Genomic DNA, 113,805 nt, shown 5'->3' with positions numbered 1-113,805 from the left:
TGGACGATGCCGTAGGCCTTGACGAGCGGGTCGCGCGGGTTGGTCAGCCCCACGGGCTTCATCGGCCCGTGCCGGAGCGTTTCGCGCCCGCGCTCCGCCATGACCTCGATCGGCAGGCAGCCGTTGAAGTAGGGCGTGCCCTCCCATTCCTTGAAGGACGTCGCTTCACGGCTCAACAGGGCGTCGACGAAGGCCTCGTACTGGTCGCGGTCGAGCGGGCAGTTGATGTAGTCGAGCCCGTTGCCGCCCGGCCCCACCTTGTCGTAGCGCGACTGGTACCAGGCCTTGTCGAAGTCGATCGAGTCCTTGTGGACGATCGGCGCGATGGCGTCGAAGAAGGCGAGATGCTCCTCGCCGGCCAGCGCCGCAACGGCGGCCGCCAGCCCCGGCGACGTCAGCGGCCCGGTCGCGACGACGACGCTGCTCCAGTCGTCCGGCGGCAGCCCGTCCACCGCTTCCCGGCGCACCTCGATCAGCGGTTCAGCGTGGATGGCGCGCGTCACGGCGGCGGCGAAGCCGTCGCGGTCCACCGCCAGGGCGCCGCCGGCGGGCACTTGGTGGCTGTCGGCGCAAGCCATGACGAGCGACCCCATCCGCCGCATCTCGCGGTGGATGATGCCGACGGCGTTGCCGAGCGCATCGTCTGAGCGGAACGAGTTCGAGCAGACGAGTTCGGCGAGGTCCTGCGTCTTGTGGGCGTCGGTGGGCCGGGTCGGCCGCATCTCGTGCAGCACGACCGGGACGCCGGCGCGGGCGATCTGCCACGCGGCTTCCGAGCCGGCGAGGCCGCCGCCGATGACGTGGATGGGTTCGGGCTTTGAGGTCGACATCCCATCCACCTACGGGACCGGCATGGCCGTCGCAAGGCGGGTCCTCGAAAGTGAAGCGCCCGCCGGAGCGGAAGCTCCCAGCGGGCGCGGACGGACGGCCTCGGCCGGCGTTTCAGGCTTCGCTGTCGGCGCTCTGGCGGACGAGGGCCGAGATGTCGGCGCGGCCGATCCCGAGGTCGTTCAGCTCGCGGTCGGACAAGCGGGACAGCTCGCGGACGGAATCGCGATAGCGGCGCCAGGCGGCGATCTTCAGGGTCAGGGACTTCAGCATGGAGTTTCTCCGTTTCTGTTAGCCCGCCGCTGCCGCTCGGAGCGGCGCACGGGCGATTGGGTCATGCCCACCCACACAAAACGGCGGGCATGTCATGTTCCGGAGCCTCGTCGGCCCAGGGAATGTCCCGGTCGGTTCAGGCGGCCAGGGAGGTCGGCACGTGGGCGGCCCAGGCCGGGCCGATCAGCGCGTCGTCGGCGGTGACCGGGGCGGCGACGTCGCCGGAGACGAGCAGCGAACCGTCGGCCACGAAGGGGATGTCGCCGCGGCCGATGCCGAGGTCGGCGAGTTCGCGGTTCGTCAGCATCGACAGTTCGCGGATGGTTTCGCGCTGCTGGTTCCAGGCGGCGAGGCGGGTCTTGATGGACTTGATCATGGGATCATTCCTGTTGTTGTCGTTCCGACGCCGGCCATCCGGCAAGGGAACGAAGGTTTGAATGCCCTCCACACGGGGGCGGGCAGAGGCGGGTCGATCTTCGAAAGCCGGCGCCCGGCGGTTCGGGGCGGCGGGAAGGATGTCAGGCGGCGACGGACTGGCGGGCGTTGGCGGTCCAGGCCGGCATCGCGACGGTCGGCACCGGGCGAGGTGCCACGTCCCGCGACGCGCTTTCGGCGACGGACCGGATGTCGGACCGGGCGATGCCCAGGTCGGCGAGCTCGCGGTCCGACAGGCGGGACAGCTCGCGGACGGCTTCGCGCTCGCGGCGCCAGGAGGCGATGATGTTCAGCATGGAAAGGTTCCTTGCCTGTCGCGAGGCCGGTCAGACGACCCGCTCCGTTCGGCCTTTGATGCAATGCAATATACGCCCTTTCGGCATTGCGAGAAGGGAGGATGCGCGTCGTCTGATATGCAGGAGACGCGTGGCTTCATTCACATTCAGGTAGGAATTGAGGCTGAAAAGCGCTTGTCTGACCTCGCATCCAGCGTCGTCACCCGTTTGTCGGCAGGTTGTCATGTGAAAACTGCATGACAGAGGCGGTCGACGCTCGTCTCGTAGGCAGTTTGGCGCCCAGGCTGCACGGCGTGCGGCGGCTCGCCCTTTTTCGCTGCAGCCGTCCGTGGTGCATCGCAACAAAGGGCATCCGTGCGAAGCCGGCGACGCGGTTCGAGTCGCGCGCGCGTTCGGCGCGCGTCGGCCAGGATGGGGCCGGGCGGATGGGGTGCCGTCGCGCGGGACGGCCCCGTATCGCGGCCCGAACCGCGGCGGAGGGCCGTCAGGCGCGGCCGCGCCGGAGGTGTCCCGATCGGCGCGAGGCCGGACCGACGGGTCCGGCGGTCTAGCCGCCGGTCACTCGGCCGCGGCCTTCAAGGGCCGGCGCGCCAGCACGTCGCGCAGGAATCGCCCGGTGTGGCTCGCGGGGTGTCGCGCGACCTCCTCGGGCGATCCGGAGGCGACGATGCGCCCGCCGCCGTCGCCGCCCTCGGGCCCGAGGTCGACGATGTGGTCGGCCGTCTTGACGACCTCGAGGTTGTGCTCGATCACCACCACGGTGTTGCCCTGGTCCACCAGTTCCTGCAGCACCTCGAGGAGCTTGCGCACGTCCTCGAAGTGCAGGCCCGTGGTGGGCTCGTCGAGGATGTAGAGCGTGCGCCCCGTCGAGCGCCGCGACAGCTCCTTCGACAGTTTCACGCGCTGCGCTTCGCCGCCCGACAGCGTGTTGGCCTGCTGCCCCACCTTGACGTAGCCGAGCCCCACCCGCGCCAGCGTCTTCATCTTGTCGCGGATCGACGGCACGGCCTTGAACAGGTCGGCCGCCTCCTCGACCGTCATGTCGAGGACGTCGGCGATGGAATGGTCGCGGTACTTCACGTCCAGCGTTTCGCGTCCGTAGCGCTTGCCCTTGCACACGTCACAGGTGACGTAGACGTCGGGCAGGAAGTGCATCTCGATCTTGATGACGCCGTCGCCCTGGCAGGCTTCGCAGCGTCCGCCCTTGACGTTGAAGGAGAAGCGCCCCGGCCCGTAGCCGCGCGCCTTCGATTCCGGCAGGCCCGCGAACCAGTCGCGGATGGGCGTGAAGGCCCCCGTGTAGGTGGCGGGGTTGGAGCGCGGCGTGCGGCCGATCGGGGACTGGTCGATGTCGATGACCTTGTCGAGGTGTTCCAATCCCTCGACGGCGTCGTGCGGCGCCGGATGCTCGGCGCCGCCGCCCAGCTTGCGCGCCGCGGCGGCGAAGAGCGTATCGATCACCAGGGTCGACTTGCCGCCGCCCGACACGCCCGTGATGCACGAGAAGGTGCCGAGCGGCAGCTCCAGGGTGACGTTCTTGAGGTTGTTGCCCCGCGCGTTGACGACCCGGAGCGACTGTCCCTCCTTGGCGGCGCGGCGGCGGCGCGGCACGCCGACGGTTTTCCGGCCCGCGAGGTAGTCCCCCGTCAGCGATGCGGGGTTGGCCATGATGTCGGCCGGCGTGCCGACCGCCACGATGTGGCCGCCGTGCACGCCCGCGCCGGGCCCGACGTCGACCACGTAGTCGGCCGACAGGATCGCATCCTCGTCGTGCTCGACCACGATCACGCTGTTGCCGAGGCTCTTCAACCGCTGCAGCGTGCCGAGCAGGCGCTCGTTGTCGCGCTGGTGCAGGCCGATCGACGGCTCGTCGAGCACGTAGAGCACGCCCGTCAGGCCCGAGCCGATCTGCGAGGCCAGGCGGATGCGCTGGCTTTCGCCGCCCGACAGCGTCCCGGCGCCGCGGCCCAGCGTGAGGTAGTCGAGCCCGACGTCGATGAGGAACCGAAGCCGGTCGCGGATCTCCTTCAGGATGCGCGCCGCGATCTCGTTGCGCTTGGCGTCGAGCTGCGCCGGCAGGCCGTCGAACCACAGGATGGCCTTGCGGATCGACAGTTCGGCCGCGGCCGAGATGGTGCGGTCGGCGACGCGCACCGCCAGGGCCTCGGGCTTCAGCCGCGCGCCCGTGCAGGTCGGGCAGGGCACGGCGCCCATGTAGCGCCCGATCTCGTCACGGATGAACTCGCTGTCGGTTTCCTTGAAGCGCCGGTCGAGGCTTCGCACCACGCCCTCGAAGGGCTTGGTGACGCCGTAGGCGCGCGAGCCGTCGTCGTATTGGAAGCGGATCGGCTCCTCGCCGGAGCCGAACAGCACGACGTCGCGGAACGCCTGGGGCAGGGCGTTCCACTTGGTGTCGAGCTTGACCTTGTAGTGGCGCGCCAGCGCGTCGAGCGTTTGGGCGTAATAGGGCGACGACGACTTCGACCAGGGCGACACCGCGCCCCGCTTGAGGCTCAGCGTCGGGTCCGGAACGACGCGCTCGGCATCGACCTGCATCTGCGAGCCCAGGCCGGCGCAGACCGGGCAGGCGCCGAACGGGTTGTTGAAGGAGAACAGCCGGGGCTCGATCTCGGGAATGGTGAAGCCCGACACCGGGCAGGCGAACTTCGACGAGAACACGACTTCCCGCGGCGAGCCCTCCGGCGGCTCGTCGGCGAATTCCACGATCGAGATGCCGTCGGCGAGCTCCAGCGCCGTTTCGAAGCTTTCGGCGAGCCGCGTCGCCATGTCGGGCCGGACCGCGATGCGGTCCACCACCACGCCGATGTCGTGCTTCAGCTTCTTGTCGAGGACCGGGGCTTCGTCGATCGGGTAGAATTCGCCGTCGACCTTCAAGCGCTGGAAGCCCTTGCGCTGGTATTCGGCGATCTCCTTGCGGTATTCGCCCTTGCGGCCGCGCACCACCGGCGCGACCAGATAGAGACGCGTGTTCGCCGGCATGGCCAGCACGCGGTCGACCATCTGGCTGACGGTCTGGCTCTCGATCGGCAGGCCGGTGGCGGGCGAATACGGGATGCCGACGCGCGCCCACAGCAGGCGCATGTAGTCGTAGATCTCCGTGACCGTGCCGACGGTGGAGCGGGGGTTCTTCGACGTGGTCTTCTGTTCGATCGAGATGGCGGGCGACAGGCCGTCGATCTGGTCGACGTCGGGCTTGCCCATCATCTCCAGGAACTGCCGCGCGTAGGCCGACAGCGACTCGACGTAGCGGCGCTGGCCCTCGGCATAGATGGTGTCGAAGGCGAGGCTCGACTTGCCGGAACCGGACAGGCCGGTGAACACCACCAGCTTGTCGCGGGGGATCGTGAGGTCGACGTTCTTCAGGTTGTGCTCGCGCGCGCCCCGCACCACGATCGAATCGCGCTCGGGCGTGCGGGGCGGCTCCGCGTCGAACAGCTTGGCGAGGCGGTCGTCGCTCATCTCGGCGGCGGCGGGGGCTTCGGCCGCGCCGCCCTTCACCGCCCGGACCTTGCGCACGATGCGCGGGGCCGGGCCTTCCCCGCCGCCCTCCGGCTGGGGCGCGCGAGGCTCTTTGGCGGTCTTGGTGCGGGGCTGCTGCGCCATGGCGGGACGGGGTTCCGAACGGGGACGGCCGGCCATGGACCGGGACGAGGACCATATAGGGGCGCGACGCGCGGGCGGCACCCCGCGCAGGGGGACGCGTCTTCGACTCGGCAAATAGCACGATCCGTGCTATGGAACAAAGGTGGAACAGGCCGGCGGGCGTGCCCGTTCGGCGTTTTGGTAACCGGCGTCGCGTATGGCGTGGGACGGAGCCGGGGCGGACGCGCGACATCGCGCGAGGTCGCCCCTTGTCATTCCGGTCGCGGGGAGGGGTCCATGTCGGGCAGCGTCAACAAGGTCATTCTGGTCGGCAATCTCGGGAAGGATCCCGAGGTGCGCCGCATGCAGTCGGGCGATGCAGTGGTGAACCTGCGCCTCGCCACGACGGAGTCGTGGCGCGACAAGGCGTCCGGCGAGCGCAAGGAGAAGACGGAATGGCATTCCATCGTCATCTTCAACGAAAACCTCGCCAAAGTGGCCGAACAGTACCTGAAGAAGGGCTCCAAGGTCTATGTCGAGGGCCAGCTCCAGACGCGCAAGTACACCGACAAGGACGGCATCGAGAAGTACAACACGGAAATCGTGCTGCAGCGCTTCCGCGGTGAGCTGACCATGCTGGAAGGGCGCAATGCCGCCGGCGGGGGCAGCAGCTTCGCGGGCGACGACGACCGCGGCTCGTTCGACCGCGGCGGCGGCGGCGGCGGGGAGCGCCCGTCCTTCGGGCGGTCGTCGCCGATGGACCGCGGCGGCAACTCGGGCGGCGGCGGCCGCGGCGGCTCGATGTCGGACGCGATCGACGACGACATCCCGTTCTGAGCCTGCGGCTCCGGCCACGCCCGCGCGGCGCCCCTTCGCCCTGAGCGAAGCGGGCCGAACCCGGGCGCCGCCGGATCGGGGGCGGGCGCCGGGCGCGGCGCTCGCCCCTGTCTCCCGCCCATGCTGCCCATGGGCGCCCTTCCCCCCGGGCGGGGGAAGGGCTCGCGCACGACGCTCAAGCACAGACGAACACCATGCCAGATCTCCACGCCGACCTCGCCCGCACCCGCGCCGACTACGAGGGCTTCAAGGCCCGCGGACTCAAGCTCGACATGACGCGCGGCAAGCCGTCGCCCGAACAGCTGTCGCTGTCGGACGCCATGCTGCTGCCCCAGGGCAACCGGGACACCACCACGGCGGCCGGCGAGGACGCGCGCAACTACGGCGGCGCGCTCCAGGGCCTGCCCGAGGTGCGGGCGCTGTTCGGCGAAGCGCTCGGCCTGCCCGCGGACGCGATCGTGCTCGGCAACAATTCCAGCCTGGCCCTCATGCACGACTGCATCGTGTGGGCGCTGCTGAAGGGCGTGCCGGGCGGCGAGCGGCCCTGGTCGCGCGAGGCTTCGCCTGCCTTCATCTGCCCGGTGCCGGGCTACGACCGCCATTTCGGGCTGGCGGAAGAGTTCGGCTTCCGCCTGCTGCCCGTGCCGCTGACCGGGCAGGGGCCCGACATGGACGCCGTCGAGGCGCTCGCCGCCGACCCGTCGGTGAAGGGCATGTGGTGCGTGCCGCGATACTCGAACCCGACGGGCGAAACCTATTCCGACGATGCCGTGCGCCGCCTGGCCGCGATGAAGGCCGGGGCGCCCGACTTTCGCCTGTTCTGGGACGACGCCTACGCGGTCCACCACCTGACGGACCGCCGCACGCCCCTCGCCTCGATCCTCGACCTGACCCGCGAGGCCGGCCACTCCGACCGTGCCTTCTGCTTCGGCTCGACCTCGAAGGTGACGCTGGCCGGCGCCGGCGTGGCGCTGTTCGCCTCCTCGCCCGCCAACGTCGCCTGGTTCCTGGCGCGCGCGGGGCGCCGCACCATCGGCTCCGACAAGCTGAACCAGCTCCGCCACATGCGCTTCCTGCGCGACGCCGAAGGGCTGCACGCCCACATGGGGCGCCACCGCGACCTGATCGGCCCGAAGTTCGACGCCGTGCTGGCCGCGCTGGAGCGCCGTCTCGGCGGCACCGGCCTCGCGCGCTGGTCGCGGCCGGAAGGCGGCTACTTCATCAGCGTCGACGCGGTGCCGGGCACGGCGTCGCGCGTGGTGGCGCTCGCCAAGGCGGCGGGCGTGGCGCTGACGCCTGCGGGCGCCACCTGGCCGGGCGGGGCGGACCCGGAGGACGCCAACCTGCGCCTCGCGCCCACCTTCCCGAAGCTCGCCGAGGTCGAGGCCGCGGCGGAAGGCATCGCCATCTGCATCGCGCTCGCCGGGCTCGAGAAGCGGGGCGGGGACGCGGCCTCGACATCGTGATGAACGAAGGGCGATGGCACGCCCGGAGCCGTTCCCGCATGATCGGCAGGTGACCCGCGAAGGGCGTGGCCCAGCCACGGTCGAGCGAGCGGACACTTCGAGCGCCGAAAAGCGCTCCGTCCTTCCCGGGTCTTGGCGCGACGGCCGTTCGGGCCGTCGAGGCGCGCGCCGGGATGGAAGGACCGGCTGCCCGCGTGTGCTGCCGTCCGGCTGGTCCCGCCGCGGCGGAGCCCCGGCCCACGCTTCACGACAGACTCCCGGCGATCGCCGGACCCGGCTCGCCGCCCGTTAAACCTCGCGGAACGGCGCTTCGGAGCTTATATTCGGGGCAGATCAGATTCGAAGGCGCCCGCCAGCGCCGGGCCGTCCGCAAAGGGATGCAACTTGGCCGACAACGACGACAGACTCGAGGATTCGGCCGGCATCCGGCCCGTCTCCATCGCCGACGAGATGAAGCGCTCCTACCTCGAATACGCGATGAGCGTGATCGTGTCGCGCGCGCTGCCGGACGTTCGGGACGGCTTGAAGCCGGTGCATCGGCGCATCCTGCATTCGATGCAGGAGAACAACTACCTGCCGGATCGCCCCTACGTGAAGTCGGCCCGCATCGTCGGCGCCGTGATGGGAAGCTATCATCCCCACGGCGACACGGCCATCTACGACGCGCTGGTCCGGATGGCGCAGCCCTTCTCGATGCGCCTGCCGTTGATCGACGGCCAGGGCAATTTCGGCTCGATCGACGGCGACCCCCCGGCCGCCATGCGCTACACGGAGTCCCGCCTGGCGGCGCCCGCGCTCGCCCTCATCCAGGACATCGACGAGAACACCGTCGACTTCCAGGACAACTACGACGGCAAGGAGAAGGAGCCGGTCGTGTTGCCGGCGCGCTATCCCAACCTGCTCGTCAACGGCGCCGGCGGCATCGCGGTCGGCATGGCGACCAACATCCCGCCCCACAACCTCGGCGAGGTGATCGACGCCACGCTGGCCGTCATGGAGCGCCCCGAGATCGAACTCGACGAGCTGATGGAGATCGTGCCGGGGCCGGACTTCCCCACGGGCGGCACCATCCTGGGCCGCGCCGGCATCCGGCAGGCCTACACGACGGGCCGGGGCTCGGTGGTCATGCGCGCCCGCATCGTGTCCGAGGAGATCCGCCGCGACCGCACGGCGCTGATCGTCAAGGAGATCCCCTACCAGGTCAACAAGACCACGCTTCAGGAAAAGATCGCGGAAGCGGTGCGCGACAAGCGCATCGAGGGCATCTCCGAGATGCGCGACGAATCCGACCGCGACGGCATGCGGATCGTCATCGAGCTGAAGCGCGACGCCGTGCCCGACGTCGTGCTGAACCAGCTCTACCGCTTCAGCCAGCTGCAATCCTCCTTCGGCGCCAACATGATCGCGCTGAACGGCGGCCGGCCGGAGATGCTGAACCTCAAGGACTTCCTCGTCGCCTTCATCGACTTCCGCGAGGAGGTCGTGACCCGGCGCACGAAGTTCCGCCTCGCCAAGGCCCGCGCGGCGGCCCACCTCCAGGTCGGCCTCGCCATCGCGGTGGCCAACATCGACGAGGTGATCCGGCTGATCCGCACCTCGCCCGACACCGCCACGGCGCGCGAAGCCCTGATGGGGCGCGACTGGCCCGCGCTCGACATGGCGCCGCTGATCGCGCTGATCGCCGACCCGCACCACACCCTGAACGAAGACGGCACCTATCGCCTCAGCGAGGCCCAGGCCCGGGCCATCCTGGAGCTGCGCTTGGCGCGCCTCACCGCGCTGGGGCGCGACGAGATCGCCGACGCCCTGAACAAGCTCGCCGCCGAGATCGCCGACCTGCTCGACATCCTGGGCTCGCGCACCCGCATCTTCGACATCGTCCGCGCCGAGCTCGAGGCCATCAAGCTCGCCCACGCGACGCCGCGGATGACCGAGATCCTCGACAGCGCCGCCGACATGGAGGACGAGGACCTCATCGCCCGCGAGGACATGGCCATCACGGTCAGCCACGCCGGCTACGTGAAGCGCGTGCCGCTGTCCACCTACCGGGCGCAGCGGCGCGGCGGCAAGGGTCGCTCCGCCATGCAGACGCGGGACGAGGATTTCGTCGCCCGCATCTTCGTGGCCAACACCCACCAGCCGGTGCTGTTCTTCTCGTCGCTCGGCCAGGCCTACAAGATGAAGGTGTGGCGCCTGCCCCTCGCCGCGCCCCAGGCGCGCGGCAAGGCCTTCGTCAACCTGCTGCCGCTGGAGCAGGGCGAGCGCATCACGACCATCATGCCGCTGCCCGAGGACGAGGGCGACTGGGCCAAGCTCGACGTGGTCTTCGCCACGACGCGGGGCACGGTGCGGCGCAACAAGCTGTCCGATTTTGCCCAGGTGAACCGCTCGGGCAAGATCGCCATGAAGCTCGACGAAGGCGAGTCGATCGTCGACGTGCAGATCTGCTCCGAGGATGACGACATCCTGCTCACCACCGCCGGGGGCCAGTGCATCCGCTTCGCCGTCACGGACGTGCGGGTGTTCAAGGGCCGGGACTCCATGGGCGTGCGCGGCATCACGCTCGGCAAAGACGACGGCGTCATCTCGCTCGCCATCCTGCGGCACACCGACGCCGATTCCGGCGAGCGCATCGCCTTTCTCAAGATGCGCCGGGCCGTCGAGGGCGAAACCGGCGAGGACGACATCGAGAAGGAGGTCGTGGGGGCCGATGGCGTCGCGCCGGAAGCGCCAGCCACCCTCTCCCAGGAGCGCTACGCGGCCCTGTCGGCGCGCGAACAGGTGATCCTCACCGTGTCCGAGCGCGGCTACGGGAAGCGGACCTCGTCCTACGAGTACCGCATCACCGGGCGAGGCGGGAAAGGCATCGGCGCCATGGCGGTCAACGCCCGCAACGGCAAGCTCGTGGCGTCCTTCCCAGTCGAGCACAGCGACGGCATCATGCTGGTGACGAACGGCGGCCAGCTCATCCGCTGCCCGGTCGAAGGCATCCGCGTCGCGGGCCGCAACACGCAGGGCGTCATCGTGTTCAATACGGCCGAAAGCGAGAAGGTCGTGTCCGTCGATCGCATCGCCGAGGTCGGCTCCGAGACCGGCGAAGCCGGGCTGCTCGAGGGGGACGGCGAAGCGTGATGGCGCGGACGGCCCTCTACGCGGGGTCGTTCGACCCCCTGACCAACGGGCACCTCGACGTGATCCGGGCCGCGGCCCGGCTCTGCGACGTGCTGGTGGTGGCCGTCGGTCGCCACGCCACCAAGCAGCCGGTGCTGAGCCACGACGCGCGGGTGGCGCTGATCCGCGCCGAGGCGGGGCCGGTGGTGGCGGCCGCGGGCGGCGTGCTGCGGGTGGAAAGCTTCTCCGGCCTCGCCGTAGCGGCGGCGCGGGACGTGGGCGCGACGCTCATCGTGCGCGGCCTGCGCGGCGCCGCCGACCTCGACGACGAGATGAGCATGGCGGGCATGAACGCCGCCCTGGCGCCCGAGCTCCAAACATTGTTCGTGCCGGCCGCGCCGGGGTCGCGCACCATCACCGCCACCCTGGTCCGGCAGATCGCCGGGATGGGCGGCGACGTTTCGGCCTTCGTGCCGCCGGGGGTCGTCGCGGCCCTCAAGGCGGCGCGGGACCCAGCCTAGGCCCAGGGGCGCGCGGGCGCGCCCCTGGGCCTTCCGGTCCGGCCTCACCCGCCCCTGAGCCGCCGCTGCGCCGAGGCGACGATGTCCTCGGCGCGTTCGCGCGCCCGGGCGATGGATCGCCCGTCCTCGGCGCGCCCCCGGCCCTCGGCCTCCGCGGCTGTCCTCCGCACTGTGCGGGCCGCCGCATGCGTCATGGCGGCGACGAGGCGCCCCGCGGTCCGGCGCGGCATGCCCTCCACCAGGGCCGTGAGGCTGCGCACGGCCATCACGGAATGGCCGATCGCGGGGCCGCTCAGGATGAAGACCCGCGCGGCGAGTTCGGGCGAGGCCCCCACGGCGGCGAGGGCCAGGGCCAGCGGCTCGCCCTTGGGATCGTCGATCAGCCGCCAAACGTCGTCGAGCCGGATGTTCAGCGCCGCCGCCAGCGCGGTGTCGAAACCGTCGCGGTCGGGCGCCATCACGGCGCGCTCGACCCGCTCCAGCGCCGCCGCCTCGTCCGCGTTCGGGCGCGCCCGTTCGCCGTCGGGGCGCAGGTCGTCGCGCCGGGCCGCGAGGATGATCGCCGCCCGCTCGGCGCTGTCGGCGAACAGGAAGAGCGGCGCGCGCTCGGACGGCGGCATGTCGCGCCGGAGCAGCGCGCGGCCGAGCGCCTCGTCGTCCCGCGCGCGGCGCACGAGGTAGCGGAACACATCCAGCCCGACGGGCGCGGCGCCGTTCCCGGCCACGGCCAGGAGGACGTCGCGCTCCGGCCGGTCCACGAGGCTGGCGACCGCCTCGGGCGACAGGTCGGGCCGCGACGCCACGGCCAGCGCCATGGCGGGGGTGCCCCATTCGGCGGCGTCGAGCACCGTGCCGGGGTCGACGGCCGCCCGCGCCAGCACGGGCGCCGCGACGGCGTCGCCTTCCCTCAGGAAGCGCTCGAGCAGGCTGCGCGGCGTCGCGGGGTGGCCGGCGAGCCTGTCCGCCACGGTCTGGCGGACTTCCCCGTCGGCGTCGTCGAGCAGGCGCCCGATCATGTCCTCGAACTGCGCGAGGTCGCCCGGCGTGTGGTGGAGGCGGCGGGCGAACATGTCGACGAGCACGCGCAGCAGGACCGGGCGGATGTCGACGTCCGGCGTTCGGCCGAGCCGCACGAGGCGTTCGAGCGATCCGCGAAGGTCGTCGTCGTGGTCCATACGCGAAGCCTCTGAATCGAAGATTGATGCGCTGACCTGGTTTTAGGGTCCGATCGTTGATGTCGTGTTAACCTTCAACCGTCCTTATCGAAGGCGAGGCAGGGACAATCTCCGCCCGGCCCGGTTGTGCGGTTCGCACGAAAAGCCGGGGGAGATGTCCGACGTCCCACGCTGGATCGCGGCGCCGATGCGCGGCGCGGGTCCGGGTCGCCTCGGCCAACGTGACCGCATCGACTTCGTCGAGGACAGCCGCATGCAAAACATCGTCAGCCTTCAGCCGGACCGACCCCGGCCCCAGCGCGCCTTCGCCGTGCCGCGCAGCGGCGCCCGGATCCTGTTCTTCACGGGCGTCCGCTATTGCCGCGAGGAGGCCGATGCCCCCGCCCGGCCGGACGGCTACGCGCCGCACCACGGGCTCGGCTCAGGGCGCATGCTCGACGCGGCAGCTCATTGACGCCAGGGCCCGGCGTGCTTCGACCTCGCCGCCGATCCTCGGCAGCACGTCGAACATGACGAAGCCCTGCGGCTGCGGCGCCGCCACGCGCACGTCGCGCACCGGAGCATCCGCGGCATCCCTTGAGCGCGCCTCGTCGAGCTGCGCGCCCGTCATCACCACGAGTTCGAGCCTGCCCTCGTTCCCGGACCGATCGTTGAGGCCGTAGAAGGCCACGCCCGAGCGCGAATGGAGCGTGAGGGCCACGAAGGCTTCGTCGCCCAGCGCGGCCGACACGCGCAGCGGGCCGCGATCGAGATCGTAGCGGCACACGGCCGTGGCGAGCGAGGGATCCCGGCCTGGCAGGGCGGCCTTGGCGGAACCGCCCCGCGCCAGCACCGACACGCTCCCTTCGGGCGTCACGGCCGCGAGCCGCGCGAAGGCGTCGTCGGGCGCCACGCGCGGCAGGACCAGCAGCGACGCGATGTGGACGATGCCCGCCACGAGCAGGATCGCGAGCAGGCTCAGGGACGCCACGATGCCGCGCTGGCTCACCCCGGCCCCCCGCAGGATTCGCGGGTGATCCCCGGCAGCGCGGCGCTGGCGATCTCGCCGGTGTCGCCGGTCAAGGGCGTGTCGTAGAGGCGCAGCGTCAGCGTGAGCGGCCCGTCGCCCGACAGCGCCATCCAGTTTCCGGGTCGCGCCTCGGGCCCCGCTTCGATGACGAACCCGCCGGATGCGTCGCGGATGACCGTCGTCGAGGTGAAGGCGGAACGGCCGGCATCGCCACCGAGCGTCAGGCCGGCCCGGTCCGTCGCCGTCAGCGTCCAGAACCGCGCGGGCGGCACGGCGCCGCTCAGGCGATAGGTGCAGGTCGAGACGAGGCGGTATCCCGTGTCGTCCGTCGTGGCCGCGAAGCTCAGCCCTTCGCTGGACGCCATCGGGACGGCGCCGCTCCGCGCCAACTCGGCGCGGGCGTAGGGGTCGATCGACGGAGTCCCGATCCTCGGGTGCGTCACCCAGGGCCCGACCGCGACGGCGCCGGGATCCCAGCCGCGCCCGAGCACGATGGCCGTCGCGGCGAGGCCGAGCGCCAGACCCACCACCGCGATGGCGAGCACGCCGCCGCCGGGCAGGGCGGGATCGCTCCGCGCCCCGCGTTCGCGCGGCGGAACGCGGCCATCGACGTCGGCGGGCTCGTCGGCGACGCCGATCATCGCCCTCCCGTGCAGGGCGGACGCGCGCCCGGGGCTGGGGATCGGCGTCACGGCGTGCGGGACGTCGCGACGGCGGGGGCCGGCGCCTGCGACGCGAAAGCCTCGCCCTCGGCGAGCCGGGGCCGGCCGGCATCGGCCACCAGCGACGCGATGGCGCCGAGCGCCGTGGCGGCGCGCGGCGACAGGGTCGACCGGTTGTTGCCGGCGGGTTGCGTGCCGCCGGCGAGCGGCGCCGATGCCGCCACGGCGGCCGGCTGTCCCGCCGGCCCGAGCCCGAACGGCGGACGCGGCTCGATGCCGGCCTGTGCGAACTCCATCACGTCGTGCCACGTCGAGGCCGGCAGCGTGCCGCCCGTCACCTTGTCCATGGGGGAGTTGTCGTCGTTGCCGTACCAGACGGCGGCGACGTAATTGCCGGTGAAGCCGCAGAACCAGGCGTTGCGGTATTCGTTCGTGGTGCCCGTCTTGCCGACCGCGACGGCATCGTCGAGGCGGGCCGCCCGACCCGTGCCGTCGGTGACCACCCTGGCCAGCATGGTGTTGAGGGTGGCGACATCCGTCGCGGGGGCGACCTGCTTCGGCTGCGGCCCGTCCCGGTCGTGGCGGTAGACGAGGTCGCCGTGGCCGTCCTTGATGTCCACGGCGGCATAGGGCTGCACGCGCTTGCCGCCGTTGGCGAAGCCCGCGTAGGCGGTCGTCATGTCCATCACCGTGACGTCATCGGCGCCGATCGGCAGCGACACCGTGTCCTCCAACGGCGTGGTGATGCCGAGCGCGTGCGCGACGGCGACGATCTTGGCGCGGCCGGCGCGGGGCGAGCCGTTGCCGATGGCGATCGACAGCTTGATGGCGACGGTGTTGAGCGAGTGGGCCAGGGCGGCCCACAGCGGCAACGTGCCCATCTGCTCGCCCTCGTAGTTGCGGACGCAGTAGGTGCCGATGCAGACGGGCGAGTCCGTCACCATCGTGGTGGGCTTGAACTTGCCCGTTTCCAGCGCCGCCAGGTACACGAAGGCCTTGAAGGACGATCCGGGCTGGCGCTGCGCCACGGTGGCGCGGTTGAACTGGCTCGCGCCGTAGTCGCGCCCGCCCACGATGGCCCGCACGGCGCCGTCGGGCTCCATCAGCACTATGGCGCTCTGCTTGGCGTGGAGGCTCGGCCCCTTCTCGCGCAGGTGGTCCTCGATGACCGACTCGCTGCGGGCCTGGATGGCGCTGTCGAGGGCCGTGCGGACCGTCAGCACCCGGCTCGCCCCCAGCTTGCCGGCGTCCGCGAGCTTGCGCACCTCGTCGTAGGCGTAGTCGAGGTACCAGTCGGGCGCGACCTCGCGGGTGCGGTCGACGGGGGTCGCGGGGTTGCGGCGGGCGGGATACACCTGCCCCTCGGTCATGTAGCCCGCGTCGACGAGGTTCGACAGCACGTCGCCGGCGCGGGCCCGGGCGGCCGGAAGGTTGATGTGGGGGGCGTATTTCGTCGGCGCCTTGAACAGGCCGGCCAGCATGGCGGCCTCGGGCAGCGACACGTCGCGCACCGACTTGCCGAAGTAGAACTCCGATGCCGCCTGGATGCCGAACGTGCCCCCGCCCATGTAGACGCGGTCGAGATAGGTTTGCAGGATGTCGCGCTTCGACAGGTGGTGTTCGAGCCAGACGGCCAGGTAGGCTTCCTTGATCTTGCGGCCGAAGGTGCGCTCGTTGGACAGGAACAGGTTCTTGGCGAGCTGTTGGGTCAGGGTGGAGCCCCCCTGCACCACGCCCGACGCGCCGGCGTTGACGGTCAGCGCCCGCGCGGTGCCGATGGGGTCGATGCCGTGATGGTCGAAAAAGCGGCGGTCTTCCGTCGCCAGCACCGCCTGGATCAGGTAGGGCGGCATCTGGGCGATGGGCACGCTGTCGTCGTGCAGGATGCCGCGGCGGCCCACCTCGGTCCCGGTGCGGTCGAGGAACGTGACGGCGAGGTCCTGCTTCTTCAGCCAGTCGTCGGAGGTGTCGTGGAAGGCCGGGATCGCCAGGGCCAGCGCCACCACGGACGCGCCGAGCCCGAGGGTCAGCCCTTCGCAGGCCCCTTCCACCGCCCAGCGGCGCCAGCCGTCGACGGAGAACCGCTCCAGGAAGACGGAATACCGCCCGTAGCCCTCGACCGTGGCGCGGCCGCGCTCGAACACGAAGCTGTCGAACCAGCCGTCGAAGCCCAGCAGGACCCGCCGCACCCGTGCACCGAACCCTTCGCCGCCTCGCACCACGCAACGCTCCTGCCGCCCTCGTGCACCGTTCCGAACGGGGGACCGTTCCCCCGTCCGGCGCATCGCCGCTGCGCCGGTCGACCGATCCGTCCGCCCCCGACCCGCCCCGAGCCCCGGCCGGCGCCCTTGACGGGGCGTGTGTCGAAGCGCAACTCCGGGACAGCCACGACGGGTCCGGCCGCCTCCGCACCGCTTCCATCCTCACCCGAGCGCGATGAACGATCCCTTCTGGCGTAGACCGCTTTCGTCCTTAACCCAGACTGAATGGGAAAGCCTGTGCGACGGCTGCGGCCGCTGCTGTCTCGTGAAGCTCGAGGACGAGGACACCGGCCGCATCCTCTACACCGACGTGGCCTGCACCTTATACGATGCTGGCGCGTGCCGCTGCGGCGATTATCCGGGGCGGCAGAGCCGGGTGCCCGATTGCGTGAAACTCACCCCCGAGGCCGTCGCCGAGATCGACTGGCTGCCGCCGACCTGCGCCTATCGGCTGGTCAAGGAAGGGCAGGACCTCGCCTGGTGGCACCACCTGAAATCGGGCAGCCGCGACACGGTGCACGAGGCGGGCGTGGGCGTGCGGGGCCGCATCGGCGCGATGGAGCACGACGTCGACGTGGAGGACCTGCCCGACCGCATCGTCACCTGGCCGGACCGCTGGCCGAAACGCGCGAAACGCCGAAGCTGAGGGGCGCGGGCCCGGTCAATGCCCGGCAGCCGCCGCGGCGATCCAGGCGCGGAAGGGGGCGAGCCAGAGCGCCTGGGTGAGGGCGCCGCACCGGTGCCGGCCATCGCCGGCGGACCACAGCGTCAGCGCCGCGACCGCGCCCGAACCGTCGAGCACCGGGCCGCCGGAATCGCCCGTGCACGCGCCCGCGCCGGCGTGGTTCGGGTCGACGGCCCACAGAAGGACATCGGACAGCGGCGCGCGGGCAGCGAGTTCGGCCTGCCGGAGCTGTCCCGACGTCTTCGGGTCCCCTTCGCGCGCGAGGCCGAACCCCGCGACGGAGAAGCGGGTGCCCACGGCGGTTCCGGCCTCGCTCCCGAGGGTCGCCGGGCGATAGGCCGAGGGCAGCGGATCGGGCAGGAGCAGGACGGCGAGGTCGATCGAGCGCTCGCGGCTGGTGATCGCATCGGCACGATAGCCGGGATGGCGCACCACCTCGGCGACGGGCAGCAGGACCGCCGCTCCCTTGAGGTAGATGCGCAGGTCGGCGCCCGGCGGCACGCAATGGGCGGCGGTCAGCACGGCGCGGGGTCCCAGCACGACGCCGGTGCAGAAGCCCGCGGCGGCGCCCTGGCGCTGCAGCACCATGACGGCGCTGTCGGCGACGGTGCCGGACGCATCGTGGGCGGGGCCCACCACGGCGCCCGCGGGCGGGGCGGGGAGGAAGGTCAGGATGGCGGCGACGCACGCCGCCGACGGCGTCCCGATCTGGTTCCCGGCCTGTCGGGCCGGCCGCGTGCGCGTCAAGGGGGCGAAATCTCCGGGCGAGGGCGACCAGGACGGGCGGGACGAAGCCGGCCGCCCGCTTCGGCGCCGCCGTTCCGCCGCGGATGTCGGCGCCGCCGACGCCGAACCTAGCGCCTTCGCGCCCCGCTGGCGACAGGCAGGCGTTTCACGCCGACGCTTCCGCGACAGCCGCCGTCGCGAGATCGGCAGACGCACCGGCGAGGGGCACCCAGACTCCCACCGTGGGCAGTTCGGGTCGGCCCCGTCAGACGAGGTTCAAGCCGTGGCAGCGTTCCCCCAGACGGCAAGGGTGGTGATCATCGGCCTCGGCGGCATCGTGGGCGCTTCGGTGGCGCATCACCTCGTCGCCCGGGGCTGGGACGACATCGTCGGCATCGACGCGTCCGGCATCCCGACCGACATCGGGTCGACCGCGCATGCGTCCGACTTCTGCTACTCGACGAGCCACGACTTCCTGTCCTGCTGGACCACGCTCTATTCCATCGATTTCTTCGACCGCATGGGCCACTACGCGCGGGTCGGCGGGATCGAGGTCGCTCGCGTGGGCGACGACGAGCGCATGGCGGAGATCCGCCGCAAGGTGTCGTCCGGCAAGGCTTTCGGCACCCGCGCCCGTCTGATGGAGCCGGCCGAGATCAAGGCCAAGTTCCCGCTCGTCGAGGAAAGCATGGTCCAGGGCGGGTTGTGGGACCCCGATGCCGGCCTCGTCGTGCCGCGGTCGCAGACCGTCGCCGGCATCCTCGTCGACGGGGCGGAGCGGAGCGGGGCGCTCCGCAGCTTCGCCAACACGCCGGCCACGTCGCTCGTCCTGGAGGGCGGCCGCATCCGGGGCGTGGTCACCCCGCGCGGCACCATCATGGCCGACCATGTCGTGGTCTGCGCCGGGCTGTGGGGGCGCACCGTCGCCGCCATGGCGGGCGAGGACCTGCCGATCATGCCGATCGACCACCCGTTGATGTTCTTCGGGCCCTTCGACGAGTTCGCCGGCACGGGGCTGGACATCGGCTGGCCGCTGCTGCGCGACCAGGGGAACTCCGCCTACATGCGCGACACGGGCGACCCGACGACGTCCGAAGGCGGCATGATCGAATGGGGCTATTACGAGGAGCACGCCCCCCGCCTGTGCCACCCGCGCGAGCTGCTCGGGAAGGCCGAGGCGCGGATCTCGCCGTCGCAGCGCGACCTCGACATGGAGCACATCCTGGCGCCGCTGGAGCGCGCCATCGAGCTCACCCCCATTCTCGGCCAGCTCGGCTACGACGAGCGCCGATCCTTCAACGGCCTGCTCCAGGTGACGACGGACGGCAACGCCATGGTGGGCGAGAGCCGGGCGCACCGCGGGCTGTGGTACTGCGTCGGCGTGTGGGTGAAGGACGGCCCCGGCATGGGCAAGCTGCTGGCCGATTGGATGACGGACGGCCGCACGGGCATCGACCACGCCCGGATCGACGTGGCGCGCTTCCACCCGCACCAGCTCGAAGAGGCGCATATCGCCGGGCGCTGCGCCGAAGCGGCGCAGAAGGTGTACAATCCCGGCATCCACCCGCGCGAGCCCTTCGCGTCGGGGCGGAACGTGCGGCGCTCGCCCTTCCACGAGCGCGAAACGGCGCTCGGCGGCCATTTCATGGAGCTCGGCGGCTGGGAACGCGCCCACGGCTACGCCGCCAACGCCCACCTCATCGAGCGCTACGGCGACCGCGTGCCGGTGCGGGCGGACCCGTGGGACAACCGCCACTTCTGGCGCGTGTCCAACGCCGAGCAGCTCGCCCTGAGCGACGATTGCGGGATCGTCAACCTGTCCCATTTCGCGGTCCTGGACGTGACCGGCCCCGACCACGCCGCGCTGATGGAATGGGTCTGCGCCGCCCGCATCGGCGGCGCCGCCAACATCGGCAAGGGCATCTACACCCATTTCCTGGACGACGAGGGCATGGTGCAGGCGGACCTCACGGTGTTCCCGATGGCCGACCGTTGCCGCGTGGTCGACGGCGCCGACGCCGGCCCCCGCGATCTTCACGAGCTGCGCCGCGTCGCGCAGGACAAGGGCTTCGACGTCGAGATCACGGACCGGACGGAGGACATCGTCACGATCGGCATCTGGGGGCCGAACGCCCGGGCCAGGATGGCGGAGGTCGTGGCGGACCCGGATGGCCTGTCGCCGGAGCGCTTCCCCTTCGCGGCCGTGAGGCCCGTCGAGATCGCCGGGAAGCCGGTCAGCGCCTTACGCATCTCCTACGTGGGCGAGCAGGGCTTCGAGCTGCACATGGCCTACGGGGACGGCCTGGCGGTGTGGGACGCGCTGCGGTCCACCGGCGCCATCGCGGTCGGGATCGAGACCTACGCCAACAGCCGCCGGCTGGAGAAGAGCCTGCGCCTGCAGAATGCCGACCTGTCGACCGAATACAACCTCATCGAGGCCGGGCTCGCCCGCCCCAAGGTGAAGGAGGCGGATTTCCGCGGCAAGGCCAAGCACCTCGAACACCGCGCCCGCGCGCACCAGCCCGCCGTCCTGTGCACGCTGGTGATGACCGACAACCGGGACGCGCGCGGTGTGGCCCGCTACCCCGTCGGCATCCTGCCCGTGCTCGATCCGGACACGGGCGAAACGCTGGTGGACGACCTCGGCCGCCGCTCCTTCACGACCTCGATCGCCTACGGGCCGAGCGTGGGCCGGAACATCGCGCTGAGCTACCTGCCGCACGGCAAGGCGTCGGTCGGCCGCCGCTTCGACGTGGAATATTTCGGCGAAACCTACCCGGTCGAGGTGGCGGCGGTCGGCTACGCGGCCCTCTACGATCCGGAGAACGCCAAGCCCCGGAGCTGAGCGGGGCCGCCCGTCGCGCGACCGGGGACGCCGCGCGTCGCCCTTCGGCGTGACGGAACCTTGAGGTTTTTCGGGTGTCCTCCTCACGCCGTCGCCGCTCCGGCGACCCGACAGGAGCCCGCCATGCGACGTCGCACCGCCATCAGGGCCTTCACGGCCGCCGCGCTGATCGCGCCGGCGGTATCGGCGCGGGCCTGCGAGCCCGTCGCGACGGCCTGCCTGCCGACCGTGGTGGTGTTCCCCGCCTACACGCCGGAAGGGGACCGGATCGGCACCGTCGCGGCGCGGGCGAGGCCGCCCTACCCGCTGGAGCGCAGCCGCTTCACCGGGCAGTCCGTGACGGTCGCCTACAACAACCCGGACAGCTTGCCCGGGTCGGTCGACCCCGAGTTCACGCTGATGCCCCTGCCGCGCGTGCCGCAGTTCCACACGCGCGCGGTCTACCCGCGCGGCTACTGACGGCGCGAACGCACGGGGACGACTCCCGCGCGAGACCGCCGCCCACGACCCTCAGGCCGAACCGGTCGACGCGGCCTCCTCCCTGAGGATCGCGTCGAGCCAGTCGCGCGCCTTCGACAGTTCGTCCCACGGGATCTCGCCGATGGGGAACTCCGCCGCCATCACCACGCTGACCACCGCGTTGAGCCGCTCCAGTGTGGGGCGCCAGCGCGTCCCGCCCTCGCCGCGGTGGCGCTCGACGACGTGGTCCCGGAAGGCCGCCAGCCGCTGAATGGCGGCCTTCAGCGTCCGCCCGTCCCGCTCGGGGCGGTCGGCCAGCGCCTTGTCGATCTGCATCAGGGCGTCCCGCCCGGCGTTCACCTCCACCATGTCGCTACTCCGCCGCCTGGGGCGGGCCGGGGTGCCGCTCGGCCTCGGTCAGGCGCCCCGCCCGCAGCCCGCAGGTGACGGCCTTGGTGGAATGGATCGACGTGTTGGCGTCGCCCGTGATGGCCAGCAGGGCGTTGGCGACCGCTCCCGGGTTGTAGCCGAGCCGGCCGAACACCCAGGGCATGCCGACCTGGTGGACGGTCCGCCCCGCGATGGTGAAGGGCCGCACCCGTTGCGTCACCATGGCCCTGACCTCGATCGACGCCCGCGAGGTCGACAGCACCGTCCATCCGAGGTGCTGGATGCCGAGTTCGCCGGCCAGTTCCGGGGACACCTCGACGAAGGCTTCCGGCTGCAGCTCCGCCGTATGCGGCATGATCCGGGTCGAGATGCCGCCGCAATGCAGTTCCGTGAGGCGGTAGGTCGTGAAGACGTAGGGGTGCAGCGGGTCCTCGGGCGGGTGCAGCTCGTTGCCGGGCCGAGCCCAGATCTTGGCCGTGGGATTGTGCTGCTGTCCGTGCATCGGGTTGCGGACGGGGCTTTCCAGCGGCTCGTAATGCATCGGCAGCGGGCCGTCCTTCAGGCCCGTCGGCACGAACAGCTGGCAATATCCGTCCGCCTCCATGATGAACGGCTTGTCGCCGCCGAGCGCGTCCATGCCCGTCGGCTGTGTCGCCCAATCCGGCCGCATGTCGGGCCGCTTGGTTTCGACGAAGTCCGGCACGTCGTCGCCGTCCCACTTTCCGGCGCCGTCGTCCCACCAGATCAGCTTCTTGCGCTCCGACCAGGGCTTGCCGGCGGGGTCGGCGGAGGCGCGGTTGTACAGCGTGCGCCGGTTCGACGGCCACGCGAAGGCCCAGTCGAGATGGGCCGCACCCTTGCCGCCGGGCGTGTCCGGCCGGCGCGACCGCGCCATGTTCTTCCCGGCTTCGGGGTAGATGCCGCAATACATCCAGCCGCCGCAGGCCGTCGATCCATCGTCCTTGAGGTCCTGGTACTTGGCGACCTGCGTCCGGTCCGCGACCGTGTAGCCGTTGATCTCCTTCAGCACCGTTTCGGCGTCCGGCTCCCGCCGCTCGCCCTTCAGCGGGTAGTCCCAGGTCAGCGCCTTGATGGCGGCGTCGCGCGTCTCGGTGCTCGTCTCGTAGAGCCCCTTCAGGCGGCGGCCCAGGTGATAGATGAACCACAGGTCGGAGCGGCAATCGCCGGGTGCCTCGCAGACGTGGTCGTGCCATTGCACGAGCCGGCTGGTGTTCGTCACGGTCCCGTCCTTCTCGCCCGGCATGGCGCAGGGCAGGAAGAACACCTCGGTGTCGATGTCGGCCGGGGTCAGCTCGCCCTTCTCGATCAGGCGGCCGTTCTTCCAGAAGTCGGCGGTCTCGATCATGGCCATGTCGCGGACCACGAGCCAGTCGAGCCGGCCGAGGCCGCGCTCGACCATGTCGGTGTTGACGGCGCCCACCATCGGGTTCTGCCCCAGGATGAACTGTCCCTTGACGATGCCGTCCACCATGCAGAGCGTCATGGGTTCCTGGCTGACGTCGCCGGTGAGCTTCGGCAGGTGGTCGTAGCCGAAGTCGTTGCCCGGGGTGGCGTCGGCGCCGTACCAGGCCTTCAGCAGGCTCACCATGTATTTGGGAAAGTTGTTCCACCAGCCCGTCGGCGGCGTCTCGACCTTGAGGTAGGCCGAAAGCGACATGTGGTCGTGGAAGGCGTTCGGCTGCGGCAGGTAGGTCGGCAGCATGTTGTAGAGGGTCGGGATGTCGGTCGAGCCCTGGATCGACACGTGGCCGCGCAGGGCCATGATGCCGCCGCCCGGACGCCCGATGTTGCCGAGCAGGCCCTGGATGATCGAGCAGGCGCGGATGATCTGCACGCCCACGGAATGGTGCGTCCACCCCACCGCGTAGCAGAACGCGCCCGTGCGCTCGCGGCCGGAGTTCCTGGCCAGGGCGTCGGCGACCTTCAGGAAGGTGTCCTTCGGGCAGCCGGTGACGCTTTCCACCATCTCGGGCGTGTAGCGGGCGAAGTGCCGGCGCATGATCTGGTACACGCAGAACGGGTGCTGCAGCGTTTCGTCGAGGTGCGGCGGCCCCTTGCTCATCGATCGGTAGTCGCCCTGCTCGCCTTCGCGCGAGCTGGCGCGGTGCTCGGCGATGGAGGAGGGAACCGTCTTGTCCTCGTATTGCCAGGACTTCTCGTCGTAGGTGCCCGCGTCCGAATCGAAGCCCGAGAAGATGCCGTCCTGGTCCTCGGACCCGCGATAGCTGTCCTCGATGATGTGGGCGATGTTGGAATAGGCCATCGCCCATTCCTTGAACCACAGGTCGTTCTCCAGGATGTGGTGGATGATCCCGCCCAGAAAGGCGATGTCAGACCCCGACCGCAGCGGCGCGTGCAGGTCGGCCAGCGCCGACGTGCGGGTGAACCTCGGATCGACGTGGATGATCGTCGCGCCGCGGCGCTTGGCTTCGACGACGAAGCGGAACGCGATCGGGTGGTTCTCCGCCATGTTGGAGCCCATGATCACGATGCAATCGCTGTTTTCCAGGTCCCACAGCGCCATGGTGGCGGCGCCTCGCCCGAACGACGTTCCCAGACTGGGTACCGACGACGAGTGTCAGATGCGGGCCTGGTTCTCGATGTTGAGCATCCCCAGCCCGCCGCCGAAGAGCTTCTTGATGAGGTAATTCTCCTCGTTGTCCATCGTGGCGCCGCCGAGCGAACCGAGGCCGAGCGTGTGGTTCACGGTCCGGCCGTCGGGCAGCTTCTCCACGAAGGTTTCGTCCCGCGTCCGCTTCACGCGCTCCGCGATGCGGTCCATCGCCCATTCGAGCGGCTTCTTTTCCCACTTGTCGGAGCGCGGGGCGCGATACAGCACGTCCGTGACGCGCTTCGGGGACAGGAGGAGGCCCAGCGTGCCGCCGCCCTTCGGGCAGAGCGTGCCCTGGTTCACGGGGGAGCGCGGGTCTCCCTCGATGTGGATCGGCACGCCGTCCTTGGCGTAGATCAGCTGGGAACAGCCCACGGCGCAGAACGGGCAGATCGACGTGCCGACGCGGTCCGCTTCCTCTAGCCGCGGGCGCAGGTCGCGCGACGTCTGGCTTTCCGCCGCCTTGTCCCTGAGGCTTGCGCCGGCGATCTGGCGGGGGATGGACCAGTCCTGGAGGAACTTGCGAAAATGGGCTCCCGGCCCCTGGCTCAACTTGCGCATCGCATCCCTCGGTCGGCTCGTCGCGTCATCGTCGGCGCGCCGAAGCGTCAATGGGGCGCGGACGGCGCAGGTTCCCGCGCCGCCGCGGCAGGGACGGCCTGAAACAAGGGCAGGCCGGGCACGTTGCACCACCGCGGCAGGCGCGAGGACACCCGATGGCGACGATGGATGGGCGGATCACGCTGGTGCAGGAAAGCCGCTTCCAGCTCACCGACGAAGCCGGCGTCAGCCACCTCTTCACGCTGTCTCCCTGGTGCGCCGCCGAGCCCGCCCAGCTCCGGCCGCTGGCGCACAGCCAAGCGCCCGTGCGGGTGACGTACAAGGCAGGGGTCGACGTCATCGGCCAAGTCGCCCAGCGGATCGACGTCCAGGCGGAGGCCGGCCGGTGAACGACCATCCGCGCATCTCGGACTTTTCGGGTTCCGACCTCGACCGCATGATCCCGGACGAATCGCGCTTCACCGCCGGTGTGCTGATCGAGCCCGGCAAGTCCTACGGGTTCTTCACCGACACGACCGTCTGCATCGGCTGCAAGGCCTGCGAGGTCGCCTGCAAGGAATGGAACAACCTGCCGGCCGACCACATCGGCCTGACCGGTCAAAGCTTCGACAACACCGGGGAGCTGTCCGCCAACACGTGGCGGCACGTCGCTTTCGTCGAGAAGTCGGGATGCGGGGGCGTCCGGGACAATTCCGAGGCGCCGTACCAGAGCGGCTGGCTGATGCTGAGCGACGTTTGCAAGCATTGCCACAACGCGCCCTGCCTGGAAGCCTGCCCGACGGGCGCGATCTTCCGGACCGAGTTCGACACCGTCGTGGTGCAGCAGGACATCTGCAACGGCTGCGGCTACTGCGTGCCGGCATGTCCCTTCGGCGTCGTCGCCGTCAGCGAGAACGACGGCAAGGCGCATAAGTGCACGCTCTGCTACGACCGCCTGAAGGGCGGCCTGGAGCCGGCCTGCTCCAAGGCCTGCCCGACCGATTCGATCCAGTTCGGGGAACTGTCGGACCTTCAGGCCCGCGCCGCCGTCCGCGTGGAGCAGCTGCACGGGCAGGGGGTCGGCAGCGCCTACCTTTACGGCACCCCGGGCGCCCCGGGGGCCACGGGAGGCCTCGAACACCTGAACGCCTTCTTCCTGCTCACCGACCGGCCGGAGGTGTACAACTTCCCGGTGGCCCCGACGCGCGCGTCGAACCGCGTCGCGCCCAGCCTGCTGTCCGGCCTCCTGACCGTCGCGGCCCTCGCCACCGCGGCGTCCTTCATCCTGTCGAGCAGGGACCGCTGACCCATGAACGAGCCCTTCGTCGGCGCACCCGAGATCGCGGCATCGCTGAAGCCCTTCGCGATCTACGACGGCACGACCTATTACGGCCGCCAGCAGCTCAAGCCCTGGCCCTTCGAGGCGAACGTCGTGGGCGGCTACATCTTCCTCGCCGGCCTGTCCGGCAGCTCCCAGATCCTCGCCACGGTGGCGGCCGCCACGGGACGTCGCGAGCTCGACGGCGCAGTGCGGCGCGGGCGCTACCTGTCCCTGCTGGCACCCACGATCGGGTCGGCGCTGCTGGTCTACGACCTGCACACGCCGAAGCGGTTCTACAACATGCTGCGGGTGGCCAAGGCCACCTCGCCCATGTCCATCGGCACCTGGTTCCTGATGGGCTTCTCGGCCTTCGCGGTCGCGTCCGCGGCTGGGCGGGCCGGCGCGGACCGCTGGCCCCGGCAGCGCTGGATGAAGAGCCTGTCGACCGCCGCGGGCGTGCCGGCAGCCCTGGCGGGCTCCGGGCTCTGCACCTACACGGCGGCCCTGCTGTCGGCGACGTCGACCCCCATCTGGGCGTCCGCCCCCGCGACGCTGGCGATCCGGTTCGGGTCGTCGTCGATCGCCACGGGCGCGGCCGCCCTGGCGCTCGGCGAAACGGACCCGGCCGCGCGCGCCAAGCTCGACGACGTGCAGCTGTGCGCGCTCGCCGTCGAGGCCGTCCTGTCCGCGGTGACCAAGGGGCACCACAAGCGCGCCGGGGTGGAGGGCGCCTACGACAGCCTTCCCGGGCGCATCGAGCAGGTCGGCGCCACGGCGCTCGGCGTGCTGGCGCCCCTGGGCCTGCTGGCGGCCACGCGCGCCATGGGGCGCCGGCCGCGCGCCGCATCGGTCGCGGCGGGGATCCTGACCCTTCTCGGCAGCGCCACGCTGCGCAGCTCCATGCTCAGCCTGGGCAACGTTTCGGCGCGCCGCCCCGACGTGTCGCTACAGTTCTCGACTCCGGGGAACCTGCCCGAAGTGCGGGGCTGAGCGCGGGGCTGACGCTCCCCGCCGGGCGACGGAGAAGCCGACGCGGAGCGCGCGTCACTCCGCCGGAAGCGGGACCGCCACGGGCGCGTCGGCGGCGAGGTCGGGGATCTCGTCGGTCCACACGCGGAACTCCTGAAGCCAGCTCGACCCGAAGGTGTGGGTGAGCGACACGTCCGCGGCGTCCCGCCCGAAGGCCATCAGCACGCGTCCCTTGCGGGGCGCGTTGTTGCGGGGGTCGAACATGTGCCAGCGCCCGCCGAGGTACACCTCCATCCAGGCCGCGAAATCCCCGGGGCCGAACGGGGGCGTGAGCCCGATGTCGCTGATGTAGCCCGTGCAATAGCGCGTCGGGATGTTCATGGCCCGGCAGAACGCGACGGCGAGATGCGCGAAATCCCGGCAAACGCCGCGCCCTTCGGCATAGGCCTCGGCCGCCGTGCGGGTGTTCCGCGCGTCCTGGTAATTGAAGGCGATGTGGTTGTGGACGAAATCCACGATGGCCTTCACGCGGTGCCAGCCCGGCTCCGTGTGGCCGAACAGTCGCCATGCCTCGTTCGACAGCGAATCGCTCTCGCAATAGCGGCTGGCGAGCAGGAAGCCGAGCGTGTCGGCGGGCAGCTCCTCGACGGGGTGCTGCATCGCGGTGGTGTCGACCGGGTCCCACTCGCCCGAGTCGCGGATGACGCTGTCGACCTTGACGGCGAAGCGCCCCGCCGGCGCCATGACGCGCGTGCACCAGTTGCCGAAGCCGTCCCGGAACCCTTCCATCGGCACCACGGGCTCCGTGGTGACGATGTCCGGGCTTTCGAGGTCGGCCGCGCGCGAATAGTGGACGTTCAGCATCATGATGATGGGCGTCGGATTCGGGAGCTGGAACTCCATCTCGCAGCCGAGTTGAATGCGCATCGTGGGCCCTCGCGACGGCGGGCTTGGGAAAGCGGATGCCGTCCCCAGCGGCCCGCCGCGGGATGCAGGCGGGCGGAAGGGGACCTGCACCATGCGCGATTCATGCCGTCTCGGCCAGGGTAGACGCCGCGGCCGCATCTGTCGCTCGACGGTTTCGCGAGCCGGCCGCCGTCTCCGCCCCCGGGCGGCTCACCGCGCGTCGGCCAGGACCATCTCGGCGCCCTTCTCGGCGATGCCGGCCGTGGGCGTGTTGGTGTTGCCCGAGGTGATGGTCGGCATGATCGAGGCGTCGATCACCCGCAGTCCCCGCAGCCCGTGGACCCGCAGGCGCGCGTCGACCACCGCTCCGGCGTCGTCGGCCGTGCCCATCCTGGCCGTGCCGACGGGGTGGAAGATCGTCGTCCCGATCGCGCCGGCGGCTTCGGCGAGCGACGCGTCGTCGTCGCCCACCGAAGGTCCGGGCAGGACCTCCTCGGGGCGGAACCGCGCCATGGCGGGCTGGGCCATGATGCGCCGCGTCGCCCGGATCGCGTCGGCGGCGACGTGGCGATCCGCTTCCGTGGACAGGTAGTTCGGCGCGATCATCGGCGCGTCCGCGGGGTCGGCCGAGCGCGGCCGCACCGTGCCCCGCGAGGTGGGCCTGAGATTGCAGGCCGACAGCGTGATCGCCGGGAATCGATGCAGGGGCTCGCCGAACCGGTCGAGGCTGAGCGGCTGGACGTGGAACTGGATGTTGGCGCGGTTCTGTTCGGGGCCCGACCGCATGAAGATGCCGAGCTGGGACGGCGCCGCCGACAGCGGGCCGCGGCGGCGGAACGCGTAGTCGAGCCCCATCAGGGCACGCCGCGGCAGCGAATGGTACGTCTCGTTCAGGGTGCGGGCGTCCGACACCTTGAAGATGGCGCGCTGCTGCAGGTGGTCCTGCAGGTTCGCGCCCACCCCGGGGCGGTCCAGCACGGTGTCGATGCCGAGCGGCGCCAGCCACTCGCGGCGGCCGATGCCGCTGAGCTGCAGCAGCTGCGGCGAGCCGATCGCGCCCGCCGCGAGGATCACCTCCCCGCCGGCCCGCGCCTCGACGGTGCGGCCGGCCTGCCGGTAGCGGACCCCGGTGGCGCGGCCATCCGCGACCAGCACGCGCTCCGCCGTCACGCCGGTCTCGAGCCGCAGGTTCGGGCGGCGCAGCGCGGGCTTGAGGAAGCCCCGCGCCGCCGACCAGCGGCGACCCCGCTTCTGGTTGAGGTGGAAGTAGCTCGCGCCCTCGTTGTCGCCCGTGTTGAAATCGGCGACGGCCGGCACGCCGATCTCGCCCGCGGCCGCCCGCACGGCGTCGAGGATGGGCCAGGACACGCGCGCTTCCTCGACGCGCCAGCCCCCGCCGGCGCCGTGGTGCTCGCCGTCGCCCAGGAAATGGTCTTCGAGCCGGCGGAAGCACCCCACCATGTCGGACCAGCCCCAGCCGTCCAGGCCCTGGGCGCGCCACCCGTCGTAGTCGGCGGCCTGGCCCCGCATGGAGATCATGCCGTTGATGGCCGAACAGCCGCCGATGACCTTGCCGCGCGGGTAGTGGAGGGCGCGACCGTTCAGGCCCGGCTCGGCTTCCGTCCGAAACATCCAGTCGGCGCGCGGATGGCCGATCGCGAACAGGTAGCCGACGGGGATGTGGAACCAGATCCAATCGTCCCGCCCGCCCGCCTCGAGCAGCAGCACCCGGGTTTTCGGGTTTGCCGACAGCCTGTTGGCCAGGATGCAGCCGGCCGTCCCGGCCCCGACGACGATGTAGTCGTAATCCCCGTCGAGCTGATCCAAGACCGTCCCTCCCGCCGCGCCGGACGGTCGAGCGCCCGGCTGTGCCGCACACCATAGGGCAGGCGCGGCGGGATGGGGAGCGGCAGCGCCCGGGTCAGCGCTGGCCGAAGCTCGCGTCCAGGAACAGGTCCTTGTGTTCGCGCGGCTGGCAGCGCCAGTACTGCTTCGGCGCCCGCACTTTGGCGCCCAGCGTCGCGGCCGCGTGCCAGGGCCAGCGCGGGTCGTAGAGCATGGCGCGGGCGAGCGACACGGCATCCGCCAGGCCTTCCGCCACGATCGCTTCGGCCTGCTCGGCTTCCGTGATCAGGCCCACGGCGATGACGGGGATGCCGACCGCGTCCTTCACCGTGGTGGCGAACCCGACCTGGTAGTTCGGGCCGAGCGCGATGGCCTGGCGCGGCGAAACGCCGCCCGAGGACACGTGGACCGCCGCGCAACCGCGCCGCTCCAGCTCCCGCGACAGCGCGACCGTGCCGTCGATGTCCCATCCGCCCTCGACCCAATCCGTGGCCGACAGCCGCATCCACACCGGGCGCTCCGCCGGGAAGGCGTCGCGCACGACGTCGAAGACCTCGAGGGCGAAGCGCATGCGGTTCTCGAGGCTGCCGCCATACGCGTCCGTCCGCCGGTTGGCGAGCGGCGACAGGAACTCGTGGACGAGGTAGCCGTGGGCTCCGTGGATCTCGATGCCCTCGATGCCGAGCCGTGCGGCCCGTTTCGCCGCTTCGGCGAAATCGCGCTTCACCCGCGCGATCCCGTCGAGGTCCAGGGCCACGGGCGCGTGCTCGTCCTCGGCGTGGGCGATCGCCGAGGGCGCCTCGGTCTGCCAGCCGCGCGGCTCGCCCGGGCCGATCTGGTGGCCTCCCTCCCACGGGGCGAAGCTCGACGCCTTGCGGCCGGCATGGGCGAGCTGGACCGCCACCGGCATCGGCGAATGCCGGCGCATCGCCGCCAGCACCCGGCCGAGTGCCGCCTCGGTGTCGTCGGAATACAGACCCAGGTCGTCGGGGGTGATGCGCCCTTCCGGCGACACCGCCGCGGCTTCGGTGATCAGCAGCCCCGCGCCCGACAGGGCGAGGGTGCCGAGGTGCATGGTGTGCCAATCGGTGGCGCGGCCCTCGTCGGCCGAATATTGGCACATGGGCGCGATGACGATCCGGTTATCGAGGTCGAGCGACCCGATCCTCAGGGGTTGGAACAGCTGGCTCACGGGTGTCGACCTCGTCGTCTCGGGATGTGCGGTGGATGGACGGCCGGATCAGGCCGCCCCGTCCAGCTCCTTCACGCCGCTGTTGCGGTCCGCGTAGGCGGCCTTGAACGTCGGGCGCGCGACGCACCGGCGCCAGAACCTGTCGAGCTGCTCGAAGCGCTCGTCGAGCGGCGTCGCGTTGACGGGGAACTTCGAGAACGCGATGGCGGTGCACAGCGTCATGTCGGCGAAGGTGGGGTCCTGGCCGCCGAGCAGCCAGTCGCGACCGTCCGACAGGTGGCGGTCCACCAGGCCCGAATGCGCCAGGGCCTCCTTGCGGCAATGCTCGCCCCAGGCCTTGTTCTCCGTCAGCTCCAGCTTCGGGCCGAGGCCCTGGTGCATGACGTGGAACATGGTGGTGATGCGGTACAGGATCTGCACCCAGATGCGGGCGTCCCACATCGTATCGAGGCCCTGCTCCTCGGGCGTGGCGCCCATGATCTTGCGGCCCTCGAAGGCGCCGTCGAGGTAGCGCGCGATGGCGGTGGTTTCGCTGATGAAGGAGCCGTCCCGCAGCTGCAGGGTCGGGGTTTCGCCCCAGGGGTTCATCTTGAGGTGCTTCCAGCCGCGCTGTTCGCCGCCCGGCGCCATGTCGTAGACGACCTCGTCGAAATGCCCGGCGATGCCCTTCTCGTGCATGAACAGGCGCAGGCGCTGCGGGTTCGGGAAGGCGGAAGGCGAGGTGTAGAGCTTGAGCTTGTCGGCCATGGGATACTCTCGATCGTGTGCGGGTTGAGGTTCGGCGCCGGGCCGGTGCGGGTACCTACGCCCGGGCGCGGCCGATCGTTTCGCCGACCGGCCGGGGTTTGTGCGGGCCGGACCTCGGCTCGACATCCGCCCGCCCAGGGGGCAGAACGGCCGCGACCCCGACCCCAGCCAGCGGCGATACCCTGTCCATGAAGAACGGCATCCATTTCCTGTCCGGCCTGCCCCGCTCGGGCTCGACGTTGCTCGGCGCGCTGCTGAAGCAGAACCCGAAGCTCCATTCCGGAATGTCGAGCCCCGTGGGAGGGCTGGTCGGCCGCGTCCAGGGCGCCATGGGGCCGCGCAGCGAATTCAGCTCCATGATGACGGACCAGCACCGCCGCAACATCCTCGGCGCCGTCTTCGAGGGCTTCTACAAGGATGTCCAGGCCGACAGGACGGTGATCGACACCAATCGCGTCTGGTGCGCCAAGCTGCCCCTCATCGACGCCCTCTACCCCGACGCCAAGGTCATCGTCTGCGTGCGCGACCTCGTGTGGATCGTGGACAGCTTCGAGCGCGTCCTGCGCAAGAACGCGCTCGGCGTGTCGAAGATGTTCCAACAGAAGGACGCCCTGACGGTCCACACCCGCGTCAACTCGCTGGCGTCGCCGGGCGGTACGGTCGGCTTCGCCTGGAACGCCACGCAGGAGGCCTTCTACGGCGAGTTCTCCGACAAGCTGATCCTGGTCGATTACGAGGCCCTGTGCCGCGAGCCGAAGCGCACGCTGGAGCTCATCTACGCCAAGCTCGGGATGGAGGCCTTCGAGCACGACTTCGAGAACGTGGTCTATTCCGAGGGCGACAGCTTCGACGCCGACCTCGGCGTCCCGGGGCTGCACACGGTCGGGCGCAAGGTGCGCTTCTCTGAACGGCCCACCATCCTGCCGCCGGAACTCTACGAGCGCTTCTCGGGCCGCAACTTCTGGCGCCGACCGGGCGGCAACCCGCGCGGCGTCGAAGTGATCCTGCCGTCGGTGCCGCGGGACGGGCCGCGCCGCCCCATGGCGCCCAACCCCGGCATGAACCAGGGCGGCCGCATGGCGATGGGCCGCATGCGCCCGCCCGCCGGCGCCTGATCGGACGCTCGCTGCTGCGGGGACCGGCACCCCGCGGCGCCGAGCGTCACGCCTTGGTGGGGGCGCCGTCGAGCAGGGCGACCACCTCCTGCGGCGTTTCCTTCACGGGGACGATGCGGGCCGACTCCTTGTCGACCGCGGTGGTCAGCAGCACCGCCCCGCCGGTCTTGTTGGGCGCGATCACCACCACCTGATCCATGTTGACGTGGATGGTCACGCCGGTGTTGGCCTGGGTGAGCCGGAGGAAGCGCATTCTGGCGGGGTCCCGTGGGCGGCGTTCATGCCGGGTTGATCCGACGCCGCTTATGCGCGGGAGCCTGCGCCGTCGCAAGGCGGGCGAACCCGGCCGGGCCGGCAAACGTTGGTGCGCCACAGATGAGGACCACACCATGACGGGCGACAAGCAGCACGACGCCACGACCGAGTTCAACGAGGCGCTGGCGGCGGGCTTCGCGGCGAACAACTTCGACGCGATCGGCCCGTTCTACACCGAAGACGCCACCCTGCTGCCGCCCCGCGGCAAGCCGCTGGACGGGCGCGCCGCGGCGTCGGCCTTCTGGGCGAGCGTCGCGAACCGGTTCAAGTCCGTCGCCTTCACCACCGTGGCCGTGAAGGACCTCGGCGACGCCGCGCGCCGCGAAACCGGCACCTACGTCATGGGCGGCGAAGCCCAGGCGGCGGAAGGCAAATACGTCTTCGTGTGGCAGCTCGTCGACGGCGAATGGCAGATCGAGAGCGCCATCTGGAACCGCGGCGGCGACGGAAGCGCCGCCCGGCGGCAGGGCCAGGGGCAAGCACAAGGGCAAGGCCAGGGACAGCGCCGGCCGGGCGCCGGGCAGGGGGGCGGCTACCGTCGCGGCGGTGGTGGCGGCGGCCAGGGGGCCGGCGCCGGGCAGGGCGGCTACCGCCAGGGCCCCGGCGCGGGCGGGAGCGGCTATCGCGCGGGCGGCGGCCGCCCCTCGTTCCAGGCCGGTGGCGCGGCGGGCGGGCGGCGCGGCGGCGGCGGGCACCAGGACGGAGGCGCCGGGGGCGGCTCGCTGTATGACGGCGACGCCGGCCTTTATTCCAACCCGAAGGGCTGAGCGCGGCTCGCCCGCCCTCGACACCCTCGACAGATGCATCACGGGACGAGTCTCATGCGCAACATCATCGCTGCCCTCCTGGTCTGCGGCGCGGCCGTGCCGGCCTTCGCCCAGGACGTGTCGGGCGCGCGCGACGCGAGCGGCAAGTTCACCGCAGCCCTCAGCTCCGGCGACGCCCAGGCGGCGGCAGCCTACCTGACCGACGACGCCGTGGCGTTGCCGCCCGGCCGGGCCCCGATCAACGGCAAGGCCGAGATCCAGCGCTTCCTCGGCAACATGACCCACGCGGTGAAGAACCTGAAATACACCTCGGAGGACGTGAAGGCGATCGACGACAACACGGTGCGCGAGGTCGGCACCTTCGCGTTCAAGATGCGCGACAAGGACATCGACGGCAAATACCTGCTGGTCTGGACCAAGGTGGGAAGCGACTGGAAGGTCGCCGCCGACATGTGGAACCGCAGCTCCACCGGCGGCGGCAAGGCCGGCCGCGGCGGCCGCCAGGGCGGTGGCGCCGGCAAGGGCGGCGACGACGCGGAGTGACCCCGGCGGGCGGCGAACAAGCGGCCGCGGCGGCGCGTTGGCGGCCGCAGGAGTCGTCACGATGATCAGATTGAAACCGCTGGCCGAGCAGACGATCGTCATCACGGGGGCGTCGAGCGGCATCGGCCGCGTCACGGCGCTCGCGGCGGCCCGGCGCGGCGCCAGGTTGGTGCTGACGGGCCGCGACGAGGCCGCCCTGCGCGATGTCGCCGAAACCATCGCGACCCGCGGCGGCACGGCCCGCCATGTCGCCGGGGACGTGGCACGACGCGAGGACGTGGAAGCGGTCGCCGCCCTGGCGACGGACGCCTTCGGCGGCTTCGACACCTGGGTGAACAACGCCGGTGTGGCGATGTTCTCGCGCCTCGACGAGACGGTGGAGGAGGACGCGCGGCGCCTGTTCGACACCAATTTCTGGGGCACCGTGCACGGCTCGCTGACGGCCTTGAAGACCCTGAAGGCGACGGGGGGCGCGCTCGTCAACGTCGGCAGCATCGCGGGAGACTTCGGCGTGCCGGTTCAGGGCATGTATTCGGCGAGCAAGCACGCGGTGCGGGCCTTCACCGACACGCTGCGCATCGAACTCGAAACCGAGGGCGCGCCGGTTTCGGTGACGCTGGTGAAGCCGGCCGCGGTGGCGACGCCGATCATCGCCAACGTCGGCAACACCACGGGACGCGAGGCCAAGCTGCCGCAGCCCCACTACGCGCCCGAGGAGGTCGCCCACGCGATCCTCTACGCCGCCGAGCACCCGCAGCGCGACATCTACGTCGGCGGCACGGGCCGGCTGATGTCGCTCTTCGCCCAGGCGGCGCCGCACCTCGCCGACAAGGTCAGCGCCCGCTTCGGCGAGGACGCCCAACTCGGCGCCCCCGCGGACGGGCACGCCGACAACCTCCACACCCCCGGCGACCACGCGGCGAAGCACGACCCGGCCGACACGGGCCGGCGGAGCCTCTACACCCGCGCGACGCTCGACCCGAACTCGCCGGTGGCGGCCGCCACGGCGGCGAGCGGGGCGCTGTTCGACCTCGCCCTGTCCATCCTGGCGCCGCGCCGGAAGTGACCGCCATGACGCCCGGGACCGACCCCGCCGCTTCGGCCGCCGCCGCACCCGCGGCGGGCGGAAACCCGCCGCTGCCCTTCCTGCTCGGGCTGAGCGGGCTCGTCCCGTTCTGGGGCCTGGCGCTCGCCAAGGCGACCGGGTGGCCGCATGCGATTCCGGCCGGCGAGGTCGACGCCATGCTGGCCACCTATGCCGCCACCATCCTGTCCTTCCTCGGGGGGATCCGGTGGGGCGTCGCCGTGGCGGCGGCGGGCCGACCGCGGGTCGCCACCGACTTCGTCTTCGGGGTGACGCCGCAGCTCTTCGCCTGGGGCGCCCTCGTCCTGCCGGACCCGTGGCGCTTCTGGGTGCTGGGCATCGGCGTGCTGGCTCTCGGCCCCATCGACCGGAACCTCGTCGCGCGGGGCCTGGCGCCCGACTGGTTCGGCCGCCTGCGGATGATCCTCAGCCTCGGCGCCGGCGCGGCGCTCTTCGTCGCGGCCCTGTCCTGAAAATGCAAAAGCCCGGGGCCGCGTCGCGGTCCCCGGGCCGGCATGTCGGGGCGAGGCCGCGAAGGCGGCCCCGCGGGCGGATCAGTCCGGACGGCCACCGCGCGCGGCGGCGCAGACCGGCCGGAGTTCCTTGGAGCTGACGCCGTAGCCGGAGTCGATCGACACTTCCGCGAGGGGGCAGGGCGCGAGCCGTCCGCCGATCACGGCGGCGTCAGCCGTCTGCGGGGGGTTGAACAGGGCGACGCCGATCAGGGTGGCGACGACGGCGGCGATGCCCGAGGACAGGCCGAGGATGGCTTTGTTACGCATGATGCTCCCGCGCAAGCATGGCGCCCGATGGCGCTGGGTCGAGCGTCGATCCCGCGCGGATTGCCTCTCGCGGGGGGGATGATCGACCGTGAAGGGTCTGGTTAGGCGCCCGCCGGACAGCCCGCTAGTGCAGGGCCGCCACAGTCAGGCTTCGGCTTGAGAATGCGCGGCGCCGCCTCGCGGTTCCCCCACATGCGGCAAGCCTGCCGCAATTCGGACATGCGATCACCCGGCGACGGCACGGGGGCCCGACGCCCCTTGCGGATGGAACAAAAGCGGTACATCTCGACCCCGAGAGCCCGCGCAACCGAGAGACGACCTTTCCCCGATGGCCAGGACCGCCCCCCCGCCGCCCCTTCCGCCCGCCGAGCCCGTGGTGGTGAAGCTGCGCGAGGCCTTGGAGGAGCGCTATCTCGCCTATGCCCTGTCGACCATCATGGGCCGCGCTCTGCCGGACGCGCGCGACGGCCTGAAGCCCGTCCACCGCCGCATCCTGTACGGCATGCAGGTGCTGCGCCTCGACCCCGCGACGGCCTTCAAGAAGTGCGCCAAGATCGTCGGCGACGTGATGGGCGACTTCCACCCCCACGGCGACCAGGCGATCTACGACGCGCTGGTGCGGCTCGCGCAGGACTTCTCGTCCCGCTACCCGCTGGTCGACGGGCAGGGCAACTTCGGCAACATCGACGGCGACCCGGCCGCCGCCTACCGCTACACCGAAGCCCGGATGACGGAGTTCGCCAAGCTCCTGCTCGACGGCATCGAAGACGACACGGTCGACCTGCGCCCCAACTATTCGGGCGACAAGGAGGAGCCGGTGGTGCTGCCGGCGGCCTTCCCGAACCTGCTCGCCAACGGCGCCCAGGGCATCGCGGTCGGCATGGCGACCTCCATCCCGCCCCACAACATCGTCGAGCTGTGCGACGCGTCGCTGCACCTCATCGCCCATCCCGAGGCCGAGAACCCCGAGCTCGTGCGCTTCGTGCGCGGGCCGGACTTCCCCACCGGGGGCGTCCTCGTCGAGGACGAGGCCTCGATGGCGGAAAGCTACCGGACGGGCCGCGGCTCCTTCCGCCTGCGCGCCCGCTGGGCGGTCGAGCCCGGCGAGCGCGGGGCCTGGAGCGTCGTCGTGACCGAGGTGCCCTACGGGGTGCAGAAGTCGCGGCTGATCGAACGGCTGGCGGAGGTGATCAACGAGAAGAAGACGCCGCTGGTCGCCGACGTGCGCGACGAATCCGCCGAGGACGTGCGCGTCGTGATCGAGCCGCGCACCCGTTCGGTGGAGGCGGGGGTGATGATGGAGCACCTGTTCCGGCTGACCGAACTCGAAGTCCGCGTCCCCCTGAACATGAACGTGCTCGTCGACGGCGTCGTGCCCCGGGTCGTGGGGCTGAAGGAGGCCCTGCAGCAGTGGCTCGACCACCGCCGCGCCGTGCTGGTGCGGCAGTCGCGCCACCGGCTGGGCGAGATCGAGCGCCGGCTCGAACTGCTCGCCGGCATGCTGATCGTCTTCCTCAACCTCGACGAGGTGATCCGCATCGTCCGCGAGGAGGACGATCCCAAGGCGGAGCTGAAGCGGACCTTCGCGCTGTCCGAGCTGCAGGCCGACTACGTGCTCGACACGCGGCTCCGCGCCCTGCGGCGCCTCGAGGAGATGCAGCTCCGCAAGGAGCACGACAAGCTCGTCAAGGAGCGCGACAGGCTCGCCGCCCTCGTCGCCGACGAGGCGCGCCAATGGAAGACCGTGGCGGGCCAGATCGGCGACATCCGCAAGCTCTACGGTCCCGACACGCCGCTGGGGCGCCGCCGCACCAGCTTCGCCCCGCTGCCCTATTTCGACGCGACGGTGTCGACGCAAAGCTTCATCGAGCGCGAGCCCGTCACCGTGGTGGTCAGCGACAAGGGCTGGATCCGCACCATGAAGGGCCACGGCGCCGACCTGTCGACCCTGTCGTTCAAGGGCGACGACACGCTGCGCCTGGCGTTCCCGGCCGAAACCACGGGGCGCATCGTCGTGCTGGCGACGGACGGCAAGGTGTTCACGCTCGAGGTCGGCAAGCTGCCGGGCGGCCGCGGCTTCGGCGAGCCGCTGCGCCTGATGGCCGACCTCGGCGAGGGCGAGGACGTGGCGGCGGTGGCGCCGTTCGAGGAGGGCGCGCGCGTTCTCCTGGCGACGAGCGACGGGCGCGGCTTCGTGGCCGCCATGGCGGACCTCGTGGTCGGCACCCGCAAGGGCAAGGCGCTGATGTCGCCGACGGCTCCCGCCAAGGCGAAGCTCATGGTGCCGGCGCGCGGCGACCACGTCGCGGTGGTGAGCAACGATCGCCACATGGCGGTCTTCCCGCTCGTCCAGGTGCCCGCCATGGCGCGCGGCAAGGGCGTCAAGCTTCAGCGCGCCGTCGCGGGCCTGTCGGACCTGCGCGTCTTCACCCTGGCGGATGGGCTGCCCTGGCAGGATGCGTCCGGCAAGGACCACGTGCTGGCCCACAAGGACATCCTGCCCTGGATGGGCAACCGCGCGGACCGCGGCCGCTTGCCGCCCCGCGGCTTCCGCCGCGACAACCGCTTCGGGCCCTGAGGTCGCGGGCGCCCGCAGTGGCGAGGAGGGGCGGGCCGGTGTCGTGGCGGCGGCCTTTTCTCGCGTTTCCCCGTCCCGAGCCCGTCGGCGGACGACGCGGGCGCTCCGCGCCCGGCTCAGGATGGGGGAAAGCGTCCGATCAGGCCGCCGCTGGTGTCACATCCTGCCGGGCGGCAGGATGGCGAGGTTGTCCTTGGGGATGGCGGCGAGCGTCTCGTCGCTGAGGCCGAGGTGTTGCTTCACGAGCTCCGGCGGCAGGGCGGCGAGCCAGTTGTTCAGCGACACGTCCTGGTAGGCCGGCGCCTTGAACATTTCGAGGTAGACGAGGTCGTCCGTGCCCGTGTTCTCGATGTAGTGGGGCAGGGTGGCGGGCGCGTAGCCGACGTCGCTGGGGTTGAAGTCGATCGTGCGCGCGTCGGAATGGTTGGCGAAGAGCGTCATCCGTCCCTTGCCGGAGATCCAGAACTGCCACTCGTCGGCGTTCTGGTGCCAGTGCAGCGAGCGCGTCGCGCCGGGCTTGATCACCACATAGGCGGCGGCGATGTTGCGCGACACGGCGAAGTTCCGGGAGTCGACGATGCGGACCGAGCCGTTGGCGTCCTGCTTCGTCGGCTTCATGTCCAGCATCGAGAACGAGAAGTCGACCGTCGACATCGGATGGTGTTTCGTCATCGCCGCCGCGTCCTGCGACAGGGCCGGCGGCACCGGCGCCGGGAAGATGTACCTGCCGTTGGGCGGGATGTCGTCGAAGGACTTCAGCGCCGCCCGGTCCACGCCCAAGTTCTTGGCGACCAGGTCGCGCGGCGTGTGGATCAGCCAATCGGACAGCAGCGTGGTGTCGTCCTCCGAGAAGCTGCCGTCGTCGAAGACGAGCAGGAACTCGCAGCCATCCGGGCCCAGGCCCTGGATGGAATGCGGCAGCCCCTGCGGGAAGTACCACAGGTCGCCGGCCTTCACGTCCTTGACGAAGGGGTGGCCGTCGCCGTCGAGCGCGGTGATGCGGGCCGCTCCGGTGAGCATCAGCGCCCATTCGTCCGTGGCGTGCCAGTGAAGCTCGCGGATGCCGCCGGCCTCGAGCCGCATGTTGACCCCCGCGAGGTCCTTCGAGATCGGGAAGTCCACGACGTTGACCTGCCGGGCCCAGCCGCCCTCCTGGATGCGGCGGTGGGACAGCGTCATGCTCGACCAGAACTGCTTGACGGTGCCGTGGTCGGAGGCGGGAGGCATGTCCGAGGCGGGGAAGGCCCCCTTGAGGATGCCGTTCTCGGGGCCGGGATCGGTCGCACTGGCGTCCTTCATGCCGGCCAGGGTCGTGGCGCGCGACTGAGCCTGGGCGGCACCGGCCACGAGGCCGAGCCCGGCGGCGGCACCGGCGCCCAGCGCCGCGCGACGGGACAGCGCGAAGCCGGCGACCTCGCGGCGGGGATCGCCGGGGGCTTTCTCGATGGGATCAGACATTGCACGCAATCCTCGGGGTGACGGCTTCGCGGCGCCAACGTCGGGCACCCGAGCCGGGTCCCTCACGTCGCCGGTTCGAGCTTCACCACGATCGCCTTCGGGTCGTGGCGGTAATAGCTGCCGTCCTGGACGTCGATGGCGCGGCCGAGCGCGTCGGCGCTGAGCTTGAGCTCCGACGCGGCCGCGATGGCGGCGTCGTCGGGCTTGGCGTCCGAACTCGCCGTCTGGGTCACGTAGCCGGTCTTGCTGATCGTCACCGAGATGGCGTCGCGGCGCGGGCCCGACACCGCGCAGGGCGAGGTGCACATCGTGCCGCTGCTCGACACGACATTGGCGCCGGGCGGGTCCGTGACCACCGCCACCTCGTCCAGCGTGCCGCGGTCGAGCGTGGCGCAGCCGCCGACACAGAATGCGAGGAGGAGGGCGACGCGGGGACGCATCGCGCTACGCCTCGGGTCGCGCGCGGGCCGGCTTCGCCGCGGGCCCGGCCGACGCCGTCAGGGTCACGTCCACGGCATTCGGCACGTGTTCGAGCGCCCCTCCCGTCGCGGCGTCGACGGCGAGCCCGAGGCCCGCCGTGGCGATGTTCTCGGTCGCCAGCGCGGCGCCCGTGCCGGAAATGCGCGTCGCCACCGCGACCGTCCGGCTCGCGAAGCCGGCCTTCGACACCGTCACGGTGAAAACCGCGTCGCGCCGGACCGTGAGGGTGCAGGGCGTGGCGGCGCAGCTGGCCCCGACCGAGGAGGTGACGGCGGCGCCGGGCGGCTCGGAGATCACCGCCACCTCGTCGTCGAGGCCGCGGGTCAGCGTCGCGCATCCGCAAAGGCCGACAGCCAGCGTCGCCATCACGGCCAGCCTTCGAACCCTCGCGACGCCGCGCATCCCGCATCTCCACCAGACTGAGCAGATTGTAACCTAAAACTGAGTCGATGCTAAGCCTTTCCTGCACCGCCTCCGCCCACGGCGTCGCGGTTCTGGCCGTGGGTTGGGCGGGGAACGCCGGGATGGTAGGATGGCGGCCGGTCCAGCCCCGCCGCCTGTCGCGGCCCGGCGGCAGGCCGGGCGGAGGAGCGGGGGAATGACGGGCCACACGGGACGCGCGACGACGCCCTATCTCGCGGCCGCGCGGTTCTCGGTCGCGCCTATGATGGACTGGACCGACACCCATTGCCGGACGTTCCACCGCATCCTGTCGCGACGCGCGCTGCTCTACACCGAGATGGTCACCACCGGCGCGATCATCCACGGCCCCCGCGCGCGGCTGCTCGCCCACGATGCCTCGGAGCACCCCGTCGCGCTGCAGCTCGGCGGCAGCGATCCCGCCGAGCTCGCGGAAGCGGTGCGGATCGCGGAAGCCTTCGGCTACGACGAGGTCAACCTCAACTGCGGCTGCCCGTCCGACCGCGTCCAGAACGGGCGCTTCGGCGCCTGCCTGATGCGCGAGCCGGACCTCGTCGGGCGCTGCGTCGCGGCGATGAAGGGCGCGACCGCGATGCCGGTGACGGTGAAGTGCCGCATCGGCGTCGACGACCAGGACCCCGTCGTGGCGCTGAACGCCCTCGTCGATGCCGTCGTGGCGGCGGGGGTCGACGGCGTGATCGTCCATGCCCGCAAGGCGTGGCTGCAGGGACTTTCGCCGAAGGAGAACCGCGACGTGCCGCCGCTCGACTACGGCCTCGTCCACGACCTGAAGCGCGAGCGGCCGGAGCTTTTCGTGGCCATCAACGGCGGCCTCGCCGACAACGACGCCGCGGCGGAGCAGCTGGTTGGCCTCGACGGCGTCATGCTGGGGCGAGCCGCCTACGGCACGCCCGAACTGCTGCTCGACGTCGACCGCCGGTTCTTCGGGGGCGCGCGCCCCGTCGCCGACGCCTTCGAGGCGGTCGAACTCTTCGTGCCCTACATGGCGCGCAAGCTCGGCGAAGGCGTGCGGCTCCACGACATGACCCGCCACCTGCTCGGCCTGTTCACCGGGCTGAACGGCGCTCGTGCCTGGCGCCGCCACCTCGCCACCGAGGCGGTGAAGCCGGGCGCCGGGGTGGCGGTGGTCCGCGACGCCCTGGCCAAGGTGGCCCGTCCCGACGGGGCCGTCGAACGCGCCGCCTGACAGCGCCTATTCTGTGGACGTGCGGCATGCAGGGCGGCGAGACTTTGGGCACAACGTGGCGCGACATCGAACGAAGTGTTTCCCGATGGTGATCGCGCCCTAAAACAAATTTTATAGGACGAGAAAACTTGCGGGTGCGGCGTCGCGCCCCGATGATCGACTGCAACGGTTCGGCCCGAGGGGGCGTTGACGGGCCGGGAGTTCATCGATGGGTCTCGTCCTCTACGCCTTGAAGAACCGCGTCACGTTCTACGTGATGGGCGTGCTGATCCTGCTCGCCGGCATCGGCACCTCGGCCATCGCGCCCAAGGACGTGCTGCCGGCCGTCGACATCCCCGTCGTCGTCATCGTGTGGACCTACACGGGCCTCGACACGACCGACATGGCCCAGCGGATCACGACGTACAGCGAATTCTCGCTGTCCAACAACGTGAACGACATCAAGCAGATGGAAAGCCAGACGCTGCCCGGTGTCGCCATCGAGAAGGTGTATTTCCAGGGATCGGTCAGCATCGACCTCGCCATCGCCCAGGTGGTGTCGGCGATGAACTCCATCCGCGCCGTGATGCCCACGGGCGTCCAGCCGCCCGTGGTGATGCGCTTCTCCGCGTCCTCGGTCCCGGTGATCCAGCTGTCGCTGTCGTCCGACAAGGAAAGCGGCGCCAAGCTCTACGACTACGGCCAGTACCGCATCCGGCAAACGCTGACCCAGGTGCCCGGCTCGACCCTGCCGTCGCCCTACGGCGGCGCGCCGCGTCAGGTGATGGTCGACCTCGACCTCCACGCCCTGCAGGCGCACGGCCTGACCCCGACGGACGTCACCAGCGCCATCACGGCGCAGAACATCGTGGTGCCGTCGGGCCTGTCGAAGATCGGCGACCAGCAATACCCGATCCGCCTCAACATGAGCCCGGAGGTGATCGACGATCTCAACCGCGTGCCGGTGAAGGTGGTCGACGGCACGCCCATCCTCATCCGGGACGTGGCCCACGTGCGGGACGGCAACCCGCCGCAGCTGAACATCGTCCGCTCGGACGGCCGCCATTCCGTGCTGATGACCATCCTGAAGAACGGCAACGCGTCGACGCTGAGCGTCGTCGACAGCGTGAAGAGCTTCCTGCCGGCGATCCGCGCCGCGGCGCCGAAGGACATGAAGATCACGCCGCTGTTCGACCAATCGGTGTTCGTGTCGGGCGCCATCTCGGACGTGGTCCGGGAGGGCATCATCGCGGCGGCTCTGACCGGCGCCATGATCCTGATGTTCCTCGGGTCGTGGCGCTCGACCCTGATCGTGCTCGTGTCGATCCCGCTCGCCATCCTGACGTCGCTGACGATCCTGTATTTCCTCGGCGAAACGATCAACATCATGACGCTGGGCGGCCTCGCCCTGGCGGTCGGCATCCTGGTCGACGACGCCACCGTGGCGATCGAGAACACCTATCGGCTGATGGAGGACGGGCGCTCCTTCAAGGATTCGGTGGTGGAAGGCGGCGCGGGCATCGCCAAGCCGGCGCTGATCTCGACGCTGTCGATCTGCTCGGCCTTCGTGTCGGTGTTCTTCCTCACCGACACGCCGCGCTACCTGTTCGTGCCCCAGGCCATGGCGGTCGTCTTCGCCATGCTGGCCTCCTACCTTCTGTCCCGCACGCTGGTGCCGATCCTCATCGACGTGCTGGTGAAGCGCGAGTTCGACCAGCGTCGCGAAGCCGCGGGCGACGACGCGCCGAAGGGCTTCTTCGGCCGCTTCCACGCTGGGTTCGAGCGGCGCTTCGCCCGGTTCCACCGGGGCTACATCGGGCTGCTGCACGGCGCACTGGACCACAGGTTCGCCACCTTCGCGGTCGTGGCGGCCGTGCTGGCGATGGGCGGGACGCTGCTGGAGCTGGTGGGGCGCGACTACTTCCCGCAGATCGACGCCGGCGCGATGACGCTGCACATCCGCACGCGCCCCGGCCAGCGCATCGAGGCGGCCGAGAAGCGCTTCGCCGAGGTCGAGGAGGTGGTCAAGCAGGTCGTGCCGCCGAAAGACCTCGACCTCATCCTCGACAACATCGGCCTGCCGTCCAGCAACTACAACTTCGCCTTCGGCGACGGTTCCTTCGTGGCCTACAACGACGGCCAGATGCTGATCTCGCTGAAGGAGGGCCACGGCCCCACGGCGGCCTACATGGCCAAGCTGCGCGACGTGCTGCCGCAGAAGTTCCCCGACACGATCTTCTACTTCCAGCCCTCGGACATCATCACCCAGACGCTGGACTTCGGCACCATCACGGCAATCGACGTGCAGGTGAACGGCCGCAATCAGGCGCAGGACCTCGCCGCCGCCAAGGCCATCGAGGCGCGGCTCAAGGCGGTGAAGGGCGCCGTCGACGTGCACATCCAGCAGGTGCTCGACACCCCGGAATTCGTCGCCGACGTCGACCGCCGCATGGCCTCCGAGATGGGCCTGACCGAGCAGCAGATCGCCAATGCGATGAACATCTCGCTGTCGGGCTCCTACCAGGTGACGCCGAACTTCTGGGCCGACCCCAAGTCCGGCATCCCCTACCAGCTCTGGGTCCAGACGCCCGAATATCGCAACGACAGCCTGACCGCGCTGAAGAACACCCCGCTCCTCGTGCAGGCGGCGGCGACCGGGGGCGGCAGCGCGACGAGCAACACGCTCGACATGCTGTCGAGCGTCGCCACCATGCGCCGCACGTCCGAGCAGACGGTCATCAACCACGTCAACACCCAGCCGACCTACGACGTCTACGCGTCGGTGCAGGACCGCGACCTCGGTTCCGTGCAGAAGGACATCGCATCCATTGTCCGGGACGAGCAGGCGAAGCTGCCGGCGCCCGACAAGATCACCGTGCGGGGCCAGATCGAGAGCATGGACTCGGCGTTCCTGCATATCGAGGTCGGCCTCGCCATCGCGGTGATCGCCGTCTACCTGCTGATGGCGGTGAACTTCCAAAGCTGGGGCGACCCCTTCGTGGTGATCTGCGCGCTGCCCATCGCCTTCTGCGGCATCGTCTTCAGCCTCTACATCACGGGCACCACCCTCTCGATCCCGTCGCTGTTCGGCGCCATCATGGCAGTCGGCGTCGCGTCGTCGAACTCCATCCTGCTCGTCACCTTCGCGCGCGAGCATCGCGAGGAAACGGGATGCTCGGCCGCCGAAGCCGCCATCGCGGCGGGGGAAACGCGGCTGAGGCCCGTGCTGATGACGGCCGGGGCGATGTTCGTCGGCCTGATCCCGATGGCGATCGGCATCGGCGAAGGGTCGGAGCAGAATGCCGCCCTGGCTCGCGCCGTTCTGGGCGGCGTGGCCTTCGGCACCTGCGCCACCCTGGTCTTCGTGCCGTTCCTGTATGCCTTGCTGCGCCGCGGCAAGTTCCAGCCCGTCGAGGACTACCTGTGATGGACCAGCTCGCGCCACGGCCGCAGGAGCACGACGGCGATCGCGACGGTGCCCCGGCGGAGGACGAGCACGACATCCTGACGCTCGCTCCGGACCGTGACGACGAGGGCGACGGCCGCGACGAGGCGTCCAAGCCCGGCATGCCGTCGCGCTGGATCTTCGTGGGCGTGCTCGTCGTGGTCGCCCTCGCCCTGGCCTGGGGGTACTACCGCCACGCGCAGACGGGGGCCGCCGCCACGGCCACGCAGCAGCGGCAGGCGGATGCGGTGCCCAACGTTCGCGTCGTCGCGGCGCGGACGGAGGACGGGCCGGTGGAGCTGACGCTCCCCGGCGAAACGCAGCCATTCGCCACCGCCAACATCTACGCCCGGGCCACGGGCTACATCACGGAGCGGCGCGTCGACATCGGGTCGAGGGTGAGGAAGGGCGACCTCCTCGTGCATATTTCGGCGCCCGACCTCGACCAGCAGCTCGAATCCGCCATCGCGACGCTGGGGCAGGTCGAGGCGGCGCTGCTGCAGGCCAACGCCAACGTCAGCCAGTCGGAGGCGAACCTCGACCTCGCCAAGGTCAACCTGCAGCGCGCCCAGGCGCTGGTGGGGAAGGGGTTCGAAACCCTGCAGAACCGCGACCAGCTCCAGGCCAACCAGGTCGCGCAGGGCGCCAACCTCGATTCGGCGCGGGCGGGCGTCAAGGTGGCCGAGGCCAACGTGAAGGCGCAGGGGGCCAACATCGACCGCTTGAAGGCGCTCACCGCCTTCGAGGACGTGCGCGCGCCCTTCGACGGCGTGGTGACGGTGCGCAACGTCGACCTCGGCGCACTGGTCAACGCCGACGCGTCGACGGGCACGCCGATGTTCACCGTCGACGAGGACGACGTGCTGCGCGTCTTCGTGCAGGTGCCGCAGAACTCCTCGCTCGGCGTGCGCGACGGGCTGCGGGCGAGGATCACGGTTCCGCAACTGCCGGGCAAGACCTTCGTCGGCAAGGTGACGCGGTCGTCCCTGGCGCTGCAATCCTCGGCCCGGACGCTGACCGTCGAGGTCGACATTCCGAACGAGGCCGGCGCCCTGCGCTCGGGCCTCTACGCCTATGTGACGCTCGACATCCCGCGCATCCACCCCGACGTGGTGCTGCCGGCCGAAACCCTGATCTTCGACGCGAGCGGGACGCACGTGGCCGTCGTGGGCGACGGCGACAAGGTCCGGATGGTGAAGGTCGACATCCGGCGCGACTTCGGCACCTCGCTCGAGGTCGAAGGCGGGCCGAAGGGCGGCGACAAGGTCATCCTCAGCCCTCCCGCGACGCTGAAGGAGGGCGCCAAGGTGAAGATCGAGGAAGAGGACGAGGGCGAGGCCCCGCCGAAGGCGGCGACCGGCACGCCGTCGATGTCGGGCGCCCCCCGGCCCCCGGTCCCGGGCGGCGAGGGAGCGGGCGGCGTCGGCGCCATGGCGGACAAGTGATACCGGCGGGGCGAGCGGGCCTCAGCGGCCCCGCAGCACCAGCTTGTCGTTCGACACGGTGAAGGACGCGAGTTTGTTGAGGTAGCTCATGCCGAGCAGGTTCTCGTGCAGCGCGCCGGGCTTCTCGACCAGCGCTTTGACGTCGAACTGGGTCAGCGGACCGATGGTCAGCGACGGCAGCACGACCTCGGCGGCGAGGCCACGGCCGTTGGCGGTCATCACCTCGACGTCGTAGGCGAGCGAGCGGACGGGGATCTTCAGCCGCGCCGCATCCTCGGAGCGCAACACCACCGAGGACGCGCCCGTGTCGAGCGTGAAGGGCAGGCGGGTGGGCCCGACGCTGGCGTCGAGCGTGAAGCCGCCGTCGGGGCGGCGGAACACCGTGACCTCCTTCGGGCCGCTCTCGACCACCGTGCCCGGCACCAGCACCGCCATGACGCGCTCGGCCACGGTGCCGAGCTCGAACCGGTAGGAGTAGCCGGCCAGCACGGCGAACAGGATCGCCGCCCAGAGCGCGAGGTTGACGAGCCCGGCCGACACGCGCCCCCGGAACATGCCGGGGATGGAGGTCGCCACTATGGCGGCGAAGCCGCCGTAGACGACGATGTTCGTCCAGTCCGAAGGGGTCAGCTCGCTCCAGTCCACCGGTCGGGCCCCCTTCGCATCCCGTTCAACTCGGCACGTTCGCCGGGGTTTCCCCTGCACCGCCGCGCTTCTCCTCGCGGGGACGAGAAGCTAGATGGCGTTGGCGGAACCGCGCCATCCCGCTCAGGGATCGCCGGTGCCCGCTTCCAGCGCCAGGATGCGGTCGGCCCCGAGCCGCATCGGCAGCTCGGCCATCACAGCGATGCGCTGCGGCTCGGACAATCCCCCCCATCCGACGATCTCGTCGATGGTGCGGCCGCAGCCGAGGCAGAGCGCGCTGGGCTCGTCGATGGTGCAGATGCCGATGCAGGGCGAGGAAGCGGTGGACATCCGCATCGGTTAGCCCGCGCGGGGCACGATGAGAAGGCCGACCAGCAGGGCGATATCGCACACCTGTTGACAGGCGCCCGCCACGTCGCCGGTGACGCCCCCGATCTGCCGTTCGGCGACGAGCGTGGTGCCCCAGGCGGCCGACGCGGCCAGACCCAAGGCCAACGCGGCGCGGGACGGGGGCGCGCCCGCGAGGATCGGCAGCGCGAAGCCGAGCGCGAGCGCGCCAGCGCAGGCGATCGGAAAGGCGGCGCCGGGCAGCCGGCCCGCGCCGTGGCCGAGCCCGTCGGCGCGGGCCGGCGGGAGCCGGGCCATCGGCATCAGCCCGAGCCCGCGCGAGGCCGCGGCGGCGGCGGCCAGCGCCGCGCCGGCGAGCACGGGCCCGCCCCGGTCGGCGAGGGCCGCCAGGGCGCCGATGCGCAACGCGAGGGACAGGCCGATCGCCAGGACCCCGTAGGAGCCGAGGCGGCTGTCGCGCATGATCTCCAGCTTGCGGCACCGGGTGGCGCCGCCGCCGAAGCCGTCGGCACAGTCTCCGAGCCCGTCTTCGTGGAGCCCGCCCGTCACCAGCACCGTCGACGACACGGCGGCCGTGGCGGCGACCGCCGACGGTAGGCCCAGCGCCGCCGCACCGGCGAGGGCGGCGGCGCCGAAGGCCCCGACCACGAGCCCGGCCAGCGGGGCCCAGCGCAGGCAGCGGGCGAAGGGGTCCGGGGTATGGGACGCTTCGCACGCCAGCGCCGGCACGGGCAGCCGCGTGTAGAAGCGCAGGCAGGTGACGGCTTCGGCGAGCAGGGCGGCGGGGGGCGGGGGCGCTGGCATGGCGACCCGCTTCTGCCATAAGACGGGCCAGCGTCCCACGCCCCAACCGCCGAGCGCCCCATGTCCAACAGCGGCCTGCCCTTCGACGACATCCGCGCCCTGATGGCGCACCTCCCCCCGCTCGACGCGGAGGCGGCCGCGGCGATCCGGGCGCGCGACGCGCAGCTCACCAAGCCGCCGGGGTCGCTCGGCCGCCTGGAAGACATCGCCGCCTGGCTCGGGGCCGTCCAGGCCAAGGCGATCCCGACCGCGTCCCGGCCGCTCGTCGCGGTGTTCGCCGCCAACCACGGCGTCGCGGCGCGGGGCGTGTCCCCCTATCCCGCCTCGGTGACGGCCGCTATGGTGTCGAACTTCGCGGCTGGGGGCGCCGCCATCAACCAGATCTGCGGCCATCTCGGCCTCGGCCTGAAGGTGTTCGAGCTGGCGCTGGAGATCCCCACCGCCGACATCACGGTCGAGCCCGCGCTGGACGAGGCGGCCTGCGCCGCCACCATCGCCTTCGGCATGGAGGCGATCCACGGCACCGACCTCCTGTGCCTGGGCGAGATGGGCATCGCCAACACCACCGTCGCGGCGGCCGTCTACGCGGCGCTCTTCGGCGGCGAGGTGCGCCATTGGGTCGGGCGCGGCACCGGCGTCGACGATGCCGGCTATGCCCGCAAGGTGGCAGCCGTCGAGGACGCGCTGGCGCTCAACCGCGACCACCTCGGCGATCCCCTGGAGGTGCTGCGGCGCCTCGGGGGCCGCGAGATCGCCGCCATGGTGGGCGCGATCCTGGCGGCGCGCATCGAGCGTGTCCCGGTGATCCTCGACGGCTACGTGGTCTGCGCCGCCGCGGCGGTGCTGCACGCGCTGGACCCGGACGCGCTGGACCATTGCGTGGCCGGCCACCGTTCCGCCGAAGGCGCCCACGGCGACGTCCTCGAACGCCTCGGGAAGAAACCCCTGCTCGACCTCGGGATGCGGCTCGGCGAAGGGTCCGGCGCCGCGCTGGCGGCCGGCATCGTCCGCTCGGCGCTGGCCTGCCACACCGGCATGGCGACCTTTTCGCAGGCGGGGGTGGAAGACAGGGGCTGAATGCCGCGCCGGCGACGCCGCGCGGGGGCCGGCCTCAGGGCGAAGCCGCGTCCGCGTCGGTCGCGCGGGCCTGCGCCCTCACGCTGTCGCGCAGCGGCGCGAGGTTGCGTCGCAGCCAGTCCGGCCCGCGGTCGGAGGTGAGGGCGTAGCCGAACGCCCCGTCGGCCCAGGTCGCCACGCCGAGCGGCGGCACGTCGTCGTCCGAAGCGGTCACGCGCCCGTCGTCGGGCATCGCCCAGCGGGACACGGTGAGGCCGAGGCGGTCGGCGCCGTTCCCGTAGGCCAGGAAGCCGGCCGCGCCGTGGCGCCCCGGCACGATGCGGCCGCCCAGAAGCGTCCAGCCGTGGCGCGACAGGTCGGGGATCCGCACCTCGCCGCCGAGGCGGCGCCCGAACCAGCGCGCCAGCTTCGGCTCCTCGACGCCCGCGATCTCGACGGGGCGTGACGCGTCGGTGAGGTAGGTGCGGTGCGCTTCGGCGGCCCGGGACGCGAGGTCCCGTGCGTCCGCGGGCGCCACGTCCGGGGCGCGGGCGGCGGGCGGCATGAGGCCGAACCCGTCGGTCCCGACGCTCGCCAGGGCGCCGAGCGCGAACCCGATCAGGACCATGCCGACCGACGTCGTCGCCACGATCCCGGCGAGCCGCCGGCCGGGCGTGGCCTCGCCGGGGGCGGCGGCCTTGGCGGCTTCGCGCGGCGGCATCGCCACGGGCAGCAGTCGCACCGGCACGGGTTCGGCCAGCACGGACGCGAACATCGTCCTCAGGCTGTCGTTCTGCCGCCGCCACGCGTCGATGCGGGCCGCCGATTCGGGATCGGAGGCGAGCGATTCGGCCAGGGCCGAAGCGCGGGCGGGCTCGATCCGCCCGTCCACGAGGCCGTTGAGGTCGGCGTCGTCGAACGCCATGTCGGTGTGCATGCGCCTGCGCCTACTTGACGACGCGGAGGTGCGACGGGCCGCCGCCCGCGCGGATGCGCTCGCCGACCCGCGCGTCGCGGCCCACCGCCGCGTGATCCGATTTCACGAGCAGGTCCCGCGCCCGCGTGAGCCGCGAGAACACGATGGACACGTCGATGTCGAGCACGTCGGCCACCTGCCCGTAGGCCAGGCCAGCCAGCGCGGTCAGCAGGAGCACTTCGCGGAACTCCAGCGGCAGCGCGTCGAGGCGCAGGATGTCCTTCGGCATGAAGGGCAGGGGCGCCCCGCCGCCTTCGACGCCCGCGGGCGCGATCGGGGCGCGGTTGCGCGCCCGGTTCAGCCCCACCAGTGCCGCGAAGCACCACACCGCCAGCGTCGGCCCGCGCTTCGGCAGGTCGGAGCGCGACGCGAGCACGATGGTTTCCTGCACGAGGTCGTCCGCCGCGCAGGCCGAGTGGCCCCGCACCAGGGCGCGGGCGAATCGCCGGAGGTGGGGCGTGAGCCTCCCGAGGTCGTCTGCAAAGCCCGGCATGCTGCCCTGATCCGCGTCGTTCGAAGGGTTTAAGATCCGTTAAGGAACGTAGCGGATCCCGACGCGGAAGCCCATGCCGGGGCCGCGGACTCGGACGAATTTTAACGCAAGCGTGGCGGCGGCGTGGCCAGGCCGGGTCCATGCGTGCCCGCGGCGCGGCCTTTCCACCCGCGCCGACGATGGGATAAGGGTGGGGAAACAGCGCCCCTCGCGCCGGCGAGCACGTCGCGCCGCCGGCCGGGGCCCGCACACGCCTTGGAACCCTCGATGTCAGAGACGCCCAGCACAGCCGCCGCCCCGAGTTCCATCCTCGCCGGCCGGCGCGGCCTCATCATGGGCTTGGCCAACAACCGCTCCATCGCCTGGGGGATCGCCAAGGCGGCTCGCGCCGCCGGCGCCGAGCTCGCCTTCACCTACCAGGGCGAAGCGCTGGAGAAGCGCGTGCGCCCCCTCGCCAAGGAGCTCGACGGCCTGGTGGTCGGCCACTGCGACGTGACCGATCGGGCCTCGATCGACGCGGTGTTCGGCGAAGTCGAGCGCGCCTGGGGCAAGCTCGACTTCGTGGTCCACTGCATCGCCTTCTCGGACAAGGACGAGCTGACGGGCCGCTACATCGACACCACCGAGGACAACTTTACCCGCTCCCTGGCGATCTCCTGTTATTCCTTCACGGCGGTCGCGCAGCGCGCCGAGAAGCTGATGACGGACGGCGGGTCCATGCTGACGCTGACCTATTACGGCGCCGAGAAATGGATGCCGCATTACAACGTCATGGGCGTCGCCAAGGCGGCGCTGGAAGCCTCGGTGCGGTACCTCGCGGCGGACCTCGGCGAGAAGAACATCCGCGTCAACGCCATCTCGGCCGGCCCCATCAAGACGCTGGCGGCGTCCGGCATCGGCGACTTCCGCTACATCCTGCGCTGGAACGAGCTGAACGCCCCCCTGCGCCGCACCGTGACGATCGAGGAGGTGGGCGAAAGCGCCGCCTTCCTGCTGTCGCCCATGTCGCGCGGCGTCACGGGCGAGATCCTGCACGTCGATGCGGGCTACCACGTCGTGGGCATGAAGAACCCGGCCGCGCCCGACATCGCCGTCAAGGAGGGCGGCCACTGAGCGCCGCCGGCCCGCGGCGCTTCTTCTTCGTCCGCCACGGCGAAACGAGCTGGAACCGCGAAGGGCGCCTGCAGGGACAGCACGACACCCAGCTGAACCCCCTCGGCCGGCAGCAGGCCGAGGCCGCCGGGGGCACCCTGGCGCGCCTGCTCGGCGAGCGCGGCCTCGATCCGGCCGACCTCCCGTTCTGGGCCTCGCCGCTGGCGCGCACGCGCGACACGATGGACCTCGTGCGCGCCGCGCTGGGCGCGGGCCTGCCCGGCGTCGCCTTCGACGACCGCTTGAAGGAGCTGTCCTTCGGCGCGTGGCAGGGACGGACCTGGGAGGACCTGAAGCGTCGCGAAGCGGCCGCCGTCGCGTCGCGTCGGCGCGACACCTGGGGCTTCGTGCCGCCGGACGGCGAAAGCTACGCCATGCTGCTCGATCGCTTGTCGCCCTGGCTGTCCGACCTCGCCGAGGACGCGGTCGTGGTGGCGCACGGCGGCGTCGCCCGGGTGCTGATGCACCGGGTCGCCGGTGTCGCCACGGGCCGCGCCACGGTCGAGGAGGTGCATCAGGGCCGCGTGCTCGTGTTCGACGGCGGAGCCGCGCACTGGGTGTAGCGTCCCCGCGGCGGAGAAGGCCCGCGGCGCGTCACGCGGCGTTCAGGAGCCCGGCGGTAGGCCGCTGGTCGACGCGCCGTCGCGTCCGGCCCCGGGGCGATGCAGGGTTCCGCCGCGTCCCGAAACCCCTTATACCGGCGGCCGGACGTCCGGACCACCGGCGAGCGCGAAGGCGCGCCGCCGCGCGTGCGGCGCAACCCGGCATCGGCGGCGCATCGCCGGTGCCGGCCGGTATCGAGACCACCTCGGCCTCCCGCGATCGCCGGTTCCACATCGGCGACCCTGGGATCCATTGTCCGCGGGATCGGCCCTCCGGCCGCCCCGTCGGTGAAGACGGGCGCAGAGAACCATGAGCCAGACGATCACGGCCGAGCGGGATCCCGTCGACGGCCTGCCCTCGGCCGCACCGGCGCGCGTTCCGGCGCGGCTCGAAGGGGCGTCGCGCCCCGAGTTCATCCGCGACGAGATCCTGGCCGAAGTCTTCGCCCGCACCGCCGCGGCGAGCCCCGACGCGCCCTGCTTCCGCGATCCCGCGTCCACGCTGACCTATGCCGAGGTGGATCGCCGCGCCGACGCGATGGCGCGGGGGCTCGCGTCCCGCGGCCTCGGCCGGGGCCGCGTCGCCGGCCTCTGGATGCAGCGCGGCTTCGGCCTCTTGGTCGCCCAGATCGCCGTGGCCAAGACCGGGGCCGCCTGGCTGCCCTTCGACGCCGACGCGCCGGCCGACCGCGTCGCGGTCTGCCTGAAGGACGCCGAAGCCCTTCTGCTCGTCACCGACGCGGACTTCGCGCGCCTTCACGGCGCCGACATGCCGTGCCCGTCCGCCGTGGAAGCGGACCTCGCCGCGGCCGGCGGCGCGCCGGTCGACGCCCGCGCGGGCGGGGCGGGCCCGGACGACCCGGCCTACCTCATCTACACCTCGGGTTCGACCGGCGTGCCGAAGGGCATCGTCATCACGAACCGCAACATCTGCCACTACCTGCGCGCCGCCAACGCGCTCTACGCCATCGCGGAATCCGACGTCGTGTTCCAGGGCGCGTCCGTCGCCTTCGACCTGTCGATGGAGGAGATCTGGATCCCCTACCTCGTCGGGGCGAGCCTGTTCGTCGCCACGCGCGAGATCCTGGGCGAAGCCGACGCGCTGCCGGACGTGCTCAACACCGCGGGCGTGACCGTGCTCGACACGGTGCCGACGCTGCTCGGCCTCCTGTCGCGCGACATCCCCTCCCTGCGCCTCATCATCCTCGGCGGCGAAGCCTGCCCGCCGAGCCTCGGCGCGCGCTGGTGCCGGCCCGGCCGCACCATCTACAATTCCTACGGCCCCACGGAAGCCACCGTGGTGGCGACAGCCGCGCTCGTCGAGCCCGGCGAGCCCGTCACCATCGGCGGTCCCATCCCCAACTACACCTGCTACGTCGTCGACGAGGCTCTCAACCTGCTCGACCGCGGGCAGGAAGGCGAACTGCTCATCGGCGGCCCCGGCGTCGCCCGCGGTTACCTCAAGCGCGACGCCCTGACGGCGGAGAAGTTCGTCGCCAACCCGTTCCGGCAGGGCGGCGTCGACCCCGTGCTGTACCGCTCGGGGGACGCCGTCGCGCTCGACCCCGAAGGGCAGATCCTGTTCCGCGGCCGCATCGACGACCAGGTCAAGCTGCGCGGCTTCCGCATCGAACTCGGCGAGATCGAGTCGAAGATCGTGGGCCTCGCGGGCGTGCATCAGGCCGCCGTGGTCCTGCGCCACGACGACGGGCTCGACGGGCTCGTCGCCTTCCTGGTGGCGAAGGACGGTGCGACCCTCGACAACGCCGCGTTGCGGGCCGGCCTGCGCGAAGCGCTGCCGCCCTACATGGTGCCGTCCCGCTTCGAAACCCTGGAAGCCCTGCCGCGGCTGTCGTCCGGCAAGGTCGACCGCAACGCGCTGAAGCGCACCGCGCTGGCGGCCCGCACCGCCGAAGCCCAGGAGGAGCCCCGGACGCCCACGGAAGCGTCGCTGCTCGACGCCGCCCGCGCCGTGCTGCCGGCGGGCGCGATCCCCTTCGACGCCGATTTCTTCACCGACCTCGGCGGCCACTCGCTTCTGGCGGCGCGCTTCGTTTCGGTGGTGAGGCAGACGCCGTCTCTCGCCGGCATCACGCTGCAGGACATGTACCGGGCGCGGACGCTTCGCGCCATCGCGGCCCTGGTGGACGGCCGCGCGCCGCGCGCCGGTGCCGGCCCGGCGGACCTGTCCTTCACGCCGCCGCCGCTCCTGCGCCGGTTCCTGTGCGGCCTGGCCCAGGCGGTCGCCCTTCCGGTCATCCTGTCCTTCGCCACCGCGCAATGGCTGGGCGTCTTCGTGTCCTACATGCTGCTGACGACCAGCGAAGCGACGTTCTGGGAAGAATGCCTCTACCTCGTCGGCACCTACATGGTGATCAACATCTTCACCATCGTGTTCGCGGTGGCGGTGAAGTGGGCGGTGCTGGGCCGCATGAAGCCCGGCCGCTATCCGCTGTGGGGCACCTATTACTTCCGCTGGTGGCTCGTGCAGCGCTTCACCGCGCTGATGCATCCCAAGTGGTTCCAAGGGTCGCCGGTGATGCGGTTCTTCATGATCGCCATGGGGGCCAAGGTGGGCGTGGACGCCATCGTGGGCGACCACGAGGCCGGCGCGCTCGACCTCATCGAGATCGGCCCCCGCGCCAGCATCGGCGGCAAGGTCAAGTTCGCCAACGCCCGCGTGGAGGGCGGCGAGTTCATCGTCGGCCGGATCACGATCGGGGCGGACGCCTACGTGGGCACCTCCTGCGTGATCGAGGACGGCGTCACGGTCGGCGACGGCGCCGAGATGGGCGACCTGTGCGCCGTGTCGTCGAACACCGCCATCGGCGCCCACGAGATCTGGGACGGGTCGCCGGCCCGCAAGGTCGCCGACGTGGACCTCGCCGCGCGCGACGCCTACCCGGAAGCCTCGCCGGGGCGCCGGGCGGCGCTCGGCTTCGGCTACGTGGCGATGCTGATGGTGATACCGCCGCTCGGCCTGCTGCCGATCTTCCCGGCCTTCTGGGTCTTCGACCAGCTCGACGAATGGCTGTCCATCCCCGACGTCGACCGGTTCGCCTACCTGGCGTCGCTGCCCCTCCTCGCCTGGCCGACCTCCTTCGTGATGGTGCTGATCTCCGTCGCCTTCATCGCGGCCATGCGGTGGGTGATCCTGCCGCGCGTCGTCGAAGGGCGCTATTCGGTCTTCTCCTTCTTCTACCTGCGCAAATGGACGGTGGCGCTCGCCACCGAGATCACGCTGGAAGTGCTGTCCTCGCTCTTCGCCACCGTCTACATGCGCAACTGGTATCGGCTGATGGGGGCCAAGATCGGCAAGGATGCCGAAATCTCCACCAACCTGTCGGGCCGCTACGACCTCGTCGAGATCGGCGAGAAATGCTTCATCGCCGACGAGGTCGTGCTCGGCGACGAGGAGATCCGCGAAGGCTGGATGCGGCTCGCCAAGGTCAAGACCGGCCCGCGCGTCTTCGTGGGCAACGACGCCGTGGTGCCGATCGGCTCCGAGATCCCCGAGGGCGCGCTGATCGGCATCAAGTCGAAGCCGCCCGAGAACGGCGCCATGAAGCCCGGCGACACCTGGTTCGGCACCCCGCCAATCCGCTTGCCAGTGCGCCAGCGGTTCGACGGCGGCGGAGCCAACTGGACCTACGAGGCGCCGCGCTGGAAGAAGGGCATGCGCGCCGTCTTCGAAGCGGTCCACATCTCGCTGCCCACCATGCTGTTCATCGTCTTCGGCACCTGGTCGGTGCAGTGGCTCGGCCCGAAGATCTTCGACGGCGCCTATGTCGAGGTGGCGCTGCTCTTCGTGCTCCTGTCGCTGCTGATCTCGGTCACGATGACGCTGATCGTGGTGGGCGTGAAATGGGCCACGATGGGGCGCTACGAGCCCACCACCCAGCCCATGTGGTCGTTCTGGGCGATGCGGACCGAGGCGGTCGCCGTCATGTACTGGGGGCTCGCCGGCCGCGTGCTGCTCGAGCACCTGATGGGCACGCCCTTCCTGCCCTGGGTGCTTCGGATGTTCGGCGCCAAGTTCGGCCGCGGCGTGTGGATGAACATGACCGACATCACCGAGTTCGACTGCATCGCGGTGGGCGACTTCGCGTCGCTGAATTCGCTCTGTGCGCTGCAGACGCATCTCTACGAGGACCGGGTGATGAAGGTGGGCCGCGTGCGGATCGGCGCCGGCGTGACGGTGGGGGCCGGCTCGACGGTACTCTACGATACCCATGTCGGGGACTTCGCCCGGCTCGGCCCGCTGACCCTGGTGATGAAGGGCGAGTCGATCCCCGCGCATTCCGAGTGGGTCGGCGCGCCGGCCGAGCCCAAGGGCGCCGCCGACGAGGGCCCGGTGGCGCGGGCGGCTTGAACCGTCCTATAGACTGAGCCGACTGCGTCCGGCCGGCCTCTCCACCGCGGCTCCGCGCGGTCCCGCTCCCCGGGGGGCGAGGACGCCGCGCGGCAGGGTGGAGCGGGAGGCCGGGTGCGACGTTCCAGCTGCCCGGCGCCCCGAGTCATGTCCCACAACACCTTCGGCCATCTTTTCCGCGTGACCACCTTCGGCGAAAGCCACGGCCCGGCGCTCGGCTGCGTCGTCGACGGTTGCCCGCCCGGCCTGGACATCTCGGAACAGGTGATCCAGGCAGACCTCGACCGGCGCCGTCCCGGCCAATCGCGCTTCACCACGCAGCGCCGGGAGCCCGACCAGGTCCGCATCCTGTCCGGCACCTTCGCCGAGGGCGACGCCCCCGCGAGGACCACCGGCACGCCGATCGCCCTGCTGATCGAGAACACCGACCAGCGTTCCAAGGACTACGGGGACATCAGGGACAAGTACCGCCCCGGCCACGCGGACTTCACCTACGACGCCAAATACGGCCTGCGCGACTACCGGGGCGGCGGCCGCTCCTCGGCGCGCGAAACCGCGGCCCGCGTCGCCGCGGGCGCCGTGGCGCGGCTCGTGGTCCCGGGGGTGACGGTGCGCGGCGCCCTGGTGCAGATCGGGCCACACCGCGTCGACCGCGCGCGATGGGACTGGGACGAGGTCGCCCGCAACCCGTTCTTCTGCCCGGACCCGGTCGCGGCTCAGCTCTGGGAAGCCTACCTCGACGGCGTCCGCAAGGCGGGCTCCTCGGTCGGCGCCGTGGTCGAGGTGGTCGCCGAGGGCGTGCCGGCCGGGTGGGGCGCGCCCATCTACGCCAAGCTCGACGGCGAGATCGCCGCGGCCCTGATGAGCATCAACGCCGTGAAGGGCGTCGAGATCGGCGACGGCTTCGCGGCGGCCGAACTCACCGGCGAGGAGAACGCCGACGAGATCCGCCGGGGCCCCGACGGCCGGCCGATGTTCCGCTCCAACCACGCCGGGGGGCTGCTCGGCGGCCTGTCGACCGGCCAGCCGATCGTGGCGCGCTTCGCCGTGAAGCCGACCTCGTCCATCCTGACGACGCGCGAAACCATCGACCGCAGCGGCGCCGAAACCGAGATCCTCACCAAGGGGCGGCACGACCCCTGCGTGGGCATCCGCGCCGTGCCGGTCGGCGAGGCCATGATGGCCTGCGTGCTCGCCGACGCCTTCCTGCGCCATCGCGGGCAGGTGGGGGAGCGCGCGACCGCGTCGTTCGGGCCGGCGTGACGCTTCGGCCCGGCTCCGCCCCGCAGCCCCCGGTCTCGTGCGGCAGCCATCATTGAGTGAAACTCAAATGATGGACGATATTCAGCTTCACTCAACATCGCCATCGACCTATCGTGCCGGCATGAAGCTCGCCCAGTGGCTCACCGCGCATGCCGTCACGCGCTCCGCCTTCGCGCGGCGCATCGGCGTCACGCCCGGGGCCGTCACGCAGATGTGCGGCCCCGGCGCCTGGGTGTCGCGCGACACGGCCGAGCTGATCCTGCGCGAAACGGCCGGCGGCGTGACGCCGAACGACTTCCTGTCCGGCCTGTTCCCCCCGCGAGCCCCCGATGGAGCCAAGACGATGAGCGACCAGAATGCCGTGATGGAAGCCATCGAGGCGATCGCGCGGGGCGAGATCATCGTCGTGACCGACGACGGGGACCGCGAGAACGAGGGCGACCTCGTCGTCGCGGCGCAGCACTGCACCACGGAGAAGATGGCCTTCATCATCCGGAACTGCTGCGGCATCGTTTGCACGCCGATGACCGGCGCCGAAGCGCGGCGCCTCAACCTCGCCCCCATGGTGGCGGCCAACGACGCGCCTCTCGGCACCGCCTTCACGGTGACGGTCGACGTGAAGCACGGCCTGACGACGGGCATCTCGGCCGAGCAGCGCGCCAACACGGTGCGGGCCCTGTCGAACGGCAACATGGGCGCGTCGGACTTCGTCCGCCCGGGCCACGTCTTCCCGCTGATCGCGCGCGACGGCGGCGTGCTGACGCGCTCCGGCCACACCGAGGCCGCCGTCGACCTGTGCCGCCTGGCCGGCCTGCCGCCGGTCGCGGTCATCTGCGAACTCGCCAACGACGACGGCACCGTCATGGTCGGCCCGCAGATCGAGGACTTCGCCGGCAAGCACGCCTTGAAGCGCATCTCGGTCGCCGACCTGATCGCCTACCGCCAGTCGCGCGAGAAGCTCGTCGAGCGCGTCGCCACATTTCCGGTGAAGACCGCCATCGGCGAGCTCACCGGCTACACCTTCACGACGCCCTTCGACGAGGTTCAGCACTTCGCCTTCGTGCACGGCCGCATCGGCGATGGCCGCGGCGTCCCGGTGAGGCTGCATCGCGCCGATATCGTCAAGGACGTGCTGGGCGGCAACCACATCGTCAACCGCACGCTGGAGCGCTTCGCCGCGGAAGGTCGCGGCGTGCTGGTCTACCTCCGCGACGGCACCGCCGGCGTGCCGATCTCGTCCGTGTCGGAGGAAGGGTCGGACGCGAAGCGCGTCAGCCAGTGGCGGGAGATCGGCGTCGGCGCCCAGATCCTGCGCGACCTCGGCATCGCGTCGATCAAGCTGCTGGCGTCGAGCGAGCGGACCTACGTGGGCCTGTCCGGATTCGGCATCGAGATCGCCTCGACGGAAGCGCTAGGCGGCTGACGCCGAGGCGTGGGGGCGCGCCGCCGGCGGTGGGGACGCCCGACCGCCGGCACGGCCTTCACGCCGTCCCCAGCAGGGCCGTCACATGCGCGGCCGCCGACAGGGCCAGCCCCCGCAAGTCGTAGCCGCCTTCGAGCAGCGACACGAGCTTCCCGCCCGTCAGGTCCATCACCCGTCTCGTCGCCCAGCCGAAATCCGCCTCGTCGAGTTCGAGTTGCCCGAGCGGGTCGCGGCGGTGGGCGTCGAAGCCCGCCGACACGATGACGAGATCCGGCCGGAAGGCCGCGATCCGCGGCAGGAGCAGGCCGTCGAGCGCCGCCCGGAAGGCTTCGGCCCCGTCGCCGGCCCGCAGCGGCGCGTTGACGATCGTGTCGTGGTCGCCCCGCTCGCCCCGCGCGCCCGTGCCGGGGAACAGCGGCATCTGATGCGTCGAGGCATACATCACGCCGGGGTCGCTCCAGAAGACATCCTGCGTGCCGTTGCCGTGGTGGACGTCCCAATCGAGGATCGCCACCCGGGCGGCGCCGTGCACGGCCCGCGCGTGCCGCGCCGCCACCGCGGCATGGTTGAAGAAGCAGAACCCCATCGCGGTGGCGCGCTCGGCGTGGTGCCCCGGCGGACGCATCGCCACGAAGGCGTTGTCGGCCCGCCCGCCCAGCACCTCGTCGACCGCCAGCACGGCCCCGCCCGAACCCCGCAGCGCCGCCGCCACCGTGCCGGGGCCGACGGCCGTGTCGGCGTCGATGCGCAGCAATTGCCCGCTCCGCGGCCGCGCGGCCAGCAGCGCTTCCACGTAGGGTTCGGGATGGACGCGCATCAGGGCGTCCGGGGTCGCTTCCGGCGCCTCCATCCGGCGCAGCGCCGCGAAGGGCTCGCCCGACAGCGCGGCCTCGACGGCACGCAGGCGGTCGGGCCGCTCGGGGTGGCCCTCGCCCATGTCGTGGCCGAGCCCGGCCTCGTGGCCGATCAGGATGGTCGTCACGGGTGCGTCGGTCTCCGTCCGCCCGGATGCCGGCGGCGTGGTGCGGGGGACACGGGGACGGCATCTCGGCCGCAGGGGCTCGTCCCACGCCGACCCACCGTGGTAATGTGATGATCTGGGGCGGCCGAGGGCGGGTTCAATGCGGACGGGGTGGCGAGCGGCAGGGGCGATGGCGGCAGCCGTCGCGCTGTCGGGATGCGAATACAAGGCCTTGCCCGATCCCGCGCTGTCGGCGCGCGACAAGGAGTTCATCGCCCGGGTTCCCAAGGCCGACATGGGCCGCGTCTTCGAGCGGTACCAGGTCGAGGACCCGACGGGCCAGCCCCCCGGCACCATCGTGGTCGATCCGAAGCAGAAGCTGCTCTACTACGTGCTCGGGGGCGGCAAGGCCGTGCGGTACGGCGTGGCGACGGGTGCCGAAGCCTACGGCTGGCACGGCACCGCCACGATCAAGCGCATGGCGGAATGGCCGCGCTGGATGCCGCCGGCCGACATGGTCAAGCGCTGGCCGCACCTGAAACCCGTGGTGGCGGAGGGCGGCATGCCGGGCGGCCCCGAAAACCCCCTCGGCGCGCGCGCCCTCTACCTCTACGACGCGAGCGGCCACGACACGCTGTACCGCATCCACGGCACCAACGAGCCGACCGAGATCGGCCACGACGCCTCGTCGGGCTGCATCCGCATGCGCGACATCGACATCATCGACCTTTATGGCCGCGCCAAGGTGGGGACCCGGGTCGTCGTGATGTGACGGCCCGTCAGGCCGTCGCCCCCGGGCTGCCGACGGTGATCTCGAGGATCTCCGGCGGCACGCCGAACCGCGCCGGCAGGCCGGACTCGCCCAAGCCGCCCGACACGACGAGGTTGCGGCCGTTCTCGACGTAATGGCCGTAATTGTAGCGGCGCGACGGCGTCACGAGCGGCCCGACGCCCGGCACCACGATCTGACCGCCGTGGGTGTGCCCCGACAGGGTCAACGCCACGCGCTCCGGCATGCGGGCGAAGGCGTAGGGTTCGTGCGCCAGCATGATCACTGGCGCCTCGTCGCGCACCTGGCGCAGCGTGCCCGGGATGTCGTCGGCGCCCTTGTGCCCGGGCGGTGCCGTGGGATGCGCGAGCTGGTCGGCGAGGCCGGCGAGCCAGAAGCGCTTGCCACCGCGGTCGACCAGCGTCGCCTCGTTCTCCAGCACGCGCACGCCGATCGCGCGCAGCGCCTGCCTGACCTCCTCGGGGCCACCCTTCATGCCCGGCACCGGGCCGTGCCACCAATCGTGGTTGCCGAGGATCGCGTAGGTGCCGAGTGGCGCGCGCAGCACCGACAGGGCGTCCGCCCAGGCCGCGGGCATCACCGGGCCCGTCACGAACCGGTGCCCGGCGTTGAAATCGCCAAGCAGCAGCACGAGGTCGGGCTGGAGCGCGTTGCATTGTTCGGCGATGCCGCGGACGCGCTCGGCCGACATCCAGGGCTCGCAGGCGTGGATGTCGGCGATGACCCCGATCCTCACCTCCAGGCCCGCGGGCCAGCGCGGCGGCGACACCGCGTAGCGGCGCACCGCCGGCACGAGGGCGGGTTCGACCCCGACGGCATATCCGGCGAATCCCGCCGAACCGAGCGCCAAGGCTCCGGCGCCGGTCAGGACGCGCCTGCGGGTGATGGTCAGGGGACGCTCCTGCGGCCGAAGGCGGGACCCGTACGGGCGGTCTGGGCTGTCGACCGCCGGCCAGCGCGGAACGGCGCCGCCGTTGGCGCGGCGTGACCCGTCGACGGCCAGCCGCCGTCCGTGACGGCTGTTATCAGGCGGCCCGCGCCTTGACCACCGGGGACGTCGCTGCCGTCCTGTCCAGGCCGGCCTGGGCCTGGGGCGCCGGGTCGGGCTGGGTGGTGAAGCGCAGGGCGGCGGCCACGGCGGAGATGCCGATCTCGCGGTACAGCTTGGCCTGCAGGTCGCGTGCGTCCTCGCGGCGGGGGGCGGTGTCGTGCGTCATGGGACAGGTGCATCCTGGTCGCGTCAGCCACGGTCGGGGCGAAAGCGGCGACGTCGTGAACGATGCGGAAACCCTGGCGGATCGTCCTTGCGAAAGCGCTAAGCGGGGCCGCGGCGGGGCGTGCCAGCTCAGGGCAGGGCCCCGGCACAGCCGCGCGGGTGGGGGTTCGGGGGCCAGCGCCGCCGCGACGCCGACCGGGCTACCGCGGCGGCGGCGTCTCGCATAGGGTCGCTCCGCCCGCCCTCGCCCCTCGTCACGACGCCCATGCCCCCATCCGTCGACATGCCCGCGCGCCGCGCGTCCACCCCGTGCTGAGGCGTCGGCTGGCGCCCGAACCCTTCGCGGCGTCGGCGACGGGCGCCCGTTCCTGCGCGCTCTTCGGCGGCGTGCTGGCCGTGTTCGCGGTGCTGATGGGCCGCAGCGGCGGCGTCGACCCGCGGGGAACGCTGGCGGTGCTGGGCTTCGCGCTGCTGTTCGCGCTGGCCGGCGTCGCGCTGGCGGTCTGGTCGGCCGGGGTGGTCTGGCGGACGGGGCGGCGCGGCACCGGTCGCGCCCTGTCGGCCCTGGTGATCGCCGCGGCCGTGCTGGCCTATCCCGCCTACCTGGCCGAACGCACGGCGACGCGCTCCACCGTCGCCGACGCTTCGACCGACCCCGCCGCCCCGCCGGCCTTCTCTTCCGCGCCCGCGGCCGTCGCGGCGCGGGGCGGCGCCGCCCACGACGATCCCCCGCCCGACGCGCGCGAAGCCGAGCGCCGCGCCTATCCGAACCTCGGGCCCGTGATGCTCGACGTGTCGGTCGACGAGGCCTTCGACATCGCCCTGAAGGCCGTGCAGGGCCGCGGCTGGCGCGTGATCGAGGCGGCGCCGCCCCAGGGGAAGTTCGGCGCCGGCCACATCGACGCCGTGGCGCCGACCCGCGTCCTGGCGCTGCCCGACGACGTCGCGATCCGCATCCGCCCCGCTTCGGGGCAAGCGCGGGTGGACATCCGGTCGGCGTCGCGCTTCTTCCGCGCCGATTCCGGCGAAAACGCCGCGCGCATCCAGTCCCTGTCGGACGAGATCGGGGATGCGGCCTCGTGAAGGCTCCTCCCAGCGGCCGGAGGTCCCCGCTGCCAGGGGGCGCGAACGCACCCCGCCGCTCGTGCGGTGCGACGGAGGCCGTCGGCGGGTCCGTCGTCCGGTGTCAGGTGCGCGCGTAGGTGGCCCGCAGCGTCGCGGGTCCGTCGGCGGCGACCTGGCCGTCGGCGGCGAGGTCCACGAGATGCGCCAGCACCGACAGGCCGGCGGCGGCGCGCAGCGAGGGGGCGAGGTCGCGGTAAAGGCTCGCCACCAGCGCCGGCACGGTGCCGTCGCCCGCCGCGACCCGGCGCAGGATGGCGGCCTCGCGCATCTGGCGGTGCAGCACCAGCGCCTTGACGAAGGCGCGCGGGTTGCGCACCGGCCCGCCGTGGCCCGGCCAGAACACCGTCTCGCCGCGTCCCTGGAGCTTGCGCAGCGACGCCATGTAGGCCCGCATGGAGCCGTCGGGCGGGGCCACCACGGTGGTCGACCAGGCCATGACGTGGTCGCCCGAGAACAGGGCGGCCTCCGCCGGCAGCGCGAAGGCGAGGTGGTCGGAGGTGTGGCCGGGCGTTTCGACGGCGACGAGGCGCCAGCCGGTCCCCTCGACAGCGTCGCCCTCGGCCAGCACCCGGTCGGGGCAGTAGCGGAGGTCGAAGGCGGCGTCGATCGCCGGCAGGCTCGGGTCGGCGGCGCGCGCCGCGCGCTTCGGGCAGCCGATCACCTCGGCGCCGGTGGCGGCCTTGAGCAGCGCCGCCGCAGGCGCGTGGTCGCGATGGGTGTGGGTGACGAGGATGTGGCGCACGGTTTCGCCCGCCACCGCGGCCATGATGGCGGCCACGTGGCTGGCGTCGGCGGGGCCGGGGTCGATCACGGCGACGTCGCCGCGGCCGACGACGTAGGTGCAGGTGCCCGTGAAGGTGAAGGGGCCGCCGTTGTTGGCGACGAGCCGGCGCACCAGCGGCGACACCTGCTGGGGCTCGCCGGGTTTGGCCGCCATGGTTCGGTCGAAGGGGATGTCGTCGGGGGCGGAGGTCATCGGGCGAGGGGTCCCGCGGCGTCCGCCGCCGGGGCGCGGCGCCGCTTGCCGGGATCGTAACGCCAACTTAAGAGATGGTTCAGCCTGCGGCTGCGCGCTTCGGAAAGCAAGGGTCCCCACCGCCATGGCGGCTTCTCCCGATGTCCGGCACCCCTCCCGGGGAGGGCCGGAGATCGGGGCCGCCGGTCGAGCGGGGGCCGGGCGCGCCGGCGCATCGCGCCGAGCCCGCCACGCGTCCAGGGACAGCCTTCCATGACAGACATCCGCATCCGCCTGCCGGCCCACCCGACCCTCGCCGGCGCCGTCTGGCCCGAGCAGGCTTCGCTCGGCCTGCGCGTCGCCCGCGCATCGCTGCTGGCGCTGGTGGGCAGCGCCGTCATGGCGCTGTCGGCCAAGCTGTCGGTGCCCTTCTTCCCCGTCCCGGTCACGATGCAGAGCCTGGCGGTGCTGCTGATCGCCGCCGCTTTCGGGTCGCGGCTCGGCGCCGCCACCATGGCGCTCTACCTCGTCGAGGGCGCGCTGGGCCTGCCGGTCTTCGCCGGCACCCCGGCCCACGGCATCGGCCTCCCGTACATGATGGGGTCCACGGGCGGGTACCTCCTGGGCTACGTCCCGGCCGCCTTCGCGGTCGGCTTCCTGGCCGAACGGGGTGCCGACCGCTCCGTGCCGCAGCTCCTCGGCGCCATGACGCTGGGCCACATCGTCCTGTTCGCCGCCGGCTACGCCTGGCTGGCGCATCTCGTCGGCGCGGAAGCGGCCTGGACGGCGGGCGTGCTGCCCTTCGTCGTCGGCACGGTCGTGAAGACCCTGCTCGGCGCCCTGCTGGTGCCGTCCGTGTGGGGCCTCGTCGGCCGTCGCTGAACGCGGACGACCGTGGGCGTCGGTTCAGACCGACGCTCGGGAAGGCTGATCCGGCCAGCGGTGGAGCCGGGCCTCGGTCCTCCCGCGGCCCGGATGGCTCGGGGCCGTCTTCCCGTCAATGGAAGTTGCGCCCCTTCGGCATGGCGCGGCGCACGTCGCCGACGGCGAGCGGCAGCGGCTCCTGCGCGGGCTCGGCCTTGCGGCGCGCGTCCTCCGCCATCGGGAACCCGGCCTTCGCCCCCAACACGCTTCCCAGCTCGGCGCCCTTGCCCCGCGCCGCCGCCGCATAGGTCTGCGGGCGCTTCACCTCGTCGGCCCGCGCGAGGTCGGTCAGGGCGGGCCCCCCCTCGCCCAGCGCGTTCAGGTCCGCCGAAAGGTCCTCCAGGCGATCCGCCACGAGGTGGATCACCCCGGCCGCCCGCTGCACCACGCCCCGCACGCCGAGCAGCCGGGACGCGATCACGGCCGAGCGGTTGGCCTCGAACACCTTCGGCCACACGATGACGTTGGCCGAGCCCGTCTCGTCCTCCAGCGTCAGGAACACCGTGCCGTGCGCCGAGCCCGGCCGCTGCCGCACCAGCACCAGCCCCGCCACCGCGGCGCGGCGCCCGTCCCCGACCCCGTCCAGCTCCGCCGCGCTGAGGATTCGCCGCCGCGCCAGGCCGGCGCGCAGAAACAGCACCGGATGCGCCTTCAAGGACAGCGTCAGGCGGCGGTAATCCTCCACCACGTGCTCGCCGAGCCGCAGCGGCGGCAGGTCGGCATCGGGCTCGCGGTCCGGCGCGCCTTCGCGGGCGAACAGCGGCAGGGCGTCCTTGTCGCCCACGCGGTCGAGCCCGCGCACGGCCCAGAGCGCGTCGCGCCGCTCGAGCCCGATCGAGCGGAAAGCGTCGGCCTCGGCCAGCACTTCCAGGACGGCGGGCGACAGCTCCGCGCGCAGCCACAGGTCGCGCACCGAATCGTAGCCGCCGCCTCGCCGCGCCACGAGCCGCTCCATGTCGCCCTGCCGGAGCCCCTTCACCTGCCTGAGGCCGAGCCGGATCGCCCGGTCGCCGAGGATGTCGTCGCGCATGGAGCCGTGGCGCCGGTGCAGCCGCGTCCCCGTGCCGTCCTCGCCCGAGCCGAGCGGCACGAGGTCGTGGTCCCAGGCGGAGAAGTTCACGTCCACCTCGTGCACCGCCACGCCGTGGTCGCGCGCGTCGCGCACGAGCTGCGCCGGCGCGTAGAAGCCCATCGGCTGGGCGTTGAGCATGGCGCAGGCGAAGACGTCCGGGTAGCGGCACTTCATCCAGGCCGAAGCGTAGACCAGCAGCGCGAAGGAAGCGGCGTGGCTTTCGGGGAAGCCGTAGGTGCCGAAGCCCTCGATCTGCCCGAAGCAGCGCTCCGCGAAGGCGCGGTCGTAGCCGCGCTCGACCATGCCCTCGACCATCTTGTCGTGCAGCGTGCCGATCGTGCCGACGCGCTTGAAGGTCGCCATGGCGCGGCGCAGCTTGTCGGCCTCGGTGGGGGTGAAGCCGCCCGCCACGATGGCGATCCTCATCGCCTGCTCCTGGAACAGCGGCACGCCCAGCGTCTTGCCGAGCACCGCTTCGAGCTCGGCCGACGGGTACACCACCGGCTCCGAACCCTCGCGGCGGCGCAGGTAGGGGTGGACCATGTCGCCCTGGATGGGGCCGGGCCGCACGATCGCGACCTCGACCACGAGGTCGTAGAAGGCCCGGGGCTTGAGCCGCGGCAGCATGGACATCTGCGCCCGGCTCTCGATCTGGAACACCCCGATCGTGTCGGCGCGGCAGATCATGTCGTAGACGGCGGGCTCCTCGGGCGGGATCGACGCCAGCGTGTAGCGCTCGCCGTAGTGGCGTTCCAGGAGGTCGAAGCCGCCGCGCAGCGCCGACAGCATGCCGAGCCCCAGCACGTCGATCTTGAGGATGCCCAGGGCGTCGAGGTCGTCCTTGTCCCATTCGACGGTGGTGCGGTCCGCCATGGCGGCGTTGCCGACCGGCACCACCTCGTCGAGCCGCGAGCGCGTGATGACGAAGCCGCCGGTGTGCTGGGACAGGTGGCGGGGGAAGCCCGCCAGCTCCTCGGCGAGGCGCAGCACGAGGGCCAGCCGCCGCTCGGACGGGTCGAGCCCGATGCGCCGCGTTTCGGCGGGGTCGACGCCGTTCGACCAGTAGCCCCATACCGTGCCGTTCAACGCCGACACGGTGTCGTCCGACAGGCCGAAGGCGCGGCCGACCTCGCGGATGGCCGAGCGGGTGCGGTAGGTGACCACGGTCGCGGCGAGGCCGGCGCGCTCGCGCCCGTAGCGCGCGTAGATGTGCTGCATCACCTCCTCGCGCCGGTCGTGTTCGAAGTCGACGTCGATGTCGGGCGGCTCGTTGCGGTCCTCCGAGATGAAGCGCTCGAACAGGAGGTCGTGTTTCGCGGGGTCGACCTCGGTGATGCCGAGCGCGAAGCAGAGCACGGAATTCGCCGCGGAGCCGCGGCCCTGGCACAGGATCTTCTCGCCCCGGGCGAATCGCACGATGTCGTGAACGGTGAGGAAATAGGCCGCGTAGCCGAGCCGACCCACCAGGGCGAGTTCGTCGTTCAGCATCCCCTCGATCCGCGGCTCGGCGCCGAGCGGGTAACGGTCCGCGAGGCCGGCCGCGGCGAGCGATGCCAGCGCTTCCTGTTCGGTCGCGAAGCCGCCGCGCAGCTCGTAGGGGTAATCGTATTTCAGCTGAGACAGGCAGAACGACAGCCCATCGATGAAGCGCATCGATTCCGGCACGGCGTCCGGCACCTCGGCGAAGATGCGCGCCATCTCGTCGGCGGGCTTCAGGTGGCGCTCGGCGTTGGCGGCGAGGCGGCGGCCCGCGGCGTCGAGCGTCGTGTGGAGGCGGATGCAGGCGAGCACGTCGCCCAGCGCGCGGCGGTCCGGGTGGTGCATGGTGACGTCGTTGGTGGCGAGCAGCCGCGCGCCCGTCGCCCGCGCCAGGGCGGCGCGTTCCGCCAGACGCTCCCGCATGCCGGGGCCGTAAAGGTGCGGGGTCGCGAGCCACAGCGGGCCGGGGCCGGCGTCGCGCAGGAGCCTCACCAGCGCGGGCCAGTCGGGCGAAGCCGCCGGGGCGGCGTCGGCCGTCGAGCGATCCGTCAGGATCATCTGCAAGCCGTCGGCGTGGTCGAGGAGGTCCGCCAGCCCGAGCTCGCACTTCCCCTTGCCGGTGCGGCGGTTGCCGAGCGTGAGGAGGCGCGCCAGCCGGCCGTAGGCGGTGCGGTCCCGCGGATAGGCGAGGACGTCCGGGGTGCCATCGGCGAAGACGAGCCGCGTCCCCACGCCCAGGCGGAAGCCGGCCTCGGCGGGGACGCGCTCCTTGACGAAGGAATAGGCGCGCACGACCCCGGCCAGCGAGTTGCGGTCGGCGATGCCGATGCCGGCATGGCCGATCGCATGGGCCTGCCCGACCAGCTCCTCGGGGTGCGACGCGCCGCGCAGGAACGAGAAGTTGGTGATGACGGCGAGGTCGGCGAAGCGCGTCATGGCGCCCGGCGACCGTCCCGGCGCAGGCGGGGGGCCGTCACGCGAACAGCCCGTGCACGAACCAGCGCGGTCCGTCGGTTTCCGGCCCGACCAGCCCTTCGCGGTAAAGCCAGAACCGCCGGCCGTCCCGGTCCTCGGCGCGGAAATAGTCGCGCGTCAGCTCGGCGCCACCCGTCCACCATTCGGGCGCGATCCGCTCCGGCCCCTCGATGGCGGCGATGTCGTGGAAGGCGCGGCGCCAGCGGAACCGCACCGGCGGCCCGTCGGGCACCGTCGCGATGGTTTCGATCGGCTCCGGCCGGTCGAACAGGCGGATCGGCCGGCACAGGTCCGCGTCGTCCCGGCCGGACGCGGGATCGCGGGAAACGGCCGGCAGCGCCACCACGGCGCATTCGGGAACGTGGCTGTCGCGGGCGGCGAGCCGCAGCACGCGCCGCAGCCCGAGCCGCGCCCCGAGCCGGTCGGCGAGGTCGGTAGCAGCATCGCTTCCGGCGGGCGCGTCCTCCGGGTCGAGCCCGTCCTGGCGGGCGTCGAGCGGCTCGCTGTCCGTCACGGCGAGGCGGATCAGGTCGAAGCCGTAGCCGGTGTCGAGCCCGTCCTCGCCGAGGGCGGCGAGCCTTTCGCGGAACAGCCCGAACAGCGCTTCCGGGTCGCGCGTCGGGCGGCTCGTGCCGATCTGGAGGTGCTTCAAGGCCCCGTCGACGCGGAAGAAGCTCGCCGCGACCCGCCGCGCACCTTCCCCGCGCCGGGCCAGCGAGGCGCACAGGTGCCGGCACAGCGGCAGCAGCGCCGCCTCGATCTGCTCGATCCGGGCGAGCCCCCCCGAGAAGCGGCGCTCCGCCACGCAGCGGGGTGCCGGGAAGCGCGGGCCGATGGGCGACGAGCCGCGCCCCATCAGCCCGTCGAGGCGCGCCAGCACCGGCGCGCCGAAGCGCGCCGCGATCGGGGCGCGCGGCCGGCTCAGGAGGTCGCCGACGCGGGCGAGGCCGGCCCGGGCCAGCCCCGCCACCGTGTCGCCGTCGAGGCGCAGCGCCGCCAGGGGCAGGGCGGAGATCAGCGGCTCGAAGCCGGGCTCGACCGGCGTCGGGGCGATCTTATCCGTCCCGAACCGGGCCAGCGCCCAGGCGGCCTCGGGCGTCGACGCCACCGCGGCCCGGCAGGCGAGGCCCTGCCGGCGCAGGCCCGCCTCGACGGCTTCGACGAGCCCCGCTTCGCCGCCGAACAGGTGGGCCGCCCCGCCGATGTCCAGCACCGCGCCGTCCGGCCCGTCGGGCGCCGACAGCGGCGTGAAGCGGCGGCACCAGTCCACCACGGCCGCCATCAGCGCGGCATCGGCGTCGGGGTCGGCCTCGACGACCCGGACGGCGGGGCACAGGGCGCGGGCGTCGGCGAGCGCCAGGCCGGGCCGGAGCCCGCGCGCCGCCGCCACCGCGCAGGCCGCCGTCAGCCGCTGCGCGCCCTTGACCGCCGCGACCGCGACCAGCCCGTCATCCGGCCCGGTTTCCAAAGGCGACGACGGCCGCGGCGCGGCGCGGCGCACCCGGTCGGTCGGCAGCAGGGGCAGGAACGCCGACAGGTAGCGGGTGGGCATCGAAGCACCTCCGGTGCTGGTTCCAAACGATGGGATGGCGGCGGTCGCGGTCGAGGCCGGCGTCGCCGCCGAGGCGGAGCTTCAGGACGCGCACCGCCACGGCGGCGGGGCCGGGGATGGGCAGGCGGGTTCCCGCCGAGGCGAGGTGCGGGCTCGGGCAGGCCGCCACGACGAGCCGCGTTTCGGCCGCGCTCGACAGGCCCGCGCCCCGTCCAGCGAGGCCCGCGTGGAGCAGCAGGGCGGCGCCGCGGCCGCCCTGTGCGGCGAGGAGCAGGCGGCGTGACGGCGCGAGCCCGTAATGTTTCGCGCCCCACAGTTCCGCCAGCACGGCCGGCGCGCCGAGCCTCAGCGCTTCTTCCAGCGCCCACAGCGTCGCCTGCCCGTCCGCGGTGCGGACCAGGATCAGCCGGTCCGGGTCGATGCCGTGGGCGGCGAGCCCCGGGCGGTAGGGCGCGCCGGTTTCGGCCGCGGCAGGGTCTTCCACGATCCACACGAGCGGCGCCGCGCCGGAGCAGCGCCCGGCGGCGGCGAGAGCGAAGCCGGCCGCCGCCGCGGCGTCCCGCGCGTTCTCCGCCACGACCTCGTGCAGCGCGCCGCGCCTGAGCCCGCCCCCCAAGGCGGCATCGAGCGGCAGGGCGCCGTCGCCGAGAGAAACGGTGGCCGGTCCGGCGGGGCCGGTCCGGCGCGGTGGGCCGCTCCGGCCCGCCTCGATGCGGGCGACGACGCCCCGCAGGGCGGCGACGTCGGGGGATGGATGGTCCTGCGGCACCGCTCGACCTCGTGAACGCGACACACCGAATGCGACGACGGGACCCATCGGAGGGGCGCTGCCGACAACCGGGACGGCCCACCGTGCGTTCCTGTTTTGTTCTCCATGGATCACGGCTGGGCATCGGAGAGTCAAGGCGGGTCGAATCATCGTGAGTTGAGTGCAGGGCCGGGCTGGGCGGGCGCTCGGGGCCCGTCGGGTTGCAAGATCGTGGGACTTATCCACAGCGGAAGCTTCCGGGGGGCGTCACGGGAAGGCGTGCCCGGCGGCCCGTTCCTCCCGTCGGGCCGGACCGGGACGCAGCCATGCGGGTGCCGGGGTGCCCGGCACGCCAGCCGCAGCGCAAGATGCGGCGCGAGTGCGTTGCAGCACGCCGGTCCGCCGAGGCCGTGTCCGCGCCCGTCGACCGGCGCCACCTCACACAGGGGAGATCCCCATGACCGACGCCGCGCTTCCCCGCGCCGCCTCGTCGCTGACCGACATCCGGGACGACAAGCGCCGCACGGCGATGATCGAGTTCGCCCTCGCGGTCGGCGGCTTCGCCATCGGCACCGGCGAGTTCGCCACCATGGGCTTCCTGCCCGACCTCGCCGGAACGCTCGGCGTCACCGAGCCCACCGCCGGCCACGTCATCAGCGCCTACGCGCTCGGGGTCGTGGTGGGGTCGCCGATCATCGCCGTGCTGGCCGCCAAGCTGCCGCGCCGCACCCTGCTGCTCGGGCTGATGGCGGTCTTCGCGCTCGGCAACCTCGCCAGCGCCCTGGCGCCGGGGTACCACGCCCTCATCGGCCTGCGCTTCCTCACCGGCATGCCGCACGGCGCCTATTTCGGCGTGGCGTCGCTGGTGGCGGCCTCCCTGTCGCCGCCCGGCGGGCGGGCCCGGGCGGTCGGCCGCATCATGATGGGGCTCACCATCGCCACCGTGGTGGGCACGCCGCTCGTCACCTGGTTCGGTCAGTCGCTCGGCTGGCGCCTCGCCTTCGCGGGCGTGGGAGCCGTCGGGCTCCTCACCGTGCTGCTCATCTGGCTCGCCGTGCCCGCCACCTCGGCCACCGCGTCGAGCCCGCTCGTCGAGCTCGGGGCGCTGCGCCGCCCGCAGGTGTGGCTCACGCTCGCCGTCGCGGCCGTGGGGTCGGGCGGCGTCTTCGCCATCTACACCTACGTCAGCTCGACGCTGACCCACGTGTCGGGCCTTCCGCTCGCCACCGTGCCGCTGGTGCTGGCCGGGTTCGGGCTCGGCATGACGGCCGGCAACGTGGTGGGGTCGAAGCTGGCCGACGTCGCGCTGATGCCGGCCATCGCCGGCGTGCTGCTGTGGGACGTGGCGATCGGCGTCGTCTACGTCTTCGCCGCGCATGACGGCTGGACGGCCGCGGCGGCGATGTTCCTGGTCGGCTGCGGCTTCGCCATCATGCCGGCCCTGCAGACGCGGCTGATGGACGTCGCCGCCGACGCCCAAACGCTGGCGGCGGCGCTGAACCATTCGGCCTTCAACGTCGCCAACGCGCTCGGCGCCTGGCTCGGCGGCGTGGCCATCGCGGCCGGCTACGGCTGGGCCTCGACCGGATGGGTGGCGGCCGGCCTGCCGGTGCTGGGCCTCGCCGTCTTCGGCGTGTCGGCACTGCTGGACCGCCGCCGTCCCCAGGCCTGACGACGAGCGAGTTCACCGCATTCAGCGAAGGGCCGGGCCTTTCGGGACCCGGCCGCGGTTCGGACCCTACCGGGCGGCGGGAAAGGCCGCCTTGTCGCGCCTCCGCGTCGCGCCGCCTGGGCGGCGGCGCGCGTTCGCGCTTGCCGGCGGCCGGGGTTCTTTGACCGCCGGTATCAGTGGCCGGCGGCGGTTCCGGCTTCCAGCGCGACGATGCGGCGGCGCAACTCGTCGTTCTCCTCGCGGGCCAGGGCCGCCATGTCGCGCACGGCTTCGAATTCTTCGCGGGTGACCACGTTCATGCCGGCCAGGATGCGCTCGACCTGGGAGCGCACGGCCGTCTCGGCTTCGCGCTTGACGCCGTTGGCGACCCCCGCTGCATTGGTCATGAGGCTGGCGAAGTCGTCGAAGATGCGGCCGCGGGTCTGGGGCATGGCGTCGGTCCTCTGCTGGAATCGGAGCCGACATGGCCCCGCCCACGCTTCGCCGCAAGCCCCGCGTCCCGCCCCGGTCCGCGGTGAAAACCGGAACGGGCCGCCGGCCCGCGCGAAAGCAGCCCGGCCCCTCGGCCGGGTTCGTGGGTCACTCGTCCTCGCCGAAGCGGTTGGCCACCAGCGCCGCCAGCGCGTCCACGGCGGCCTGCGCGTCCGGGCCCGTGGCCGATACCGTGATGGTGGTGCCGCGGCCGGCGCCGAGCGTCAGGATCCCCATGATCGACTGGCCGCCCACGGTTTCGCCGGACCGCGTCACCGTCACCTCGGCCTGGAAGTTCTCCACGCATTGGACGAACTTGGCTGTGGCACGCGCATGCAACCCCTTGCGGTTGACGATGGGCAGCTCGCGCGTCGCGGCCGCCATCCCATCCGCCGTCTCGGCGCTGTCCCCCATGGGCTATTTCCCGTTCAGCACGCGGCTGGCGATGTTGATGTATTTGCGCCCCGCCTCCTGGGCCTGGGTGACCGCCACTTCGAGCGACGCCACCTCGCGCACCGAGGCGAGCTTGATCAGCATGGGCAGGTTGATGCCCGCCACGACCTCGACCCGGGTTCGGTCCATGACCGAGATGGCGAGGTTGGACGGCGTGCCGCCGAACATGTCCGTCAACAGAACGACGCCCTGTCCGGTATCGACGCTGGCCACGGCGGACACGATGTCCTGGCGCCGCTGCTCCATGTCGTCCTCGGGACCGATGGTGATGGTCTCGATCCCCCTCTGCGGGCCCACGACGTGCTCGAGCGCGGCGCGGAACTCCGTCGCAAGGTGGCCGTGGGTCACGAGCACCATACCGATCATTGCAAGCTACCGCTCATGCCTTTGCCGGGAAGACTGCCCGCTCGACCGTTCGGCAGGGCAGGTTCTCCCGAACCTGCTCGTACGTCCGGGATCGAGCAGCGTTGATTTCGCCCTGGACAAGCGACATCGACCGTGGCTCCAGCCACGCAAGGCCTCTTCAGGCGCAATCTTGTGCATCGCGGCGAGCTTGGCAAGCGAAATAGGGGCGCCTTCACGGCGGCATCCCGGACATCGTCGACGCCGTGGCGACCAGCGCCACGATGTCGAGGGTCGGGGATCCCGCCGCGACCGCGATGCGGGGAAGGACGATGCCGCCGACCTCGCACTGCAATGCCCCGGGCTCGGGCATCCGCTCCGGCCGGCCCGCGACGAGGTCGACCACCAGGGCCACCACGCAGGCGGGCTCGTGATCGACCGGGACGATCCCGATCCCGATCCCGCGCCGCTCGACGCGCCCCGCCACCGCCGGGTGCGGCCTGGCGACGAGCCGGTCGCCGTGGCGCGTCACGAGCGTGCGATCGTCGGCGACGATGCGGGCGAAGGCGCCGCGCGTCCGCGCGTGTTCCACCAGCGCGAGCGCGAGGGAGGTCTTGCCGGCGCCGGAAGCCCCGCGGATCAGCACGCCCCGCTCGCCGAGCACGGCCGCGGACGCGTGGAGGTGGAGCGGCGGGCCGTCCCCCTCCGCGAGGATGCTCACCCCCGCGCGCCCACGGCCGGCAGCCACACCGTGAAGCGGGCGCCGAGCACCCGCGGCGGGTCGTCGTCGTCCGGCGCCGGCGCGGTGCGGTTGCCGGCCCAGATGCGCCCCCCGTGGGCCTCGATGATCTGGCGCGAGATCGACAGTCCGAGCCCCGAATTCTGCCCGAACCCCTGGTCGGGCCGGTCGGTGTAGAACCGCTCGAAGATGCGTTCGAAGGCGTGGGCCGGGATGCCGGGCCCGTCGTCGTCGACCACCACCTCGACGCCGGCGCGCCCCTGGTCGTCGAGCCGCGCCGGCCGCACCGACACCCGCACGGTGCCGTCCTCCTCCGAAAAGGAACGGGCGTTGTCGAGCAGGTTGTTGACCACCTGCCCGAGCCGCGAATCGTGGCCCATGACCCGGTAGCCCGGCCCTTCCTGGCCCGGCGGCGGCAGGGCGACCGTGAGGGCGAACCGCACGCCGTCGTCGCGCTCCACCTCGTTGGCGACCGTCACGACGGTTCGCACCAGCATCGCCATGTCGAGCCCCGCCGTGCGGTTGCGGGCGAGCTCCGCGTCGAGCCGGGATGCGTCGGAAATGTCGCTGATCAGCCGGTCGAGGCGGCGGATGTCGTGCTGGATGATGGCGGTGAGGCGCCCGCGCGATTCTTCCGCCTTGATGCGGGGCAGCGTTTCGACGGCGCTGCGCAGCGAGGTCAGCGGGTTCTTCAGCTCGTGCGCGACGTCGGCGGCGAAGCTTTCGGTGGCCTCCATCCGCGAATACAGCGCCTTCGTCATGTCGCGCAGCGCGCGGGACAGGTGGCCGATCTCGTCGGCGCGGGCCGTGAAGTCGGGGATCTCCTCGCGCGAGTCGACGCCCCGCCGCACCCGCTCGGCCGCTTCGGCGAGGCGGCGGATCGGCCCCGCGATGGTGTTGGCGAGGAACAGCGACAGCACGAACATCACCACGGCGGCGACGAGGAAGACCCGGAACAGCGCCCAGCGGTCGGACGCGATGATCTTGTCGATGTCGCCGGGCTGCGTGGACAACAGCAGCGCGCCCTGGACCTTGGCGGCGTTGAGGATCGGCACCGCCATCGACACGATGGTCTGGCCCCGGGCGTTGACCCGCACGATCCAGCGCGTCCGCCCTTTGAGGGCTTCGGCGACCTCGGGCAGTTCGCCGTCGCCGTTCCGGCCCTCGTCGACGGCAGCGGCTTCGGGCTTGGCGAAGCGCCGCTTGACGTCGAGCCAGCCGCGTTCCCAGGCCGGCAGGTCGGCCGCCGGCGCCGCGCGGGGCCGCGCGCCCGGCAGCGCCATGGCGCGGGTGTCGACCACGCGCACGCCCGCGCTGTCGTAGATGCGCGCCCGCGTGCCCGTGGGCGTCACGAGGCGGCGCAGCACGGGGCCCACGCGATCGGGGTTGATCGAGAACTCGAACGCCGCGGCATCCTCGTCCGCGGCCGGCGGCTGCCCCGGCGTCGCCTGCAGGAGCTTCTCGGGGTCGATGGTGATGTTGGCGTCGTCGACGCTGGCCGAGGCGGCGATCGCAGCCGCGATGATCTCGCCCTGCGTCTGCAGGCTCTGCACGCGGGCGTCGATCAGCCCTTCGCGGAACTGGTTGATGTAGAGGAACAGCACCAGGAGGGCGACGAGGCCCCCGAGGTTCAGCACCACGATGCGCCGCGTCAGCGACGATGACAGGCGCATCGTCACGGACCGCAGCGCCATGCGCAGGCGCAGGCCGATCGAGCGGCGCAGGCGCCGGGGACGCGAGCGGCCCGGCGGGCGGCCGGCGAGGCGGGCGCCGGCGCCGCGCAGCGGCGAAGCGGTCATCGGGGCTGCCCCGCCATCGCTGGACCGCCGCTCACGCTTCCTTGAAGCGGTAGCCGACGCCGTACAGCGTCTCGATCATCTCGAAGTCGTCGTCCACGACCTTGAACTTCTTGCGCAGCCGCTTGATGTGGCTGTCGATCGTGCGGTCGTCGACGTAGACCTGGTCGTCGTAGGCGGCGTCCATCAGGGCATTGCGGCTCTTGACGACGCCGGGCCGGGTCGCCAGCGCCTGCAGGATCAGGAACTCCGTCACGGTGAGCACCACCTGCTCGTTCTTCCAGGTGCAGGTGTGGCGCTCGGGGTCCATCTTGAGGTTGCCGCGCTCCAGCAGCTTGGCCTCGGACTCCTTCTGGGCGGCGGCCTCCTTGGGGTTGGCGCGGCGCAGGATGGCCTTGACGCGCTCCACCAGCAGGCGCTGCGAGAACGGCTTCCGGATGAAATCGTCGGCGCCCATCTTGAGGCCGAACAGCTCGTCGATCTCCTCGTCCTTCGAGGTCAGGAAGATGACGGGCAGGTCCGACTTCTGACGAAGCCGGCGCAACAGCTCCATGCCGTCCATGCGGGGCATCTTGATGTCGAAGATGGCGAGGTCGGGCGGGTTGGTCTTCAGCCCGTCGAGCGCAGCTGCGCCGTCCGTGTAGGTCTGCACGCGGTAGCCTTCGGCTTCGAGCGTGAGCGACACGGATGTGAGGATGTTTCTGTCGTCGTCGACGAGGGCGATGGCCGGCATGGTGATTTTCCGGGACAGCTGAGATACGCGCCGACCGCTGGGAAGGCCGAAGCAGGACGCCGCGAGGCGGCGTTTGACGTGATCGCCATGCTAGGCCGAAATGTGACGGAAGGCGAGCTTCGTGATTGACAGTGGCTCTGCTGCCTCAGGTTGCGGCATCGTCCGGCGGCCCCGCCTGCCCGGAAACCGTTCACGTCCGGTGCAGGGACAGGCAACCACCTTGCGTCCCGTCCATTAGGAAACGATGGACAAGGGGGACCCTCGCGTGAAGCGCTTCATCATCTCGGCCGTGGCCATTTCGGCACTTCTTTCCACCTCGGGCGGCAGCTTCGCCCAGTACCGCGACCCCGGCGAGGCCGCGGCCGGCGCCGTGGTGGGCGGCATCATCGGCGGCGTGCTCGTCGGGCCCGAACTGCGCCGCGAGCGTCGCCTGGAACTGCTGCGCCGCGAGCGCCTGCGCCGCCTCTACGGGGGCCGGCCCTTCCCGGGCGGCCCCGGCTTCGGTCCCGGTCCCGGCGGCCCGGGTTTCGGACCCGGCGGCCGCGGCCCCGGCTTCGGGGAAGGCCGGCCCGGCGAGGCGCAGGGCCGTCCCGGCGGCGAAGGCCAGCGCCAAGGCCAGGGTGGTGAGGGCCAGCGCCAGGGACAGGGCGAAGGCCAGCGCCAGGGCGAGGGACAGCGGCAGCGGCCGCAGGAAGGCCAGCAGGGCCAGGGACAGCGCCAAGGGCAGGGCCAGGCCGAAGGCCAGCGCCAGCGTCCCGAGGGTCAGCAGGGGCAAGGCCAGCAGGGACAAGGACAGCGCGCCCAGGGACAAGGCCAGGGGCAGGGACAAGGGCAGGGTCAAGGCCAGGGGCAGGGCGGTCAGCGCCGGCCGGGCGGGCAGGGCCAGCAGCGCCCCGGCGAGCCCTACCCGGGCGCCAACGAGGGCGGCGTTCCCGCCAACGCCATGGGCACGGGGCGCCAGCAGCCCTGATCCCCAAGCGGGGCGGGCGCCGATTCCGGTGCTCGCCCTTCCGGCAAGCCAGCGTCCTGGTCTTCCGGGGCGGGATGGGAGCCGGGTGTCGTCCGGACGGCCGCGCCGGTCGGTCGTCCGGGGGCGCCGGTCAGGCGATCTCGTGATGCGAGCGTCGGTCTCGCCGCGCGGCCCAGGCTCATTGCGCCGCGCCCCGAATCAATGCCCGGGCGGGCGGGCCAGCTTCGGGTCCGTCATCGCGAAGGCCATGACGGCGCGGGTGCCCGTTTCGGCGTCGTCGTAGGCCACGGTCGTGTCGAGCTTGGACGCCATCGCCTTGATGATCGTGCGCCCGATCCCGCTCGACGCCGGCCCGCCCCGCTTGTCGCCGCCCGATTTGCCCACGCCGTCGTCCTCGACGACGAGCCGGTAGTGCCGGTCGTCCTCCCCGGCCTCCAACCTGACGCGCACGGGCCCGCTTCCGCCCGGGTAGGCGTATTTCAGCGCGTTGATGACGAGTTCGGTCACGATCACGCCGATCGTCACCGCACTGTCGGCGTCGATCATCACCGGCACGGCGTCGAGCGACAGCTGGTCCACCGCGTCCGAAGCGTCGCTCGATTCTCGCAGGTCCCCGACCAGAGCCGACAGGTAGCTGTCGAGCGCCACGGCCTTGACGTCGTCCGAGGTGTAGAGGCGCCGGTGCACCTGGGCGATGGCGAGCACGCGCCGGTTGGCCTCGTTCAGCGCGTCCTTGGTCTCGGCCGACGCCGAACCGTTGGCCTGCAGGTGCAGGAACGCCGCGACGAGCTGGAGCGAGTTGCCGACGCGGTGGTTCACCTCGCGCATCAGCACCTGGCGCTCGGCCGCCAGCGCTTCGAAGCGGTCCCGGGCTTCCACGATGGCGCGGTCCGCCGCTTCCTTGTCCCGTCGCAGCACCACGCCGGCCACCGCTGACCGCACGGCCGCCTCGAGGAGCTCCACGAACTCGCCGCCCACGTCCTTGACCACGTAATCGGTCGCGCCCGCCTTCAGCGCCGAAACGGCGATGCGGCTCTCGCTCGTGCCCGTCACGAAGATCACCGGGGGGGCGTCGGGCAGGGCCCGGATGGCGTCGAGGACGTCCAGCCCGTCCCGACCCGGCATGTAATGGTCCAGCGCCACGGCGTCGAAGCCGCCCTCCGCCAAGCGCGCGAGGCCGCTGTCGCCGTCGGCGGCGGTCTCGACGGTGTGGCCGAGCCGGCCGAGCTGGCGCTGCACGAAGCGGCTCAACGCCGGGTCGTCGTCGATGTAGAGGAGCCTGTGGCTCGGCACGCTCAAACCTGTTCGGGGATCTGGATCACGGACAGGAACATCCCCAGCTGCCGAATCGCTTCCGCGAAGCTTTGATAGATGAGCGGTTTCGTGATGTAAACGTTGCATCCGAGGTCGTAGCAGCGGTCGATCTCGGCCCTGTCGTCGGTGGTGGTCAGCACGATCACGGGCGCGCGCCGGAACCGCTCGTCGGCTTTGACGCGCTTCAGGATGTCGACGCCGCTCATGTCGGGCAGGTTGAGGTCGAGCAGGATCATGAAGGGTCCGTGGTCGCCGCGCGCGCCCTCGTCCGAGCCGAACAGGAACTCGACCGCGACCGTGCCGTCCCGGAGGTGGACGATCTCGTTCGACACGCCGGCGCGCCGGATGTTCTTCTCGATCAGGCGCGCATGCCCCTCGTCGTCCTCGATCATCAGGATCGTCACCGCCTGCGTCAGCGCCATCATGGGCGAACTCCTGTGTTTCGGCGCCGTGCCGGCGTGGCCTGCGAGGTTTGCAGCCGTGCGTCCGTCAGCGCGCCGGGTGCCCGTCCTGGGGTTTCACCGGAAGCACCACCGTGAAGGTGCTGCCCCGGCCGGGGGCCGATTCCAGCGAGATGGTCCCGCCGAGCTGACGCACAAGCGTCTTGACGTGGGCGAGGCCGATGCCGTCACCCGGCCTGTCCTGCGCGCCGGAGCGCCGGAACAGCTCGAACACGCGGCCGTGGTCGCCCGGGTCGATGCCGCGCCCGTCGTCGGCGACGCGAAACCGGGCCCGGCCGTTCTCGGCGTCGGCCGACACCGACACCCGGCCGGGCACGCCGGGGCGCAGGTATTTCACGGCGTTGTCGACGAGGTTGGAGAACACCTGCTCGACGGCGATCCGGTCGATCACCAGGTCCGGCATCGGCCCGACCGTGATGGTGGCTTCGGCCGACAGCGCCCGGTGCGCCACGCCGTCGACGATCGAGCGCATCAACGCCGCCATGTCGACGGGCTCGGGCTGGAACACCCGGGAGCCCTGGCGCGCCAGCATCAGGATCGCCTTGATGAGCCGGTCCATCTTGTCGATCGAGGATTGGATGAAGCCGATCGCCTCGTCGAAGTCCTCGCGCAGCGTCGGGTCCGCGGCGGGCGCGTCGGGGAAGATGTCGCCGCGCAGCCGCTGCAGTTCGGAGGTGAAGCCCATGATGTTGACGAGCGGCGCCCGCAGGTCGTGGCTGACGATGTAGGCGAAGCGCTGCACTTCCGCGTTGCTTTCCTGGAGGTCCGCGGTGCGCTCGGCGACGCGCTGCTCGAGGCGGGTGTTGGCGGTGGCCAGGGCGGCGCGCGCGCGCGTCACCTCGAGGTTGGCCCGCGCTTCCACCCGGGTCTGCCGCCGCGCCAGGGCGAGCAGGACCAGGAGCGCCAGGATGGCGGCCGCCGGGAACAGCAGGAAGGTCCAGAGCCAAGCCCGCCAGCCGGCGTCCACCGCGGCTTCGCTGTAGCTGACCGTGAGGTACACCGGCAGGTCCCCGACCCGCTGGTAGAAGCCGAGCCGGTCGGGGGCGGGGACGTAGCGGCCGGACAGCGGGGCCTCCGCCGTCGCGGCCTTCAAGGCGGGAAGCGACGTGGCGGAGATGGCCGGCGTTTCGGGCAGGCGGACCAGAACCTGGCCTTCGCCGGCCCGCACCAGCGCCACGTGGGCGTCGTTCGGCAGGTCCATGCGACGCCAATAGCCGACGAAATAGTCGAGGTCCGCCGTCGCCGACACGAGGCCGCGGAAGCGGCCGTCGGCATCGGCGAGGCGCCGCGCGATGAGGAAGGACGGCTTGCCCGACACCTTGCCGAGCAGCGGCTCGCCGATCACCAGCCCCGTCGCCCCGTCGCGCGCCGCCGCGAAGGCGGCCCGGTCCGCCATGGACACGTCCGGCGCCGGAAAAGCCAGGCTGGCGAGGCGCAGCCGGCCGGCGGCGTCGGCGAGCAGCAGGTCGCGCACGTAGGGCAGGGCGACGGCCGTCGCCTGCAGCTCGTCGTGGAGCGGGAGCGACGCCTGGGCGTCCTCCCACGAGCGGTCGCCGAGGGACAGGGTGGCGGCGCGCAGCGCGAGGTCGGCGACCTCGAACAGGCGGGACGCGTGGTCGGCCAGCGAGAAGACGGCCCCCCCGGCGGACGCGCGCGCTTCGCGAAAGGCGATCTGGCGCTCGCGACCGGCGATGAAGGCGGCCGTGCCGAGGATGAAGACCAGCCCGCAGGCGCCCAGCGCCAGCGTGATCCGGCTGACGGACGAGCGCGGCCAGCGGAGCCGGGGTCGGCGACCGGCGGATGTCAGCATGGCCCGCCCAGGTCGCGGGGCGGGGAAAGGTGGTTCACGCGGGGGCTCCCGGTCCGCATCGGGGCCGTCCCATACCAGCTTTCGCCGGGGCGCCCAACACGGGCCGCCGAGCCCTCTCCACAGGGGCGGCGGCGCGGCCGCCTTGACAGCGCCATGGGCGGGGCCTACCTCATGCCCTGCGCTTTGGCACTCTCCTCGGATGAGTGCTAGCAGCCGCACCGGATCAAGTTCTGCGGACGGCGGGCCGTATAGCACGGCCGCCCCGCCTCACGAACAGGAAGGTCTCCATGAATTTCCGTCCCCTGCACGACCGCGTGGTCGTCAAGCGTCTCGAAGGCGAAGAGAAGACCAAGGGCGGCATCATCATCCCGGACACCGCCAAGGAGAAGCCCCAGGAAGGCGAGATCGTCGCCGTGGGCCCCGGCGGCCGGGACGAGAGCGGCAAGCTCACCCCGCTCGACGTCAAGGCGGGCGACAAGGTGCTGTTCGGCAAGTGGTCCGGCACCGAGGTCAAGATCGACGGCCAGGATCTCCTCATCATGAAGGAGAGCGACATCATGGGCGTGGTCGGCTGAGCCATCCTTCGGCGCGGACCGGCGGACGCCGGACCGCGCAAGCTCGCCCCCCACGCTGAACCCACGAACCAGGAGTCAACACAATGGCTGCCAAGGAAGTCCGCTTCTCCTCCGACGCGCGCGCCAAGATGCTGCGCGGCGTCGACATCCTCGCCGACGCCGTCAAGGTCACGCTGGGGCCGAAGGGCCGCAACGTCGTGATCGACAAGTCCTTCGGCGCGCCCCGCATTACCAAGGACGGTGTGACGGTCGCCAAGGAGATCGAGCTCGAGGACAAGTTCGAGAACATGGGCGCCCAGATGGTGCGCGAAGTGGCCTCGAAGACCAACGACAAGGCCGGCGACGGCACCACCACCGCCACCGTGCTGGCCCAGGCCATCGTGCGCGAGGGTTCCAAGTACGTCGCGGCCGGCATCAACCCGATGGACCTGAAGCGCGGCGTCGACCTCGCCGTCGAGGCCGCCATCAAGGACATCAAGGCCCGCGCCAAGAAGATCGCGTCCTCCGACGAGGTCGCCCAGGTCGGCACCATCTCGGCCAACGGCGACAAGTCGATCGGCGAGATGATCGCCCAGGCGATGCAGAAGGTCGGCAACGAGGGCGTCATCACCGTCGAGGAGGCCAAGACCTCCGAGACCGAGCTCGACGTCGTCGAAGGCATGCAGTTCGACCGCGGCTACCTCAGCCCCTACTTCATCACCAACGCCGAGAAGATGGTCGCCGAGCTCGACGACCCCTACATCCTGATCCACGAGAAGAAGCTGTCCTCGCTGCAGGCGATGCTGCCGGTGCTCGAGGCCGTGGTGCAGACCGGCAAGCCGCTGGTGATCGTGGCCGAGGACGTCGAGGGCGAAGCCCTGGCCACGCTCGTGGTCAACAAGCTGCGCGGCGGCCTCAAGGTCGCGGCCGTGAAGGCTCCGGGCTTCGGCGACCGCCGCAAGGCCATGCTCGAGGACATCGCGATCCTGACGCAGGGCCAGATGATCTCCGAGGAGCTCGGCATCAAGCTCGAGTCCGTGACGCTCCAGATGCTGGGCCGCGCCAAGCGCATCCGCATCGACAAGGAGAACACCACGGTCATCGACGGCGCCGGCTCCAAGGCCGACATCGACGCCCGCATCGCCCAGATCAAGGCGCAGATCGAGGAGACCACCTCGGACTACGACCGTGAGAAGCTCCAGGAGCGCCTGGCCAAGCTCGCGGGCGGCGTCGCGGTGATCCGCGTCGGCGGCTCGACCGAGGTCGAGGTGAAGGAGAAGAAGGACCGCGTCGACGACGCCCTCAACGCCACCCGCGCGGCGGTCGAGGAAGGCATCGTCCCCGGCGGCGGCACGGCCCTCCTGCGCGCCAAGAAGGCCGTCCTGGCCCTCAAGAGCGACATCCCGGACGTGCAGTCGGGCATCAACCTCGTCGCCAAGGCGCTCGAGGCGCCGATCCGGCAGATCGTCGAGAACGCCGGCGTGGAAGGCTCCACGGTGGTGTTCAAGATCGGCGAGAACTCCTCCGAAACCTACGGCTTCAACGCCCAGACGGAAGAGTACGTCGACATGATCGCGGCCGGCATCGTGGACCCCGCCAAGGTGGTCCGCACGGCCCTGCAGGACGCGGCTTCGGTCGCCGGCCTGCTGATCACCACCGAGGCGATGGTCGCCGAGCTGCCGAAGGACAAGCCCGCCATGCCGATGGGCGGCGGCGGCGGCGGCATGGGCGGCATGGACTTCTGAGGTCCGGCCACCGGCCATCGCCACCGACATGAAGGGCACCCCCGGAGCGATCCGGGGGTGTCTTCGTTTGCGCCCCGTCGATGCTCGGCTCGGCTCGGGGGATCGCCACGGCCGGCGCGGGCCGGACGTCATACGGCGTCCGCGAGACCGCTTCGCGGCGCGGATGCCGGCTTCGCTCGAGCGCCGCGCGGGCTTGCGGTACGGCCCCGGCCTCTTCGGCCGGATTTCGTGTCACACCGAAAGGTAGGCGGCGCAGGCTTCCGGGTCGGCCGCGATCTCGGCGATCGTGCCGGCGAGCCTGATGTGGCCGCGGTCGATCACCACGGCGCGGTCTGAGATGAGGCGCGCGAAGTGGAGATTCTGCTCGGACAACAGGATGCTCAGGCCGTCCCGCTTCAGGGCCAGGATGGCCAGCGCCATGTCCTCCACGATCTTGGGCGCCAGCCCTTCCGACGGCTCGTCCAGCAGCACGAGGCGCGGATTGCCCATCAGGGCGCGCGCGATGGACAGCATCTGCTGCTCGCCCCCGCTCATGGCGCCCCCGCGGCGGCGGCGCATCTCGGCGAGGTTGGGAAACAGCGCGAACAGGCGCTCCGGCGTCCAGGGCGTGGTGCCGGGGCGCGGCGGCCGCCGGCCGACTTCCAGGTTCTCCTCGACGGTCAGGTCGGCGAAGATGCGCCGGTCTTCCGGCACGTAGGCGAGGCCGCGCCGGACCAGCGCGGGGGTCGGCAGGCCCGACACGTCCATCCCGTCGAAGGCGATGCGGCCGTCGCGCCGGTCGAGCAGGCCCGCGATGCCCTTGAACGTCGTCGACTTGCCGGCGCCGTTGCGGCCGAGCAGCGCCACGACCTCCCCTTCGGCGATCGACAGTCCGACGCCGAACAGCGCTTGGGCGCGGCCGTACCAGCCGTTCAGTCCCTCGACCTCGAGCAGCGCCGTCATGCCGGCGCGTCCCCGCCGGCCGCCGCCGAGAAGGTCGAGCCGCCGCCCAGGTAGGTGGCGCGCACCCTGGGGTCGCGACGGACCTCGTCGGCCGAACCGCGCGCGATCAGCTCGCCCCGGCTCAGCACCATCACGCGGTCGGCGTGGCCGAAAACGATGTCCATGTCGTGCTCGGTGAACAGGAGGCCGATGGCGGCGCGGCGCGCACGCTCGACCGCCACGCCCATCAGCGCGTGGCGTTCCGCCGGCGCCATGCCGGCGGTGGGCTCGTCCATGAGGAGCAGCCTGGGTTCGCCCGCCAGCGCCATGGCGAGTTCGAGCCGCTTCACGTCGCCGTAGGCCAGTTCGGCCGCCGGCCGGCCGGCCTGGGCCAGGAGCCCGACGGGGTCGAGCAGGCGCTCCGCTTCCGCGACGAAGCGGCGGTCGGCCCGGCCGAACGGCCAGGCCATGGCGCCGGCGTGGATCAGGCAGGCGGCCTGCACGTTCTCGCGCACCGTCATGGACGCGAAGGTGGCGGCGACCTGGAACGTGCGGGCGACCCCGCGCGCCGCCATGCGGCGGGGCTTCGCGCCGGTGACGTCGACGCCGTCGAGCCGGATCGTGCCGGCGTCGGGGCGGATCTGCCCGTTCAACATGTCGAAGCACGTGCTCTTGCCGGCGCCGTTGGGCCCGATCAACGCCACCACCTCGCCAGCCCGCAGCGCGAAGCCGATGCCCCGCACCGCCGCCACGCCGCCGTAGGATTTCGAAAGCCCGGCCACGTCGAGCAGAGTCATCGTGCCGGCCCCGCCGCTGGAGCGGGAGGCGGGGCCGCCCGGGAACGCAGGCCCCCGCGGAAGCGCCCGGCAGCGCCGCCGAGGCCGGTGGGGAGGAGGAGCACGAGGCCGATGATGGCGAGGCCCAGCGCCAGCTTGGACTCGTCGGTCTGCGACACGAGCCAGACCGACAGCGCCTTGTAGACCGCCGCCCCCGCGACGCCGCCCGACACGGTGCCGATGCCGCCGAGCAGCACCATGACGAGCCCGTCGACCGAAGTGCCGATGCCGAGGCTGTCCGGGAAGACGCTGCCTTTGAGGAAGGCGAACAGCCCGCCGGCCCATCCGGCGACGCCACCCGCGAGCGCGAAGGCGGCCCATTGCACCGGAGCGCGGCCGAGGCCCAGCGCTTCCGCCCGCGGCGCCGAATCGCGAACGGCGCGCAGGCCCGCGCCGAAGGGCGAGAACACCGCGGCGCGGAGAAGCCCGACGCCCGCCGCCGTGGAAGCGAGGCAGACCCAGAAGAAGGCGCGCGGGGTCGCCGCCCAGCCGTCCGGCCACACGCCGAGCAGGCCGTTGTCGCCCCCCGTGACCGCCGTCCATTGGAACGCCACCGACCAGGCGATCTGGGCGAAGGCCAACGTCAGCATGGCGAAATAGACCCCGGACAGCCGCACGCAGAACCAGCCGAACAGGGCCGCGCCGGCGATGGCGAGGGCCATGCCGCAGCCGAGCGCCGGCAGCATCGGCAGGCCGAGGTGCTTCGCCGCCAGGGCGGCCCCGTAGGCGCCGAGGCCGAAATAGGCGGCGTGGCCGAAGCTCACCATGGCGCCGGCCGACATCAGGAACTGCAGGCTGGCGGCGAAGAGGGCGACGATCAGGATCTCGGACGCCACCGTGACGAGGTAGTCCCCGGCCCACGACGGCAGCGTGGCCGCAGTCGCGACGAGGATCGCCACGGCGAAGCGGGCGGGCGGCGGCAGGGGGGCCCAGGGCCGCCGGTCCGGCTCGGGCACGGCGCGGGCCTGGGCCTGCGGCCGGCCGAGCAGGCCGAAGGGGCGCACCACCAGCACGACCGCCATGACGACGAAGACCAGGACGAGCGACACGCCGGGCAGCACCAGGATCCCGAAGGCGTCGAGCTCCGCCACGAGGATCGAGGCCAGGAAGGCGCCGCCGACGCTGCCGAGGCCGCCGATCACCACGACCACGAAGACGTCGACGATGAGCCGCAGGTCGATGCCGTGGTTGACGGCATCGCGCGGGATCTGCACCGCGCCCCCGAACCCCGCCATGAAGGCGCCGAGCGCGAAGACGGCGGTGAACAGCCAGCGCTGATCGACGCCGAGCGCCGCCACCATCTCGCGGTCCTGCGTGGCGGCCCGGACCAGGGTGCCGAAACGCGTGCGGTGGAACAGCAGCCACAGCAGCCCGAAGGCGATCGGCCCGAAGGCGATCAGCAGCAGGTCGTAGCTCGGCACGGCCTCGCCGAAGACCCGGACGGCGCCGGCGAGGCCGGGCGCGCGGGGCCCGAGGAGGTCGTCGGGCCCCCACACGACGACGACGAGGTCCTCGACGACCAGCGTCAGCCCGAAGGTGGCGAGGAGCTGGAACAGCTCCGGGGCGCGATACAGGCGGCGCAGCAGCGTCATCTCGACGAGGGCGCCCGCCGCCGCGGTGCCGAGTGAGGCCAGGACGATCGAGCCCCAGAAGCCGAACGGGCCCGCGAAGCGCTCCGTCAGGCTGTAGGCCATGTAGGCGCCCAGCATGGCGAAGGCGCCGTGGGCGAAATTGACGATGCGGCTGACGCCGAAGACGATCGACAGGCCCGACGCCACCAGGAACAGCGACGACGCGCCGGCGAGGCCGGTGAGGAACTGGGCGAAGACGAAGCTCAACGCGATCTCCCAAGCCCGACGCCCGCACCGACACCCGGCGAAGCGGCCCCGCGCCGTCCTTCTGTTCCGGGCGCGCCGGGCGCCGACCGCGCGAGCCCGGCCGCATGGCAGCCTCTAGGCCGCCCGCACCACCGCTTCAACCAGCACCCGGACCGGCTCGGACCCGCCCTCCGCCACCTCGACCTCGTCCCCTTCGTCGGCCCGCGCCACGGCGGCGCCGAGCGCCGTCGCGACGGACAGGAGGCCGCCCTCGCGATCGTCGGCGCCGTCGGTCAGCCGCAGCGTCAGGCGACGGCGGTCGGGGAACAGCAGCGCGACGCGGTCGCCGACCGCGATGCGCTCCGCGGCCCTCCCATCCTCCGGCGGCGACGCGTCCGGACCAGCGGGCGCCGGCGCCACGCGGTGCTCGACGACGCGCGCCACCGCGGCCGGCCCGGCCGCGCCGCCGACCGGCGCGATGCCGTCGCGCTCCAGCGTCGCCACGAGGTCGGCCATGACGCCGTCGGGATCGCGGTAGAAGCTCGACGCGAAGCAGCGCCAGAAGCGCCAGCCGACGCGCTCCAGGATGCGCTGGCGGCGCATGTCGTCGCGCCAGCGCTCGGGCCCGTGGAAGCTGTCGCCGTCGCATTCGACCGCGAGGCGCCGGCCTTCGAAGTCCTCGACCACGAGGTCGATGCGGAATCCCTCCGACCCGACCTGCGGCTCGACGCGGTAGCCGAGCGCGAGCAGGCGGGCGAGCACGTCGCGCTCGAAGCCCGATTCGCAGCGCTCCGTGAGGTCCCGCGCCGGTGCGGAGCCGACGGGCATCGGGCGCTCGAAATGGGAGATGAGCCGGTGCTTGAGATCGGCCGCCGCGAGGTCGTCGAGACCGACGGAGCGCACCAGCACCAGGCGGTCGCGGGCGCGCGAGGCCGCCACGTTGAACCGCTGCTCGTAGGGCAGGGCGGTCAGTGTCGTGCGCCGGCGCCGGTCCGCCACCATGGACAGAAACACGACGTCGCGCTCGTTCCCTTGGAAGCCGGCGCTGTTGGCGCAGAGCACGCGGTGGCGCTGCATCGCTTCCTCGCCGATCCGCTCGGCCAGCAGTACGCGCACCAGCTCGGCCTGCTCGGAGCCGATGAGGGAGATCACCCCGACCGAGCGGCTCGCGCCTTCGGGCGACGCGATCAGCCGCGCGACCTCCTCGACGATCACCTCCGCTTCGGCGCGGTTGATCTTGCGGGCGCCGTCGCGGGCGCCGTGCGGCACGAAGATGTCGACGAGCGGCGGGTCGAGCCGCTCGGACGCTGCCGGCACGCGCAGCGGGACCAGCGTTTCAGGGTAGAAGCCCATCGAGAAGCGGATGATGGGCTCGACGCAGCGGAAATGCTCCTTCAGCATCAGCCGGCTGTCGGGGAACACCGCCCGCATCAGGTCGTAGAGGCTTTCGCCGGGTTCCAGCAGTGCCGCATAGGGCAGGTGCCGCAGGTGGCGGTGGCGGAGCTGCGCCACCTGGCCCTGGCTCACGAAGGGCGGGGTCGGGCTCACCTGCCGGTCGTCGCCGACGGCGAGGATCTTGCGGCCGCGCAGCAGGGCGGGCAGCTCCGTCACGTCGGACTGCGACGCCTCGTCCAGGACCACGAGGTCGAAGGCCGCCATGTCGGAGGGCAGCTGCTCGGCGACCCGCCACGTCGGCATGATCCAGCAGGGCACGGCGTCGTAGCAGCGCGCCATGGCGTCCCGGGCCACGCGGCGGTGGCGGCCCGCCCCCTTTCCGGTCCCCTTCCCGAGCCGCCCCAGCGCCCGGACGTATTCGACCAGCGCCGATTTCACCCGCGGCGACAGGCGCCGCTCGAGCTCGTAGAAGGCGCGCTCGCGCACGAGCTCGACGAAGAGCTTCCGGCCGCGCCGGTCGAGCGCGTCGCGCTCGCGCGCCAGGGCGAGCAGGGGCTCCCGCCCATCGGTGCGGGCCAGCTTGCGCTTCGCCGCTGCGGCGTCCCACGCGAGGCGCCAATCGTCCGGCAGGGCTTCGGGCGACGGGTCCGAGCGGAGGCGCGCGGCCCATCGGGGGGCGCCCGCGGCGGCGATCCCGTCCGCCGTCCGCCGCACCACCGCGAGGTCGGGCTCCCGCCCCGCGATGTCGCCGAGGCGCGCCAGCAGGGCCCGCCACAGCCCGGAAACCTTGTCGGCCGGGAGGTCGGCGCGGCCGACGAGCGATTCGAGGATCTGCCGCGCCATCACCGACGTGCGGTCCTGCCCGGCGAAGCGGGCGACCGCCGCGGCGATGCCTTCCGCCACGCCGACGAGGCGGGCCGACGCCGCCGAAGCCTCGACCTGCGCCGCCAGCGCGCGGGCGAGGGCGGGATCGCGGGCGAGGGCGTCCGGCGCGGGAAACCGCCGGGCCGCCGGGCCGAGCCCGTCGAACGATGTCGCGAGGGCGGCCGCGAGCCCGAGGAGGCGGGCCGCGTCGGCGGGGTCGCCGGCATCGGCTCCGGCCGGCGCGCCCGCATCGGTGGCGAACTGGCGCCAGCGTGCCGCCAGCGCCACGCGGGCGTCGACGAGCGCCAGCGCGTCGTCGATCGCCGCCCAATCGTCGCCCGCCCGGCCCGGCGGGCGGCCGCGCACCCGAACCGCCGCGAGGCGGTCCTTGGAGCCGCCGTGGCCGAACGACACCATCGGCCACAGGCGCTCGCCGCGCCGGGCTCGCGCCACCGCGTCGCGCGCTTCCGCGTCGTCCGCGATGCCCGGCGGCAGGTCCACCGCCGCGGCGGCCAGGCGGGTGCGTTCCGCCTCGATGTCGCGCCAAGCCTGGCAGCAGGACCGCAGCGCCGCCGCCCCGGCCGAACCGTCGCCGCGCAGGGCCGCGACGGCGAGCGGAAACAACCCGGGCCGTGCCATGGCGGCTTCCGCCGCCGTCGCCATGTCGCGCAGCGCCGTGCCGGTGCGGGTCGCGGCGTCGGCCAGCTCCGCCGGCAGGTGCAGGGTCGGCACCGGGCCGGCCGCGGCCGCGGTGGCGAGGCGCTCCCCGTCGAGCAGGTCCTCGTGCCAGGCCGCCAGCCCGGCGGGCGTCGGCAGGGCGTCGGCGCGGGGCAGGTCGGCGTCGCAGTGGTCGAGGAACTGGGCCGCCGCTGCGCGCGCGCGGCGCAGCCGTTCCAGGACGTCGTCGCCGAGCCCGGCCTCGGCGGCATAGACCTCCGGCGCATCGTCGAACCAGGGGCGCGCGCCGCGGTCGCCGGCGACGCGGCGGGCCAGCACGGCCGGCAGTTCGCCGTCGGGGCCGAGCGGCAGGGACTGCTGCGCCGCCAACCCGTCCATCTCGGCGTCGACGGCGGCGATGCGGGCGCGGATCTTGACGATCTCGGCTTCGCAGCGGCGGATGGCGGACAGGCGGATCTCGGGCCGGCTTTCCTCCACCACCGCCTGGATCTCGCGGATCGCGCCCTCGACCTGCCGCAGGCCCTGCCGTTCGGACGACAGGATCGCGATGGTGAGCGGCCGCACCTTCTCGGGCAGTTGCTCGCGCAACACGCTGAGGGCCGCTTCGCCGCGCGACACCACCAGGACGCGCTGGCCCAGCGCCATGGCGTGGCAGATGATGTTGGCGATCGTATGCGTCTTGCCGGTGCCCGGCGGCCCCTGCACGACGAGGCCGTCGGCCCCCGCCAGATGCCGCACGATGGCGACCTGGTCGTCGTTGAAGGGCTTCGGAAAGAACACCTCGCCGAAGGCGGGCTCGCCCGCGGCGGCGGGCGGGTCCCGGTCCTCCGCGCCGAAGCGGTCGCCGAGCGGGGCCCAGGCTTCGCCGGCGGCGTCCGACGGCGGCGTGACGAGGCGCTCGGCCAGGCCGCTCACCGGCAGGCCGGCCCGCGCCGCGGCGCGGAAGCGGGCGATGTCGTCGAGCACCACGTGCTGGGAACGCGGCCGCGCGTAGAGCACCCAATCCCCCGCGACGGCCGGCTCGTCGGGAGCGGCATCGCCCGGGTGGCCGGGGGCATCCGCGTAGGTCCCGCCAGCGGACAGGCGCGTGGCGGCGACGCGCAGCGCCGACGCGAAGGAGGCGGGGCGGAACGGGGACACGCCGTCGTCCGCTTCGGCGACGGCGAGCTCCGCGCGCAGGGCGGCGTCGAGCGCCGGCATGCCGTCGCACGCCAACTCCTCGTAGGGCTTGAGGTCGAAGCGCGGCGCCGCGCCGGTCGGCCGAACGGACAGGCGGCCGTCGGGCGCGAGGTCGAGTTCGACGGGGCATTCCAGCAGCGGACGATCGACCGTCCGGCCGCCGCGGCGCCAGCGCACCGTGCCGATGCCCCACACCGCCTCGACGGCGCCCTCGCCGCCGCCGAGCTCCAACAGCTGCTGGAGGCGGTAAAGCTGGCCGTAGAGCGCGATCGTGCGGCGGCGCAGGGCTTCCTCGGCCGACCAATCGGCCCAGGGCCCGGCGCGATAGGCCGCCAAAGCGTCCGCGAGCCCGGGCTGCTCGGCGAAGCGGAGGCGAAGGTCGAAGCCGCCATGCCCGTCGGCGCCGTCGCGGGCCGGCACGGGGGCGAAGTCCTCCTCGGCGGCGCAGTCGGCGGCGATCAGCGCCGCGCGCTCGGCGGCCGACACGGTGCGGAGGATCTCGGGCGCGGCCGCGGGCGGAACCGCTGGATCGGCGACCTCGGGCAGCCAGGGCCGGAGCGCGTCCGCCGGCGCGGGAGGGCGGGTCCGGGCGAGGCGCTCCACCGCGAGCCAGGCCGGGGCTTCCCCGTCCCGGAGGTCGGTGGCGACGCCCGGCAGGCCCGCGACCTCGGCGGAGCGCAGCGCCAGCGCGGTGCCGTCGGGCATGCGGTAGTCGGCGAGGCGGAACGCCACGCGCTCGTCCAGGCGCACGACCTGTTCGATGTAGTCGAGAAGGTCCACCAGCCGGGCGGCCGCCGTCCCGGGCGCCGCGTGGTCCCCGCCTGTGTCGTGTGCGTTCAGGGTGCGCCCCTCGGCTGTCTCATGGTCCGCACCAAAGCGCGGATGAGCCCGCCAAGGCAAGCGGGCCCCGCCGCCCGCCGATCAGGCGGCCGGGCTCAGCCGGGACACCAGGCGCACCATGGCGGCCACCGAGCGAAAGTTGTCCATGGTGATCTCGACCGGCGGGATCGCGACGTCGAACTCCGCCTCGACGCCGAGCATCACCTCGACCATGTCGATCGACGTCATGCCGAAGCGGGCCAGTTCCGCATCCGGCGCGACGGGTCCGTCCACGCCGCGGCGGGACAGGATGTCTTCGACGAGGTTGCCGATCCGGCGCGCGGGGGAAGACTTCACATGGTCCAACATCGCAGCACCTCCAGGCGCCCCGGACCGCTCCGGGCATCTCGCCGTATCTCTGCCGCGGACACTGGTTTCACGCCTCGCCCTTGTCAATGTAAGTTGAATCAACTGGTCACGAAACAAGAATGATGGTTTCTGCGCGGGGACACGCGTCGATCCATGTCATATCGTCATCTTCATCATCTGTTTACCATGACGCTGTTGTCGCGCCCTTAACAATGATCGACGCTATGTCGTGCGCTGCAGGCCGGTTCAGGATAGGCGATACAACGTGCCGTGGCAGGCGGCGCGATCGGCATCGGAGCGGCAGCCATGTTGGACGAGAGGGTCGAGGATGCACGGGGCATCGAGCTCTCGGCCTGCGGGCTCCACGGCGCCGGGACCCGGCCGGTGGTGCAGCGGGCCGAGGCCGCCGCCGCCGTGGCGGGCGAACATGCCGTCGCGGTGGACCGCGAGGGTCGCTTCCCGGCCGAGGCCCTCGCCGCCCTGAAGGCGCAGCGGTTGCTGGGGATGGCGGTTCCCCGCGCGTTCGGCGGCGACGGCGCTTCGCTGGGCGAGGTGGCGGACGTCTGCTTCAGGCTCGGCCGCCGGTGTTCGTCCACGGCGCTGATCTTCGCCATGCACCAGATCAAGCTGGCCTGCGTGGTGCGCCATGCCGGCGGCGCGCCTTTCCACGAGGGCGTGCTGCGGAGCGTCGCCGCGCACCAGTGGCTGCTCGCGTCCTCGACGACCGAAGGGCTCAGCGGCGGAAACGTGCGCAGCAGCGCCGCCGCCATCGAGGCCGCCGAGGACGGCACCGTGTCGCTCGACCGCGATTCCACCGTGATCTCCTACGGCGCGCAGGCCGACGCCATCGTCACCACGGCGCGGCGTTCCGCCGAGGCCGCCGGCTCCGACCAGGTGCTGGTCGTGCTGCTGCGCGAGCATTACCGGCTCGACCCCGGCCAGGCCTGGGACACGCTGGGCATGCGGGGCACCTGCAGCCGCGGCTTCAAGCTCCACGCCCGCGCCGCCGCCGGGCAGGTGCTGCCGGTCGGCTACGACGTGATCCACGCCCGCACCATAACGCCGGTGGCGCATGTGCTGTGGGGGGCCGTGTGGAGCGGCATCGCGGCGGCGGCCGTCGAACGGGCGCAAGCGTTCCTGCGCGCCGCGGCGCGCCGGGCCAAGGGGCAGATGCCGCCGGGCGCCGCGCATTACACGCGCGCCCAGTCGTCGCTGCGCGGCCTGCGCCTGATGGTGCGCGACGGCGTGGAGCGCTGCGAGGCGGCGTTCGCCGACGAGGCGCATTTCAACGGCTTCGAGTTCGCCGTGGCGATGAACCTGCTGAAGGTCGAGGCCTCGGACACGGCCGTCGCGGCGGTGACGAGCGCGCTGCGCGCCTGCGGCCTGTCGGGCTACCGCAACGACGGCGACAGCAGCATCGGGCGGCAGCTGCGCGACGTGCTGTCCGCGCCGCTGATGATCAACAACGACCGCATCCTGTCGAGCCTCGCCAGCCCCGCCCTGATGGCGCCGGTGCCGGCCGGCCTCGCCGACTGACGGCCCGGCCCACGATCTTCGGAGTTCCACCGCCATGACCGCGCCCCTGCGCCTCGACGCTTCCTTCGACGAGGTCGACGACCGCCTCGTCGGCCTGATGGAGGCCCTGTTCCATCCCACCGGGGTGGCGGGCGTGTACGGGCGCCGGGGCGTCTACGAGGACGTGGTCGAGCGCCTCGCCGCCTTCGTGTCCGCCCACCGCGAGGACGGCACGGAGGTGATGCGGTTCCCGCCCGTGATGAGCCGGCGGACGCTGGAGCGCTCGGGCTATCTGAAGAGCTTCCCCAACCTGCTCGGCTGCATGTGCGCGCTCGGCGGCACGGAGCGCGACATCCGCGCCGCCGTGGCGACCTTCGAAGCCGGAGGCGACTGGACGGAGGGGCTCGAAGCCGGCGACCTCGTGCTGACGCCCGCGGCCTGCTACCCGGTCTACCCGATCGCGGCGCGCCGCGGCCCGCTGCCCGAGGGGGGGCTGCGCTTCGACGTCGCCAGCGACTGCTTCCGCCGCGAGCCGTCGCCCCACGCCGACCGGTTCCAATCCTTCCGCATGCGCGAATACGTGTGCATCGGCTCGCCCGCCGACGTGGCGGCCTTCCGCGAGCGGTGGATCGACACCGCGCAGGGCATGGCCGGCCGGCTCGGCCTGCCCTACGCGCTGGAGCAGGCCAACGACCCCTTCTTCGGCAAGGTCGGGCTGATGATGGCCGCCATGCAGCGCCAGGACGCCCTGAAGTTCGAGCTGGTCGTCCCCGTGCGGTCCGCCGAGAAGCCGACGGCCTGCATGAGCTTCAACAACCACAAGGACCATTTCGGCGACGTGTGGGGTATCCGCGACGCCGAGGGCGGCATCGCCCACACGGGCTGCGTGGCCTTCGGCATGGACCGGCTCGCGGTGGCGATGTTCGCCACGCACGGGACGGATCCGGCAGGATGGCCGGCGGCGGTGCGCGACGCGCTGCGGTTCTGAAGGCACCCCGGCGGTGCACCCCGGCCGGCGTGCACCGCCGGCCCGGGATCGCGGTCGGACCATCTGACAGGCCGCGGGGACGTCCGGCCGGATGTCGCCGGCAGCGGCGTCGCATCCCGTCCGACCCTGCGGCCCGCGCACGCCGTGTGGGCGGAGGTCCGCCGCGCGGCATCATCGAACGCAGTGGAGTTTATGGCGCGGCGGCGCCGCGCGTCACGCCGTGTTGCCGGCGTCCACCGTCAGCACCGTGCCGGTGATGTTGCGCGCCGCGTCACTCATCAGGAAGCCGACCGCCTTGGCGACGTCCTCGACCTCGGCCAGGCGCTTGAGCGCGCTGCGCTTGGCGATCTGCTCGCGCTGCTGATCCCCGAGGCCGCCCGTCAGCTCCGTTTCGACGAAGCCCGGCGCCACCGCGTTGACGGTGATGCCGACCCGCCCGACCTCGCGCGCCAGAGACTTGGTGAAGCCCACCAGCGACGCCTTGGTGGCGCCGTAGACCGACAGGCCGTTGTAGCCCGTGGAGCCGATGATCGAGGCCATGTTGACCACGCGACCCCGGCCCTCGGCCATCATGCCCCGCACCGCGTATTTGCTGAGCACGATCGGCGACAGGGTGTTGATGCGGATCAGCGCCTCGATCTGGGCGTTGTGCATCGTGGCCAGCAGGCCCTCGGTGCCGATTCCGGCGTTGTTGACGAGCCCGAAGAGCGGCCCGTGCAGGCGGCGCTGCTCCTGCACCATGGCCGGGATGGCGTCGATGTCGGCGAGGTCGAGCGCGACGAAGCGGATCTCGCCCGTTCCCTCCCGCGCCGCGGCTTCGGCGGCCGCGTCGAGCGCATCGCTCGAACGCCGCGCCACGGCCAGGACGCGGTGGCCGCTGGCGGCGAGGTCGCGGACGATGCCCAGGCCGAGGCCTCGGCTGCCGCCGGTGACGAGGACGTTACGCATCGCGCCGCTGCAACTTTCCCGCGGGGGTCATGGCGAGCGCGGCGGCGAAGCGCAGCAGCACCGGCACCTTGTGGGCGGGGAGCGTCGCCCGGCACAGCTCCAGGATTTCGGCCTTCATCGCGGTCTGCCGGTCACCGCCGGTCCCGTCCGGGAAGGGCTCGTCCGCCACCACGTCGGCCACCACGATGGCGCCGGTGATCGGATTCGCGCGCGCCTTGACGAGCGACATGCGGACCCCGGCATGGCGGTTGATCACGGCCTCGACTTCCTCGGGGTGGACCTTCAGCCCGCCGACGTTGATGATCCCGGAACGGCGGCCGACGAAATGCATCCGGTCGCCCCGGCGCTCGACGAGGTCGTCCGTGTCGACGTAGCCGTCGGCGTCGGCCAGCGCCGCCGCGCCGCCGCCGATGTAGCGGCTCGCCGTGCGGGTCGAGCGGATGCGCAGCGACCCGTCCTCGACCTTCATGGCCACGGCTCGGTCCGGATGGAGAAAGGCGGCCGGGAAGCCCTCGCGCCCGTCCGTCACCTCGAACCCCACGCCGGCCTCGGTCGACGCGTAGGCGTGGCCGAGCGTGGCCCCGGGATAGGCGCGGGCCAGCGCGTCCAGCACCGCCTGGTCGGCGATCTCGCCCGACAGCCGCACGGCGCGCGGCGCGATCAGCGCCGCTTCGGGCGCCATCAGGGCGCGGCGCCAGTGCGACGGCGTGCCGGACAGGTGCGTGACGCCGTGGCGGGCCAGCCGGGCGAGGTGGTCCGCCACGGGTTCGCCCGCCTGCGACAGCACCAGCGAGCCGCCGCCCAGAACGGCGCGGAGGAAGATCTGCAGGCCGCCGTAGCGGCGGATATCGTAGAAGGTGCCCCACACCGGCGCCGAAGCCGCGGGGTCGATCGCCCCCACGAGCCCGGCCCGGCTGTGCACCACCATCTTGGGCGTGCCGGTCGTCCCCGACGTCAGCATCACCCATTCGGTGTCCCGCGCCTCTCCGCCGTCGGGCGGCAGCGGCATGGGGGGACCCGCCACGGCGACGAGGAGGTCGGCGGGCCAGCTCGGGTGGTCGCCGTCGAGGAACACGGCATCGATCGCCGCTCCCGCCAGGACGGCGGGCAGGTCCGACGGCTTCAGGTCCGGGGGCGCCAGCACGATGCGGCGCGCGAGCCCGTCGAGCTCGACCAGCGCCAGGCCGGCCGAAAGCTGATCGCCCGCGGCGACCAGCACGGAGCGCCCCGCCAGCGCGGCCCGCAGCGGGGCGATCGTCGTGGTTGTGGCGAGCGTGTCGAGGGACAGGCTCCGGCCGGGGGCGTGGATCGCCCGCCCCGGCCGGGACCCGGCCTCAAGCAGCCAGCGTCGGAGCGGCTTGCTGGCGTGCGGCATCGTCGTAGAACCGGATGAAGTCGCCGAGCGTGACGGGGAAATACACGTCGTCCGACAGGGTGAAGGGGTCGCATCCGACCTCGTCCTCCAGCCGGGTGACCAGAACGGCGAAGCACAGCGAGTCCAGGCCGGAGTCCAGCAGGACGAGGTCGTCCGTGAGCGGCTTCAACGCCTTGCCCTGTTCCGACGCGACCGCCTCGATCGTCGAGATGATGACCGCCCTCATGTCCATCGGATAAGACCCCCTCCACAACCTGGGAGAACGCTACCATGCCGACCTGCGGGGACAACGTGAAGATGGCGGCGTGGTGAACGGGTTTCGACCGGGCGTTCGCCGCCGCGAGATCCGCGACGCGGACCTCGCGGGCGTGACGGAGCTGCTCCGCCGCGGCTTCTCCCACCGCCCGCGCGCCTTCTGGGAGCGGGGGCTGCGCCGGATGGGCGAGCGCCCGGCCGTGGACGGCTGCCCGCGCTACGGGTTCCTGCTCGACGACGGGAGCCGGCCGGTCGGCGTCGCCCTGATGCTGTTCGGCCGCGACGGCGCGGGCCACGTCCGGTGCAACCTGTCGAGCTGGACCGTAGACCCCGCGTTCCGCGCCCAGGCGCCGTTCCTCGTCGCCTCCGCGCTGAAGCGTCCGGAGGTGACCTTCACCAACATTTCGGCGGCGCCGCACACCTGGCCCACCATCGAGGCGCAGGGGTTCCGGGCCTATTCCGAGCGGCGAAGCCTCGTCCTGCCGCTGCTGGGCCCGGCCGGCGAGCGCGCGCGGGTGTCCGCCGACCCCGCGTCGTGGCGCGGCCTGCCCGAAGCGACGCTGCTCGACGACCACCGCGGATACGGCTGCACCTGCCTGACGGTCGAGGCGGAGGGCCCGCCGTGCCCGCTCGTGCTGGCGCCGGTGCGGGTGCGGGCCGGCCGCTACCCCCTGCCGGTGTTGCAGGTCGTGTTCTGCCGCGACATCGCCGACGTGTCGCGCTACGCCGGCGCGATCGGCCGGTGGATGACCCGCCGCGGCGCCGTCGGGCTCCTGGTCGACGGGGGGGTGCCGGGCGGGCTCGTGGGCGGGCCGTGGATCCGGCGCGGGCGCCGATACGCCCGCGGCCCCCACCCGCCCCGGATCGGCGACCTCAGCTACACCGAGCTGGCGATCTTCGGTCCTTGACGGTGGCGGCCGTCCCAGGGGCCTTGACGGCGGCGGCCGTCCCGAAGTCCTTGACGGCAGCGGCCGTCCCGAGGTCCTTGACGGCAGCGGCCGTCCCGTGGTGCGACCCGGGGCGACAGGAGGACCGGACCCGATGAGCAGATATGGCCGCGTGCCCTCGGTCCTCCTCGGCCTCGTGGGGCAGGACATCGGGAGCTCCCGCACCCCCGAGATGCAGATGCGCGAAGCGGAAGCGCAGGGCCTCCGCTGCGTGTACCGGCTGATCGACCTCGCCGCGCTCGGTCTCGGCGTGGACGCGCTGCCCGACATCCTGTCCTCCTGCGAGCGCCTCGGCTTCGACGGGATCAACGTCACCCATCCGTGCAAGCAGGCGGTGATCCCCCACCTCCACGCCCTGTCCGACGACGCGCGCGCGCTCGGCGCCGTCAACACGGTGCTGTTCCGCGACGGGCGCCGCATCGGGCACAATACCGACTGGTCCGGCTTCGCCGAGCCGTTCCGTGCCGGGATGGCGGGCGCGCGCCTCGACCGGGTGGTGCAGCTCGGCGCCGGCGGGGCCGGGGCGGCCGTGGCCCACGCGGCCCTGACGCTCGGCGCCGGGCGCCTGACCATCTTCGACATCGACCCCGCCCGCGCGGACAGCGTCGCGGCCAACCTCGCGGCGCATTTCGGCCCCGGACGCGCCGTCGCCGGCACGGACCGCGCGTCCGCCATGGCGGACGCGACCGGCCTCATCAACGCCACCCCCATCGGCATGGAGGCCCATCCGGGCCTGCCGCTCGACGCCGCGCTGCTGCGCCCCGACTTGTGGGTCGCCGAGGTGATCTATTTCCCGCTGGAAACGGAGTTGCTGCGCCGCGCCCGCGCGCTCGGCTGCCGCACGATCGACGGCGGCGGCATGGCGGTGTTCCAGGCCGTGGCGGCGTTCCGCCTGTTCGCCGGGCGAGAGCCCAACGTGGACCGCATGGTGGCGCAGTTCCGCTCCATGGACGCGGCGTGACGGCATGACGACCGTCGGCATCCTCGAAACCGGCGTCCCGCCGACCGACCTCGCGGCGCGGTTCGGCCGCTACGACGCCATGGTGAGGCGCATGCTGGGCGACGGCTTCGCTTGCCGCACCTACGCGGTCCGCGACGGGGAACTGCCGGCCGCGCCCGACGCCCATGCCGCCTACGTGATCACCGGCTCCTCGGCCGGGGTCTACGACGACCTGCCCTGGATCCCTCCGCTGCGGGACTTCATCCGCGCCGCCCATGGGCGCGCGCGCCTGGTGGGCCTGTGCTTCGGCCATCAAGCGATGGCGGACGCGCTCGGCGGCCGCGTCGAGAAGAGCGAGAAGGGCTGGGGCCTCGGGCTCCACCGCTACGAGGTGCATCGGTCGGAGCCCTGGATGGACGGGGCGGCGGCCATCGCGGTCGCGGCTTCGCACCAGGACCAGGTCGTCGACGCGCCGCCGGGCGCGACCGTGCTGGCGTCGAGCCCCTTCACGCCCCATGCGGCGTTGCTCTACGCGGGCGGCGATGCCGTGTCGTTCCAGTTCCACCCGGAGTTCGAGCGCGGCATGGCGGAAGCGCTGGTGGAACTGCGCCGGCCGGGCCTGCCCGACCCCGCGGAGGCCGACCGCATGCTGGCGAGCCTCGGCGCCCCGAGCGACGCCGACCGCGTGGGCGGCTGGATCCGGCGCTTCATCGCGCGGGGCTGAAGGCCCGGCGGCCCGCCGGGCGAAGCCTCTCAGCCGCGCCCGGGTTCGATCTCGCCCAGCGTCGGCGTGCGCCGCAGCGCCGTGCCCCGGCGACGCACGCCGACGCGCCACAGCGCGAAGACCGCCAGGGCGGCGTGGGTGGCGCCGTTCTGCCAGAACAGCGCCGTGGAGCCGAAGCGGGCCATCAGGACCGAGGCCAGCACGGGCGCCAGGATGGCGCCGGCGCAATACAGGAAGAGCATGCCCGACGACACCGTGACGGCGTGCAGGGGCCCGGCGCGGTCGTTGGCGTGGCTGACCGCCAGCGTGTAGAGCACCATGGTGGTGGTGCCGACCGCGAAGCCCAGCGCGCACACCATGCCGTAGGGCAGGGCGGATCCTAGCGCCAGCGCCACCTCGGCCAGCGCGCCGACCCCCGCGAAGCCGATCAGCACGATGCGCCGGTCGGCGCGGTCCGACAGGCGGCCCACGGGGTACAGCGCCAGCGCGGTGCCGACGATGACGGCGGTGATGAAGCCCGCGACGCGCCCGGCGTCCAGGCCGAGGCTCAGCCCGTAGACCGGCACCAGCGCCCAGAACGAGCCGTTGGCGCAGCCGATCGCGAAGGACGCGACGGCCGCCACCGGGGCCGTGGCCCAGAGCCAGGGCAGGCGCAGGCTGACCGTCCGCGGCTTGGGAGGCGGCTCGGCCTGGGTGAAGGCCATGGGCAGCATGGCGAGGGCGAAGAGCCCGGCCGTGACGGAGAACAGCGCGGCGGAGCGCGGGTCCACGAAGGCCAGGATCTCCTGGCCGGCGGCCGTCGCGCCGTAACTGACGACCTGGTAGAGCGCGTAGACGCGCCCGCGGTCGGCGTCGCTCGACTTGTCGCTCAACCACGCCTCGATCACGGCGTAGAAACCGGAGAACAGGAAGCCGATGGCGTAGCGCAGCCCGACCCAGACGGCGGGCTGGACCGCCATCGGGTACACCAGCGACACCACGACGGCGCCGGCCACGAAGGCCGAGAAGGCGCGGATGTAGCCCGCGCGGGCGATGAGGGCCGGCGCCGCCAGCGTCCCCGCCAGCATGCCGGCGAAGTAGCCGGACCCCAGCAGGCCGATGGCGAGGTCCGGAAAGCCTTCCAGCTTGGCGCGCAGCGGCACGAGCGTGTTGATCAGCCCGTTGCCGGCGATCAGCACCAGCACGGAGGACAGGAGGGCGGTGATGGACGAGACGGCGGCGGGCATCGGCCTTGCGGGGCAGGGAGGGCGCGGCCGGGGGCCGGCGGGGCGACGATGTCCTGCGCGCTTCAAGGCGGCGGAAACGTGTTGCCGGGTGCAAATTCCGACATCCGGCCGCGATCCGTGGGGCCGTGTTGCTTTCGAGGCGCGGGCGCGGCGGCAGCCCGGCTGTGGACCCCGGCCCGCGCCGGTGTATAAGCGCGACCTCACGAGCGCATGAAGGGCCGTCGGCGCGAAGGAACGGCGCCGCGGGGAGTGGAAGCATGGCACAGGATCGCAAGCTGTTCGAAGGCGCGGCCCGCGCGAACTGGACGCCGTCGAGCTGGCGGTCGAAGCCGGTCGAGCAGTCCCCCGTCTACCCGGATGCGGCGAGCCTCGAGGCCGTGGAGCGGCAGATCGCCGGCTTCCCGCCGCTGGTCTTCGCCGGGGAAGCCCGCAAGCTGAAGCGCACGCTGGGCCAGGTCGCCCGGGGCGAGGCCTTCCTGTTGCAGGGCGGGGACTGCGCCGAAGCCTTCGCCGAGCACGCCGCCGACACGATCCGCGACTCGTTCCGCGTGTTCCTCCAGATGGCCCTCGTGCTGACCTTCGCCGGCGCGGTGCCGGTGGTGAAGGTCGGCCGCATCGCGGGCCAGTTCGCCAAGCCCCGCTCGGCCCCGACCGAAACGGTCGACGGCGTCGAGCTGCCGAGCTACCGCGGCGACATCATCAACGGCATCGCCTTCGATGCCGCGTCCCGCGTGCCCGACCCGCAGCGCCAGCTCGACGCCTACCGCCAGTCCGCCGCGACGCTGAACCTGCTGCGCGCCTTCGCGGGCGGCGGCTACGCCAACCTCGAGAACGCGCATCGCTGGATGCTCGGCTTCGTCGCCGACAGCCCGGCCTCGTCGCGCTACGGCGCGGTGGCGGACAGGATGACCGAAAGCCTGGAGTTCATGCGCGCCATCGGCCTCGACGCCGAACACCATCCGGAGCTGCGCCAAACGGATTTCTACACCTCGCATGAGGCGCTGCTGCTCGGCTACGAGCAGGCGATGACCCGCGTCGATTCGACGAGCGGCGACCATTACGCCACCTCGGGCCACATGATCTGGATCGGCGACCGGACGCGCCAGCCGGACGGCGCCCACGTCGAGTTCTTCCGCGGCGTCAAGAACCCGATCGGCCTGAAGTGCGGGCCGACCATGACGGGCGACGGCCTCCTCAAGCTGATAGATCTGCTCAACCCCGCCGACGAGGCCGGCCGCCTGACGCTGATCTGCCGCTTCGGCGCCGACAAGGCGGGCGACCACCTGCCGGCCCTGATCCGCGCGGTGGAGCGCGAGGGCCGCACGGTCGTGTGGTCCTGCGATCCCATGCACGGCAACACCGTGAAGGCGTCGAGCGGCTACAAGACCCGGCCGTTCGACCGCATCATGGGCGAGATCCGCACCTTCTTCGCCGTCCACGCCGCCGAAGGGACCCATCCCGGGGGCGTCCACCTCGAGATGACCGGCAAGAACGTCACGGAATGCACCGGCGGCGCGCGCGCCATCACCGACACCGACCTGCACGACCGCTATCACACCTACTGCGACCCGCGGCTCAACGCCGAGCAGTCGATCGAGGTGGCCTTCCTGGTGGCGGAACTGCTGAAGGCCGGCCGCCAGGGGCGGACCATGCTGTCCCGGGCCGACGCCGCCGAATGAGCCCGGGGGGCGTCGGCTCAGCCCGCCCGTCGGAACGGTCCTGCCGTCACGACGGGCGGCGCCAGATCCCGGCCATCGGGTCGCCCGTGACAGGATCGCGGGCGGGCACGGGCACCGCCGCGATGGCGGCCACGGCCCGTCGCAGGTCGTCCTCGGTCGCCCCGTCGGCGCGGATCAGGTCCCAGGCGCAGCCGTCCGGATAGGCGCCGACCACGCCGAAGCCCTCGCTGGCGCCGACGCGCCGGTGCCCCGTTCCGGCCGGCAGCACCAGCACGTCGCCCGCCGCGACCGCGACGTCCCGCCCGCCTTCGCCGCCGAGGCGCAGCGTGGCGCGCCCGCCGCAGATCCCGAGCACCTCGTGCGCGGTCGCATGGAAGTGGTGGAAGGGGTAGACGCCGTTTCGCCACGCGCCGGTCCAGCCGTGCCGCATGAACAACGCTTCGTGTGCTTGCGCAGGGGCGTCGGGCGCCAGCGCGCCGCGATGGACGAGGACCGGCAGAGCGCTGTTGGGGACGCGGCCCGAGGGCGCGAAATGCAGCGCGTCCGCCACGGCGGTCAGCCGACCTTGGCGGGCTCTTCCTTGACCGTCATGGCGTTGCCGCGCCACACGAAGTCGTCGGTGAGCAGCGCCGTTGTGAACAGGACGGGCAGCATGCAGTCGCGGAACAGCCACACGAAGGGCGACGCCCAGGTCATGCGCCAGCCGGCCGACCAGGCCAGCACGGCCTCAGCCGCCATCCACAGCGCCGCCACCAGCACGCCGACCGGCGCGGCATCGTAGCCGTAGACCGAAGCCGCGAAGGCGGCGGCGAGCGACGGGAACACGCAGCCGGTGAAGACTTCCAGCAGGAAGAAGGGCAGGAACGTCACCCGCCGCAGGCGCGCCCAGCGCAACTGCCGCCCCCAAACCTCCGCGAAGCTCCTCACGCCCAGCGGCTGCTCGAACGGGTTGTCGGCCAGGCCGACCCGCAGCCCCTGGCGCCGGACGAGCTTGGTGGCGGCGGCGTCCTCGGCGATCTCGAGCCCGAGCGCCTCGATGGAGCCGTGGCCCTCCAGCACGGGCTTGTGCCACAGCATCGACTTGCCCTGCGCGAAGCCGAAGCCGATGGCTTCCGCGGCATACTGCCAGCGGGCCTGCAGCGTGTTGAGGAAGCCGCATTCCACCTCGGCCCAGAAGCTCTGCGGGCGCGAGCCGATCGGCGTCGAGCACACGAGGCCGGTGTCCTTGGTGTAGCGCTTCAGCAGGCGCTGGATGTAGTCGTGCGGCATCAGGACGTTGGAATCCGCCATGATGATCCAGTCGTGGGCCGCGCCGTGCCAGCCCTTGACGCAGTTGTTGAGCTTGGGATTGGCGCTGATGTCGTCGCGGCCGATGAGGACGCGGCTGGGCACGCCGGGGTGGGCGGCGATCAAGCGGCGGATCAGCGGCAGGACGGGATCATCGGCTTCCTCGCAGCAGAAGATGAGCTCGTAGTCGGGGTAGTCGAGGAGGAAGGAGGAGCGCAGCGTTTCCTCCTCGAAATTGTCCATGCCGCGCACCGGGCGCATCAGGCTGACGGGGGGAGCCGGGTCGGGGACCGGGAAGGGCTGCGGAATCTTGCGGCATCGGACGGCCGCGACGCCGGTGCTGAAAAGCTGCGCGCCCGTCATCAGGACGGAGAAGCCCGCCGCACATTCGGCTACCGTCATGATCGACCCTTCTTCCATCCGCCGGGGGCGGCTCGTCCAGCGGCCGGCGGCGCGTCGCATGCCGGTCATCGTTCAAGCTTTGCCTGCCCGAATCGAGGCGGCGAGTCCAGGCGGCGACCCGGTTTCGGCGGGCCTTTGCCGGGATGTCGCCTCGAAAATACGCAGCCTGCGACGAAACGACGACCGTCCGTGGCGGCGATCGGGCGGCAGTGCGGCGGGGATCGTTCATTCGGCGTGCAGATTTTCCGCGCTACGAACGCCGGACCGCGCGGCCCCCTGCCGCGCCGGCCCACGACGTGGAAGAGGGTGACCCCATGAGCAAGACCATCAAGCTGGCCGCCGCCGCCGCGGCCCTGTTCGCGGCCCTGCCGCTCGGCGCGGAAGCCATGCCGATCGCCCCCGCGGCCTCGGCCGACGCCGGCATGACCCTCGTGGCCGGCGGCTGCGGCCCCGGCTTCCACCGCGGCCCGTTCCTCGGCTGCCGCCCGAACCGCTTCGTCGGGCGGCCGTTCGTTCGGCCCTTCGTGCGCCGCCCGGTGATCTGCCGCACCGTGCTGCTGCCGCTGCCGCACCGCGTCTGCCGCTGACGGCCGCCCGCCCGGCGGAGCGTTTCCGCCGGGCCCCGCAAGGTCCCGTTAACCCTGTCGGACGACGGCCACCCCGCCGTCCATAGGGCATTTGACCTGGAACAAAACAGGAACGAAACTGCCTCCGCCGATCTCGGCAGGAGGGACCATCCATGTTGCGACGCTTGGCCGCCGACGCGATCGAACTCGCGTTTCTCGCCGCCTTCCTGGGCTTCGTCGCCCTGATGGCGCGCTGGTGAGCCCGCCCCCGGCGCCGACCGGCCGAGCCCCGCGGCTTCGGCCGAACCGGGACGACTCGACTCCGGTGCCGGGCGGAGTCATGGATCGCCCCCGACCGACGAGGAGCCTGGACCATGACGACGACCCCCGGGCCCGGCTTCGTCCACCTCCACGTCCACACCTCGTTCTCCCTGCGCGAAGGCGCGCTGACGATCGCCAAGCTGACCAAGCTGGCGGTGGCCGACGAGATGCCGGCGCTCGCCATCACCGACACGAACAACCTGTTCGGCGCCCTCGAATTCTCGGAAAAGCTGTCCAAGGAGGGCGTGCAGCCCATCACCGGGATCCAGTTGACGGTGGACTTCGGCGACGGCGCCCTGTTCGGCCGCGACGTCGCCCGCAATGCCCGCGGCTCGGTGGTGATCCTGGCCTGCACGGAGGCGGGCTACACCAACATCATGCGCCTCGCGTCCGAGGCCTTCACCCGGCCCGAGCCCGGCGACGAGCCCCACATCGCCTTCGACCGCCTGCTCGGCGGCACCGAAGGGCTCCTGCTGCTCACCGGCGGACCCAACGGGGCGGTGGACCGCGTGCTGGCGGCCAACAAGCCCGAGGCCGCGGCGGCGCGGGTCGACCGGCTGGTGGCCGCGTTCGGGCCGTCGAACGTGTATGTCGAGCTGCAGCGCCACGGGCTGCCCGAGGAGCGGCGCCTCGAATCCCACCTCGTCGCGCTCGCCTACGACAAGGGCCTGCGCCTCGTCGCCACCAACGAGCCCTTCTTCGCCGCCGTCGCCGACCACGAGGCCCACGACGCGCTGATCTGCATCGCCGAAGGGCAGGTGCTCGGCACGCCGGACCGGCGCCAGCTGTCGCCCGAGCACCGGTTCCGCACGCGCGCCGAGATGCTGAAGCTGTTCGCAGACCTGCCGGAGGCCACCGCCAACACGGTGGAGATCGCGCGCCGCTGCTCCTATCGCCCGCGCACCCGCAAGCCCATCCTGCCCAACTACACGAGCCAGGACGGCACGGTGCTCGACGCCGAAACGGCGCTGCGCGAACAGTCGATCGTCGGCCTCGCGGCGCGGCTCGCGGCCCACGGCCCCGCGCCCGGTTTCTCGGACGAGGACTACGAGAAGCGCCTGGCCTTCGAACTCGACATCATCTCGCGCATGAAGTTCCCCGGCTACTTCCTGATCGTGTCGGACTTCATCAAATGGGCGAAGGCCCACGACATCCCGGTCGGGCCGGGCCGCGGCTCGGGCGCGGGCTCGCTGGTCGCCTACGCGCTGACCATCACCGACATCGACCCGATGCGGTTCGCGCTGCTGTTCGAGCGGTTCCTCAACCCTGAACGCATCTCGATGCCCGACTTCGACGTCGACTTCTGCCAAACGCGGCGCGAAGAGGTGATCCAATACGTGCGCCACCGCTACGGGGTCGACCGCGTGGCGCAGATCGTCACCTTCGGCTCGTTCCTGGCCCGCGGCGTGCTGCGCAACGTCGGCCGCGTGCTGGAGATGCCGCTCGGCCAGGTCGACAAGCTGGCCAAGCTGGTGCCGCAGAACCCGGCCAACCCCGTGACGCTCGACCAGGCGATCGAGGGCGAGCCGCGCTTGCAGGAGGCCGCCGCCGAGGACGAGAAGGTCGAGAAGCTGCTGGGCATCTCGCGCAAGCTCGAGGGGCTGTATTCCAACGCCTCGACCCACGCCGCCGGCATCGTCATCGGTGACCGCCCGCTGCACGAGCTGGTGCCGCTCTACAAGGACCCCAAGTCCGACATGCCGGCGACCCAGTTCAACATGAAATGGGTCGAGCCCGCGGGCCTGGTGAAGTTCGACTTCCTCGGCCTGAAGACCCTCACGGTGATCGACACCTGCCTGAAGCTGATGAAGCAGCGCGGCATCGCGGTCGACATCTCGTCCATCCCGCTCGACGACGGCCCATCCTACGCCATGCTGGGCCGGGGCGAAACGGTGGGCGTGTTCCAGGTGGAATCGGTGGGCATGCGCAAGGCGCTGGCCGAGATGAAATGCGACCGGCTGGAGGACATCATCGCCCTGGTGGCGCTGTACCGGCCCGGCCCCATGGCCAACATCCCGGTCTACTGCGCCCGCAAGCTCGGCGAGGAGGTGCCGGAATACCCGCACCCGAAGCTGGAACCCGTGCTGAAAGAGACGTTCGGCGTCATCATCTACCAGGAACAGGTGATGCAGGCTGCCCAAACCCTGTCGGGCTACTCGCTGGGCGAGGCCGACATGCTGCGCCGCGCCATGGGCAAGAAGATCAAGTCCGAGATGGACGCGCAGCGCGAGCGCTTCGTCGAGGGCGCGGTCAGCAACGACATCCCGCGCGCCAAGGCCGACGAAATCTTCGACCTGCTCGCCAAGTTCGCCGACTACGGCTTCAACAAGAGCCACGCCGCCGCCTACGCGCTGATCTCCTACCAGACCGCCTATCTTAAGGCGAACTATCCGGTCGAATTCCTGGCGGCGTCGATGACGCTCGACAAGGCCAACACGGACAAGCTTTCCGAATTCCGCCAGGAAGCGCAGCGGCTGAAGATCACCGTCGAGCCGCCGTCCGTGAACCTGTCGGGCGTCGACTTCGAGGTGAACGCAGAGAAGCGCACCATCCGCTATGCGCTCAGCGCCGTGAAGGGAGCGGGCGAGGGACAGGTGGCGGCGATCGTGCGGGCGCGCGGGGCGAAGCCCTTCTCGTCGCTGGGCGACTTCGCAGCCCGCATCAACCCGCGCGAGGTCAACAAGAAGGTGCTGGAAAGCCTGGCTGCGGCCGGCGGTTTCGACGAGCTCGAACCCGACCGCGCGGTGGTGTTCGGCGGCATCGAATCCATGATGGCGGAAGCCAACCGCATCCACGGCGAGCGGCAGGCCGGGCAGAGCGCGCTGTTCGGCGGCGGCGACGAGGCCCCGTCTCTGCGGCTCGACCGCACGAAGTCCTGGCCCGCGGCGCAGCGCCTGAAGCGCGAGTTCGACGCCATCGGCTTCTTCCTGTCCGGGCACCCGCTCGACGATTACGGCCGCGTGCTCGACCGCCTCAAGGTGGAGCGGTGGGCGAACTTCGCCCGGGACGTGAAAGCGGGAAAGAGCGGCGCGCGGCTCGCCGCCACCGTGCTCGACCGCCAGGAGCGGCGCACCAAGTCCGGCAACAAGATCGGCATCGTCAACCTGTCGGACCCGACGGGCCAGTACGAGGCCATTATGTTCCAGGAAACGCTGAACACCTACCGCGACCTGTTCGAGAAGGGCAACGCGGTGCTGCTCGACGTGCAGGCGTCGGCGGAGGGCGACGAGGTGCGTGTCCGCATCGTCAAGGCCGAGGGGCTGGAACAGGCGGCCTGCCGGATCGGCAAGGGCCTGCGCATCCACCTCCGCGATTCCGGGCCCATCCCGGGCATCCTCGGCGCGCTGGGGCGCCGCGGCGACGGCGAAGTGTCCTTCCTGGTGCCGTCGGACGGCGGCAAACGCGAGGTCGAGGTGCGCCTGCGCGACCGCTACGCCGTGTCGCCCGAGGTCGCCAACGCGCTGCGCGTGCTGGCCGGGGTGACGCAGGTCGAGAACCTGTGACCGCGGCGCCGCTCGACGAGGACGGGCTCATCGCTCGCTTCTTCGCCCCCATCGCGGGGCCGGGCGGACTCGGCCTGCGCGACGACGCCGCCGTGATCGCGCCGCCGGCAGGACACGACCTCGTGGTGACGGTGGACGCGCTGGTGGCGGGCGGCCACTTCTTCGCCGACGACCCGCCGGCCGGCATCGCCCTGAAGGCGCTGGCGGTGAACCTGTCCGACCTCGCCGCGAAGGGCGCCGACCCGCTCGGCTTCACCCTCGCGCTGGCGCTGCCCGCCGGGTGGACGGCGGACTGGATGGGGTGCTTCGCCCGCGGGCTCGGCGAAGCCGCCGCCGCCCACGGCTGCCCGCTGCTCGGCGGCGACACCGTCAGGGCGGGCGGCCCGCTCACCCTGTCCATCACGGCTTTCGGCGCGGTGCCGGCGGGGCGCATGGTGCCGCGCACGGGCGCGGGGCCGGGCGATCGGCTCTACGTGTCGGGGACGATCGGCGACGCCGCGCTCGGGCTGAAGCTGCGCCTCGCCGGCCGGGGGGCGCCCGAAGGCCAGGCGCATCTGCTCGACCGCTACCTCCACCCCCGGCCCCGCCTGGCCCTGCGCGCCGCCCTGCGCCGCCACGCGTCCGGCGCCATGGACGTGTCGGACGGCTTCGTGGGCGACCTGCGCAAGATGATGCGGGCGTCGGGCGTGGCCGCCACGGTCGACCTCGGGGCGGTGCCGCTGTCGGAGGCTGCCCGCCGCTTCATCCGGGACGACGCGTCGGGGTTCGAGGTCGCCGTGACGGGCGGCGACGATTACGAGATCCTGGCCAGCGTTCCCGACGCCGAGGCGCGGGCCTTCGAGGCCGCGTCCGCGGCGGCCGGCGTGCCCGTCGCGGAGGTCGGACGGGTCGGCGAGGGCGAGGGCGTGGCCTTCCGGGGCCGCGACGGCGGGGCGGTCGACTTCGCTCGCGGCGCCTTCAGCCATTTCTGACCGGCCTCAGGGGAATCCGGCCCCCGACGCCACCCCCCGGCCCACCGACACCCCGAGCGACACGGAAGTGTTGGGCGTCAGCGCATAAGCGACGCCGGCGCCGACCCGCGGCGCGGCGTAGAGGTCGCCGGACCCGTTCATCAGCTCGTTGATGCCGTCACGGCTGGTGCCGGCCAGGTTGTTGCCCGTGACGGGCCGGGCGACGACCACACCGGCTGACAGGAAGGGCGTGAGCCGGCCCATGGGGTAGGCCACCTGGGCGCTGGCTTCGCCGAAGTCGAAGCCGCGCAGGCCCGGTCGGCCGAGGATCGACGGCGCGTAACCGGTCGCGCCCTGGACACCGACCAGCATCCCGTTTTCGAGCAGGCGCTCGTAGCCGCCGTAGACGTCGCCGCCGAAGCCGCCCCTGACCCCGCGGCCGCCGACGCCGAACACTTCCGTGCCGACGTAGAGGCCGTGCCAGGGCGATGCCGGCTCGGCCAGAGGCGCGGTGACGGCCGCGGAAGCCGAGCCGGCGGGGAGCAGCGCCGAGGGGGGCGGCACGGCGACGAAGGTCGGCAGCGGCGCGTCCGCCGCCATCGCGGCCGAGGCGAAGCCCAGGGCGGCGCCGACGACGGCGAGCGGGACCAGATGGCGGAACATTCGGGGCACTCCGGCGCGTCGGCGCGCAGGTTTGCCCGCATCATCGCCGCCGCGCAAGGCCGGCTCTCCCGCCCGGGCTTGCCGCACGACGCCCGCGCGGCGACACTCGCGCGGTCGTCACGCGTCCCGGAACCCGTCCCCCATGCGATTCGCAGCGCTCGCGCTCATCGTCGGCCTGTCCTCCGCGGCGCAGGCCGCCGAGCCCGACACCTACATCTTCGACGCTCTGGCGCTGCAGCCCTACAAGGGCAACTTCGCCCGCCTCGTGAAGGGGAAGGACGTGCCGGACTGGGTGAAGGCCATCGCGGCACAGGGTGCCGGCACCGCCGGCCCGACGAAGGCGGTCGACGTCGGCGGCACGGCCTACCGGCTCGACCGCGTGTGCAAGGTCGGCGCCTGCGCGGGCAACACGCTCGACGTGCTGTGGGCGCCGCGCGGCGCGAAGGTGTGGGCGGCGCTGGTCGAGGACGGGAAGCCGCCCGTCCTGCTCGGCGACCCTAAGGGCGCGCAGGCCCGTGAACTCCAGGCGGTGTCGGGCTCCGTCCCGCCGACGGCCGCGGTCGCCCCCGCGACCCCGGCGACGAGCCCCGTCGCGCCGCCGACGTCGCTCCAACCCCCGGCCGCCACGGCGCGCGTCGCCGAGCCGGCCCCCTAACTCTTCGACCTGCTGCCGCTTCAACCCTACAAAGGCAACTTCACCCGCCTCGTGAAGGCGAAGGCCGCCCCGGATTGGGTCAAGGCTATCGCGGTGCAGGGCGCCGGCGCGGCGGGACCGATGCGGACCGTCGACGTCGCCGGCACGCCCTACCGGCTCGACCGCGTGTGCAAGGTGGGTGCGTCCTGCGCCACAGACAGGCTCGACGTGCTGTGGGCACCGCGGGGTGCCCGGGTGTGGGCAGCGCTCGTCGACGGCGGCAAGGCGCCGGTGATGCTCGGCGACCCGAAGGGGGCGCAGGCCGAGGCGCTGGCCGAGGCAGCGCGGACGGCTCCCGTCCCGGCTGGTGCACCTGTGGATGCGTCGCCAGCCGCTCCGAAATGATCGAACGTCGTGCGGGCGGGTGGGTCAGCTCCCTCCGCATCCCCCACAGCCTCCACCTCCTCCTCCTCCTCCCCCGCCGCCTCCACACCCGCCGCTGTCCGCGGCCGTGAGCATGCGGGCGTAGATCTCGAAGGCAGTCCCGGCCAGCGCGGAGGCGCCCGTGACCGCGAAGGCATCGATTATACCAAACGTCAGAATTGTTGACACACCGCCCATTGGCGGGTCGTGATGGATCTCACTGCCTTGGTGTCGGCGA

General features: G+C 72.1%; 96 protein-coding genes and 2 pseudogenes (1 of these 98 only partly in view). 43 read left to right on the top strand and 55 right to left on the bottom strand.

Annotation, left to right across the window (positions count from 1 at the left end):
• The 5 genes and pseudogenes from trmFO to uvrA all read right to left on the bottom strand — a co-directional run.
• Positions 1 to 830, bottom strand: the 5' portion of a protein-coding gene (gene trmFO, locus D3273_RS12595) for a methylenetetrahydrofolate--tRNA-(uracil(54)-C(5))-methyltransferase (FADH(2)-oxidizing) TrmFO (RefSeq protein WP_129227037.1). 592 nt of this gene lie to the left of the window's left edge; 830 of the gene's 1,422 nt are visible here — the first part of the coding sequence; its start codon is at positions 828 to 830; the stop codon falls past the left edge of the window.
• A gap of 112 nt (positions 831 to 942) precedes the next feature.
• Positions 943 to 1,101 (bottom strand): DUF1127 domain-containing protein, encoded by a 159-nt coding sequence (locus tag D3273_RS12590; protein WP_129227035.1) that lies wholly within the window; start codon positions 1,099 to 1,101, stop codon positions 943 to 945.
• Positions 1,102 to 1,345: 244 nt separating this feature from the next.
• A pseudogene (locus tag D3273_RS29940) lies at positions 1,346 to 1,477 on the bottom strand (DUF1127 domain-containing protein); the annotation flags it as partial.
• A gap of 226 nt (positions 1,478 to 1,703) precedes the next feature.
• Positions 1,704 to 1,832: pseudogene (locus D3273_RS29140) on the bottom strand (DUF1127 domain-containing protein); the annotation flags it as partial.
• Positions 1,833 to 2,390: 558 nt separating this feature from the next.
• Positions 2,391 to 5,312, bottom strand: coding sequence for an excinuclease ABC subunit UvrA (gene uvrA / locus D3273_RS12575; protein ID WP_245501145.1), 2,922 nt, complete (start codon positions 5,310 to 5,312; stop codon positions 2,391 to 2,393).
• A 420-nt stretch (positions 5,313 to 5,732) separates the two neighbouring features.
• On the opposite strand from uvrA, the gene ssb reads away from it, so the two are divergent.
• The 4 genes from ssb (at position 5,733) to coaD (ending at position 11,370) form a co-directional block, all read left to right on the top strand.
• Entirely contained in the window at positions 5,733 to 6,272 is a 540-nt protein-coding gene (ssb, locus tag D3273_RS12570) for a single-stranded DNA-binding protein (protein WP_129227028.1), read from the top strand.
• A gap of 194 nt (positions 6,273 to 6,466) precedes the next feature.
• The gene (locus D3273_RS12565) at positions 6,467 to 7,738 is read left to right on the top strand and encodes an aspartate aminotransferase type Ic (RefSeq protein WP_129227026.1); all 1,272 of its coding nucleotides are present in this window, start codon (positions 6,467 to 6,469) and stop codon (positions 7,736 to 7,738) included.
• 384 nt (positions 7,739 to 8,122) lie between these two features.
• Positions 8,123 to 10,870 (top strand): DNA gyrase subunit A, encoded by a 2,748-nt coding sequence (gene gyrA, locus D3273_RS12560; RefSeq protein ID WP_129227024.1) that lies wholly within the window; start codon positions 8,123 to 8,125, stop codon positions 10,868 to 10,870.
• Positions 10,870 to 11,370: a pantetheine-phosphate adenylyltransferase gene (coaD, locus tag D3273_RS12555; protein WP_129227022.1), complete on the top strand. Its 501-nt coding sequence runs from the start codon at positions 10,870 to 10,872 to the stop codon at positions 11,368 to 11,370. Before gyrA ends, coaD begins: the two co-directional genes overlap by 1 nt.
• Before the next feature lie 44 nt (positions 11,371 to 11,414).
• On the opposite strand, the gene D3273_RS12550 is transcribed toward coaD, so the two are convergent.
• On the bottom strand, positions 11,415 to 12,545 hold the full coding sequence (locus tag D3273_RS12550) for a DUF2336 domain-containing protein (protein WP_129227020.1): 1,131 nt from the start codon (positions 12,543 to 12,545) through the stop codon (positions 11,415 to 11,417).
• Between the two features lie 154 nt (positions 12,546 to 12,699).
• Here D3273_RS12550 and D3273_RS12545 point away from each other — a divergent pair, with 154 nt between their 5' ends.
• Entirely contained in the window at positions 12,700 to 12,999 is a 300-nt protein-coding gene (locus D3273_RS12545; RefSeq protein ID WP_129227018.1) for a hypothetical protein, read from the top strand.
• On the opposite strand, the gene D3273_RS12540 is transcribed toward D3273_RS12545, so the two are convergent.
• The 3 genes from D3273_RS12540 to D3273_RS12530 are packed head-to-tail and all read right to left on the bottom strand — an operon-like array spanning position 12,967 to position 16,438.
• The gene (locus tag D3273_RS12540; RefSeq protein ID WP_129227016.1) at positions 12,967 to 13,533 is read right to left on the bottom strand and encodes a DUF1254 domain-containing protein; all 567 of its coding nucleotides are present in this window, start codon (positions 13,531 to 13,533) and stop codon (positions 12,967 to 12,969) included. The genes D3273_RS12545 and D3273_RS12540 overlap by 33 nt on opposite strands.
• Complete coding sequence (locus D3273_RS12535; protein WP_129227014.1) at positions 13,530 to 14,195, bottom strand: DUF1214 domain-containing protein; 666 nt, start codon at positions 14,193 to 14,195, stop codon at positions 13,530 to 13,532. Before D3273_RS12535 ends, D3273_RS12540 begins: the two co-directional genes overlap by 4 nt.
• Positions 14,196 to 14,242: 47 nt before the next feature.
• Entirely contained in the window at positions 14,243 to 16,438 is a 2,196-nt protein-coding gene (locus D3273_RS12530; RefSeq protein WP_245501140.1) for a transglycosylase domain-containing protein, read from the bottom strand.
• Positions 16,439 to 16,652: 214 nt separating this feature from the next.
• Between D3273_RS12530 and D3273_RS12525 the strand changes: the two genes are divergently transcribed.
• Complete coding sequence (locus D3273_RS12525) at positions 16,653 to 17,123, top strand: YcgN family cysteine cluster protein (protein WP_129227010.1); 471 nt, start codon at positions 16,653 to 16,655, stop codon at positions 17,121 to 17,123.
• 15 nt (positions 17,124 to 17,138) lie between these two features.
• Here D3273_RS12525 and D3273_RS12520 read toward each other — a convergent pair whose 3' ends face one another.
• Positions 17,139 to 17,909 carry a S1 family peptidase gene (locus D3273_RS12520; protein WP_129227008.1) on the bottom strand — a complete coding sequence of 257 codons (771 nt, stop codon included), beginning with the start codon at positions 17,907 to 17,909 and terminating at the stop codon, positions 17,139 to 17,141.
• Positions 17,910 to 18,171: 262 nt separating this feature from the next.
• On the opposite strand from D3273_RS12520, the gene D3273_RS12515 reads away from it, so the two are divergent.
• A complete protein-coding gene (locus tag D3273_RS12515) occupies positions 18,172 to 20,733 on the top strand; it encodes a GcvT family protein (RefSeq protein WP_129227006.1) in 2,562 nt (853 codons plus the stop codon).
• Positions 20,734 to 20,856: 123 nt separating this feature from the next.
• Complete coding sequence (locus D3273_RS12510) at positions 20,857 to 21,192, top strand: hypothetical protein (protein WP_129227004.1); 336 nt, start codon at positions 20,857 to 20,859, stop codon at positions 21,190 to 21,192.
• A 51-nt stretch (positions 21,193 to 21,243) separates the two neighbouring features.
• Here the strand turns inward: D3273_RS12510 and D3273_RS12505 are convergent, their stop codons facing one another.
• Together D3273_RS12505 and fdh are read right to left on the bottom strand one after the other, a co-directional pair.
• The gene (locus D3273_RS12505; RefSeq protein WP_129227003.1) at positions 21,244 to 21,561 is read right to left on the bottom strand and encodes a hypothetical protein; all 318 of its coding nucleotides are present in this window, start codon (positions 21,559 to 21,561) and stop codon (positions 21,244 to 21,246) included.
• 4 nt (positions 21,562 to 21,565) lie between these two features.
• Entirely contained in the window at positions 21,566 to 24,775 is a 3,210-nt protein-coding gene (gene fdh, locus D3273_RS12500) for a formate dehydrogenase (protein ID WP_281011274.1), read from the bottom strand.
• Between the two features lie 155 nt (positions 24,776 to 24,930).
• Between fdh and D3273_RS12490 the strand changes: the two genes are divergently transcribed.
• From D3273_RS12490 to nrfD, 3 genes are read left to right on the top strand one after another with little or no spacing between them, the layout of a single operon-like run.
• Positions 24,931 to 25,164: a hypothetical protein gene (locus D3273_RS12490; protein WP_129226997.1), complete on the top strand. Its 234-nt coding sequence runs from the start codon at positions 24,931 to 24,933 to the stop codon at positions 25,162 to 25,164.
• Positions 25,161 to 26,060 (top strand): 4Fe-4S dicluster domain-containing protein, encoded by a 900-nt coding sequence (locus D3273_RS12485; protein WP_245501139.1) that lies wholly within the window; start codon positions 25,161 to 25,163, stop codon positions 26,058 to 26,060. Before D3273_RS12490 ends, D3273_RS12485 begins: the two co-directional genes overlap by 4 nt.
• Before the next feature lie 3 nt (positions 26,061 to 26,063).
• Positions 26,064 to 27,065, top strand: a complete 1,002-nt coding sequence (nrfD, locus tag D3273_RS12480) for an NrfD/PsrC family molybdoenzyme membrane anchor subunit (protein WP_129226995.1) — start codon at positions 26,064 to 26,066, stop codon at positions 27,063 to 27,065.
• A gap of 54 nt (positions 27,066 to 27,119) precedes the next feature.
• On the opposite strand, the gene D3273_RS12475 is transcribed toward nrfD, so the two are convergent.
• The 4 genes from D3273_RS12475 to D3273_RS12460 all read right to left on the bottom strand — a co-directional run bounded on the left by D3273_RS12475 (position 27,120) and on the right by D3273_RS12460 (position 31,734).
• Positions 27,120 to 27,971 carry a transglutaminase-like domain-containing protein gene (locus D3273_RS12475; protein ID WP_129226993.1) on the bottom strand — a complete coding sequence of 284 codons (852 nt, stop codon included), beginning with the start codon at positions 27,969 to 27,971 and terminating at the stop codon, positions 27,120 to 27,122.
• Between the two features lie 189 nt (positions 27,972 to 28,160).
• Positions 28,161 to 29,777 (bottom strand): GMC family oxidoreductase, encoded by a 1,617-nt coding sequence (locus D3273_RS12470; RefSeq protein ID WP_129226991.1) that lies wholly within the window; start codon positions 29,775 to 29,777, stop codon positions 28,161 to 28,163.
• A gap of 94 nt (positions 29,778 to 29,871) precedes the next feature.
• Positions 29,872 to 30,987 (bottom strand): NADH:flavin oxidoreductase/NADH oxidase, encoded by a 1,116-nt coding sequence (locus D3273_RS12465; RefSeq protein ID WP_129226989.1) that lies wholly within the window; start codon positions 30,985 to 30,987, stop codon positions 29,872 to 29,874.
• A gap of 48 nt (positions 30,988 to 31,035) precedes the next feature.
• Positions 31,036 to 31,734: a glutathione S-transferase family protein gene (locus tag D3273_RS12460; protein ID WP_129226987.1), complete on the bottom strand. Its 699-nt coding sequence runs from the start codon at positions 31,732 to 31,734 to the stop codon at positions 31,036 to 31,038.
• A gap of 188 nt (positions 31,735 to 31,922) precedes the next feature.
• Between D3273_RS12460 and D3273_RS12455 the strand changes: the two genes are divergently transcribed.
• A complete protein-coding gene (locus tag D3273_RS12455) occupies positions 31,923 to 32,849 on the top strand; it encodes a sulfotransferase family protein (RefSeq protein WP_129226985.1) in 927 nt (308 codons plus the stop codon).
• A 46-nt stretch (positions 32,850 to 32,895) separates the two neighbouring features.
• Here the strand turns inward: D3273_RS12455 and D3273_RS28235 are convergent, their stop codons facing one another.
• Positions 32,896 to 33,102 (bottom strand): hypothetical protein, encoded by a 207-nt coding sequence (locus tag D3273_RS28235; protein ID WP_165359477.1) that lies wholly within the window; start codon positions 33,100 to 33,102, stop codon positions 32,896 to 32,898.
• A gap of 136 nt (positions 33,103 to 33,238) precedes the next feature.
• Between D3273_RS28235 and D3273_RS12450 the strand changes: the two genes are divergently transcribed.
• The 4 genes from D3273_RS12450 to D3273_RS12435 all read left to right on the top strand — a co-directional run bounded on the left by D3273_RS12450 (position 33,239) and on the right by D3273_RS12435 (position 36,031).
• Positions 33,239 to 33,931: a nuclear transport factor 2 family protein gene (locus D3273_RS12450; protein ID WP_165359476.1), complete on the top strand. Its 693-nt coding sequence runs from the start codon at positions 33,239 to 33,241 to the stop codon at positions 33,929 to 33,931.
• Positions 33,932 to 33,985: 54 nt separating this feature from the next.
• Positions 33,986 to 34,474 carry a YybH family protein gene (locus D3273_RS12445; RefSeq protein ID WP_165359475.1) on the top strand — a complete coding sequence of 163 codons (489 nt, stop codon included), beginning with the start codon at positions 33,986 to 33,988 and terminating at the stop codon, positions 34,472 to 34,474.
• Between the two features lie 61 nt (positions 34,475 to 34,535).
• Positions 34,536 to 35,540: an SDR family oxidoreductase gene (locus D3273_RS12440; RefSeq protein ID WP_129226979.1), complete on the top strand. Its 1,005-nt coding sequence runs from the start codon at positions 34,536 to 34,538 to the stop codon at positions 35,538 to 35,540.
• A 5-nt stretch (positions 35,541 to 35,545) separates the two neighbouring features.
• On the top strand, positions 35,546 to 36,031 hold the full coding sequence (locus D3273_RS12435; RefSeq protein WP_129226977.1) for a DUF3429 domain-containing protein: 486 nt from the start codon (positions 35,546 to 35,548) through the stop codon (positions 36,029 to 36,031).
• Between the two features lie 81 nt (positions 36,032 to 36,112).
• Here the strand turns inward: D3273_RS12435 and D3273_RS12430 are convergent, their stop codons facing one another.
• On the bottom strand, positions 36,113 to 36,340 hold the full coding sequence (locus D3273_RS12430; protein ID WP_129226975.1) for a hypothetical protein: 228 nt from the start codon (positions 36,338 to 36,340) through the stop codon (positions 36,113 to 36,115).
• A gap of 328 nt (positions 36,341 to 36,668) precedes the next feature.
• On the opposite strand from D3273_RS12430, the gene parC reads away from it, so the two are divergent.
• Positions 36,669 to 38,918: a DNA topoisomerase IV subunit A gene (gene parC, locus D3273_RS12425; RefSeq protein ID WP_129226973.1), complete on the top strand. Its 2,250-nt coding sequence runs from the start codon at positions 36,669 to 36,671 to the stop codon at positions 38,916 to 38,918.
• Positions 38,919 to 39,074: 156 nt separating this feature from the next.
• On the opposite strand, the gene D3273_RS12420 is transcribed toward parC, so the two are convergent.
• The 3 genes from D3273_RS12420 to D3273_RS12410 all read right to left on the bottom strand — a co-directional run bounded on the left by D3273_RS12420 (position 39,075) and on the right by D3273_RS12410 (position 41,222).
• Complete coding sequence (locus tag D3273_RS12420; protein ID WP_129226971.1) at positions 39,075 to 40,376, bottom strand: cupin domain-containing protein; 1,302 nt, start codon at positions 40,374 to 40,376, stop codon at positions 39,075 to 39,077.
• A 62-nt stretch (positions 40,377 to 40,438) separates the two neighbouring features.
• Positions 40,439 to 40,816 (bottom strand): hypothetical protein, encoded by a 378-nt coding sequence (locus D3273_RS12415; protein WP_129226969.1) that lies wholly within the window; start codon positions 40,814 to 40,816, stop codon positions 40,439 to 40,441.
• Positions 40,817 to 40,820: 4 nt separating this feature from the next.
• Positions 40,821 to 41,222, bottom strand: coding sequence for a translation initiation factor 2 (locus D3273_RS12410; RefSeq protein ID WP_207210771.1), 402 nt, complete (start codon positions 41,220 to 41,222; stop codon positions 40,821 to 40,823).
• Positions 41,223 to 41,454: 232 nt separating this feature from the next.
• Here D3273_RS12410 and dusA point away from each other — a divergent pair, with 232 nt between their 5' ends.
• The 3 genes from dusA (at position 41,455) to D3273_RS12395 (ending at position 47,352) form a co-directional block, all read left to right on the top strand.
• Positions 41,455 to 42,483, top strand: coding sequence for a tRNA dihydrouridine(20/20a) synthase DusA (dusA, locus tag D3273_RS12405; protein ID WP_129226965.1), 1,029 nt, complete (start codon positions 41,455 to 41,457; stop codon positions 42,481 to 42,483).
• A gap of 208 nt (positions 42,484 to 42,691) precedes the next feature.
• Positions 42,692 to 45,889, top strand: a complete 3,198-nt coding sequence (locus D3273_RS12400) for an efflux RND transporter permease subunit (protein WP_129226963.1) — start codon at positions 42,692 to 42,694, stop codon at positions 45,887 to 45,889.
• Entirely contained in the window at positions 45,889 to 47,352 is a 1,464-nt protein-coding gene (locus tag D3273_RS12395; RefSeq protein ID WP_129226961.1) for an efflux RND transporter periplasmic adaptor subunit, read from the top strand. The genes D3273_RS12400 and D3273_RS12395 overlap by 1 nt, the downstream gene beginning before the upstream one ends.
• A gap of 21 nt (positions 47,353 to 47,373) precedes the next feature.
• Here D3273_RS12395 and D3273_RS12390 read toward each other — a convergent pair whose 3' ends face one another.
• The 3 genes from D3273_RS12390 to cobS all read right to left on the bottom strand — a co-directional run bounded on the left by D3273_RS12390 (position 47,374) and on the right by cobS (position 49,149).
• Positions 47,374 to 47,997, bottom strand: a complete 624-nt coding sequence (locus tag D3273_RS12390; protein WP_129226959.1) for a retropepsin-like aspartic protease family protein — start codon at positions 47,995 to 47,997, stop codon at positions 47,374 to 47,376.
• Positions 47,998 to 48,120: 123 nt separating this feature from the next.
• A complete protein-coding gene (locus D3273_RS12385) occupies positions 48,121 to 48,327 on the bottom strand; it encodes a DUF1289 domain-containing protein (RefSeq protein WP_129226957.1) in 207 nt (68 codons plus the stop codon).
• A 9-nt stretch (positions 48,328 to 48,336) separates the two neighbouring features.
• Complete coding sequence (cobS, locus tag D3273_RS12380; protein ID WP_129226955.1) at positions 48,337 to 49,149, bottom strand: adenosylcobinamide-GDP ribazoletransferase; 813 nt, start codon at positions 49,147 to 49,149, stop codon at positions 48,337 to 48,339.
• A gap of 60 nt (positions 49,150 to 49,209) precedes the next feature.
• On the opposite strand from cobS, the gene cobT reads away from it, so the two are divergent.
• Positions 49,210 to 50,226: a nicotinate-nucleotide--dimethylbenzimidazole phosphoribosyltransferase gene (gene cobT / locus D3273_RS12375; RefSeq protein ID WP_129226953.1), complete on the top strand. Its 1,017-nt coding sequence runs from the start codon at positions 49,210 to 49,212 to the stop codon at positions 50,224 to 50,226.
• A gap of 34 nt (positions 50,227 to 50,260) precedes the next feature.
• On the opposite strand, the gene D3273_RS12370 is transcribed toward cobT, so the two are convergent.
• Together D3273_RS12370 and D3273_RS12365 are read right to left on the bottom strand one after the other, a co-directional pair.
• The gene (locus tag D3273_RS12370; protein WP_129226951.1) at positions 50,261 to 51,142 is read right to left on the bottom strand and encodes an anti-sigma factor family protein; all 882 of its coding nucleotides are present in this window, start codon (positions 51,140 to 51,142) and stop codon (positions 50,261 to 50,263) included.
• A 10-nt stretch (positions 51,143 to 51,152) separates the two neighbouring features.
• Positions 51,153 to 51,674 (bottom strand): sigma factor-like helix-turn-helix DNA-binding protein, encoded by a 522-nt coding sequence (locus tag D3273_RS12365; RefSeq protein WP_129226949.1) that lies wholly within the window; start codon positions 51,672 to 51,674, stop codon positions 51,153 to 51,155.
• A gap of 267 nt (positions 51,675 to 51,941) precedes the next feature.
• Here D3273_RS12365 and fabI point away from each other — a divergent pair, with 267 nt between their 5' ends.
• From fabI to ribB, 5 genes are all read left to right on the top strand, one after another.
• Entirely contained in the window at positions 51,942 to 52,787 is an 846-nt protein-coding gene (fabI, locus tag D3273_RS12360) for an enoyl-ACP reductase FabI (RefSeq protein ID WP_129227092.1), read from the top strand.
• Positions 52,784 to 53,389: a histidine phosphatase family protein gene (locus tag D3273_RS12355; protein WP_129227090.1), complete on the top strand. Its 606-nt coding sequence runs from the start codon at positions 52,784 to 52,786 to the stop codon at positions 53,387 to 53,389. The genes fabI and D3273_RS12355 overlap by 4 nt, the downstream gene beginning before the upstream one ends.
• A 349-nt stretch (positions 53,390 to 53,738) precedes the next feature.
• Entirely contained in the window at positions 53,739 to 57,800 is a 4,062-nt protein-coding gene (locus D3273_RS12350; RefSeq protein ID WP_129226947.1) for a Pls/PosA family non-ribosomal peptide synthetase, read from the top strand.
• A 147-nt stretch (positions 57,801 to 57,947) separates the two neighbouring features.
• Positions 57,948 to 59,063 (top strand): chorismate synthase, encoded by a 1,116-nt coding sequence (gene aroC, locus D3273_RS12345; RefSeq protein ID WP_129226945.1) that lies wholly within the window; start codon positions 57,948 to 57,950, stop codon positions 59,061 to 59,063.
• Positions 59,064 to 59,184: 121 nt separating this feature from the next.
• Complete coding sequence (ribB, locus tag D3273_RS12340; RefSeq protein ID WP_129226943.1) at positions 59,185 to 60,486, top strand: 3,4-dihydroxy-2-butanone-4-phosphate synthase; 1,302 nt, start codon at positions 59,185 to 59,187, stop codon at positions 60,484 to 60,486.
• Between the two features lie 58 nt (positions 60,487 to 60,544).
• On the opposite strand, the gene D3273_RS12335 is transcribed toward ribB, so the two are convergent.
• Entirely contained in the window at positions 60,545 to 61,468 is a 924-nt protein-coding gene (locus tag D3273_RS12335) for a histone deacetylase family protein (protein WP_129226941.1), read from the bottom strand.
• Positions 61,469 to 61,637: 169 nt separating this feature from the next.
• Here D3273_RS12335 and D3273_RS12330 point away from each other — a divergent pair, with 169 nt between their 5' ends.
• Positions 61,638 to 62,219: a L,D-transpeptidase gene (locus D3273_RS12330; protein WP_245501138.1), complete on the top strand. Its 582-nt coding sequence runs from the start codon at positions 61,638 to 61,640 to the stop codon at positions 62,217 to 62,219.
• Positions 62,220 to 62,226: 7 nt separating this feature from the next.
• Here the strand turns inward: D3273_RS12330 and D3273_RS12325 are convergent, their stop codons facing one another.
• Both D3273_RS12325 and D3273_RS12320 read right to left on the bottom strand, forming a co-directional pair.
• Positions 62,227 to 63,087: a metallophosphoesterase gene (locus D3273_RS12325; RefSeq protein ID WP_245501137.1), complete on the bottom strand. Its 861-nt coding sequence runs from the start codon at positions 63,085 to 63,087 to the stop codon at positions 62,227 to 62,229.
• A gap of 175 nt (positions 63,088 to 63,262) precedes the next feature.
• Positions 63,263 to 63,454: a hypothetical protein gene (locus D3273_RS12320; RefSeq protein WP_129226935.1), complete on the bottom strand. Its 192-nt coding sequence runs from the start codon at positions 63,452 to 63,454 to the stop codon at positions 63,263 to 63,265.
• 308 nt (positions 63,455 to 63,762) lie between these two features.
• Between D3273_RS12320 and D3273_RS12315 the strand changes: the two genes are divergently transcribed.
• The gene (locus D3273_RS12315; protein WP_165359474.1) at positions 63,763 to 64,536 is read left to right on the top strand and encodes a DUF1499 domain-containing protein; all 774 of its coding nucleotides are present in this window, start codon (positions 63,763 to 63,765) and stop codon (positions 64,534 to 64,536) included.
• 103 nt (positions 64,537 to 64,639) lie between these two features.
• Here D3273_RS12315 and D3273_RS12310 read toward each other — a convergent pair whose 3' ends face one another.
• Positions 64,640 to 65,554, bottom strand: a complete 915-nt coding sequence (locus tag D3273_RS12310) for an MBL fold metallo-hydrolase (RefSeq protein ID WP_129226931.1) — start codon at positions 65,552 to 65,554, stop codon at positions 64,640 to 64,642.
• A 252-nt stretch (positions 65,555 to 65,806) separates the two neighbouring features.
• On the opposite strand from D3273_RS12310, the gene D3273_RS12305 reads away from it, so the two are divergent.
• Positions 65,807 to 66,415, top strand: coding sequence for a biotin transporter BioY (locus D3273_RS12305; protein ID WP_129226929.1), 609 nt, complete (start codon positions 65,807 to 65,809; stop codon positions 66,413 to 66,415).
• 115 nt (positions 66,416 to 66,530) lie between these two features.
• On the opposite strand, the gene D3273_RS12300 is transcribed toward D3273_RS12305, so the two are convergent.
• Genes D3273_RS12300 through D3273_RS12290 form a run of 3 tightly spaced genes read right to left on the bottom strand, consistent with a single transcriptional unit; the run spans position 66,531 to position 72,304 of the window.
• Positions 66,531 to 69,944: an error-prone DNA polymerase gene (locus D3273_RS12300; protein WP_129226927.1), complete on the bottom strand. Its 3,414-nt coding sequence runs from the start codon at positions 69,942 to 69,944 to the stop codon at positions 66,531 to 66,533.
• Positions 69,945 to 69,981: 37 nt separating this feature from the next.
• Positions 69,982 to 71,535 carry a Y-family DNA polymerase gene (locus D3273_RS12295; RefSeq protein WP_129226925.1) on the bottom strand — a complete coding sequence of 518 codons (1,554 nt, stop codon included), beginning with the start codon at positions 71,533 to 71,535 and terminating at the stop codon, positions 69,982 to 69,984.
• Positions 71,432 to 72,304: an ImuA family protein gene (locus D3273_RS12290; protein WP_129226923.1), complete on the bottom strand. Its 873-nt coding sequence runs from the start codon at positions 72,302 to 72,304 to the stop codon at positions 71,432 to 71,434. The genes D3273_RS12295 and D3273_RS12290 overlap by 104 nt, the downstream gene beginning before the upstream one ends.
• A 436-nt stretch (positions 72,305 to 72,740) precedes the next feature.
• Between D3273_RS12290 and D3273_RS12285 the strand changes: the two genes are divergently transcribed.
• A complete protein-coding gene (locus D3273_RS12285) occupies positions 72,741 to 73,955 on the top strand; it encodes an MFS transporter (protein ID WP_129226921.1) in 1,215 nt (404 codons plus the stop codon).
• 173 nt (positions 73,956 to 74,128) lie between these two features.
• On the opposite strand, the gene D3273_RS12280 is transcribed toward D3273_RS12285, so the two are convergent.
• From D3273_RS12280 to D3273_RS12235, 10 genes are all read right to left on the bottom strand, one after another.
• A complete protein-coding gene (locus D3273_RS12280) occupies positions 74,129 to 74,386 on the bottom strand; it encodes an accessory factor UbiK family protein (protein ID WP_129226919.1) in 258 nt (85 codons plus the stop codon).
• A gap of 148 nt (positions 74,387 to 74,534) precedes the next feature.
• The gene (locus D3273_RS12275; protein ID WP_129226917.1) at positions 74,535 to 74,840 is read right to left on the bottom strand and encodes an HPr family phosphocarrier protein; all 306 of its coding nucleotides are present in this window, start codon (positions 74,838 to 74,840) and stop codon (positions 74,535 to 74,537) included.
• 3 nt (positions 74,841 to 74,843) lie between these two features.
• Entirely contained in the window at positions 74,844 to 75,245 is a 402-nt protein-coding gene (locus D3273_RS12270) for a PTS sugar transporter subunit IIA (protein WP_129226915.1), read from the bottom strand.
• A gap of 211 nt (positions 75,246 to 75,456) precedes the next feature.
• Positions 75,457 to 75,942, bottom strand: a complete 486-nt coding sequence (locus D3273_RS12265) for an HPr kinase/phosphorylase (protein ID WP_165359473.1) — start codon at positions 75,940 to 75,942, stop codon at positions 75,457 to 75,459.
• A complete protein-coding gene (locus D3273_RS12260) occupies positions 75,939 to 77,759 on the bottom strand; it encodes a stimulus-sensing domain-containing protein (RefSeq protein WP_207210770.1) in 1,821 nt (606 codons plus the stop codon). Before D3273_RS12260 ends, D3273_RS12265 begins: the two co-directional genes overlap by 4 nt.
• Before the next feature lie 31 nt (positions 77,760 to 77,790).
• Entirely contained in the window at positions 77,791 to 78,489 is a 699-nt protein-coding gene (locus D3273_RS12255) for a response regulator transcription factor (protein WP_129226911.1), read from the bottom strand.
• 190 nt (positions 78,490 to 78,679) lie between these two features.
• Positions 78,680 to 79,318: a hypothetical protein gene (locus D3273_RS29640; RefSeq protein WP_165359472.1), complete on the bottom strand. Its 639-nt coding sequence runs from the start codon at positions 79,316 to 79,318 to the stop codon at positions 78,680 to 78,682.
• Positions 79,319 to 79,657: 339 nt separating this feature from the next.
• The gene (locus D3273_RS12245; protein ID WP_129226909.1) at positions 79,658 to 80,752 is read right to left on the bottom strand and encodes a sensor histidine kinase; all 1,095 of its coding nucleotides are present in this window, start codon (positions 80,750 to 80,752) and stop codon (positions 79,658 to 79,660) included.
• A gap of 2 nt (positions 80,753 to 80,754) precedes the next feature.
• Positions 80,755 to 81,195 (bottom strand): response regulator, encoded by a 441-nt coding sequence (locus D3273_RS12240; protein ID WP_129227086.1) that lies wholly within the window; start codon positions 81,193 to 81,195, stop codon positions 80,755 to 80,757.
• A gap of 67 nt (positions 81,196 to 81,262) precedes the next feature.
• Positions 81,263 to 83,044, bottom strand: a complete 1,782-nt coding sequence (locus tag D3273_RS12235; RefSeq protein ID WP_245501136.1) for a sensor histidine kinase — start codon at positions 83,042 to 83,044, stop codon at positions 81,263 to 81,265.
• Between the two features lie 287 nt (positions 83,045 to 83,331).
• Between D3273_RS12235 and groES the strand changes: the two genes are divergently transcribed.
• A complete protein-coding gene (gene groES, locus D3273_RS12230) occupies positions 83,332 to 83,619 on the top strand; it encodes a co-chaperone GroES (protein ID WP_129226907.1) in 288 nt (95 codons plus the stop codon).
• Positions 83,620 to 83,702: 83 nt separating this feature from the next.
• The gene (groL, locus tag D3273_RS12225) at positions 83,703 to 85,343 is read left to right on the top strand and encodes a chaperonin GroEL (RefSeq protein ID WP_129226905.1); all 1,641 of its coding nucleotides are present in this window, start codon (positions 83,703 to 83,705) and stop codon (positions 85,341 to 85,343) included.
• 231 nt (positions 85,344 to 85,574) lie between these two features.
• On the opposite strand, the gene D3273_RS12220 is transcribed toward groL, so the two are convergent.
• From D3273_RS12220 to D3273_RS12200, 5 genes are all read right to left on the bottom strand, one after another.
• Complete coding sequence (locus D3273_RS12220) at positions 85,575 to 86,285, bottom strand: ABC transporter ATP-binding protein (RefSeq protein ID WP_129226903.1); 711 nt, start codon at positions 86,283 to 86,285, stop codon at positions 85,575 to 85,577.
• Positions 86,282 to 87,061: an ABC transporter ATP-binding protein gene (locus D3273_RS12215; protein WP_129226901.1), complete on the bottom strand. Its 780-nt coding sequence runs from the start codon at positions 87,059 to 87,061 to the stop codon at positions 86,282 to 86,284. The genes D3273_RS12220 and D3273_RS12215 overlap by 4 nt, the downstream gene beginning before the upstream one ends.
• Positions 87,058 to 88,938: an ABC transporter permease gene (locus D3273_RS12210; protein WP_129226899.1), complete on the bottom strand. Its 1,881-nt coding sequence runs from the start codon at positions 88,936 to 88,938 to the stop codon at positions 87,058 to 87,060. Before D3273_RS12210 ends, D3273_RS12215 begins: the two co-directional genes overlap by 4 nt.
• A gap of 114 nt (positions 88,939 to 89,052) precedes the next feature.
• A complete protein-coding gene (locus D3273_RS12205) occupies positions 89,053 to 93,813 on the bottom strand; it encodes an AAA domain-containing protein (protein WP_129226897.1) in 4,761 nt (1,586 codons plus the stop codon).
• 141 nt (positions 93,814 to 93,954) lie between these two features.
• The gene (locus D3273_RS12200; RefSeq protein ID WP_129226895.1) at positions 93,955 to 94,221 is read right to left on the bottom strand and encodes a phosphopantetheine-binding protein; all 267 of its coding nucleotides are present in this window, start codon (positions 94,219 to 94,221) and stop codon (positions 93,955 to 93,957) included.
• Between the two features lie 306 nt (positions 94,222 to 94,527).
• Between D3273_RS12200 and D3273_RS12195 the strand changes: the two genes are divergently transcribed.
• The gene (locus D3273_RS12195; protein WP_129226893.1) at positions 94,528 to 95,757 is read left to right on the top strand and encodes an acyl-CoA dehydrogenase family protein; all 1,230 of its coding nucleotides are present in this window, start codon (positions 94,528 to 94,530) and stop codon (positions 95,755 to 95,757) included.
• A gap of 34 nt (positions 95,758 to 95,791) precedes the next feature.
• Positions 95,792 to 96,724, top strand: coding sequence for an amino acid--[acyl-carrier-protein] ligase (locus tag D3273_RS12190; protein WP_129226891.1), 933 nt, complete (start codon positions 95,792 to 95,794; stop codon positions 96,722 to 96,724).
• Between the two features lie 213 nt (positions 96,725 to 96,937).
• Here D3273_RS12190 and D3273_RS12185 read toward each other — a convergent pair whose 3' ends face one another.
• The 3 genes from D3273_RS12185 to D3273_RS12175 are packed head-to-tail and all read right to left on the bottom strand — an operon-like array spanning position 96,938 to position 99,279.
• Complete coding sequence (locus D3273_RS12185; RefSeq protein ID WP_129226889.1) at positions 96,938 to 97,672, bottom strand: SDR family NAD(P)-dependent oxidoreductase; 735 nt, start codon at positions 97,670 to 97,672, stop codon at positions 96,938 to 96,940.
• Positions 97,665 to 99,047, bottom strand: a complete 1,383-nt coding sequence (locus tag D3273_RS12180; RefSeq protein ID WP_129226887.1) for an AMP-binding protein — start codon at positions 99,045 to 99,047, stop codon at positions 97,665 to 97,667. Before D3273_RS12180 ends, D3273_RS12185 begins: the two co-directional genes overlap by 8 nt.
• Positions 99,007 to 99,279: a phosphopantetheine-binding protein gene (locus D3273_RS12175; RefSeq protein ID WP_129226885.1), complete on the bottom strand. Its 273-nt coding sequence runs from the start codon at positions 99,277 to 99,279 to the stop codon at positions 99,007 to 99,009. The genes D3273_RS12180 and D3273_RS12175 overlap by 41 nt, the downstream gene beginning before the upstream one ends.
• Positions 99,280 to 99,355: 76 nt before the next feature.
• Between D3273_RS12175 and D3273_RS12170 the strand changes: the two genes are divergently transcribed.
• The 3 genes from D3273_RS12170 to D3273_RS12160 all read left to right on the top strand — a co-directional run bounded on the left by D3273_RS12170 (position 99,356) and on the right by D3273_RS12160 (position 101,913).
• The gene (locus D3273_RS12170) at positions 99,356 to 100,210 is read left to right on the top strand and encodes an acyl-CoA acyltransferase (protein ID WP_129226883.1); all 855 of its coding nucleotides are present in this window, start codon (positions 99,356 to 99,358) and stop codon (positions 100,208 to 100,210) included.
• A 133-nt stretch (positions 100,211 to 100,343) separates the two neighbouring features.
• Positions 100,344 to 101,210 carry a shikimate dehydrogenase gene (locus D3273_RS12165; protein WP_129226881.1) on the top strand — a complete coding sequence of 289 codons (867 nt, stop codon included), beginning with the start codon at positions 100,344 to 100,346 and terminating at the stop codon, positions 101,208 to 101,210.
• A gap of 4 nt (positions 101,211 to 101,214) precedes the next feature.
• On the top strand, positions 101,215 to 101,913 hold the full coding sequence (locus tag D3273_RS12160; RefSeq protein ID WP_129226879.1) for a type 1 glutamine amidotransferase: 699 nt from the start codon (positions 101,215 to 101,217) through the stop codon (positions 101,911 to 101,913).
• A 29-nt stretch (positions 101,914 to 101,942) separates the two neighbouring features.
• Here the strand turns inward: D3273_RS12160 and D3273_RS12155 are convergent, their stop codons facing one another.
• Positions 101,943 to 103,139 carry an MFS transporter gene (locus tag D3273_RS12155; protein WP_129226877.1) on the bottom strand — a complete coding sequence of 399 codons (1,197 nt, stop codon included), beginning with the start codon at positions 103,137 to 103,139 and terminating at the stop codon, positions 101,943 to 101,945.
• Between the two features lie 257 nt (positions 103,140 to 103,396).
• Between D3273_RS12155 and D3273_RS12150 the strand changes: the two genes are divergently transcribed.
• Positions 103,397 to 104,818: a class II 3-deoxy-7-phosphoheptulonate synthase gene (locus tag D3273_RS12150; RefSeq protein ID WP_129226875.1), complete on the top strand. Its 1,422-nt coding sequence runs from the start codon at positions 103,397 to 103,399 to the stop codon at positions 104,816 to 104,818.
• Between the two features lie 46 nt (positions 104,819 to 104,864).
• Here D3273_RS12150 and D3273_RS12145 read toward each other — a convergent pair whose 3' ends face one another.
• A complete protein-coding gene (locus D3273_RS12145; protein WP_129226873.1) occupies positions 104,865 to 105,368 on the bottom strand; it encodes a cupin in 504 nt (167 codons plus the stop codon).
• A 5-nt stretch (positions 105,369 to 105,373) separates the two neighbouring features.
• A complete protein-coding gene (locus D3273_RS12140; RefSeq protein WP_129226871.1) occupies positions 105,374 to 106,507 on the bottom strand; it encodes a ceramide glucosyltransferase in 1,134 nt (377 codons plus the stop codon).
• A 314-nt stretch (positions 106,508 to 106,821) separates the two neighbouring features.
• On the opposite strand from D3273_RS12140, the gene D3273_RS12135 reads away from it, so the two are divergent.
• The 3 genes from D3273_RS12135 to thiL all read left to right on the top strand — a co-directional run bounded on the left by D3273_RS12135 (position 106,822) and on the right by thiL (position 111,868).
• Complete coding sequence (locus tag D3273_RS12135; RefSeq protein WP_129226869.1) at positions 106,822 to 107,094, top strand: GCG_CRPN prefix-to-repeats domain-containing protein; 273 nt, start codon at positions 106,822 to 106,824, stop codon at positions 107,092 to 107,094.
• 353 nt (positions 107,095 to 107,447) lie between these two features.
• On the top strand, positions 107,448 to 110,897 hold the full coding sequence (gene dnaE, locus D3273_RS12130) for a DNA polymerase III subunit alpha (protein WP_129226867.1): 3,450 nt from the start codon (positions 107,448 to 107,450) through the stop codon (positions 110,895 to 110,897).
• Positions 110,894 to 111,868: a thiamine-phosphate kinase gene (thiL, locus tag D3273_RS12125; protein WP_129226865.1), complete on the top strand. Its 975-nt coding sequence runs from the start codon at positions 110,894 to 110,896 to the stop codon at positions 111,866 to 111,868. Before dnaE ends, thiL begins: the two co-directional genes overlap by 4 nt.
• A gap of 6 nt (positions 111,869 to 111,874) precedes the next feature.
• Here thiL and D3273_RS12120 read toward each other — a convergent pair whose 3' ends face one another.
• The gene (locus tag D3273_RS12120) at positions 111,875 to 112,510 is read right to left on the bottom strand and encodes a hypothetical protein (protein WP_129226863.1); all 636 of its coding nucleotides are present in this window, start codon (positions 112,508 to 112,510) and stop codon (positions 111,875 to 111,877) included.
• A 142-nt stretch (positions 112,511 to 112,652) separates the two neighbouring features.
• On the opposite strand from D3273_RS12120, the gene D3273_RS12115 reads away from it, so the two are divergent.
• Together D3273_RS12115 and D3273_RS12110 are read left to right on the top strand one after the other, a co-directional pair.
• Entirely contained in the window at positions 112,653 to 113,165 is a 513-nt protein-coding gene (locus D3273_RS12115) for an Ivy family c-type lysozyme inhibitor (RefSeq protein ID WP_129226861.1), read from the top strand.
• 9 nt (positions 113,166 to 113,174) lie between these two features.
• Positions 113,175 to 113,549, top strand: coding sequence for an Ivy family c-type lysozyme inhibitor (locus D3273_RS12110; protein WP_129226860.1), 375 nt, complete (start codon positions 113,175 to 113,177; stop codon positions 113,547 to 113,549).
• Positions 113,550 to 113,805 lie beyond the last annotated feature (256 nt).

It is taken from the genome of Lichenibacterium minor (genome assembly GCF_004137685.1).
Lineage (GTDB): Bacteria > Pseudomonadota > Alphaproteobacteria > Rhizobiales > Beijerinckiaceae > Lichenihabitans > Lichenihabitans minor.
The sequence above is the reverse complement of the archived record's forward strand: the minus strand, read 5'-3'. Positions and strand labels throughout refer to the sequence as shown.

Excerpts from the sequence above, each read along its gene's own strand:
- D3273_RS12180 (WP_129226887.1), bottom strand. The coding sequence starts at position 99,047 with ATGCCGCACGCCAGCAAGCCGCTCCGACGCTGGCTGCTTGAGGCCGGG.
- D3273_RS12385 (WP_129226957.1), bottom strand. The coding sequence starts at position 48,327 with ATGTCCACCGCTTCCTCGCCCTGCATCGGCATCTGCACCATCGACGAG.
- D3273_RS12155 (WP_129226877.1), bottom strand. The coding sequence starts at position 103,139 with ATGCCCGCCGCCGTCTCGTCCATCACCGCCCTCCTGTCCTCCGTGCTG.
- D3273_RS12550 (WP_129227020.1), bottom strand. The coding sequence starts at position 12,545 with ATGGACCACGACGACGACCTTCGCGGATCGCTCGAACGCCTCGTGCGG.
- D3273_RS12305 (WP_129226929.1), top strand. The coding sequence starts at position 65,807 with ATGACAGACATCCGCATCCGCCTGCCGGCCCACCCGACCCTCGCCGGC.
- D3273_RS12535 (WP_129227014.1), bottom strand. The coding sequence starts at position 14,195 with ATGATCGGCGTCGCCGACGAGCCCGCCGACGTCGATGGCCGCGTTCCG.
- D3273_RS12275 (WP_129226917.1), bottom strand. The coding sequence starts at position 74,840 with ATGGGGGACAGCGCCGAGACGGCGGATGGGATGGCGGCCGCGACGCGC.
- groES (WP_129226907.1), top strand. The coding sequence starts at position 83,332 with ATGAATTTCCGTCCCCTGCACGACCGCGTGGTCGTCAAGCGTCTCGAA.
- D3273_RS12280 (WP_129226919.1), bottom strand. The coding sequence starts at position 74,386 with ATGCCCCAGACCCGCGGCCGCATCTTCGACGACTTCGCCAGCCTCATG.
- uvrA (WP_245501145.1), bottom strand. The coding sequence starts at position 5,312 with ATGAGCGACGACCGCCTCGCCAAGCTGTTCGACGCGGAGCCGCCCCGC.
- D3273_RS12350 (WP_129226947.1), top strand. The coding sequence starts at position 53,739 with ATGAGCCAGACGATCACGGCCGAGCGGGATCCCGTCGACGGCCTGCCC.
- cobT (WP_129226953.1), top strand. The coding sequence starts at position 49,210 with ATGTCCAACAGCGGCCTGCCCTTCGACGACATCCGCGCCCTGATGGCG.
- D3273_RS12410 (WP_207210771.1), bottom strand. The coding sequence starts at position 41,222 with ATGGCGACGCTGGCTGTCGGCCTTTGCGGATGCGCGACGCTGACCCGC.
- D3273_RS12370 (WP_129226951.1), bottom strand. The coding sequence starts at position 51,142 with ATGCACACCGACATGGCGTTCGACGACGCCGACCTCAACGGCCTCGTG.
- ssb (WP_129227028.1), top strand. The coding sequence starts at position 5,733 with ATGTCGGGCAGCGTCAACAAGGTCATTCTGGTCGGCAATCTCGGGAAG.
- D3273_RS12330 (WP_245501138.1), top strand. The coding sequence starts at position 61,638 with ATGGCGGCAGCCGTCGCGCTGTCGGGATGCGAATACAAGGCCTTGCCC.
- fabI (WP_129227092.1), top strand. The coding sequence starts at position 51,942 with ATGTCAGAGACGCCCAGCACAGCCGCCGCCCCGAGTTCCATCCTCGCC.
- D3273_RS12300 (WP_129226927.1), bottom strand. The coding sequence starts at position 69,944 with ATGACGCGCTTCGCCGACCTCGCCGTCATCACCAACTTCTCGTTCCTG.
- D3273_RS12320 (WP_129226935.1), bottom strand. The coding sequence starts at position 63,454 with ATGACGCACGACACCGCCCCCCGCCGCGAGGACGCACGCGACCTGCAG.
- D3273_RS12295 (WP_129226925.1), bottom strand. The coding sequence starts at position 71,535 with ATGCCCACCCGCTACCTGTCGGCGTTCCTGCCCCTGCTGCCGACCGAC.
- parC (WP_129226973.1), top strand. The coding sequence starts at position 36,669 with ATGGCCAGGACCGCCCCCCCGCCGCCCCTTCCGCCCGCCGAGCCCGTG.
- D3273_RS12240 (WP_129227086.1), bottom strand. The coding sequence starts at position 81,195 with ATGGCGCTGACGCAGGCGGTGACGATCCTGATGATCGAGGACGACGAG.
- D3273_RS12135 (WP_129226869.1), top strand. The coding sequence starts at position 106,822 with ATGAGCAAGACCATCAAGCTGGCCGCCGCCGCCGCGGCCCTGTTCGCG.
- D3273_RS12445 (WP_165359475.1), top strand. The coding sequence starts at position 33,986 with ATGCGCAACATCATCGCTGCCCTCCTGGTCTGCGGCGCGGCCGTGCCG.
- D3273_RS12160 (WP_129226879.1), top strand. The coding sequence starts at position 101,215 with ATGACGACCGTCGGCATCCTCGAAACCGGCGTCCCGCCGACCGACCTC.
- aroC (WP_129226945.1), top strand. The coding sequence starts at position 57,948 with ATGTCCCACAACACCTTCGGCCATCTTTTCCGCGTGACCACCTTCGGC.
- D3273_RS12190 (WP_129226891.1), top strand. The coding sequence starts at position 95,792 with ATGACCGCGCCCCTGCGCCTCGACGCTTCCTTCGACGAGGTCGACGAC.
- D3273_RS12490 (WP_129226997.1), top strand. The coding sequence starts at position 24,931 with ATGGCGACGATGGATGGGCGGATCACGCTGGTGCAGGAAAGCCGCTTC.
- D3273_RS12150 (WP_129226875.1), top strand. The coding sequence starts at position 103,397 with ATGGCACAGGATCGCAAGCTGTTCGAAGGCGCGGCCCGCGCGAACTGG.
- D3273_RS12435 (WP_129226977.1), top strand. The coding sequence starts at position 35,546 with ATGACGCCCGGGACCGACCCCGCCGCTTCGGCCGCCGCCGCACCCGCG.
- D3273_RS12310 (WP_129226931.1), bottom strand. The coding sequence starts at position 65,554 with ATGACCTCCGCCCCCGACGACATCCCCTTCGACCGAACCATGGCGGCC.
- D3273_RS12505 (WP_129227003.1), bottom strand. The coding sequence starts at position 21,561 with ATGGTGGAGGTGAACGCCGGGCGGGACGCCCTGATGCAGATCGACAAG.
- D3273_RS12440 (WP_129226979.1), top strand. The coding sequence starts at position 34,536 with ATGATCAGATTGAAACCGCTGGCCGAGCAGACGATCGTCATCACGGGG.
- ribB (WP_129226943.1), top strand. The coding sequence starts at position 59,185 with ATGAAGCTCGCCCAGTGGCTCACCGCGCATGCCGTCACGCGCTCCGCC.
- D3273_RS12175 (WP_129226885.1), bottom strand. The coding sequence starts at position 99,279 with ATGGACATGAGGGCGGTCATCATCTCGACGATCGAGGCGGTCGCGTCG.
- coaD (WP_129227022.1), top strand. The coding sequence starts at position 10,870 with ATGGCGCGGACGGCCCTCTACGCGGGGTCGTTCGACCCCCTGACCAAC.
- D3273_RS12120 (WP_129226863.1), bottom strand. The coding sequence starts at position 112,510 with ATGTTCCGCCATCTGGTCCCGCTCGCCGTCGTCGGCGCCGCCCTGGGC.
- D3273_RS12140 (WP_129226871.1), bottom strand. The coding sequence starts at position 106,507 with ATGACGGTAGCCGAATGTGCGGCGGGCTTCTCCGTCCTGATGACGGGC.
- D3273_RS12430 (WP_129226975.1), bottom strand. The coding sequence starts at position 36,340 with ATGCGTAACAAAGCCATCCTCGGCCTGTCCTCGGGCATCGCCGCCGTC.
- D3273_RS12400 (WP_129226963.1), top strand. The coding sequence starts at position 42,692 with ATGGGTCTCGTCCTCTACGCCTTGAAGAACCGCGTCACGTTCTACGTG.
- D3273_RS12115 (WP_129226861.1), top strand. The coding sequence starts at position 112,653 with ATGCGATTCGCAGCGCTCGCGCTCATCGTCGGCCTGTCCTCCGCGGCG.
- nrfD (WP_129226995.1), top strand. The coding sequence starts at position 26,064 with ATGAACGAGCCCTTCGTCGGCGCACCCGAGATCGCGGCATCGCTGAAG.
- D3273_RS12450 (WP_165359476.1), top strand. The coding sequence starts at position 33,239 with ATGACGGGCGACAAGCAGCACGACGCCACGACCGAGTTCAACGAGGCG.
- D3273_RS28235 (WP_165359477.1), bottom strand. The coding sequence starts at position 33,102 with ATGCGCTTCCTCCGGCTCACCCAGGCCAACACCGGCGTGACCATCCAC.
- D3273_RS12270 (WP_129226915.1), bottom strand. The coding sequence starts at position 75,245 with ATGATCGGTATGGTGCTCGTGACCCACGGCCACCTTGCGACGGAGTTC.
- D3273_RS12565 (WP_129227026.1), top strand. The coding sequence starts at position 6,467 with ATGCCAGATCTCCACGCCGACCTCGCCCGCACCCGCGCCGACTACGAG.
- D3273_RS12510 (WP_129227004.1), top strand. The coding sequence starts at position 20,857 with ATGCGACGTCGCACCGCCATCAGGGCCTTCACGGCCGCCGCGCTGATC.
- D3273_RS12165 (WP_129226881.1), top strand. The coding sequence starts at position 100,344 with ATGAGCAGATATGGCCGCGTGCCCTCGGTCCTCCTCGGCCTCGTGGGG.
- D3273_RS12215 (WP_129226901.1), bottom strand. The coding sequence starts at position 87,061 with ATGACTCTGCTCGACGTGGCCGGGCTTTCGAAATCCTACGGCGGCGTG.
- D3273_RS12420 (WP_129226971.1), bottom strand. The coding sequence starts at position 40,376 with ATGTCTGATCCCATCGAGAAAGCCCCCGGCGATCCCCGCCGCGAGGTC.
- D3273_RS12395 (WP_129226961.1), top strand. The coding sequence starts at position 45,889 with ATGGACCAGCTCGCGCCACGGCCGCAGGAGCACGACGGCGATCGCGAC.
- D3273_RS12365 (WP_129226949.1), bottom strand. The coding sequence starts at position 51,674 with ATGCCGGGCTTTGCAGACGACCTCGGGAGGCTCACGCCCCACCTCCGG.
- dnaE (WP_129226867.1), top strand. The coding sequence starts at position 107,448 with ATGACGACGACCCCCGGGCCCGGCTTCGTCCACCTCCACGTCCACACC.
- D3273_RS12200 (WP_129226895.1), bottom strand. The coding sequence starts at position 94,221 with ATGTTGGACCATGTGAAGTCTTCCCCCGCGCGCCGGATCGGCAACCTC.
- D3273_RS12285 (WP_129226921.1), top strand. The coding sequence starts at position 72,741 with ATGACCGACGCCGCGCTTCCCCGCGCCGCCTCGTCGCTGACCGACATC.
- D3273_RS12255 (WP_129226911.1), bottom strand. The coding sequence starts at position 78,489 with ATGCCGGCCATCGCCCTCGTCGACGACGACAGAAACATCCTCACATCC.
- D3273_RS12260 (WP_207210770.1), bottom strand. The coding sequence starts at position 77,759 with ATGACCGCTTCGCCGCTGCGCGGCGCCGGCGCCCGCCTCGCCGGCCGC.
- D3273_RS12185 (WP_129226889.1), bottom strand. The coding sequence starts at position 97,672 with ATGCGTAACGTCCTCGTCACCGGCGGCAGCCGAGGCCTCGGCCTGGGC.
- D3273_RS12220 (WP_129226903.1), bottom strand. The coding sequence starts at position 86,285 with ATGACGGCGCTGCTCGAGGTCGAGGGACTGAACGGCTGGTACGGCCGC.
- D3273_RS12475 (WP_129226993.1), bottom strand. The coding sequence starts at position 27,971 with ATGCGCATTCAACTCGGCTGCGAGATGGAGTTCCAGCTCCCGAATCCG.
- dusA (WP_129226965.1), top strand. The coding sequence starts at position 41,455 with ATGACGGGCCACACGGGACGCGCGACGACGCCCTATCTCGCGGCCGCG.
- D3273_RS12415 (WP_129226969.1), bottom strand. The coding sequence starts at position 40,816 with ATGCGTCCCCGCGTCGCCCTCCTCCTCGCATTCTGTGTCGGCGGCTGC.
- D3273_RS12235 (WP_245501136.1), bottom strand. The coding sequence starts at position 83,044 with ATGCTGACATCCGCCGGTCGCCGACCCCGGCTCCGCTGGCCGCGCTCG.
- D3273_RS12525 (WP_129227010.1), top strand. The coding sequence starts at position 16,653 with ATGAACGATCCCTTCTGGCGTAGACCGCTTTCGTCCTTAACCCAGACT.
- D3273_RS12195 (WP_129226893.1), top strand. The coding sequence starts at position 94,528 with ATGTTGGACGAGAGGGTCGAGGATGCACGGGGCATCGAGCTCTCGGCC.
- groL (WP_129226905.1), top strand. The coding sequence starts at position 83,703 with ATGGCTGCCAAGGAAGTCCGCTTCTCCTCCGACGCGCGCGCCAAGATG.
- cobS (WP_129226955.1), bottom strand. The coding sequence starts at position 49,149 with ATGCCAGCGCCCCCGCCCCCCGCCGCCCTGCTCGCCGAAGCCGTCACC.
- D3273_RS12545 (WP_129227018.1), top strand. The coding sequence starts at position 12,700 with ATGTCCGACGTCCCACGCTGGATCGCGGCGCCGATGCGCGGCGCGGGT.
- D3273_RS12590 (WP_129227035.1), bottom strand. The coding sequence starts at position 1,101 with ATGCTGAAGTCCCTGACCCTGAAGATCGCCGCCTGGCGCCGCTATCGC.
- D3273_RS12455 (WP_129226985.1), top strand. The coding sequence starts at position 31,923 with ATGAAGAACGGCATCCATTTCCTGTCCGGCCTGCCCCGCTCGGGCTCG.
- D3273_RS12460 (WP_129226987.1), bottom strand. The coding sequence starts at position 31,734 with ATGGCCGACAAGCTCAAGCTCTACACCTCGCCTTCCGCCTTCCCGAAC.